Source organism: Tsukamurella strandjordii, assembly GCF_039525985.1.
In the GTDB taxonomy this organism is placed as follows: Bacteria; Actinomycetota; Actinomycetes; order Mycobacteriales; family Mycobacteriaceae; genus Tsukamurella; species Tsukamurella strandjordii.
Map to the genome: position 1 here is coordinate 367,030 of NZ_BAAAII010000008.1, position 84,088 is coordinate 451,117.

At 68.4% G+C, this 84,088-nt stretch carries 89 protein-coding genes, 4 tRNA genes and 1 pseudogene; 54 read left to right on the forward strand and 40 right to left on the reverse strand.

Features of this window, described 5'->3' with window-relative positions; all coding sequences use genetic code 11:
* Positions 1-126: 126 nt before the first annotated feature.
* From dprE2 to ABD108_RS16350, 3 genes are all read right to left on the reverse strand, one after another.
* Complete coding sequence (gene dprE2 / locus ABD108_RS16340) at positions 127-888, reverse strand: decaprenylphospho-beta-D-erythro-pentofuranosid-2-ulose 2-reductase (RefSeq protein WP_220657285.1); 762 nt, start codon at positions 886-888, stop codon at positions 127-129.
* A 33-nt stretch (positions 889-921) separates the two neighbouring features.
* Positions 922-2,352, reverse strand: coding sequence for a decaprenylphosphoryl-beta-D-ribose oxidase (dprE1, locus tag ABD108_RS16345; RefSeq protein WP_220657286.1), 1,431 nt, complete (start codon positions 2,350-2,352; stop codon positions 922-924).
* A gap of 83 nt (positions 2,353-2,435) precedes the next feature.
* The gene (locus ABD108_RS16350) at positions 2,436-3,035 is read right to left on the reverse strand and encodes a TetR/AcrR family transcriptional regulator (RefSeq protein WP_220657287.1); all 600 of its coding nucleotides are present in this window, start codon (positions 3,033-3,035) and stop codon (positions 2,436-2,438) included.
* A gap of 113 nt (positions 3,036-3,148) precedes the next feature.
* Between ABD108_RS16350 and ABD108_RS16355 the strand changes: the two genes are divergently transcribed.
* Both ABD108_RS16355 and ABD108_RS16360 read left to right on the forward strand, forming a co-directional pair.
* Positions 3,149-4,309, forward strand: coding sequence for an acyl-CoA dehydrogenase family protein (locus tag ABD108_RS16355; RefSeq protein ID WP_220657288.1), 1,161 nt, complete (start codon positions 3,149-3,151; stop codon positions 4,307-4,309).
* Positions 4,310-4,344: 35 nt separating this feature from the next.
* Positions 4,345-5,103: a 3-hydroxyacyl-CoA dehydrogenase gene (locus ABD108_RS16360; protein ID WP_220657289.1), complete on the forward strand. Its 759-nt coding sequence runs from the start codon at positions 4,345-4,347 to the stop codon at positions 5,101-5,103.
* A 33-nt stretch (positions 5,104-5,136) separates the two neighbouring features.
* Here the strand turns inward: ABD108_RS16360 and ABD108_RS16365 are convergent, their stop codons facing one another.
* A complete protein-coding gene (locus ABD108_RS16365) occupies positions 5,137-5,373 on the reverse strand; it encodes an RNA polymerase sigma factor (RefSeq protein WP_220657290.1) in 237 nt (78 codons plus the stop codon).
* Between the two features lie 191 nt (positions 5,374-5,564).
* Between ABD108_RS16365 and doeB2 the strand changes: the two genes are divergently transcribed.
* From doeB2 to ABD108_RS16385, 4 genes are read left to right on the forward strand one after another with little or no spacing between them, the layout of a single operon-like run.
* Positions 5,565-6,713, forward strand: a complete 1,149-nt coding sequence (gene doeB2 / locus ABD108_RS16370) for a N(2)-acetyl-L-2,4-diaminobutanoate deacetylase DoeB2 (RefSeq protein WP_343930822.1) — start codon at positions 5,565-5,567, stop codon at positions 6,711-6,713.
* 37 nt (positions 6,714-6,750) lie between these two features.
* On the forward strand, positions 6,751-8,001 hold the full coding sequence (locus tag ABD108_RS16375) for an aspartate aminotransferase family protein (RefSeq protein ID WP_220657292.1): 1,251 nt from the start codon (positions 6,751-6,753) through the stop codon (positions 7,999-8,001).
* Positions 8,001-9,215: an ectoine hydrolase gene (gene doeA, locus ABD108_RS16380; RefSeq protein ID WP_220657293.1), complete on the forward strand. Its 1,215-nt coding sequence runs from the start codon at positions 8,001-8,003 to the stop codon at positions 9,213-9,215. Before ABD108_RS16375 ends, doeA begins: the two co-directional genes overlap by 1 nt.
* Positions 9,212-10,591 (forward strand): NAD-dependent succinate-semialdehyde dehydrogenase, encoded by a 1,380-nt coding sequence (locus tag ABD108_RS16385; protein ID WP_343930823.1) that lies wholly within the window; start codon positions 9,212-9,214, stop codon positions 10,589-10,591. The genes doeA and ABD108_RS16385 overlap by 4 nt, the downstream gene beginning before the upstream one ends.
* Here ABD108_RS16385 and glmS read toward each other — a convergent pair whose 3' ends face one another.
* Together glmS and ABD108_RS16395 are read right to left on the reverse strand one after the other, a co-directional pair.
* Positions 10,592-12,427 (reverse strand): glutamine--fructose-6-phosphate transaminase (isomerizing), encoded by a 1,836-nt coding sequence (gene glmS, locus ABD108_RS16390; protein WP_220657295.1) that lies wholly within the window; start codon positions 12,425-12,427, stop codon positions 10,592-10,594.
* Between the two features lie 15 nt (positions 12,428-12,442).
* Complete coding sequence (locus ABD108_RS16395; RefSeq protein ID WP_220657296.1) at positions 12,443-12,703, reverse strand: hypothetical protein; 261 nt, start codon at positions 12,701-12,703, stop codon at positions 12,443-12,445.
* Between the two features lie 174 nt (positions 12,704-12,877).
* On the opposite strand from ABD108_RS16395, the gene ABD108_RS16400 reads away from it, so the two are divergent.
* The 5 genes from ABD108_RS16400 (at position 12,878) to ABD108_RS16420 (ending at position 16,189) form a co-directional block, all read left to right on the forward strand.
* Entirely contained in the window at positions 12,878-13,072 is a 195-nt protein-coding gene (locus tag ABD108_RS16400; protein ID WP_220658525.1) for a helix-turn-helix transcriptional regulator, read from the forward strand.
* Positions 13,062-13,571 carry a hypothetical protein gene (locus ABD108_RS16405; RefSeq protein WP_220657297.1) on the forward strand — a complete coding sequence of 170 codons (510 nt, stop codon included), beginning with the start codon at positions 13,062-13,064 and terminating at the stop codon, positions 13,569-13,571. The genes ABD108_RS16400 and ABD108_RS16405 overlap by 11 nt, the downstream gene beginning before the upstream one ends.
* Positions 13,572-13,592: 21 nt before the next feature.
* Positions 13,593-14,030, forward strand: coding sequence for a GtrA family protein (locus ABD108_RS16410; RefSeq protein WP_304941248.1), 438 nt, complete (start codon positions 13,593-13,595; stop codon positions 14,028-14,030).
* Positions 14,027-15,607, forward strand: coding sequence for a glycosyltransferase family 39 protein (locus tag ABD108_RS16415; RefSeq protein WP_305112287.1), 1,581 nt, complete (start codon positions 14,027-14,029; stop codon positions 15,605-15,607). The genes ABD108_RS16410 and ABD108_RS16415 overlap by 4 nt, the downstream gene beginning before the upstream one ends.
* 165 nt (positions 15,608-15,772) lie before the next feature.
* Entirely contained in the window at positions 15,773-16,189 is a 417-nt protein-coding gene (locus ABD108_RS16420) for a DoxX family protein (RefSeq protein WP_220657299.1), read from the forward strand.
* Between the two features lie 135 nt (positions 16,190-16,324).
* Here the strand turns inward: ABD108_RS16420 and ABD108_RS16425 are convergent, their stop codons facing one another.
* The 7 genes from ABD108_RS16425 to ABD108_RS16455 all read right to left on the reverse strand — a co-directional run bounded on the left by ABD108_RS16425 (position 16,325) and on the right by ABD108_RS16455 (position 23,237).
* On the reverse strand, positions 16,325-16,744 hold the full coding sequence (locus ABD108_RS16425) for an ASCH domain-containing protein (RefSeq protein WP_343930824.1): 420 nt from the start codon (positions 16,742-16,744) through the stop codon (positions 16,325-16,327).
* Positions 16,711-18,279 (reverse strand): PIN domain-containing protein, encoded by a 1,569-nt coding sequence (locus ABD108_RS16430; protein ID WP_343930825.1) that lies wholly within the window; start codon positions 18,277-18,279, stop codon positions 16,711-16,713. The genes ABD108_RS16425 and ABD108_RS16430 overlap by 34 nt, the downstream gene beginning before the upstream one ends.
* Positions 18,280-18,377: 98 nt before the next feature.
* On the reverse strand, positions 18,378-20,015 hold the full coding sequence (locus tag ABD108_RS16435) for an acyl-CoA synthetase (protein WP_343930827.1): 1,638 nt from the start codon (positions 20,013-20,015) through the stop codon (positions 18,378-18,380).
* A gap of 82 nt (positions 20,016-20,097) precedes the next feature.
* Positions 20,098-21,039 carry a galactofuranosyltransferase GlfT1 gene (gene glfT1, locus ABD108_RS16440; RefSeq protein ID WP_220657301.1) on the reverse strand — a complete coding sequence of 314 codons (942 nt, stop codon included), beginning with the start codon at positions 21,037-21,039 and terminating at the stop codon, positions 20,098-20,100.
* Positions 21,032-21,826, reverse strand: coding sequence for a galactan export ABC transporter ATP-binding subunit Wzt/RfbE (gene wzt, locus ABD108_RS16445; protein WP_220657302.1), 795 nt, complete (start codon positions 21,824-21,826; stop codon positions 21,032-21,034). Before wzt ends, glfT1 begins: the two co-directional genes overlap by 8 nt.
* 1 nt (position 21,827) lies before the next feature.
* Positions 21,828-22,685: a galactan export ABC transporter permease subunit Wzm/RfbD gene (gene wzm / locus ABD108_RS16450; protein WP_220657303.1), complete on the reverse strand. Its 858-nt coding sequence runs from the start codon at positions 22,683-22,685 to the stop codon at positions 21,828-21,830.
* A 42-nt stretch (positions 22,686-22,727) separates the two neighbouring features.
* Entirely contained in the window at positions 22,728-23,237 is a 510-nt protein-coding gene (locus tag ABD108_RS16455; RefSeq protein ID WP_220657304.1) for a bacterial proteasome activator family protein, read from the reverse strand.
* Between the two features lie 70 nt (positions 23,238-23,307).
* Here ABD108_RS16455 and ABD108_RS16460 point away from each other — a divergent pair, with 70 nt between their 5' ends.
* Positions 23,308-24,564, forward strand: a complete 1,257-nt coding sequence (locus tag ABD108_RS16460) for a cysteine desulfurase-like protein (RefSeq protein WP_255585604.1) — start codon at positions 23,308-23,310, stop codon at positions 24,562-24,564.
* Positions 24,565-24,577: 13 nt separating this feature from the next.
* Complete coding sequence (locus ABD108_RS16465) at positions 24,578-25,219, forward strand: LysE family translocator (protein ID WP_220657305.1); 642 nt, start codon at positions 24,578-24,580, stop codon at positions 25,217-25,219.
* A gap of 16 nt (positions 25,220-25,235) precedes the next feature.
* Here the strand turns inward: ABD108_RS16465 and ABD108_RS16470 are convergent, their stop codons facing one another.
* From ABD108_RS16470 to ABD108_RS16480, 3 genes are read right to left on the reverse strand one after another with little or no spacing between them, the layout of a single operon-like run.
* Complete coding sequence (locus ABD108_RS16470; protein WP_343930828.1) at positions 25,236-26,015, reverse strand: hypothetical protein; 780 nt, start codon at positions 26,013-26,015, stop codon at positions 25,236-25,238.
* Positions 26,012-27,007, reverse strand: coding sequence for a hypothetical protein (locus ABD108_RS16475; protein WP_220657306.1), 996 nt, complete (start codon positions 27,005-27,007; stop codon positions 26,012-26,014). The genes ABD108_RS16470 and ABD108_RS16475 overlap by 4 nt, the downstream gene beginning before the upstream one ends.
* Positions 27,004-27,981 carry an NAD(P)H-quinone oxidoreductase gene (locus tag ABD108_RS16480; RefSeq protein WP_343930829.1) on the reverse strand — a complete coding sequence of 326 codons (978 nt, stop codon included), beginning with the start codon at positions 27,979-27,981 and terminating at the stop codon, positions 27,004-27,006. Before ABD108_RS16480 ends, ABD108_RS16475 begins: the two co-directional genes overlap by 4 nt.
* A gap of 79 nt (positions 27,982-28,060) precedes the next feature.
* Between ABD108_RS16480 and ABD108_RS16485 the strand changes: the two genes are divergently transcribed.
* The 4 genes from ABD108_RS16485 (at position 28,061) to ABD108_RS16500 (ending at position 31,783) form a co-directional block, all read left to right on the forward strand.
* A tRNA-Ser gene (locus tag ABD108_RS16485) sits at positions 28,061-28,148 on the forward strand.
* Positions 28,149-28,328: 180 nt separating this feature from the next.
* Positions 28,329-28,874: a hypothetical protein gene (locus ABD108_RS16490; protein ID WP_343930830.1), complete on the forward strand. Its 546-nt coding sequence runs from the start codon at positions 28,329-28,331 to the stop codon at positions 28,872-28,874.
* A gap of 564 nt (positions 28,875-29,438) precedes the next feature.
* Positions 29,439-31,007, forward strand: a complete 1,569-nt coding sequence (locus ABD108_RS16495) for an AMP-binding protein (RefSeq protein WP_343930831.1) — start codon at positions 29,439-29,441, stop codon at positions 31,005-31,007.
* Positions 31,004-31,783, forward strand: coding sequence for a class I SAM-dependent methyltransferase (locus ABD108_RS16500; protein WP_343930832.1), 780 nt, complete (start codon positions 31,004-31,006; stop codon positions 31,781-31,783). The genes ABD108_RS16495 and ABD108_RS16500 overlap by 4 nt, the downstream gene beginning before the upstream one ends.
* A gap of 264 nt (positions 31,784-32,047) precedes the next feature.
* Here ABD108_RS16500 and ABD108_RS16505 read toward each other — a convergent pair whose 3' ends face one another.
* Positions 32,048-32,536 carry an SMI1/KNR4 family protein gene (locus ABD108_RS16505; RefSeq protein ID WP_343930833.1) on the reverse strand — a complete coding sequence of 163 codons (489 nt, stop codon included), beginning with the start codon at positions 32,534-32,536 and terminating at the stop codon, positions 32,048-32,050.
* Between the two features lie 448 nt (positions 32,537-32,984).
* On the opposite strand from ABD108_RS16505, the gene ABD108_RS16510 reads away from it, so the two are divergent.
* The gene (locus ABD108_RS16510) at positions 32,985-33,272 is read left to right on the forward strand and encodes a DUF1905 domain-containing protein (protein WP_305112301.1); all 288 of its coding nucleotides are present in this window, start codon (positions 32,985-32,987) and stop codon (positions 33,270-33,272) included.
* Position 33,273: 1 nt separating this feature from the next.
* On the opposite strand, the gene ABD108_RS16515 is transcribed toward ABD108_RS16510, so the two are convergent.
* Positions 33,274-34,311 (reverse strand): hypothetical protein, encoded by a 1,038-nt coding sequence (locus ABD108_RS16515; RefSeq protein WP_343930834.1) that lies wholly within the window; start codon positions 34,309-34,311, stop codon positions 33,274-33,276.
* A gap of 151 nt (positions 34,312-34,462) precedes the next feature.
* Between ABD108_RS16515 and ABD108_RS16520 the strand changes: the two genes are divergently transcribed.
* From ABD108_RS16520 to ABD108_RS16530, 3 genes are read left to right on the forward strand one after another with little or no spacing between them, the layout of a single operon-like run.
* Positions 34,463-35,410 (forward strand): oxygenase MpaB family protein, encoded by a 948-nt coding sequence (locus ABD108_RS16520; protein ID WP_305112307.1) that lies wholly within the window; start codon positions 34,463-34,465, stop codon positions 35,408-35,410.
* A 36-nt stretch (positions 35,411-35,446) separates the two neighbouring features.
* Positions 35,447-36,019, forward strand: coding sequence for a TetR/AcrR family transcriptional regulator (locus ABD108_RS16525; protein WP_343930835.1), 573 nt, complete (start codon positions 35,447-35,449; stop codon positions 36,017-36,019).
* 51 nt (positions 36,020-36,070) lie between these two features.
* Positions 36,071-37,279, forward strand: coding sequence for a cytochrome P450 (locus tag ABD108_RS16530; RefSeq protein WP_343930836.1), 1,209 nt, complete (start codon positions 36,071-36,073; stop codon positions 37,277-37,279).
* Here the strand turns inward: ABD108_RS16530 and ABD108_RS16535 are convergent.
* Positions 37,266-37,823, reverse strand: a complete 558-nt coding sequence (locus ABD108_RS16535) for an FAS1-like dehydratase domain-containing protein (protein WP_343930837.1) — start codon at positions 37,821-37,823, stop codon at positions 37,266-37,268. The two genes, ABD108_RS16530 and ABD108_RS16535, sit on opposite strands and share 14 nt — an antisense overlap.
* Positions 37,824-37,900: 77 nt before the next feature.
* On the reverse strand, positions 37,901-38,410 hold the full coding sequence (locus ABD108_RS16540) for a CGNR zinc finger domain-containing protein (protein WP_305112312.1): 510 nt from the start codon (positions 38,408-38,410) through the stop codon (positions 37,901-37,903).
* A gap of 25 nt (positions 38,411-38,435) precedes the next feature.
* Between ABD108_RS16540 and ABD108_RS16545 the strand changes: the two genes are divergently transcribed.
* The 6 genes from ABD108_RS16545 to ABD108_RS16570 all read left to right on the forward strand — a co-directional run bounded on the left by ABD108_RS16545 (position 38,436) and on the right by ABD108_RS16570 (position 43,589).
* The gene (locus ABD108_RS16545; protein ID WP_220657316.1) at positions 38,436-39,218 is read left to right on the forward strand and encodes a sulfite exporter TauE/SafE family protein; all 783 of its coding nucleotides are present in this window, start codon (positions 38,436-38,438) and stop codon (positions 39,216-39,218) included.
* 48 nt (positions 39,219-39,266) lie between these two features.
* Positions 39,267-39,971, forward strand: coding sequence for a hypothetical protein (locus ABD108_RS16550; RefSeq protein WP_343930838.1), 705 nt, complete (start codon positions 39,267-39,269; stop codon positions 39,969-39,971).
* Between the two features lie 121 nt (positions 39,972-40,092).
* Complete coding sequence (locus tag ABD108_RS16555; RefSeq protein ID WP_343930839.1) at positions 40,093-40,905, forward strand: hypothetical protein; 813 nt, start codon at positions 40,093-40,095, stop codon at positions 40,903-40,905.
* A gap of 75 nt (positions 40,906-40,980) precedes the next feature.
* Positions 40,981-42,117, forward strand: coding sequence for an acyltransferase family protein (locus ABD108_RS16560; protein WP_343930840.1), 1,137 nt, complete (start codon positions 40,981-40,983; stop codon positions 42,115-42,117).
* Positions 42,114-43,292: a hypothetical protein gene (locus tag ABD108_RS16565; RefSeq protein WP_220657319.1), complete on the forward strand. Its 1,179-nt coding sequence runs from the start codon at positions 42,114-42,116 to the stop codon at positions 43,290-43,292. The genes ABD108_RS16560 and ABD108_RS16565 overlap by 4 nt, the downstream gene beginning before the upstream one ends.
* A gap of 6 nt (positions 43,293-43,298) precedes the next feature.
* Entirely contained in the window at positions 43,299-43,589 is a 291-nt protein-coding gene (locus ABD108_RS16570; protein ID WP_305112316.1) for a hypothetical protein, read from the forward strand.
* Here ABD108_RS16570 and ABD108_RS16575 read toward each other — a convergent pair.
* The 3 genes from ABD108_RS16575 to ABD108_RS16585 all read right to left on the reverse strand — a co-directional run bounded on the left by ABD108_RS16575 (position 43,562) and on the right by ABD108_RS16585 (position 46,162).
* Complete coding sequence (locus tag ABD108_RS16575) at positions 43,562-43,996, reverse strand: acyl-CoA thioesterase (RefSeq protein WP_220657321.1); 435 nt, start codon at positions 43,994-43,996, stop codon at positions 43,562-43,564. The two genes, ABD108_RS16570 and ABD108_RS16575, sit on opposite strands and share 28 nt — an antisense overlap.
* A gap of 155 nt (positions 43,997-44,151) precedes the next feature.
* Complete coding sequence (hisC, locus tag ABD108_RS16580) at positions 44,152-45,243, reverse strand: histidinol-phosphate transaminase (RefSeq protein WP_343930841.1); 1,092 nt, start codon at positions 45,241-45,243, stop codon at positions 44,152-44,154.
* Positions 45,244-45,286: 43 nt separating this feature from the next.
* Entirely contained in the window at positions 45,287-46,162 is an 876-nt protein-coding gene (locus ABD108_RS16585; RefSeq protein ID WP_343930842.1) for an Lrp/AsnC family transcriptional regulator, read from the reverse strand.
* 220 nt (positions 46,163-46,382) lie between these two features.
* Here ABD108_RS16585 and ABD108_RS16590 point away from each other — a divergent pair, with 220 nt between their 5' ends.
* The 3 genes from ABD108_RS16590 to ABD108_RS16600 are packed head-to-tail and all read left to right on the forward strand — an operon-like array spanning position 46,383 to position 48,735.
* The gene (locus ABD108_RS16590; protein WP_305112318.1) at positions 46,383-46,778 is read left to right on the forward strand and encodes a YybH family protein; all 396 of its coding nucleotides are present in this window, start codon (positions 46,383-46,385) and stop codon (positions 46,776-46,778) included.
* Complete coding sequence (locus ABD108_RS16595; RefSeq protein WP_343930843.1) at positions 46,778-48,115, forward strand: purine-cytosine permease family protein; 1,338 nt, start codon at positions 46,778-46,780, stop codon at positions 48,113-48,115. The genes ABD108_RS16590 and ABD108_RS16595 overlap by 1 nt, the downstream gene beginning before the upstream one ends.
* Positions 48,112-48,735, forward strand: a complete 624-nt coding sequence (locus tag ABD108_RS16600; RefSeq protein WP_343930844.1) for a cyclase family protein — start codon at positions 48,112-48,114, stop codon at positions 48,733-48,735. Before ABD108_RS16595 ends, ABD108_RS16600 begins: the two co-directional genes overlap by 4 nt.
* A 78-nt stretch (positions 48,736-48,813) precedes the next feature.
* On the opposite strand, the gene ABD108_RS16605 is transcribed toward ABD108_RS16600, so the two are convergent.
* The 6 genes from ABD108_RS16605 to ABD108_RS16630 are packed head-to-tail and all read right to left on the reverse strand — an operon-like array spanning position 48,814 to position 51,406.
* The gene (locus tag ABD108_RS16605; RefSeq protein ID WP_220657327.1) at positions 48,814-49,023 is read right to left on the reverse strand and encodes a CsbD family protein; all 210 of its coding nucleotides are present in this window, start codon (positions 49,021-49,023) and stop codon (positions 48,814-48,816) included.
* 53 nt (positions 49,024-49,076) lie between these two features.
* Positions 49,077-49,655: an Asp23/Gls24 family envelope stress response protein gene (locus ABD108_RS16610; RefSeq protein WP_220657328.1), complete on the reverse strand. Its 579-nt coding sequence runs from the start codon at positions 49,653-49,655 to the stop codon at positions 49,077-49,079.
* Positions 49,652-50,443, reverse strand: a complete 792-nt coding sequence (locus ABD108_RS16615; RefSeq protein WP_343930845.1) for a hypothetical protein — start codon at positions 50,441-50,443, stop codon at positions 49,652-49,654. The genes ABD108_RS16610 and ABD108_RS16615 overlap by 4 nt, the downstream gene beginning before the upstream one ends.
* A gap of 2 nt (positions 50,444-50,445) precedes the next feature.
* Positions 50,446-50,628 carry a DUF2273 domain-containing protein gene (locus ABD108_RS16620; protein WP_220657330.1) on the reverse strand — a complete coding sequence of 61 codons (183 nt, stop codon included), beginning with the start codon at positions 50,626-50,628 and terminating at the stop codon, positions 50,446-50,448.
* Positions 50,625-50,945, reverse strand: a complete 321-nt coding sequence (locus tag ABD108_RS16625) for a hypothetical protein (protein WP_343930846.1) — start codon at positions 50,943-50,945, stop codon at positions 50,625-50,627. The genes ABD108_RS16620 and ABD108_RS16625 overlap by 4 nt, the downstream gene beginning before the upstream one ends.
* Entirely contained in the window at positions 50,942-51,406 is a 465-nt protein-coding gene (locus ABD108_RS16630; RefSeq protein ID WP_220657332.1) for an Asp23/Gls24 family envelope stress response protein, read from the reverse strand. Before ABD108_RS16630 ends, ABD108_RS16625 begins: the two co-directional genes overlap by 4 nt.
* Before the next feature lie 114 nt (positions 51,407-51,520).
* On the opposite strand from ABD108_RS16630, the gene ABD108_RS16635 reads away from it, so the two are divergent.
* The 4 genes from ABD108_RS16635 to ABD108_RS16650 all read left to right on the forward strand — a co-directional run bounded on the left by ABD108_RS16635 (position 51,521) and on the right by ABD108_RS16650 (position 52,999).
* A complete protein-coding gene (locus ABD108_RS16635) occupies positions 51,521-52,081 on the forward strand; it encodes an RNA polymerase sigma factor (RefSeq protein WP_305112323.1) in 561 nt (186 codons plus the stop codon).
* A 124-nt stretch (positions 52,082-52,205) separates the two neighbouring features.
* Complete coding sequence (locus tag ABD108_RS16640; RefSeq protein ID WP_343930847.1) at positions 52,206-52,685, forward strand: hypothetical protein; 480 nt, start codon at positions 52,206-52,208, stop codon at positions 52,683-52,685.
* A gap of 111 nt (positions 52,686-52,796) precedes the next feature.
* A tRNA-Ser gene (locus ABD108_RS16645) sits at positions 52,797-52,888 on the forward strand.
* 38 nt (positions 52,889-52,926) lie between these two features.
* A tRNA-Arg gene (locus ABD108_RS16650) sits at positions 52,927-52,999 on the forward strand.
* Positions 53,000-53,065: 66 nt separating this feature from the next.
* Here the strand turns inward: ABD108_RS16650 and ABD108_RS16655 are convergent.
* Complete coding sequence (locus tag ABD108_RS16655; protein WP_343930848.1) at positions 53,066-53,491, reverse strand: DUF5994 family protein; 426 nt, start codon at positions 53,489-53,491, stop codon at positions 53,066-53,068.
* A gap of 288 nt (positions 53,492-53,779) precedes the next feature.
* Between ABD108_RS16655 and ABD108_RS16660 the strand changes: the two genes are divergently transcribed.
* The 4 genes from ABD108_RS16660 (at position 53,780) to ABD108_RS16675 (ending at position 58,984) form a co-directional block, all read left to right on the forward strand.
* Complete coding sequence (locus ABD108_RS16660; protein WP_343930850.1) at positions 53,780-54,145, forward strand: DUF779 domain-containing protein; 366 nt, start codon at positions 53,780-53,782, stop codon at positions 54,143-54,145.
* Positions 54,146-54,642: 497 nt separating this feature from the next.
* The gene (locus ABD108_RS16665; protein WP_343930851.1) at positions 54,643-56,697 is read left to right on the forward strand and encodes a lipoxygenase family protein; all 2,055 of its coding nucleotides are present in this window, start codon (positions 54,643-54,645) and stop codon (positions 56,695-56,697) included.
* Between the two features lie 47 nt (positions 56,698-56,744).
* Positions 56,745-57,866: a YncE family protein gene (locus tag ABD108_RS16670; protein ID WP_343930852.1), complete on the forward strand. Its 1,122-nt coding sequence runs from the start codon at positions 56,745-56,747 to the stop codon at positions 57,864-57,866.
* Positions 57,836-58,984, forward strand: a complete 1,149-nt coding sequence (locus ABD108_RS16675; RefSeq protein ID WP_343930853.1) for a YncE family protein — start codon at positions 57,836-57,838, stop codon at positions 58,982-58,984. Before ABD108_RS16670 ends, ABD108_RS16675 begins: the two co-directional genes overlap by 31 nt.
* Positions 58,985-58,995: 11 nt before the next feature.
* On the opposite strand, the gene ABD108_RS16680 is transcribed toward ABD108_RS16675, so the two are convergent.
* From ABD108_RS16680 to ABD108_RS16700, 5 genes are all read right to left on the reverse strand, one after another.
* A complete protein-coding gene (locus tag ABD108_RS16680) occupies positions 58,996-59,706 on the reverse strand; it encodes a phosphatase PAP2 family protein (RefSeq protein ID WP_220657340.1) in 711 nt (236 codons plus the stop codon).
* 54 nt (positions 59,707-59,760) lie between these two features.
* Positions 59,761-60,153 carry a hypothetical protein gene (locus ABD108_RS16685; RefSeq protein ID WP_343930854.1) on the reverse strand — a complete coding sequence of 131 codons (393 nt, stop codon included), beginning with the start codon at positions 60,151-60,153 and terminating at the stop codon, positions 59,761-59,763.
* Between the two features lie 187 nt (positions 60,154-60,340).
* Positions 60,341-61,864 carry an acetaldehyde dehydrogenase ExaC gene (gene exaC / locus ABD108_RS16690; protein ID WP_220657342.1) on the reverse strand — a complete coding sequence of 508 codons (1,524 nt, stop codon included), beginning with the start codon at positions 61,862-61,864 and terminating at the stop codon, positions 60,341-60,343.
* Positions 61,865-61,965: 101 nt separating this feature from the next.
* On the reverse strand, positions 61,966-63,195 hold the full coding sequence (locus ABD108_RS16695) for a GAF domain-containing protein (protein ID WP_305112334.1): 1,230 nt from the start codon (positions 63,193-63,195) through the stop codon (positions 61,966-61,968).
* A gap of 69 nt (positions 63,196-63,264) precedes the next feature.
* Positions 63,265-65,301: a CocE/NonD family hydrolase gene (locus ABD108_RS16700; protein WP_343930855.1), complete on the reverse strand. Its 2,037-nt coding sequence runs from the start codon at positions 65,299-65,301 to the stop codon at positions 63,265-63,267.
* Between the two features lie 193 nt (positions 65,302-65,494).
* Here ABD108_RS16700 and ABD108_RS16705 point away from each other — a divergent pair, with 193 nt between their 5' ends.
* From ABD108_RS16705 to ABD108_RS16715, 3 genes are all read left to right on the forward strand, one after another.
* Complete coding sequence (locus tag ABD108_RS16705; protein ID WP_220657344.1) at positions 65,495-65,941, forward strand: DUF6918 family protein; 447 nt, start codon at positions 65,495-65,497, stop codon at positions 65,939-65,941.
* A 2-nt stretch (positions 65,942-65,943) separates the two neighbouring features.
* Complete coding sequence (locus ABD108_RS16710; protein WP_220657345.1) at positions 65,944-66,336, forward strand: RidA family protein; 393 nt, start codon at positions 65,944-65,946, stop codon at positions 66,334-66,336.
* A gap of 114 nt (positions 66,337-66,450) precedes the next feature.
* Positions 66,451-67,002, forward strand: coding sequence for a putative glycolipid-binding domain-containing protein (locus ABD108_RS16715; protein WP_220658531.1), 552 nt, complete (start codon positions 66,451-66,453; stop codon positions 67,000-67,002).
* Here ABD108_RS16715 and ABD108_RS16720 read toward each other — a convergent pair.
* Positions 66,999-67,964, reverse strand: a complete 966-nt coding sequence (locus ABD108_RS16720) for a prephenate dehydrogenase (protein ID WP_220658532.1) — start codon at positions 67,962-67,964, stop codon at positions 66,999-67,001. The genes ABD108_RS16715 and ABD108_RS16720 overlap by 4 nt on opposite strands.
* Before the next feature lie 84 nt (positions 67,965-68,048).
* Between ABD108_RS16720 and ABD108_RS16725 the strand changes: the two genes are divergently transcribed.
* The 3 genes from ABD108_RS16725 to ABD108_RS16735 all read left to right on the forward strand — a co-directional run bounded on the left by ABD108_RS16725 (position 68,049) and on the right by ABD108_RS16735 (position 69,167).
* Positions 68,049-68,567, forward strand: coding sequence for a tRNA adenosine deaminase-associated protein (locus tag ABD108_RS16725; protein WP_220657346.1), 519 nt, complete (start codon positions 68,049-68,051; stop codon positions 68,565-68,567).
* Positions 68,568-68,598: 31 nt separating this feature from the next.
* A complete protein-coding gene (locus ABD108_RS16730; RefSeq protein ID WP_220658533.1) occupies positions 68,599-69,033 on the forward strand; it encodes a nucleoside deaminase in 435 nt (144 codons plus the stop codon).
* 46 nt (positions 69,034-69,079) lie between these two features.
* Positions 69,080-69,167, forward strand: a tRNA-Ser gene (locus ABD108_RS16735).
* A gap of 78 nt (positions 69,168-69,245) precedes the next feature.
* On the opposite strand, the gene ABD108_RS16740 is transcribed toward ABD108_RS16735, so the two are convergent.
* Entirely contained in the window at positions 69,246-69,884 is a 639-nt protein-coding gene (locus ABD108_RS16740; protein WP_343930856.1) for a DUF2306 domain-containing protein, read from the reverse strand.
* A gap of 84 nt (positions 69,885-69,968) precedes the next feature.
* Here ABD108_RS16740 and ABD108_RS16745 point away from each other — a divergent pair, with 84 nt between their 5' ends.
* On the forward strand, positions 69,969-70,820 hold the full coding sequence (locus ABD108_RS16745; RefSeq protein ID WP_305112337.1) for an arylamine N-acetyltransferase family protein: 852 nt from the start codon (positions 69,969-69,971) through the stop codon (positions 70,818-70,820).
* Here the strand turns inward: ABD108_RS16745 and ABD108_RS16750 are convergent.
* Positions 70,807-71,145 carry a hypothetical protein gene (locus tag ABD108_RS16750; protein ID WP_343930857.1) on the reverse strand — a complete coding sequence of 113 codons (339 nt, stop codon included), beginning with the start codon at positions 71,143-71,145 and terminating at the stop codon, positions 70,807-70,809. The two genes, ABD108_RS16745 and ABD108_RS16750, sit on opposite strands and share 14 nt — an antisense overlap.
* A 303-nt stretch (positions 71,146-71,448) precedes the next feature.
* On the opposite strand from ABD108_RS16750, the pseudogene ABD108_RS16755 reads away from it, so the two are divergent.
* From ABD108_RS16755 to ABD108_RS16770, 4 genes and pseudogenes are all read left to right on the forward strand, one after another.
* Positions 71,449-73,665: pseudogene (locus tag ABD108_RS16755) on the forward strand (MMPL family transporter); the annotation flags it as partial.
* A gap of 564 nt (positions 73,666-74,229) precedes the next feature.
* Positions 74,230-75,531 (forward strand): tRNA guanosine(34) transglycosylase Tgt, encoded by a 1,302-nt coding sequence (tgt, locus tag ABD108_RS16760; protein ID WP_220658534.1) that lies wholly within the window; start codon positions 74,230-74,232, stop codon positions 75,529-75,531.
* Between the two features lie 89 nt (positions 75,532-75,620).
* Positions 75,621-76,388, forward strand: coding sequence for a hypothetical protein (locus tag ABD108_RS16765; RefSeq protein ID WP_343930858.1), 768 nt, complete (start codon positions 75,621-75,623; stop codon positions 76,386-76,388).
* 47 nt (positions 76,389-76,435) lie between these two features.
* Positions 76,436-77,401 carry a GlxA family transcriptional regulator gene (locus ABD108_RS16770; RefSeq protein WP_220657351.1) on the forward strand — a complete coding sequence of 322 codons (966 nt, stop codon included), beginning with the start codon at positions 76,436-76,438 and terminating at the stop codon, positions 77,399-77,401.
* A gap of 192 nt (positions 77,402-77,593) precedes the next feature.
* Here ABD108_RS16770 and gluQRS read toward each other — a convergent pair whose 3' ends face one another.
* Together gluQRS and ABD108_RS16780 are read right to left on the reverse strand one after the other, a co-directional pair.
* Positions 77,594-78,451, reverse strand: a complete 858-nt coding sequence (gene gluQRS / locus ABD108_RS16775; RefSeq protein ID WP_343930859.1) for a tRNA glutamyl-Q(34) synthetase GluQRS — start codon at positions 78,449-78,451, stop codon at positions 77,594-77,596.
* A gap of 9 nt (positions 78,452-78,460) precedes the next feature.
* Complete coding sequence (locus ABD108_RS16780; RefSeq protein WP_343930860.1) at positions 78,461-79,411, reverse strand: helix-turn-helix transcriptional regulator; 951 nt, start codon at positions 79,409-79,411, stop codon at positions 78,461-78,463.
* Positions 79,412-79,473: 62 nt separating this feature from the next.
* Here ABD108_RS16780 and ABD108_RS16785 point away from each other — a divergent pair, with 62 nt between their 5' ends.
* From ABD108_RS16785 to ABD108_RS16805, 5 genes are all read left to right on the forward strand, one after another.
* Positions 79,474-80,010: a DinB family protein gene (locus ABD108_RS16785; RefSeq protein ID WP_220657354.1), complete on the forward strand. Its 537-nt coding sequence runs from the start codon at positions 79,474-79,476 to the stop codon at positions 80,008-80,010.
* 56 nt (positions 80,011-80,066) lie between these two features.
* Complete coding sequence (locus ABD108_RS16790; protein ID WP_343930861.1) at positions 80,067-81,095, forward strand: ATP-dependent DNA ligase; 1,029 nt, start codon at positions 80,067-80,069, stop codon at positions 81,093-81,095.
* Positions 81,096-82,187, forward strand: a complete 1,092-nt coding sequence (locus ABD108_RS16795) for a DNA polymerase domain-containing protein (RefSeq protein WP_343930862.1) — start codon at positions 81,096-81,098, stop codon at positions 82,185-82,187. It abuts the gene before it with no gap.
* 31 nt (positions 82,188-82,218) lie between these two features.
* Positions 82,219-83,757, forward strand: coding sequence for an esterase-like activity of phytase family protein (locus ABD108_RS16800; RefSeq protein WP_343930863.1), 1,539 nt, complete (start codon positions 82,219-82,221; stop codon positions 83,755-83,757).
* A gap of 51 nt (positions 83,758-83,808) precedes the next feature.
* Positions 83,809-84,088, forward strand: a 280-nt coding sequence (locus ABD108_RS16805) for an ArsR/SmtB family transcription factor (protein ID WP_343930864.1), incomplete at its 3' end; no start/stop codon positions are given.

Below are 84,088 nucleotides of genomic sequence, written 5' to 3' on the forward strand. Positions count from 1 at the left end.
GAGGATCGCGGCGGCGGCCAGGTCGAGCGCCAGGTCGCGTGCCCGGGGGGCCGCAACGGTGCTGTCGGTGTGCGTGTCAGTCACGCGGTCAGACTAAATGGTCCGACGTCCGAGCGGCTGCACGCATCAGATGGGGAGCTTCTTGAAGATCGGCTGCGGGATGTTCTTGAGGCCGAAGCTCACGAAGCCCCAGGGGCTGGGCGCGTAGATCAGCGACTTGCCCTTGATCGCGGCGTCCACGGCGAGCTTGCCGATGACGTCCTTGTCGATCGTCAGCGGGGCCTCCTTGACGTGCGCGGAGAACTTGGTGCGCACCATGCCCGGGCGGACCACGAGCACCGAGGCGCCGTAGGGCTCCAGGGCCTGGCCCAGGTTGAGGTAGAAGCCGTCGAAGCCGGCCTTGGACGAGCCGTAGACGAAGTTGCTGCGACGGGGGCGCAGGCCCGCGACGGAGCTCATGGCGATGATCTGGCCGTGGCCCTGCGCCTTGAACTTCTGGCCCAGCAGCACACCGACCGACACCGCGCCGGTGTAGTTGACCTGCGCCAGCAGCACGGCCTTGCGCTGGTTCTGCCACAGCTCCTCGGCGTCGCCGTCGAGGGCGAAGGCCACGATGGCCACGTCGATGTCGCCACCGGCGAAGGCCTGGTCGATCACGGCCTCGTGGGTGTCGAAGGCGGTGGCGTCGAAGTCGATCACGTCGACCGATGCCGCGCCGGCGGCCTTGACCTGGGCGACCGACTGCTCGCGCAGGGGATCGTTCGGGAGCGCGGCCAGCACCACGTGCTGGGTGCCCTTGGCGAGGTACTCCTCGACGATCGCGAGACCGATCTCGGAGGTTCCGCCGAGCAGCAGGACGGACTGGGGAACGCCGACGGCGTTGATCATGTGATTGCTTCCTTGGTTCTGTTCGGCCGGGTCTTAGGCGAGTTCCAGGCGACGGCCCAGATCGGAGATGAAGACGCCGGTGGGATCGATGCGACGGCGCGTGGCGATCCACTCGTCGATCTTCGGGTACATAGCGTGGAAGCGCTCCGCGGTGGTCCGCGAATCCTTCGCGGTGTACAGCCGGCCGCCCATGGCCATGATGCGCACGTCGAGCTCGTTGAGGAACTCGGCCAGGCCCCGCTTCACGGGGAAGTCCAGGCACACGTTCCAGCCCTTGAAGGGGAAGCTCAGCGGCGCCTGGTTGCCGTCGCCGAAGAGTTTGATCACGTTGAGGAAGCTCACGTGGCCGGAGGCCTGGATGTCCTCGATCAGCTTGATGAACTCGGGCTCGTTGCCGGTGGGCACGATGAACTGGTACTGGCAGAAGCCGCCGGTGCGGCCGTAGGCGTTGTTCCAGCCGCCGAAGGCGTCGAGCATGTGGTAGAAGCCCGCGAGGTTCTTCACCTTGCCCTGGCTGGGCGGCCCGGCGCGGAAGTAGGCCTCGCCCACCAGCGAGAAGTCGAACTTGTTCGCCAGCCCGTTGGGGAAGATGTTGGGGAAGCTGAGCAGCGGCTTGTTGTTGAAGCTCAGCGGATTCTTGCGGTACTTCTCCGGCAGCTCGTCGAGCGTGGCCAGGTTGCCGCGGGAGAAGGTGCCGCGGCCCAGCTTCGGCGGCGCGCTGATCGCGTCGAACCAGCCGGAGGCGTACTCGTAGCCGTCCTCGAAGCCGTCCTGCAGGTGCAGGTCGATGGTCTCCTGCAGCGAATTGGTGCGCTCGGTGTCGGCGATGAAGTAGGCGCTCTCGGTGCGCTTCATCTGGATCTTCGCGCGCAGGATGATGCCGGTCATGCCGACGCCGGCCACGGTGGCCCAGAACAGCTCACCGTCGGGATCGTCGGACGAGCCCTTCGGGGTGAGCGTGAGCACCGTGCCGTCGGCGGTCAACAGCGTCATCTCGAGGACGTGGTTGCCGAACGATCCTTGGCTGTGGTGGTTCTTGCCGTGGATGTCGTGCGCGATGGCACCGCCGATGGTCACCTGGCGGGTGCCGGGGAGCACGGGTACCCACAGGCCGTAGGGCAGCGCCGCCTGCATGAGGGTGTCGAGGTCGACGCCGGCATCGACGTCCACGATCGCGTTCTCCGCGTCGATCTCGTGGATGGCGCTCAGCGGCGTCATGTCGATGGTCAGGCCGCCGGTGTTCTGCGCCGACTCGTTGTACGAGCGGCCCAGGCCGCGCGCGATCACGCCGCGTCGCAGGTAGGCGGGCTTGTCGGCCTCGGCGTCGGCCACGACGGCGACCGCCTTGGCGATCTGGTCCACGTCCGGCGTGGACAGCACGTGCCCCTCGATCGGCGTGGTGCGCGACCAGCCCACCAGCTTGCGCGTCGAGATGGGCAGATAGGGAAGAGTTGTCTCAGACATCGCAGGCCAGAATACCGCTCGCTACCTGAGACCACGCTGAACTGTGACGCGGCTGTGGAATCGCACAGTCCGGTGCGGCGGGGTCAGTGCGGGTCGAGCGGCGCGGTGATCACGGACAGCTGCGGTTTCTCGTCCGACGGTGCGTCCGGCCCCCGCAGGTGGGTCCACATCGCGTCGACGAGGGGCTGCAGGAACAGGCTGCCCATCTGCCGCACCATCAGGCTGATCACCTGGTCGGATTCGGATCTGTCCGTGGAGGCGAGGTTCGCGGCGCGGAGGCGGACCACCTCGCTGCGGCCGAGTTCGGTGAGCCGGATCAGCAGCTGGGAGCCACCGGGGTCGAGGAAGGACCGGCGCAGGTAGTCGACGACGGCCGGCCGGCTGGCCAGCATGTCCTGCACGGAGGCGTCGCGGGCGGCGGCGACCTCGGCGGGGGTGCCGTCGTCGGGGACCCGGGCGATGGCCTGGGCGTGGTAGTCGACGACCTGCTGTTCCACCGCGCTGCGCAGTCCCTCTTTGGTCTTGAAGTGGTGCTGCACCAGCCCGACGGTGACCCCGGCCCGGGCGGCGACGGCGCGCAGGGAGACGGCGCTCTCGCCGTGTGCGGCGAACAGGTCGAGCGCGGCGTTGCGGATCCGGGCCTTGGCGGTCAGATCATCATCGGTCGCGGGGAGATCGGTCACTCGGTGTCCCTTCTACCTGCGAGATTCTAGCGGGTTCCCCCTTGCGCTATACAGCTGCATCGTAGACTATACAAACGTATCGTCCGTTTCGTGTGCAGAGAAGAGACCGTCGAATGACCGCACTGTTCCCCGACTACCGCCCCGCCTGGGAGACCCCGGAGCACACCGAGCTCCGCAAGCACGCGGCCGAGTTCTTCCGCCGTGAGGCCACGCCGAATCAGGAGCGCTGGGCCGATCAGCACCAGGTGGACCGCGAGTTCTGGAACAAGGCGGGCGATGCCGGACTGCTGTGCACCGAGCTCCCCGAATCGCTCGGCGGCGCCGGCGGCGACTTCGGGCACGACACGGTGGTGGTGCAGGAACTGGCCCTGTCCGGCGACTCCGCCTTCGGTTACGGCGTGCACTCGACGATCTGCGCCCACTACGTGGAGGACTGCGGCACCGAGGAGCAGAAGCAGCGCTGGCTGCCCAAGGCCGCATCCGGCGAGGCCGTCTTCGCCATCGCGATGACCGAGCCGGGCACGGGCTCCGATCTGCAGGCCGTGCGCACCACCGCCGTTCGTGAGGGCGATGAGTACGTGATCAACGGCAGCAAGACCTTCATCTCCAACGGCAGCCACTGCGATCTGCTGATCATCGTCTGCAAGACCGATCCCGGCCAGGGCGCGAAGGGCATCTCGCTGATCGTCGCCGAGACCGACGGGCTCCCCGGCTTCGAGCGAGGACGGGTACTCAAGAAGATCGGCCAGCACGGTCAGGACACGCGCGAGCTGTCCTTCACCGATATGCGCGTCCCGGCGGCCAACCTGCTCGGCGGCGTCGAGGGCCAGGGTTTCTACCAGCTCATGCGCCAGCTGCCCCGGGAGCGGCTGAGCATCGCCGTGGGCGGCGTGGCCGCGGCCGAGAAGGCGGTGCTCGAGGCGATCGCATACACCAAGGAGCGCAAGGCCTTCGGTAAGCCCATCGCCGATTTCCAGAACACCAAGTTCGTGCTCGCCGACGCGAAGACCGAGGTGCTCGCGGGTAAGACGCTGGTCGATCACTGCATCACCCTCGCGATCGCCGGCACCCTGGACGCCGGCACCGCCTCGATGGCGAAGCTGTGGGCCACCGAGATGCAGTGCCGCGTGATCGACAACGTGCTCCAGCTGTTCGGCGGGTACGGCTACATGATGGAGTACCCCATCGCCCAGCTCTACGCGGGCGCTCGCGTGCAGAAGATCTACGGCGGCACGAACGAGATCATGAAGGAACTCATCGCCCGCGGACTGTAGAAATCCTCTCGCTCAACCCTTTTCAGGAGACAATCATGGATATCGCAGGCAGTACGGCACTGGTGACCGGCGGCGCTTCGGGGCTCGGCCTCGCTACCGTGACCGCCCTCGCCCGGTCGGGCGCGAAGGTCGTGGCCATCGACCTCCCCTCCGCCGATACCTCGGCCCTCGATGCACTCGGGGCGGACGTGCGCTTCGCCGCCGCCGACGTGACCGACGAGGCGGGCGTGACGGCCGCCGTGGAGCAGGCGAACGCCGACGGCACCCTGCGGATCGCGGTGAACTGCGCGGGCATCGGCAACGCCATCAAGACGGTCGGCAAGAACGGGCCGTTCCCGCTGGCCGACTTCGAGCGCGTGGTGAAGGTGAACCTGATCGGCACTTTCAACGTGACCCGGCTTGCCGCGTACGCCATCTCGCAGAACGCGCCGGTGGGTGAGGAGCGCGGCGTGATCGTCAACACCGCCTCCGTGGCCGCCTTCGACGGGCAGATCGGTCAGGCCGCGTACTCGGCGTCCAAGGGCGGCGTGGTGGGTGCCACCCTGCCGATCGCGCGTGATCTCGCCTCGCTGCTGATCCGGGTGAACACCATCGCACCCGGCCTGTTCAAGACGCCGCTCCTGGGCACCCTGCCCGAGGAGGCGCAGCGCTCGCTGGGCGCGCAGGTGCCGCATCCGAGCCGCCTCGGCGACCCGTCCGAGTACGCGCAGCTCGTGGAGGCGATCATCACCAACCCGATGCTCAACGGCGAGACGATCCGCCTCGACGGCGCGATCCGCATGGCCCCGCGCTGAGCGGACCCCGATCACCGCGGCGCACCCGGAGCCTCAGGCCCGGGTGCGCTGTCGTGTCCGCCCCTGATCACAGGACCGCCGGCGCAGCCCCTCCAGGGCCCGGTGCTGGCGGAGCCGCACCGCGTTCGGCGTGATGCGCAGTATCGCCGCCACCTCGTCGACCGAGAGTCCCTGCACCACGCGCAGCTGCAGAACCCGGTACAACTCGGCCGGGAGCTCCGCCCGCAGCTGCGCGTCCACGGACGGATCGCGGGCGGTCGGGTTCTCCATGTGCTGAATCTATGGGATCGCACAGCGGGCGCACATCAGCCGAACGGCCGATGGAACTCCGCCGTTCGTCTACTCCCGCGCGCCCGGATCCCGCCTCGCGCGTCGGCCCCTCGGTCACGTTAGCGCGTGCCGCCCGACGATCGGCGGTACGTTGGAAGTGACCGAGACGGACCGCAATCCGAGGAGGTCCGATGAACGCACCGTGGGTCGAGACCCTGGCCCGGGCACGAACGCTCCGACACGAACTCCATCGCCGGCCCGAGATCGCCTGGGCCGAGCACGCCACCGCAGCCGCCGTCCGCGCCGAGCTCGACGCGATCGGAATCGGCTGGCGGCCCTGCGCGGACACCGGCACCGTCGCCCTGCTGGCCCCCGATGCGCCGGGGCGCCACGTGGCCCTGCGCGCCGACCTCGACGCCATGCCGATCGCCGAGGCCACTGGGCTCGCCCACGCCTCGCAGTCGCCGGGCGTGATGCACGCCTGCGGGCACGACGGACACACCGCGGCACTGCTCGCGGCCGCGCGCTGGCTGCACCGCCACGAGCCGGATCTCCCGGGGCCCGTCACCCTGCTCTTCCAACCCGCCGAGGAGGGCGGCCACGGCGCGCGCCGGATGATCGACGAGGGCTGCCTCGACGGGGTCGACGTGATCTTCGGCTGGCACAACTGGCCGGGGCTGCCGCCCGGGAGGGCACTGTGCCCGGCGGGCCCGGTGATGTCGGCGAACGGCACCTTCGAGGTGACGGTGCGCGGCCGCGGCGGGCACGCCTCCCAGCCGGAGGCCACGGCGGACCCGGTGCTCGCGGCGGCGGCGATCACGGTGGCGCTGCAGCAGATCGTGGCCCGCCGGACCGCGCCGCACGAGGCGGTGGTCGTGGCCGTCACCGCACTGCACGCCGAGAGCGCTCCCACGGTGACCCCGGACGAGGCGGTACTGTCCGGCAGCATCCGCGCCGCCGACGATGCCGCCCGGACCCGGGTGTTCGACCTGATCGAGTCGATCGCCCGCGCTACCGCCGATGCCCACGGCGTCGGCATCCGGGTGACGACCACGCCGCGGTACGGGGCCACCGTGAACCATCCGGGGCCCGCAGCCGAGTACGGCGAGCGGCTGGCCGCGGTGCTCGGCCCGCACTGGGCGGGACGGGCCGCCGTCCCCGTGCTCGCCTCGGAGGACTTCAGCTACTACCTGGGCGCCGTTCCCGGCGCCTTCGCCCTGCTCGGCTCCGCCACCGAGGCGCCCCTGCACAGCGCCGAGTACGACTTCGACGACGAGCTGCTCGATACCGCCGCCCGGCTCCTGGTGGGCCTGGCGGGCGCCCCCGATCCATCGCACTGAACGGAACCGACGAACGCACGGAACGAGAGGAATTCGCATGGACACCGCAGTATTCGACCAGCACGAATCGGAGGTGCGTGCGTACTGTCGCGCGTTCCCCACCGTATTCGCCTCCGCCTCCGGCGCTCGCCAGGTGGACGAGGCGGGCACGAGCTACATCGACTTCTTCGCCGGCGCGGGGGTCCTCAACTTCGGTCACAACAACCCGAAGATGAAGCGCGCCCTGATCGACTTCCTCGAATCCGATGGGGTGGTGCACAGCCTCGACACCTACACCACCGCCAAGCGCGACTTCCTGGCCCGGTTCCACGAGGTGATCCTGGCTCCCCGCGGGATGGATCACCGCATGCAGTTCACCGGGCCCACCGGCACCAACGCCGTGGAGGCCGCGCTCAAGCTGGCCCGCCTGGTGACCGGCAGGCGTGAGGTGGTGGCGTTCAGCCACGGCTTCCACGGGATGACCCTGGGGGCACTGGCGGCCACCGCGAACGAGGCCTTCCGGCAGTGGGCGGGCGTGCCGCTGCGCGATGTGGTGCGCCTGCCTTTCGAGACCGCGCCCGGTGGGAAGACGGCGCTCGCCGAGTACGCGGCCGCCCTCGAGGATCCGTCGAGTGGGCTCACGCCGCCCGCGGCCTTCCTGGTGGAGGCCGTCCAGGCGGAGGGCGGCGTGAACGTGGCCGGCGCGGAGTGGTTGCGCGCGGTGCAGGAGCTCGCGAAGAAGACCGGGGCGCTGTTCATCATCGATGATATCCAGGCCGGATGCGGCCGCACCGGAAGCTATTTCAGCTTCGACGGGTACGGCCTGGACCCCGATATCATCACCCTGGCCAAGGGGCTCGGCGGCTACGGAACCCCGATCGCGATGAATCTCAACAAGCCGGGCATCGATGCGCAGTGGTCGCCCGGCGCGCACACCGGCACCTTCCGCGGGCAGGGCCTGTCGCTGGTGGCGGGCACCGTGGCCCTCGACTACTTCGCCGACGACACCCTCATGAAAGCCGTGGCCGCACACGGCGAGACGATGCGCTCGAAGCTCGCCGCGATCGCGGCAGCGCACCCGGACCGGGACTGGGAGGTGCGGGGCAAGGGCATGATGCAGGCGCTCGATGTGGGCGACGGCGCGCTGGCGAAGCGGGTCCAGAGCGCCTGTTTCGAGGCCGGGCTGCTGATCGGGCCGTGCGGCAGCGGAGGCCGGGTGCTGAAACTGATTCCACCGCTCACCATCTCGGAAGAGGATCTCGCCGAGGGGCTCGGCATCCTGGAGCGGGCCATCGCGGAGGTGAGCTGATGCTGGTCCGTGACGATATGACCTTCGAGCCGGCCGAGTACCAGCGCAGGCTCACCGAGCTGCGCGAGCGGATGCAGAAGCGCCAGCTGGACGCGGTGGTGATCACCGATCCCGAGAACCTGATGTACCTCACCGACTATCAGACCACGGGCTACTCCTTCTTCCAGGCGCTGGTGGTGCCGCTCGACGACGAGCCGGTGATGATCACCCGCGCGATGGAGGAATCCAACGTGATCGCGCGCACCTGGGTCGAACGCACCCGGCCCTACCCGGATACCGGCGACGCGATCCAGGAACTCGTGCTCACCCTGAAGGAGGCGGGGCTCGGTACCAAACGCGTGGGCTACGAGCGCAACAGCTACTTCTTCCCCGCCTACCAGCAGGACCGCGTGCACACCTCGTTCCAGCAGGGTGTGCTGATGGACTGCTTCGGCATCGTCGAGGCGGGGCGGGCGCGCAAATCCGATGCCGAGATCGCGGTGATGCGCAAGGCCGCCCGCGCCGCCGAGGCCGGTATGGCGGCGGGACTCGAGGCGGCGGTGCCGGGCAACACCGAGAACGATGTGGCCGCGGCGATCAGCGCCGCCATGTTCACCGCCGGCGGCGAGTTCCCCGCCGTGATGCCCTACGTCGCCTCCGGGCCGCGGTCGATGATCGGGCACGCCACCTGGGAGGGGCGCACCATCGAGCCGGGCGAGCACGTCTTCCTGGAGGTGGGCGGCTGCTATCGCCGGTACCACACGGCGCTGATGCGGACGGCGGTGAACGGCGAGCTCAGCGAATCGCTGTCCATCGCGCAGGAGACCATGAAGACCGCGCTGGAAGAACTGAAAGCGGTGATGGGCCCGGGGCTCACGGTCTCGGACGCGGACTCGGTGGTCCGGCGGATCATCTCCGACAATCCGGTGGGTGCCCGGCTGGTGACGCGATCCGGCTACTCCATCGGCATCGCCTTCCCGCCGTCCTGGGACGAGGGCTACATCCTGAGCCTGAACCCGGGCGACTTCACGGCGCTGGAACCGGGCATGACCTTCCACGTGATCCCGTGGATGTGGGGCGTGGACGGCGATAAGACCGTGGGCATCTCCGACACCATCCGGATCACCGAGACCGGCTGCGAGTCCTTCTTCACCCTGGACGAGGACTTCACCGTGCACGGCGGCGCCGCTACCGCCGCGCCGCCGATTCCCGCCGAGCGAACGGAGGAGACATGACCGCCGAACTCACCGCCATCGACCCGTCCACCGGGCAGGTGGTGCGCACCGTCCCCGCCGCGGGTCCCGAGCTCGTCGAATCGACCCTCGCCCGCGCCGAGGCGGGGTACGACCGCTGGCGCCGAACCGGATTCGCCGAACGCGCCGAACTACTGCGTGCGGTGGCCGCCGAGTTGCGGCGCGGCACGGCGGATTACGCGATGATGATGACCGAGGAGATGGGTAAACCCATCACCGAGGCGCGGGGCGAGGTGGAGAAGGCCGCGTGGGCCGCCGAGCACTACGCCGATCACGCCGCCGAGTACCTGGCCACCGAGACCGTGGCCTCCGATGCCACCCGCAGCTACGTGCAGTACCTGCCGATCGGCCCGGTGCTGGGCGTGCTCCCGTGGAATGCACCCTTCTGGTTGGCCTTCCGGTTCTGCGCGCCCGCGCTCATGGCGGGGAACACGTGCGTGATGAAACACGACCCGCACGTTCCCGGGTGCGCGGCCGCGATCGCCGGTGCCTTCCGCGCGGTCGGCGCGCCCGACGGGGTCTTCGCCTCGTTGCCGGTGGCCACCGCCGATGTCGAGGCGGTGATCCGCGACCGCCGGATCCGCGCCGTCTCCTTCACCGGATCCGGGCGGGGCGGCGCCGCGGTGGCGGCCGTGGCCGCGAGCGAGATCAAGCCGGCCGTCCTGGAACTGGGCGGGTCCGATCCCTGCATCGTGCTCGCGGATGCCGATCTGGAGGCCGCGGCCGATGTGATCGCCCTGTCCCGCATCATCAACGCCGGCCAGTCGTGCATCGCCGCCAAACGGATCATCGTCGAGCGTCCCGTGCACGACCAGCTGGTGGAACTGCTGCACATCCGGTTCGCCGCACTCCGCGTGGGCGAGCCGCGCGATGAGGCCACCCAGGTGGGCCCCATCGCGCGGGCCGATCTGCGCGACAACCTGCATCGGCAGGTCACCGAGACCGTGGCCGCCGGCGCCACCTGTGTGATCGGCGGTGAACTGCCCACCGGCGCGGGCTACTTCTATCCGCCCACGCTGCTCACCGGCGTGCGGCCGGGGATGGCGGCCTGCGCCGAGGAGACCTTCGGCCCGGTCGCCGCGGTGATGACCGCCGTGGACGCCGACCACGCCCTCGACCTCGCCAACGCCACGCCCTACGGCCTCGCCGCGAGCGTGTGGACGTCCCCCGAGCGCGGCGAGGCCCTGGCGCCGCAGATCGAGGCCGGTCAGGTGAGCGTGAACGGCATCGTCAAGACCGATCCGCGGCTGCCCAGCGGCGGTGTCAAACGCTCCGGCTACGGCCGCGAACTGGGACGCCACGGCATCCATGAGTTCGTGAACGCCCAGCAGGTGTGGGTGGGCCCGAAGCGGGAGTGATTACTCGACGGTGACCGACTTCGCCAGGTTGCGCGGCCGGTCGATGTTCAGGCCCAGGGACAGCGCCGCGTAGTAGGCCAGCAGCTGGGTGGGGATCATCAGCAGGATCGGGTCCAGCTCGGGCTCGCTCTTGGGCACGGTGAGCGTCACCTTCGACTCGGGCAGCTCCACGCCCGGGTTGGTGATCGCCACGATATCGCCGCCGCGGGCGGCGATCTCGTGCAGCGCACCCACGTTGCGGTCCAGCAGCTCGTCGTCGGGCACGATCGCCACGGTCGGCAGCTCCGGGCTGATCAGCGCGAGCGGGCCGTGCTTGAGCTCGGAGGCCTGGTAGGCCTCGGCGTGGCGGTAGCTGATCTCCTTGAACTTCTGCGCGCCCTCGCGGGCGGTGGGGTAGCCGCGCACCCGGCCGATGAAGAACAGGCTGGGCGCCTCGGCGAGCAGCTTGGCCGCCTTCTCGATCTCGTCGGGTGCGGCGATGATCTCGCCGATCTGCGCCGGCAACTGCTTGAGCGCCTTCACGATCCGGGTACCGTCGGTGATCGACAGATCGCGCACGCGGCCCAGCGCCAGCGCCAGCAGAGCGAAGCCCACCGCCATGTGGGTGTTGGCCTTGGTGGAGGCCACGGAGACCTCGGGGCCGGCGTGCAGGTAGATGCCGCCGGACACCTCGCGGGCGATGGTCGAGCCGACCACGTTCACCAGGCCGACGATGGTGCCGCCCTTGCGCTTGACCTCCTGCACCGCGAACGCGGTGTCGGCCGTCTCGCCGGACTGGCTCACGGCCACGTACAGGGTGTCGGGCTCGATGATCGGGTTGCGGTAGCGGAACTCGCTGGCGGGCTCGGCATCCGCGGGGATGCGGGCGAGCTCCTCGATCACCGAGGCGCCCAGCTGGCCCATGTAGTAGGCGCTGCCGCAGCCCAGGATCTTGACCCGCTTGAACCGGCGCATGGCCTGCGCGTCCAGGTTCAGGCCGTCGAGGCGGGCGGTGGCGAAGCGCTCGTCGAGGCGGCCGGAGAGCATGCGCTCGAGCGACTGCGGCTGCTCGGCGATCTCCTTGAGCATGAAGTGGCTGTGGTTGCCCAGCTCCAGCTCGTCGGGCGAGATGTCCACGGTGGTGGCCGACTTCGCGACGGCGCGGTTGTCGTCCGCGCTGAACATGCGGAAGCCGGAGGCGGTGACCGTGGCGCACTCGCCGTCGTCGAGGTGCACCACCTGGCTGGTGTGCCGCACCACGGCGGAGATGTCGGAGGCCACGAACATCTCCTTGTCGCCCACGCCGATGATCAGCGGGGAGCCGTTGCGGGCCACCACGATGCGATCGGGATGCTCGGTGTCGAGGACCGCGAGGGCGTAGGTGCCGCTGAGCCGGGCCAGGGTCTGGCGGACGGCGTCCTCCAGGGTCTCGGCGCCGCTGCGGGCGATCAGGTGGGCCACCGCCTCGGTGTCGGTGTCGGAGGTCAGCTCCACGCCCTCGGCCTCGAGCTCGATCCGCAGATCGCGAGCGTTGTCGATGATGCCGTTGTGCACCACGAAGATCCGCTCCAGGCCCTCGGCGTCGGGGGCGGAGGCGTGCGGGTGGGCGTTCGCCTCCGACGGTGCGCCGTGCGTCGCCCACCGGGTGTGGCCGATGCCGGTCTTACCGGCCAGACGCTTGGGCAGCGCGGCCTCCAGATCCCGGACACGGCCCACGCTGCGGACCCGCTTGGCGCCCGAGGGGCCGAGCACGGCGATGCCCGCGGAGTCGTATCCGCGGTATTCGAGCTGGGTGAGCCCGTCGATGAGGATGTCCACGGCCGTCTGGCCACCGATGTATCCGACGATTCCGCACATGCTGGGGGTGCGCTCCTAGCTGTAGACGAGGCGGCGCAGCTGCCGCTCGGTGAGTTCGGGGGCGGCGACGAGCCGGCTGCGCAGCTCATCGGTGAGGGTCTCGAAGATCTCGGCGTTCTTGGCACCGCGGTCCTGGAGGGCGCGGTGGCGGCGGCGCACGAAGTCCTCGACGGGCTCCCGGTAGTAGGCCGTGACATCGTCGATCACCCGCACTGCCTCGGCGGCGGTGAGCCCCGTGGTGCGCGCGATGTGGTCGACGAGGTCGGTGTCCGGCACGACGTCGATCTTCCGTGCCGCCGACTCCGCTGTCAATTTTCTGCCCGGAATCGGGCAGAAACGTGTCGCATTCGAGCGCGGAGAGGTTTCCGACGACCTCGATGTCAAGAATGCTTGACTCCAGATGTCAAGCGTGCTTGACTTCGTGGTGTGGAAGACGAGAACCCCGTCCGGATGCGGCGGCGCGCCCGGCGCGTGACGCAGGCCGAACTGGCCGCTGCCGCGGGCGTGAGCCGCCAGACCATGGTGGCCGTCGAGAAGGGCGACTACGCGCCCAACGTGTACCTCGCCCTGCGGATCGCCCGCGCTCTCGACGCCACCGTCGAAGAACTGTTCCCGTTGGAGAAGGAGGAGAACCATGTCGGTTGAGAGTTCGCACTCGGTCGAGGACCGCGTCGAGGAGTTCATCCTGGCCCCGTCGGACCCCGCGTGGGGCGACGAGCGCGCCCGGGACGAGTACTACCGGGCGATGACCATCGGCTACTACTGGACCGCCCCCGCCACCCTGGTGCTGTCGCTGATCGCCGCGGCGGAGGGCGCGAAGATCGCGGCCGTCGCGGCGCTGTGGCTGGCGGTGTTCACGCAGCTCGCGGCCTACCGGTACTGCGTGCGCCACGATGTTCCGCTGGGCGAGATCATGAAGTCCTTCCTCACCAAGAAGCGGATGGTGGCGTTGATCGCGATCCTCATCCCGTACCTGGCGCTGTGGTGCTCGCTCATGGTCGATTCCGATCCCTCCACCATCGCGGGCGCGGTGGTCGGCGGACTCGTGGGCACCGTGATCGCGGGCGCCCTGGGCGCGCTGCTGGCACGGCAGGAGCGCCGCCGCGAGGCCGCCGCGGGTGAGCAGGACGACGTCTTCGAGTGAAGCTCGGTACCCTGATCCTTCGTGACCACCTCTGACGCGGCCGATCGGGAGCAGCTCGATCTCAAGACGCAGCTCATCCGGTTCGTGCTCACGGGCGCGTTCTCGGCGGTCGTGGACTTCGGCATCACCCTGATCGTCACCAAGCTCTTCGGCGGTGACGACTTCACGGCGAAGACGATCGGCTTCATCTGCGGTACGACCACCGCCTACCTGCTGAATCGGCGCTGGACCTTCCAGGCGCCGCCGAGCACGAAGCGGCTCATCGCCGTGTGGGCGCTGTACCTCACCATGTACGCGGTGCAGACCGGCATCTACCTCGGTGTCCTGGCGCTGTTCCCGCCGCCCGAGGACGGCTTCGGCAGCTACGCCATCCGCGCCGTCGCCTTCGTGCTCGCCCAGGGCACGGCCACCGTCGTCAACTTCATCGTCCAGCGCACGGTGATCTTCCGGTTGATGTGAAACGGTTCGGCCCACCGCTCGCCCTCGCCCTCGCGGGCGTCCTGCTGTCGCTGTGGCACGGCGGCCGCCCGTCGGTCTGGTTCGACGAGCTCGCCACCGCCTCCGCGATCGACCGCTCGCCCGGCGAGCTGTGGCGGATGCTCGGCAACATCGACGCCGTCCACGGGCTGTACTACGCCGTCCTGAAGCTCTTCGCCGTGCCCTTCGGCATGGAGCCGGCGGCGCTGCGGGCCTTCTCCGCGCTCGGCGCCGGTGCGGCGGTGGCCGCCTGCTATGTGCTGGCCCGGCGTCTGGGCGGCGAGACCCTGGCCGTGATCGCCGGCGGTATCGCGCTGATCCTGCCCCGGATCACCTGGGCCGGTGTCGAGGCACGGTCGTACTCCTGGGTGATCGCCTCGGCGGCGCTCACGCTGATCCTGGCGCACCGCGCGGCGCGGTCGGGAACCCGACGGGACTGGATCGCCTACGGCGCGGCCCTCGCCCTCTCGTCGGCTCTGTTCCTCTACTCCGCGACACTCGCCGCCGCGATGCTCGTCGCGGTGGCCTGGGCCGCGCCGGACGGGGTGCGGCGGGCGCGGCTCACGCAGGCGGCGATCGCCTCCGCCGTGGCGATCGCCGTGATCAGTCCCATCGCCTTCTTCGCCGCCACCCAGCGCGATCAGGTCTCCTGGCTGCGCTGGCCGGGCTGGATGATCTTCCCCAATGTCGCGGTGGATCAGTGGTTCGACCACTCCTACCTGTTCGCCGCCGCGGCCTGGCTGCTGGTGCTGGCGGCGGGCGTGCTGTGGTGGCGGCGCGGCGTACCGTCGGACCTGCTGCTGGCGCTGCGCTGCGGCGTGGCCGCCGCGCTGGTCCCGCTCGCGGTGATCCTGATCGTCTCGCCGGTGGTCCCGTCGTACGTGGGGCGCTACGTGAGCTTCACCGTGCCCGGTCTGGTGCTGATCCTGGCCGTGGCGGCCGCCACGGTGGCGCGCGCGCTGCCGAGCCCACGGATCGCGGGCGCCGCGGTCGTGGTGCTGCTGGCCGTGGCCGCGATCCCCGGATACCTGTGGCAGCACAGCCCGCTGTCCAAGCCGGGCGGCAGCGATTTCACCTATGCGGCGCAGTACATCCGGGACAACGCGAACCCCGGCGATTGCGTCTTCTTCCAGGTGCAGCCCAGCTGGGCGTGGCCGTCGCTGCGGATCGCGCACGACGGTCTGCCCGGCATGTTCGACGGCCTCACCGATATGGGCAACGACGGTGACCGCCGCACCGACGGCAAGCTCTGGGACAAGGAGAAGGGCGTCAACCAGTGGGCGGAGTGGGCGGCCGAGAACTGCACCGCCGCCTGGGTTCTCGCCGATGCCGATCGCTCCGAGGCCGATTTCCGCCGGGAGAACGGCAACCTCTGGTGGACCTTCCGGCCGTTCCAGTTCATGGGCACCGATATGCAGGTCTCGCTGGACTACGGCGGCCTCGCGGTGGTGCACCAGGAGCAGTTCCACATCCTGCAGGTGGTGCGCCTGGTGCGGCCCGAGCCGGCGGTGGGGCCCGATCCGCAGCCGCTGCCCCGCACGCGGCACAACTACTGGTGAGCCGCTGATCCGCTCTGGTGCGGGGTCCTCCGAGCTCGTACTCTGTAGAAATCAGAAGTGATCTACATCACATCGAGCCGGGATCGGAATGATGCGGACCATGGTCCGGTTGAAGGGTTCATGTGCGGCGCAGGGTGCGCCGCCCACACACGAGGAGATCTCACGATGGACGTCGTATTCCTGATCGGCCGGATCCTGTTCGCCGCACTCTTCCTGCTCTCTGCGGTCGGCCACTTCACCGCCGCGGACGGCATGGCGCAGTACGCCCTCTCCAAGAAGGTGCCCGCCGCCAAGGCCGCCGTGGTCGGCAGCGGCGTGATCGCACTGCTCGGCGGCCTGTCGCTGGTGCTGGGCGTGTGGATCGACCTGGGCGCGCTGCTGCTCATCGCGTTCCTGCTGCCCGTCACCGTGATGATGCACGACTTCTGGAAGGCCGTGGACCCGCAGATCAAGCAGACCGAGATGATCTCCTTCAACAAGAACATGGCCCTGATCGGCGGCGCCCTGATCCTGTTCTACTTCGTCAACGTCACCCAGTCGGTGCCGCTGGCCCTCACCGGCCCGCTGTTCCCCGCCTGGTGACGCGCCTGCGGTACTAACGAATCGTGGTCAGGTGGAGTGCGGGGCATCACCACGATATCAAGGGCTATGGGATTGAAGTGGTGAACTGACCGGCGCGCGGATCGCGTACGCTTGGGCGCATACCAAAGCAGTGAATCAAACCACTGCTGCGGGCCATTGATAGTTGTCTACGTACGCGAAACTCTGCGGTGGAACTCCGCTAGGGAGAATCTCGCCAAGTAGAACTGGACGATCTAGCGGAGCGAATTCTTCAACCAAGAGTCCGATTGCAGTTTGTCCGGATTGATAGTATGCGAAGAAAGCATCCTCGTCGATGCAGCCGCTAGTCCCATATTCTTTCCACATGGCCTCTGGGGTAAGCTCAACTGTTGACTTAATTGTGAACGAACCAACGATCCGTTTGATGGGCGCAGTTGCGTACACCCAAACTGTTGAGATATCGGAGGCGAGTCGACGCTTTCGAAATTCAATCGTCTTCTTACCCTGCATAATAGCGCTGGCATACTGCGGATGGATAGACATTACTGCAGCACGTTCAAGCGTGACTGTAGCCACCTGGTTCCCTCATCTCCTACACGTGTAACTGATTGCGGATGCGTCTTTAGACATCTGTGCTCGACCAGATCGGAAAGTTTGATCTCGGGATCGAGAAGCCTGTCAAGGCGGAACAGAATCACCAACGCACCTTTCGGATGCTGACACATCGCCCTGACATCTTCTGCGGGGTACACGGTGCGACCACCTGTGAGACCCAGTACCTCGTCTGCATCTTCAGAACGCAACGTGGACTCCACGACTCCGACCGCCATAACGGTCTTCCTGCCGCCCGACCGGTAGAATAATAGAGCGTCACCGGGAGATATCTGAGTCGTTCCAGAATTGCAAATGTAGGCTTTTCGGATTGCGTTTCCCCAAGGGAATATGGGTACCAGTTCTGGTCCCAAGTGCATTTGTTCGCCGGGTTGGACATTGTGGGCGGCTTCGGGGAACAGCTGTTCATGCCACTTTGTCTGGACCGGCACCACAAACCAGCCGGATCTGGGTGATATCGACCCTACGCCGAATCGCTTGTGGAATTCGAGGGGATCCATCTTCCTAGCCTCAGAAGCGGTCGGCCTGTATCTCTTGTGGAGAATGGCCTCACTTTCTCGAGCTGTAGATCCAGCTTCATCGAATCCGAATTGAGCTAGAAAGTCGATTAGATCTTGATGCGTTCGATACGCTTCGACGTATGTACTGGCTATGTTGTCTGCGACGTGGTGTCGCATGATCGCATTTAGTAGAAGCTCTCCAAGTCGCGCCCCGCGTTGGTGATCCATGACTTTGAATGTGCAGATCTTCGAAACCAATTGGTTCATGTACGCATACTCGCAGTCGATCTCGCGACGCTTTATTATGGCTATCGCTGCATAAGATTGATCTAGCGGATCACGGATGACGAAGCATAGTCGGTTGTCGAAATCCCCACGAACCTTGTCTAGCCACGGTAGGAATTCTTCGCCGTACTCTGACCTCAAGGAGTCAAAAATGTCTTGGTCTATATCGAGGGCATACGCTTGTACTTCATCTATTCGTGGCGGGTTCTTCGATCGGTCCGGTTCGAGGCTCGCGAGCATGCTCGCGGCGTCGGCAAGGGTGAGCACTCTGTCACCGAGACCAGCACGGCCTGCTCTCCTGTGTAGCCCCTGATCGTTCGTCACCAGGTAGTGCGCCGCGTTGGCGTGCACGGCCGCAAGGATACGTAGGTCGCGGTGGTTGTTCGAGTCGACCTCGCTGTCGCCAGCGAGGAGTTTCAACTCCTTGCTTACAGGGGGCTCGTCTTCGAGCATCTCGTACTTCAGAAGTTCCGCGTGTCGTTGGCGTACCCTCTCGGGGTTCTTGCCGTTGTCTATCTCGTCTCTGCTCGCGGGGTGTACGAAGACTCGGTGCCCCTGCTTGGAGCACAGACGCACGACTTCGGCTGCGGTCCGCTGGCCAGGCTCAATCGAACCGTTGAACGGTTCCAAGGTGATGAAGAAGTTGGTGTCAATCAGGAATCGACGACCAGAAGCCGCACCGTTCCCTCTCGCCCCACTTGCCTCGTTCGCCACATCAGCATCTTGCCTGCTTTGGAGCGGCTGAGAGGGATGCCACGCCGAGTGTCAGCTTTAGAACAAGAGGCTTGAGCAGTGGATCGGAATGGGGCTGGCTAGTCCTGGGGGAGCTCGCGGCGCACGATCTTGCCCGTGGGATTGCGGGGCAGGGTGTCGAGGAAGACGATGTCGCGCGGCACCTTGAACCGGGCCAGGTTCGCGCGCACGAAGTCCTTGAGCTCCTTGGTCAGCTCCGCGCCGTCGCCCTCGGGCGCACCGTCGGACAGCACCACGAAGGCGCGCAGGCGCTGGCCGAACTCCTCGTCGGGCACGCCGATCACGGCGGCCTCGACCACGTCGTCGCGGGTCACCAGGAGGTTCTCCACCTCCAGCGGATACACGTTCTCGCCGCCGGAGACGATCATGTCGTCGTCGCGACCGTCGATGTGCAGCAGGCCGTTCTCGTCCCAGTGGCCCATATCGCCGGACGAGAGATGGCCGTCGATGATCTGCTTCGTGCGGCCGTCGCTGTAGCCCTCGAAGGGCGCGCCCGCGCGCACGAAGACGCGGCCGCGCTCGCCCACGCCCTCCACGAGCTGATCCTTGTCGTCGTAGAGCCGCACGGTGGTGAGCACCGGGGGCTTGCCGACGGTGCCCGGCGCGGTGCGCAGGTTCTTCGGCGTGGCGACGGTGGCCACCGCCACCTCGGTGGAGCCGTAGACGTTGTAGAGCACGTCGCCGAAGGTGTCCTGGAATCGCTCCGAAAGTTCCGGCGAGACAGCCGAACCCGCCACCACGACCGACTTCAGCGAGCTGGTGTCGTACTTCGCCAGGGTCTCCGCGGGCAGCGCGAGCATGCGGGTGAGCATGGTGGGCACCGCCACCAGCATGTCGGCCTTGTTGTCCGCGATCAGCTTGAGCGTGTTCTCGGGATCGAAGCGGCGCATCGTGACGGTGGTGCAGCCCACCGACATTCCCGCCGACCACATGGCGAAGCCGGTGGAGTGGAAGATCGGCGAGGCGATCACCACGGTGCCGCGGCGCTGGAAGGGGATGCGGTCCACCAGCATCGCGGTGGCCAGCGAGGGCACCTTGCTGCGGGTGGCGCCCTTCGGCAGGCCGGTGGTGCCCGAGGTGAGGATGATGAAGCCGCCCTGCTGGGCCGGCTGCGGCACCCGCTTGGTATCGCGGCCCGCGGCCAGCTGATCGATGGTCTGCGCGCCCTCGGGCAGGGTGTCGGTGTCGTCGACCCAGGTGAGGTAGCGCGGCATATCGTCGGGCAGGGCGTCGAGCAGCGAGGTGAACTCGCTGTCGTGGAAGACGGCCTGCACCTTCTCGCGCTCGCAGACCTCCGCGAACTGGGGCTTGGCGAAGCCGGTGTTCATCATGGCCAGCCGCAGGCCGGCGCGGGCGGCGGCGCTGATGATCAGCATGAGGCCGCGGTGATCGCGGGCGAGCACGGCGATCACATCGCCGGCCTTGAGTCCGGTGGAGCGCAGGCCGCGGGCCAGCGCGTTGGACTGGGCCTCGTACTGGGCGTAGGTGAGCGTGCCGTGCTCATCGATGATGGCGGCCCGGTCGGGGTTCTCCGCCGCCCCCTTGATCACCAGCGCGGCCTGCGGACCGTACTGGCGGTTGTAACCGAGGGCGCGTAGCGCGACGTCCGGGCGCGCGGGGTCGACGACCCGTCGCTGGACCATGCGCAGCAGTGCGTGACCCTGAGGAAGCAGATCGGAGACCAGGCTCGTTCCCATGCCGACGATGATAGGCGTAGCCCTCCCGGTCTGTTGAGGGCCCTTCAATAAGCCTTCATGAAGCCCGGCGAGAGTCCCCGGATCAGGGCCGGGTGAAGCGCTCGTCGCGGCCCAGCTTGCGCAGCCGCAGCCACTCGCGGAAGCCGGCCACATCGCGCTGCTGCACCAGGAAGAACCAGCCGAACCGCGCCCACTCCTGCGGGATCAGCTTGCGCATGCCCGGCTGGGACTGCAGGTAGCCGCGGTTGCGGTAGGTGAAATAGCGCTTGGTCTCGTTGTCCGGGTACTGGGTGTGCATCCGCCCGCCCAGGATGGGCCGGAACTCGTCGGCGCCGTTCGGGTGCAGGTACGCGGTGGTCAGGCAGGTACCGAAGGGCAGCCCCGAACGCACCAGCCGGCGGTGCACCTCCACCTCGTCGCCGCGGATGAACAGCCGCAGATCGGGCACGCCCACCGAGGCCACGGCGTCCTTGCGGAACAGGGCGCCGTTGAAGAGCGAGGCGATGCCGGGGAGCAGATCGGCCGAGGGATCCCCGGCGGGGAGATCCGGGTCGATGAGCTCGCTGCGCTTGCGCCGCCACACCAGGCCCCGGCGCAGCGGGAAGGCGAGCGTCTCCGGATCGTCGATGGTGGCGACCACCGGCGAGACCTCCGCCAGATCGTGCCGCTGCGCGCATTCCAGCAGCGTCGAGAGCACCTGCGGGCCCTCGGGGCGCCCGTCGTCGTCGGCCAGCCAGATCCAGTCGGCGCCCAGGGCGAGGGCGTGCAGCATGCCCAGCGCGAAGCCGCCGGCGCCGCCGAGGTTGAACTGCGAGGGCAGGTAGGTGGTGGCCACCGGCTGGGACTGCACCAGCTCGCGCACCTCGTCCTGGGCCGCGTTGTCCACCACGATCAGGTGATCGACGGGGCGGTCCTGCGAGCTGAGCACCCGCAGCGATTCGGCGAGGGGGCCGGGCCGGTTGTGGGTCACGACCACGGCGACGACGGTGCCGGTCTCGCGAGGCGTTCGGTCGGCGTCAGTCATCCTCGGCCGCCAGCATGTCCAGGACCTTGCGGACCTGCGCGCCGGCGTCGGGGCCCTCGTAGGCGGTCACGACCTCCTCGATGCCGCCCTCCTGCCGGACCTCGCCGTGGTCGATCCACATGGCGCGGTCGCACAGCTGGGCCAGGAACTCGTTGGAGTGCGAGGCGAAGACCAGGATGCCCGACCGCTCGACCAGCGCGGCGAGGCGCTTGCGGGCCTTGCGCATGAACTCCGCGTCCACGGCGCCGATGCCCTCGTCGAGCAGCAGGATCTCGGGGTCGATCGAGGTGACCACGCCGAGCGCGATCCGCACCCGCATGCCGGTGGAGTAGGTGCGCAGCGGCATCGAGAGGTAGTCGCCGAGCTCGGTGAACTCCGCGATCTCGTCGGCCTTGCGCTGCATCGCCTTGCGGGTCTGCCCGAGGAACAGGCCGCGGATGATGATGTTCTCCATCCCGGAGATCTCCGGGTCCATGCCCACGCCCAGGTCGAAGACGGGCGCCACGCGGCCCTTCACCACGGCGGTGCCGCGGGTGGGCTCGTAGATGCCGGACAGCAGGCGCAGGAGCGTCGACTTGCCGGCGCCGTTGTGGCCCACCAGGCCCACCCGGTCGCCCTCGTTGAGGTTCATCGTGATGTTGCGCAGCGCCTCGACGACTACCACGTTGTCGTCGGCCACCACCTGGCCGCCGGCCTTGCCCATCACGGCGCGCTTGATCGACCGCGACTTCGCATCGAAGACGGGGAAATCGACGCAGGCGTCCTGCGTTCGAATGGAAACGGTCATCTCACACCCAATACGCGACTCGGGAACGGTACTGCTTCATCAGCACCAGCGTCAGCGCCCAGCCGACCACGGTGCAGCCGATCACCACGTACCAGTGCTGGGGATCGAAGGGCTTGCCGGTGAGCGGGCCCCGGATCATCTCCAGGTAGTGGTACAGCGGGTTGAGCTTGACCAGCTGCGCACGCTCACTGTTGCCGCCGGGAACGGTGTCCAGGGTCCACACCACCGGGGTCACGTAGAACAGCAGCTGGGTGAGTGCGGTGAGCAGCGGCGAGATATCGCGGAACCGGGTGGCCAGGATGCCGAAGAACATCGCGACCCAGACCGCGGTCAGGGCGAGCATGGCGAACCCGGGGATCACGCTGAGCTGGGTCCACGACCAGTGCTGCGGCGGGAAGATCGCCAGCACGATCACCACGATGATCATGTTGTGCGCGAGGAACAGCACCTGCCGCCACACCAGCCGGTAGACGTGCACCGACAGTGGCGCGGGCAGCTGCTTGATCAGCCCCTCGTTGGCGATGAACACCTCGGAGCCGTCGATGATCGAGCTCTGGATGAAGGCCCAGATCACGAAGCCCACGGTGAGCTGCGGCAGCAGTGTCTTGACGTCGGCGTTGAGCAGGGCCGACCACAACAGCGCCAGCGCACCCGCGGTGACGCCGGTGGCGATGGTGATCCAGAACGGGCCGATCACCGAGCGGCGGTAGCGCTGCTTGATGTCCTGCCAGCCCAGCTCCAGCCACAGCTCGCGGTGCACGGTGGCGCCGTCGACGAGGTCGCGGATCGCGCGCTTGAAGGTGCGTGAATCCGAGACGAGGGGCGCCGGCTGTTGCTCGGCGGGGCTATCGACTGGCACGGGTTCGAAGCGTACCCGTCTCGCCTGAGTCGCCCGGGGAGGTCATAGGTACTGGCCGTGGCCCGTCTGCGACTCGGGTCCGGGGTTCATCCCCGGGGGCAGCGCGCCCTGGCGCATCTGCTCCAGCTGTTGGCGGGCCGCCATCTGCTGGGCGAACAGCGCGGTCTGGATGCCGTGGAACAGGCCCTCGAGCCAGCCCACGAGCTGGGCCTGGGCGATCCGCAGTTCGGCGTCCGACGGGGTGGAATCGTCGGTGAACGGGAGGGCGAGGCGCTCGAGTTCGGCTTGCAGATCGTCCGATAGACCATCCTCGAGTTCCTTGATCGAGGTGCGGTGGATCTCCTTGAGCCGGGCCCGGCTGGCGTCGTCGAGGGGAGCGGCACGTACCTCCTCCAGCAGCTGCTTGATCATGGTGCCGATCCGCATCACCTTGGCGGGCTGCTCGACCATGCCCGCCAACTCGTCGTGGCCGTCGCTCGCCGCCTCCGCACCACCAGTTGTGGACGCCGGGTTCTCGGCCGGGATGATCTCCACGTCGTTGCGATCGCTCATAGCACCATTCTGGCAGTACGGCGTGGGCGGGCCGCCGACTCGTCGGTTGACGGGTGTAATCTGCATCGCAGTGAACACGTTCTCAGGTGACCAGGGTTCTCCCGGTCGGGCCTCGTCCGCCGTCGCTGTCTCGGCGTTCGACGTTGCCCGCATCCGGGGGCTTTTCCCTGCGCTGGGGGATGGTTGGATCCATTTCGACCCCCAGGCGGGCGCCCAGATTCCGGGGGCTGTTGCATCTGCAGTAGCGAACGCTTTCCGCGGGTTCGTGAGCAACCCTCATGGTGTCTATGCTGCAGCTGCACACACTCGTGGCATCGTGCAGGCGGCGCGGGTGGCGGTCGCGGATCTGACGAACGGCAAACCCGAGGGCGTGGTGCTCGGGCCCAGCCGCGAGCAGCTGCTGTCGAGCCTCGCGGAATCGCTGAGCGCGCGGCTCGGCCTCGGTGCCGAGGTGGTGCTTTGCCGCCTGGACGACGAGGCGAATCAGGCGCCGTGGCTGCGGGTGGCCGATCGCGGCGGCGCCCGTGTGAAGTGGGTCGAGGCGGATATCGAGACGGGCGAGGCGCCGGCCTGGCAGTTCGACGAGCTGGCCAACTCCGCCACCTCGGTGATCGCGATGCCCCTGGCCTCGTCGACCATCGGGTCCGTGCTCGATGTGGCGGCGGCCGCGCAGGCCGCGCACCGGGCCGGTGCGTTGCTGGTGGTGGATGCCACGAGCGCGGCACCGTACGAACTTCTCGACATCGAACGCCTCGGCGCCGATGTCCTGGTGGTCAGCGCCAACCGATGGGGCGGCCCGCAGGTGGCTGCGATGGTCTTCCGCGATCCGTCGATGATCGGGCGCCTGCGCGCGGTGAATCCGGACCGCAGCCTGGCCGGACCGGAGCGCCTGGAGGTGGGCGAGCACCAGTACGCGATGCTCGCCGGCCTGATCGCTTCGATCGATCATCTGGCCGGTCTCGATGAGGCGTCCGTGGGCACCCGCCGCGATCGGCTCGAGCATTCGATGTTCGGGCTGCGGCAGTACCAGCAGCGGCTGCTCTACTACTTGCTCAGCTCGCTGGCGTCCACGCCGCAGGTCGCGATCATCGGCCGTGCCGAGCGGCGCGTGCCCATCGTCTCGTTCACGTTGCCGGGGGTTCCCGCGGCGAAGGCGGCCAAGCGGCTCGCCGACAACGGGGTGTGCGCGCTGTCGAACGTGCCCAGCCGGTACTTCGCGGGCCTCGGCGTGCCGGAGTACGGCGGTGCGGTCACCGTCGGGCTGGGGCAGTACTCCACCCCGTACGACGTCGATCAGTTGATCCGCGCGCTCGCCTCTCTCGGGTAGCGGCGGCCTCCGGGTGAATGCCGCGCAGCTGATCTCGACCTTCGGGGCCGGGATCCTCGCCGGACTCGGCGCCACCGTGCCCATCGGCGCGATCGGCGTGCTCCTGCTCAAGGAGGGCACCGATCGGGGGTGGCGCCGCGGTGCGCCCGCCGCCTGCGGTGTGGGGCTGGCCGACTTCCTCTACTGCGTGATCGCTCTCGCGGCGGGGTCGGTGGTGGCGCCCACGGTGGAGCGCTGGGGCAAGTGGCCCGCGGCCGTGGGCGGCGTGTTGCTGTTCGTGGTGGCGGCGGTGACACTGCGCAACGCCTTCCGCGGACGGCCCCCGGGCGCGACCACCGATGCCGACCGCGCCGCCCGCACCGGTCTGCGCCGGTTCGGGCTGTTCTTCGGTCTCACCATGATCAATCCGATGCCGCTGCTGTACTTCATGGCGATCGCCGTGGGCCTGGGCTCGCGGCTGCACGAGCCCGCGGTGGCCGGGATCTTCGCGCTGGGTGTGGGTATCGCCTCGCTCGGCTGGTGCCAGGTGCTGGTCGCGGTGGGCGCCGCGCTGCGATCGCGGTCCACCGAGCGCACGCAGCGGATGATCTCGCTCGCCGGCGGCATCATCGTGGCGATCTGCGGTGTGGCCGTGGTGGTCACGGCTTTCCTGTAGTCAGTCGGCCCTATAGTCAGTCGGCGCGCAGGACGTCCAGCATGCCCGGCCGCAGGAGATCGGCGATCTTGACGTACGGGACCACGACGGGCACGTAATCGCCGGCCGCGTGCGCCACGGGCACGTAGACCTCGATGCCGGTCGCGGTGGGCAGCCACGCGTCCAGGATGTCGTCGCCGCTCACGTTGTCCGCGCGGAGCCGTCCGCTGGTGTCGAGTTCGGGGAGCAGGCCGCGGATCCGGCCGAGCGCGGCGGACTTGTCGCGGTACACGTCGTCGACGGTGACGGGGGTGGCGGTCTTGGTCGCGATCACCACGGTGCCGAGGCTGCTGTTCGGGTGGGCCGCACCCTTGCCGTTCCAGTAGAGGACGATGCGCCCGGCCACGGCATTCGCGCCGATCCGGGAGACGCCGCTGCGGTATCCGCCGGTGAGTTCGCCGTCGCTGGCGGTGGTGCTCTCATCGGCCGGGGGCATTCCGGCGCGGGAGGCCTTCATCGCCTCGTTGAACCGCTTCGTGACCGCCGGGTCGCCGCCCTGCAGGGTCGGGATCGACACCGTTGCCCCGTCCGGTGTTCCCGGTGTCGCGGTGAGCGAGGGGAAGTAGCCGTGCGCGGGGGAGGCGAGAGCACCCGCGGGGGCCGGCCCCGGACGGGCGGACGACGACCACGCACCGGCGCTGGATGCGGCGGCCGGCTCGGTGGAGCTGGACGACGGTGCGGGCGTGCTGTTCTGGCCGCACGCGGCGGTGGCGAGCAGGGCCGCGGCGGCGGCCGCGGCGGCGATGCGGGTGTTCACGGGCGATTCTCCATGGCGGCACGATACTCGTCGGATTCGAAGAAGGGCGCGAGGCGGCGGCGCAGTAGGGCGTCGAGCACGCCGCGCTCGTCGAGGGTGGCGATCACGGGCGGCCCGAAGCGCAGCGCCTCCTCGATCATGTCCTCGCGGCCCACGCCCAGCTCGGCCAGCAGGTCGTACAGCGAGGTGTCGCCGTACTTGTCGAAGACGTGGTCGATGCCCTCGTCGAGCAGGGCGCGGAAGTAGTCGGTGTCGCGGAAGGTGCGCCAGAACTCGAAGATCAGCACCACCACGTCTTCGATGTCGGCGTCGGTCACCATGTCGCGGTAGGCGGCCAGCGGGTTCTCTCGGTTGCGCCGCCACACGTCGCGGACCGCCTCGGCGACCGACCGGTCACCGTCGACGGTGGCGCGCCGCAGCACGGCCCGTACGCCCCGCCGGGTGGCCTCGTCGGCGCGTTCGCCGAGGGCGGGCAGGGCCCGGCCGAAGACGCGGTTCGCGGCACCGGCGACGGTGCGCGTCACGGGATTCCGGTCCAGGACGCGGGCCGCATCGTCGGCCGCGGAGGTGGCGGCCACGTGCAGGACGGAGCTCACGGTATCGGCGGTCACGGGGCTCTCCCACAGCTGCTGCAGGATCCGCTGGGTGACCTCCATCTCCAGCACAGCGGTGAGGAGCTCGTCGAAGCGGCGGCTGTCGACCACATCGGCGAGGCTGGTCTCCTCGTTCGCGGAGTGCCGGTACAGCCGGCCGGCGATCTCGCCCACCAGTTCCGGGATCGCGCCCTCCACGGGGACCTGCACGGCGTACTTCGCCGCGACGGCCTTGATCATGTCGGGGGTGACGGATTCGGCGAGGGTCAGTCGCGAGGCCTCGGCGAGCGCGTGGTCGACCTCGTCGATCACGAGGGCGTGATAGGCGGTGTCGCGCAGTTGCTTCTTCGCGAACTCGACCTGTGCGTCGAGGAGGCGTGCACCGAGATCGTCTGTCATGCCTGCGGATCCACGACGAGAAGTACCTTGCCGATGGACTCGGGCGAATCGAGGAGGGCCTGGGCGGCGTCGACCTCGGTGTAGGGGAGGCGGGCGGAGATGATGGGCTTCACCTCGCCGGCGGCCACCAGCGGCCACACGTGTTCGATGACACCGCTCACCACCTCGGCCTTGCTGTTCGGTCCGGTGGCGGGGCGGCCCCGCAGGTTGGTCGCGCTCACCCGGCCGCGCTTGGCAAGCAGCGCAGCGATGTTCAGCGTTCCCTCGGTGCCGCCCTGCATGCCGATGATCACCAGGCGCCCGTGCGGGGCGAGCGCGCGCACGTTGCCGGGGAGGTACTTCGCGCCCATGATGTCGAGGATCACGTCGGCCCGGCCGTCCAGCTCCTCCGCGAAATCCTGTTCGCGGTAATTGATCACGATATCGGCGCCGAGCTCGCGGCAGCGCTGCGCCTTGTACTCGGAGCCGACGGTCACGGCCACCGTGGCGCCGAGCGCCTTGCCGAGCTTGATTCCGTGCGTGCCGATGCCGCTGCCACCGCCGTGCAGCAGGAGCGTCTCGCCGGCCTTGAGCCCGGCCTCGGTGACCACATTGGAGTAGACGGTGCACGAGACCTCGGGGAGCGCGGCGGCGTCCACCAGGCTCACACCGGCGGGGATCGGGAGGCACTGGGTGGCCGCGACCACCGCGTACTCGGCGTAGCCGCCGCCGGCCAGGAGTGCGCACACCTCGTCGCCGGGACGCAGGCTGGTGACGCCCTCGCCGAGCGCGTCGACGGTGCCCGAGACCTCCAGGCCCAAGATGTGGCTCGCGCCCGGCGGCGGCGGGTACAGGCCGCGGCGCTGCATGAGGTCGGCCCGGTTCACCGCGGCGGCGGCCACCTTGATCCGGACCTCGCCGGGCCCCGGCTCCGGGGTTGGGATATCGACGAGCCGCAGGTCTTGGGTGGTTTCATCGACGTCGATCGCCTTCATGGTTCATGGGTAGCACACCCGCCACGGCGATGGGTCGTGGGCCGTCGGCCGGTCCGTGGTCCGGTAGCATTCGGCGCAGGGAAGCGTGGCAGAGCGGCCGAATGCACTCGCCTTGAAAGCGAGCGTGGGTGAAACCACCGGGGGTTCAAATCCCTCCGCTTCCGCCAAATGTGCCTTATTCGAACCCCGCGCAAGCGTCAGCGAGCGCGGGGTTCTGCTATTCCCATCACCGATGCTCAGGAGCGCCGTGTTTGGTCGACTACGCTGGTCATACTGGCCACGTGCACGTCTTTAGCGCGGGGCGACTCTTGCCGAAAGGTGTCAGGCGGGCGCGCTAGCGTCGAAGTATGGAAATACTGTCAAAGGTTCTGAGCTTTTTGCCGGTCAAGTTTGCCGTCAACGTCGCGGCTGCTGTCGTCGTTGTCCTGCTCGTCGTAAGGGGAGGTCCGAACGAGAGGCTATCGCCACTGCAGATGGTAGGTTCCGGCCTTGAGAAGGTCGGCATCGATGCAGGTTGGACGTCTACTGCTCACAGTATGTTGACGGGCGACTCGTGGTTGACATGTCTCGTAGGGGCAATCATCGTGCTTCTTGTCGGCACCGCGCTTGGCGTCGCTACCGCAGTCAGTTGGGGCAACGGGGTCACTGCGCCGTCCCTGTCCTGGGGAACCTACGTGGCAGTGCTTGCAGCAGGCGCTGTATCTGAGATTGTCGGACGGTGGGGTCTTCTAGTCTCGCTGGGTGTCATGGCGATTGTCGGTCTGTTCGCCGCGAAGATTCAACGAGAGTGCGATGTATTTGTATGCGGGTTCTGCCCGATCTACACTCCGTTTTGTGTGCTGTTCGAATTTATCCGACCTCGATTTCTTCCTCGGGTGGACGATTACGCTTAAGAGTGGCGTAGCTATTCCTTCAGGTTCGGTACAAGGGGGACGAGACCAGTTAGTATCGTGCGGGTTAGTCACTCCGACCGCGACAGTACCCGGTCGTATCGGTGACGATCTTCGGCAAAGACCCTGTGCAAATGGTCGAGGTAGACAGCGCCGCCGTCAGCGTCCGCGCTGGAATCGGAGTCGGTCATCGTTGGACAGTCCGCTACCGAGGACCGTGTCGCTCGATCCCTGATCGACTAGCTTGACCTCGATCACAGGCTCTTGGCGCTGATCAGCATCCGAACCATGGTTCGCTTGGTCGTCCAGGGCGCTCCTCCCTCCTACGTGGCACTTCAGGCGGGCCCTATCCGTCTGTGACCCGCGTCATGTGCGACACGCGAGTCGATCCCCTGACAGGCCTTGTTGTCTCTAACGGAGGAGTCGCGCAAATAGTTGACGCGTAAAGCGTCGGCGAACAGGATTCGTCGCTCGCCCCTTGCGGTTGCACAGCGTGCGCTACTCTGACCGTTCGTTAGGGGCGGACACTTACCGCCCGTGGCCTTACCGGGGGGAAGAATGAGCTACTTGACGGGCAATGTCCTGTTGGATGAGGTCATCGTGTCGGCGCACGAACGTCCACACGACGTAGCGGTGGTGGAAGCGAAGACGGGGCGAACACTGTCCTTCGAGGCGCTGCTTGCGTGCGCCACTACCGCGGGCCGCAGGATGGTCAATGCTGGCGCACGCCCCGGTGGCAACGTCGTGATGACGGGAGCGCTCGATCTCGACTTTGTTGTCGCCTGCTTCGGCGCGTTCACCGTGAACGTTACGCCTGCACTGCTGGACCCGAACTCGAAGGATGTAACGCTCAAGCAATGCATCGACGAGCTGGAGGCGGAGGTGTGGGTCACCACCAGCGAAGTAGACACCCTCGGGCTGCGACACTTCAATCCGATCGGGACCTCTCGCTGCAGCGACAGCACCGACCGATTCGGCGAATGGGTTTCGAGCTGGGATGTGCTTGACCCGATCCTTATGCTCTACACAAGTGGGACCACTGGCATCCCGAAAGGCGTCCCGTGGTCTTCTCGCGAACTCTCATCGCAGATTCGCTACTACTCAGCGGCCTCCGAGATCCGGACTGAGTTCTGCCTGTTCCCGCACCTGGCGCTCGTAGCTATTGCAATCGGCAGAACGGCGGTGCTTCCCGACGTGACAACGCTACAACCGCTGAAGATCCCTATCGAGTCGGTACACGGCCAAATGGTCGAATACGGTTGCGACTATGTTTTTGCCTCGCCGCTCGTCTGGGATAGAATGGTTCGCTTTCTTCAGGAGTCGCGAATGGCTGCGCCACCGATCCTCGTTGCAGCCACTGCCGGGTCGGCCCTGAGCGGGCGCCTAGTCGAACGAATTGCGTCCGCGCTCCCGAACACAACAGTCAGAATACCTTTCGCGAGCACTGAAGCTGTCATGCCTATCACGGTCATCGACGCAACTGAGTTTGTGTATCTAGCGGGTACGAAGACCTATGCGGGCGCAGGAGTGCCGCTCGGCGCCGTCACTGACGAGATGGCGGTCGCCGTCATACCTGTCGAGTACGAAGCACGAGATTTTTCGATCGCGCGCGCGAGTGTCACTTCCGCCGTGGTCGGGGAAATCGTTGTCTCAGGTAGCCGCGTGACGCGAACCTACTTTCGCCGAGAAGACGTTGAGCGCCACGCGAAACTGCGTGATGTCGTGACCGAACGGGTCTGGCATCGCACTGCCGACCTTGGATACCTGGACGACGATGGCCGTTTGTGGTTCGTGTGCAGGAAGAAGGATGTGATTCCCCTTCCTGGTGGCACCAACCTCTACCCGGACGCACTAGAGCAGATGTGGAACATGGCCACGGGCGCGTCGATTAGCGCGGTGGTGTACTCGGCGCTGCGCGGAGAGTTGTTCTACGTGCTTCCCAAGGACTCCGTTGCTGAGGTTGATCAGTTCGTACTTGACTTGCAAGCGGATCGTGCGGGTGTGCCACGCCCGACAGTGGTGATGCTGGGCGATTCGCTGCCAGCCGACGTGCGGCACAACAGCAAGGTTGATCGCGCATCCGTGTTACGCCTTGTTGAGGCCACTCGGGGGTTGAGCGAGGTGACGCGAGGATGAAGACCGAACTACACCCAGCAGAGGTGCTGGACGCATACCTCCATGTCTGCACAGATTCGGCGGCGTTTGTTGATCAGTTCGTCGGGCTAGCAGGCGAACTTGAGATCCGAGGTCCGGTGCTCGACTGTGCGGTCGGGACGGGCTTCGGAACTATTGAACTGCTCAAGCTCGGGCACAGCATAGTGTGCTCGGATGGAAGCGCTGAGATGCTGAAGCGGTTCTCTGCCAACTCCGACGCCGCAGGTGTGCCCGCAAAGCCGCTGCTGCTCCGTTGGAATGAGCTTGCGCACGCGTTCCCCCAGGTTTTCGAGCTGATCTTGTGTCGCGGAAACTCTCTGGCGTATGCCGATGCAGGGGATAGCCGTGTCGATGATCCGAGCGATTTCACGAGCCTCGTCGAACATCTGAGTGGGATGTACGGAGCGATCAAGCCTGGCGGGTATCTATTTGTCGACTTTCCCGTCGAGGAGGGATCCGAAGAAGTGTCGGTGCGCCGGAGCGTTCGTACCGGTGCACTCGATGATGCGCGGCCGGTAGAGGTCGTCGAGGTCATCGAAGCAAATCGGCATTCAGGTCAGCGGGTCTGGTCTGTGGCGATGACTATCTCTGAGAGCGAATACACCTTCGAGAGGGTCTCACGAATTCTTGGAGCCGAGCAGCTCACTGTTGCGCTCTTAGAAGCTGGCTTCTCCGAGGTTCGGCGAGTGAATGATTCGGGTATCCGCGATCACTATGGGTCGTTCGTTGCTGTGCGGAGCGCTACAACTACAGGGTGATGCGAGGGCCCAGATCTCGCCCGACAGAATCTTCTTAGTCTCACTACTCAGGTTCGAATACCATAGCGCACCCTCCGTAGTTTAGAGAGGGGTTCCCGGGGGCGAAAACTCGGACGGGAACACTCTCGACGACCCGGGGCGCGCCCCAATCAACTCCGGAATTGTCCGGCGCTTTGTCTATCAATCCTGACGTAAGGAGAGTCTGAGTTGAGCCGGGTCGCACTCTCAAGCCAATCATCGCCGAACGCCACCGTCGACCCCTTTTCACCTAGCAGATACACCGGGTAGTGGACCATTCCGTTGGCGTCGTAAATCGATGGCGGATCCATCCGTCACCAGTACAGGCCATCGATTCGGATCTGGATCATTAATGCGCCAGAGCAGCATCTGTCCCGTGCCGGCAGCACCGAACGCCAGGTAGGTATCTTCCGTTGAGCCGTACACGGTTTCAGTGCTCGCGTTACCGACTACGTCGATGTCGATGTCCACTGAGCGTGCATCAGCGAAATCGTAGAAAAATTCCACGTAGCCATTGTCGGCACCTGGTCGATTCTCCTCGATCCAGGAGGGAGGCGCGATGCCAAGTTTGCCACCCCAGAATCGGCCAGCGCCATAGACGTCGATAAATAGCTTGTAATCATCAGGAAGGCGGACGAATTGGCTCTCGATTTCATGCCAGTCGTACTGCGTTCCAGGAGGTCCCCGAGGAGGAGGGGCGATGCGAGCAAGGTATGTTATGAACACGATATTCACCTCTAACTATTGTTGGGGGATCGACTCACTGATATCGAGGCCAGCGCCCACCGCACGAACAAGGATCGCGGTCGGGGCTCTTGGTGTATCCGGGTGTCAATTTCACTGGGCGATGCCACCGGTGCCTCCGAAAATCACGTTGCCGATTCCGCAGACGCGAGTAGAACCAGCTACTACCTGTCTGAGCTGTCCCGCTGTCAGCTCAGGCCTGTGGGTGCCCCACCCTCCCGGCATTACGGCAGTCACACGCAGCATCCGTAGCAGTGAATCTTGCGTGGGGTCGGAGGACGCGCAAGGAGCCTTCACGGAATCGAGGTGTGGCAAGGCCACGACCTGAATCAAGTCAGACGAGGATAAACCCGTCACCCTCCGCAGGTCGGAAGCTCGGACGCAGCGATCGCGCCGGTGGAGACTGGACTCCACCGCCAGTTCGTTCCAAGGAGGCTTCATGGCAGCCACGGCAGGCCCGCTCGACATCACCTTCACAGCAACACTCGGCAAAGTCCGGGAGGGAGACACGTGGACCTGCGTGCAGCTCCCGGATTCCGCCACGATCTTCGGCACGCGAGGGCTGGTCAAGGTGAAGGGCACGGTCGACGGTGAGCCCTTCACCTCGTCGTTCATGGCGCTCGGCGACGGAACCCACAAGCTGCCGGTATCCGCCGCGATCCGGAAGGAGATCGGCAAGACCGACGGTGACGAGGTGACGGTCCACCTCACGGAACGGCTGAACTGATTCAGGTGTGGTCCGGTTCGACGGTGAACTGATCGACGGCCGATTCGTCCGGGTGGAGGTGCCTCTGTAGTTGGCCGAGGGCGTTGTCATCGAGGAAGTCCTGCGACATCCAGCACGCCCAATCGAAATCACTGGTGGACCATCGACGAACCGGGTAACCGACCCTCCCGAAGTCCCATTCTTGGGTGGATCGGGCGCGCCTGGACAGAACCCCGTCGGGTCCGCCCGCCCGATCGGCCTGGACCCGCGCGGAGAAGCTGCCGTCGGCGCGATCGAGATCGTAGAAGTGGGAGAAGGAGAATCCGAGGGCCACCTCCACGGTGAGCGCGGGGGCGGCGACGTGGTCGGTGAACCATGTGCGGCTCTCCGCCAGCCGCGCCTGCTCCGCAGCCTCGTACTCCGCCCGCCGCGCAGCCCATCGTTCATCCAGGGAAGTGGAGGGCCCGGTCCAGGTGAACACCGCACCGTCGACCGGTTCTCCGATGCTGAGTTCGATGTACTCGACGGAGAAGCCGGCATCGTCGTTGCGCTCCTGCAGGATCGCGCCGGATTCCCGGTCGACGATGATCTGGAGCGGGTACGGCTTGTGCTCCGGGGGCGCGAGTTCGACTGTCCAGCACGATCTATCGAGGAACGTGGTCTCTCCGATCGGGCCGTTCGGTCGGGTGAAATCGTCGCCGTGGAGCCAGTCCTGGGCGCTGCGGGAGATCAGGAGTTCGGAACCGGGGCCCGAGTAGTACACGCGGTCCGCGGGGGCGTGAGTCGGACTCTCGTCGGGATCGTCGGAGAACTCCCACGCGGTGACGCCGTCGGTGATGAAGTACGGCGAGCCGTCGGGGCGCTCCACCCGCACTCGCCGTCCTTCGCGCCAGACCCGGACGTCGTGGTCACCGAGAACCACCGGCATCGGCGGCGCACCGATGAAACCGAAGGTCTCGGTGCGGTCGATCAGATCGGCGTGGAGCGTGCGGACGACCCCGCGGACCGGCAGGCGCGGCCCGTCGACCAGGACCTTGAGCACTTCGACCCATTCCGTCATGAGGGCTCCATCGGTGAAGGGGCAGTGCCCCCGACGGTACCGGTGGCCGTTCGATTCCCGGGGCCGATGTCTGACACCGGGCGCCGCGGCCAAGTTACGACGTGTTCTCGAAAAGGGTGCATCTTTGCGGTGGTGAATGCATGATAGGGATATGGCAGTCGTCGATCAGCTCCTCACTCGCAGCCGCCGCGCGCGGCGGCAGCCGCAGACCCTTGCGGACCTGCTCACGATGGTGGGGCTGACCAGTGGCGTCGCGAACATCATCATGCAGCTGTCGCTGCCGCCGGTCGGGCATGGCGTGCACGAGAGCCGGGTCGAATCCGGCAGCCCGCGGCGGCACCCGTTCAAGCGGCTCCGCACTACCGGCCAGCACCTCGTGGTCTCGGTTGCGGGCGACGAGCAGGATCGCGCGGCCTTCCGAGCCGAGATGGCCAAGGTGCACGCGCACGTCCACTCGACCGAGAAGAGCCCCGTGAAGTACAGCGGGAACTCGCGCGAACTGCAGCTGTGGGTGGCGGCTTGCCTGTACCGCTTCTACATCGATCAGTACGAATTCCTGTACGGCCCACTCGATCGCGAGACGCTCGACGTGCTGACGCCGGCGGCGGCACCGCTCGCCACGGGCGTCAACGTTCCGGAGTCGGCGTGGCCGCAGAGCTGGCAGGAGTTCGAGGACTACTGGAACTCGATGCTGCCGTCGCTCGCGATCGCCCCCGAGGTGCGCGACGATCTGAAATCGTTGTCGGACTTCATGTTCCTCAACGAGGCGCTCGGCCCTCCCGGATGGGTTCTGGCCAAGATCTTCGGCCCGCTCAACCACTTCATGACGCGCGGGAATCTGCCGCCCGCTTTCCGGGAGATGCTCGGCTGGGGGTGGACCGACACCGAACAGGAGTGGTTCGATCGCCTGCTCCGACTGTTGCGTCTGGCCGACGTGGTCAATCCGCAGGCGCTCACGCTCTACAACAAGCTGATGCTGTGGGACCTGCGGCTGCGGCTGCGGGTGACCGGATCGATCCTGGGGCGCGAGAAGATCCTCGACGAACCCCTCGGTGAGCAGGGTAAGACCCCGATCGACCGCTGGCGCGAGCGCCGTTAGCCCGCCGGTGCGCGGTCTGGACTAGGGTCTGGACGCATGTCCAGCGCACCGTCGGACCTGCCCCGCAGGCGACTGACCCCCACTCAGGCGGACACCGTCGCGAAGCTGTGCGCGGCGGTGCCCGCGGTGCTGGCCGAGCACGGGGTCGACGGGTTCACCGTGCGGCTGGCGGCGCGTGCCGCGGGGGTCTCGCCGGCCACCGCCTACACCTACTTCTCGTCGAAGAACCATCTGATCGCCGAGGTCTTCGCCCGCAGGGTGGAAGCCGAGCTCGTCGAGCCCGATCCGTCTGCGTCCCCGCGGGATCGGCTCCTGGAGGTGCTCTGCGGGCTCGTCGATCTGGTGCTGATCGATCCGCAGTTCGCCACCGCCGTGAACACGGCACTGCTCGGGCACGAGCCCGATGCGCAGGTGGTGCGGTTGCGGGTGGGCCTGCTGATCCGCGGGCGCCTGGCCGAAGCGCTCGGGCCGGGTGCACCGTCGGGGCTGGTGGAGTCCGTCGAGCTCGCGTACTCGGGTGTGCTCGTGCAGGCGGGGATGGGATACATCGATGTCGCGGCGTCGAAGGCGGCGCTGACCCGCGCGGTCGACCTGATGATGCGCGACTGAATACCGAGAACCTGTTCCACTTCGGCGGGATCTGGACTACTGTCTGGACACATGTCCAGTTCCACGACCGTGCTCGACCCGTACTCCCACGCCTTCCATGACGACCCGTATCCGGTGTACGAGCGCCTGCGCGCCGAACAGCCGGTGTACTACAACCCGGAGCGCGATTTCTGGGCACTCTCCCGCTACGACGACGTGCGTGCGGCCTTCCGGGACACGGAGCGACTGTCGAGCGCGTGGGGTGTCACGCTGGAGCCGGCGGCCTACACCCCCGACGCCGAGTACGCGATGAGCTTCATCGCCATGGACGATCCGCGGCACATGCGCATCCGCCGGCTCGTGGCGAAGGCCTTCACCCCCAAGCGAGTCGGCGAACTGCGGCCGTGGATCGAGGGCCGCGTGCGCGAACATTGGGCGGCGTGCCTGGAGCGCGCCGAGTTCGACTTCGTCGCCGACTTCGCCGCCCTGGTGCCCATGGAGGTGATCTCCGAGATGATGGGTGTGCCGATCGCGGATCGGGATGAGCTGCGCAGGCTGGGCGATGTGCTGATCCACAGGGAGGACGGTGTTTTCGACGTTCCCCAACCGGCGGCGGAGGCCTTCTTCGGCCTCTATCGGTACTACTTCGATCTCGTCGCCGAACGCCGAGGCCGCCCCGCCGACGATCTGGTGTCCGCCCTGATCGCCGCGCAGGTGGAGGGCGACGACGGCGAGAAACAGGCCCTCACCGATGCGGAGATCGTGGGCATCCTGATCCTCATGATCGTGGCCGGGAACGAGACCACCACCAAGCTCCTCGGGAACGCGATGTACTGGGGCGCGCGATTTCCCGACGAGGGCGCCAAGCCCTTCGCCGCACCGCCACGGATGGGGGAGTGGTCGGCGGAGACCCTGCGCTACGACACCTCGACCCAGATGCTGTTGCGGCGCGCGACATCCGAGGTGGAATTCCGCGGAACCGTGATCCCCGAGGGCGATCGGGTGCTGCTGCTGGTCGCCTCCGCCAACCGCGACGCCCAGATCTTCGACGACGCGGCCGCCTTCCGGATCGGTCGCGACACCTCGGCCTCGCTCAGCTTCGGCTTCGGCAGCCACTTCTGCCTGGGATCGCACCTCGCCAAGCTGGAGGCGGATATCGCTCTGGGCGAGGTGGTCTCGACGGTGCGCGGCTACGAGGTGGACTTCGAGGCCGCCGAGCGGGTGCACTCGCTGAACGTGCGGGGCCTGTCGTCGCTGCCCATGCGCGTCAGGCGTTCATGACCCCGTGCATCACGATCTTCTCGGCCACGTCGCCGTAGTCGGCACCGTCGTCCGGCGAGCCGCCGATCAGGGTGGTGGAGAAGGTGACCAGGTGCTCGTCCTGCTGCGAGTACATCTCGTTGCGGATGGTGACCATGTCGAATCCGCCGACCTTGCGGTACTTGTCCACGTGCACGTGCATCGTCAGCTCGTGGCCCGCGACGATCGGCCGGTGGTAGGTCATCGACTCGTCGGCCTGCAGCAGCTGGCTCGCGCCGTAGCCGATCACCGAATCGTCGAACAGGTGCCGGTTGGCGACGATGCCCGCCACGCTCACCAGCATGGGCGGCGCCACCAGATCGTCGTAACCCGCGGCCGCCGCGGCGTCGAGCTCGAAGTACCGCGGATCGGTGAACTGCGAGGCGCGGGCGTACTCGCGCACCTTCTCGCGGCCCACGGTGTAGGTCTCCGGGTGCACGTAGTGGTAACCCACGGCGGCCTCCGCGCGCTCGCTGATCTCCTCGGGAGTCAGGGGGCGGTTGGCGAGTGCGGTGTCGTTGGGCATGTGGCGACGGTACGGGGACGGATGTCCCGAAGGTCTTGTGCGGACCTCCAAGGATCACTGCCGATGCTTGTCGCGGGTCAACCCGCCCGATGCCGGCGCACCGCCTCGCGGCTGCCGCAGCGCGGGGAACAGTACTGTTGCCGCCCGTTGCGCGAGACGTCCGCGAAGACGCGCTCGCAGTCCGAGGAGGCGCACCGTCCGAGCCGCGTCATCCCCCGTTCGGTGAGGTGCAGCGCGGTGCCGGTCAGGATCAGCACCGCGAGCTGACCGGCCAGGGTGGCGCCGGACTCGCGGTAGTGGATGTGCCAGCCGGTGCCGGCGTGGTCGGTCACCCGCGGGTGCGAGGCGTGCGTCGCGAGCAGCGCGTTGAGCAGTTCCACCCGCTCGGACACCTCGGCGGCATCGACCACCGTGAGCCACGCGTCGATCACCGCGCGGCAGCCCTCGAAGTCGCCCTCACCCACGGATTCGATCGACATGTCGTGCTCGTCGCACCGCCGGACCAGGTCGGTCAGATCGGCGGGCGGGCGGTTCGCCAGGTCGACCGCCAGCAGCACCGGATCGGTTCCGTAAGGGTTGATATGCACAAGGCCATTACAGCACGATGGGTCGGTGCCCGACATCTCCACGACCACCCTGCTGCTGCTCCTGCTGGCCGCTCTCGCCGCCGGCTGGGTGGACTCGGTGGTGGGCGGCGGCGGCCTGATCCAGTTGCCCGCCCTGTTGATCGCCTTCCCCGGCGCGGCGCCGATCCACCTCCTGGCCACCAACAAGATGGCCTCCATCGCGGGCACCACCACCAGCAGCATCACCTTCTGGCGCCGCGTGAAACCCGACGCCCGCACCGCGGTCGCTCTTGCGGTCCCCGCCTTCGCGGGCGCGATCGTGGGCTCGCTGATCGCCTCGCACATCCCGCGCGCGGCGTTCAACCCGATCATCCTGGCGGCGCTCATCGTGGTCTTCGTCTACACGCTGCGCCAGCCCGATCTCGGCGGCAGCACCGCCCTGCGGTTCGCGGGGCACCGTCATCTCGTGGCGGCCGGGCTGGCCGGGTTCGCGATCGGCGTGTACGACGGTGCGCTCGGCCCGGGCACGGGCTCCTTCCTCGTGTTCGCGATGGTGGGCCTCATGGGCTACGCCTTCCTGGAGGCCTCCGCCAAGGCGAAGGTCGCCAACCTCGCCACCAACCTTGCCTCGCTCGTGGTCTTCCTGCCGCAGGGCGCGGGCTACTGGAAGCTGGGCATTGCCATGGCGTGCGCCAACGTGGCGGGCGGCTACCTCGGCGCGCGCACGGCGGTGGCGAAGGGGAGCGGTTTCGTCAAGATCGTCTTCCTCGTGGTGGTCTCCGCGTTCATCTGCAAGATCGGGTACGACGTTGTGCGCCAGTTCACGTAGAGCGCAACGGTTTGCGTTGTACCCCATGCGCGGACGTAAACTAGGTCAGTGAGCGAAGCCGTCCCTGCCCTGGAAGATCCGATCGACCTCGAAGCGTGGCGGACCGCGAACGAACTCTCGGTGCCCTTCGACGAGGCGCTCGACCAGTGGGCCGACGCCGCCTACGCCGTGCTCGCGGAAACCGCCGGCCGGTACGGCGCCTACATCAGCTTCGCCGAGCTCGCCGCCCGCGCTCAGGCCGAGGCGGGCATCGCGACCCGCGCCCCCGTCCGCACCTGGATCGCCGCTCTGCAGCGCCGCGTCACCGACCGCTGCCAGGCCGCGGGGGAGCCGCCGCTCGTGGCGCTCACCGTCGCACACGATCAGACGGTCGGCGACGGATACGCCTACGCCGTGGCCGCCGCCGGACTGCCCGTTCCGGCCGATCTGGACGAGCACGCCGCCGCCGCCCGTTTCGCCTGCTACCTGCACTACGGTGCGACGATCCCCGCCGGCGCCGGCCCGCAGCTCACCCCGAAGCTCGCCGAGGCGCGCCGCGCCGCGCAAGCCAAGGCGGTCAAGGCCCGTCCGGCGAAGAAGGCGTCCGGCCGCGTGGTCAAGGCCCGCACCACCGCGGCGCCCCGCGCGAGCGCCGGTGCCGCGGCCAAGCCCGCGAAGGCCTCCGCGCCCGCGAAGCCCGAGCCGCGCCAGGCCAAGCTGTGCCCCAACTGCTTCACCGAGCTCGCCGCCACCGGTATCTGCGGCTACTGCTGAACCCGCGTGGTCTGCACCTCGCGTTGATCCTGACCACTGCCGTCTCCAGCGGTCGCGGTTACGATGACGCGCGGGAGGTGGCACCGGAGGGTTACGAATCGTCCAGCGCCGGTGAAGAATTGTGAACTCATCGCTGTCGTTCGACCCGGCGCTGCTCTACGTGCACATCTCCCGGTGGGAGTACCAGTGCTGCGGCGAGGTCCCGCGGCGCGGCGGGACGGTGCTCGGCGCCCTCACCCTCTATCCGAGCCACCGGCCCGGCTATCCCGCGCCGGTGGTCCACGACTGGGACACCCGCAGCGGCCTGGTGCAGATCGGTGACGTGGTCGCCCAGCTCGGCCACTCGGTCACCGATCCGTACCGCACCGACATCATCATCAGCCTCGGCTGGCACGGGCACGGTCTGCCGCCGCAGGTGGCCGGACGGATCGAGCTGCTGGTCGAGGAGACGGGCCGGTACGTGCGCGGACCCGACGGCACCTTCACGATCGACCCGAGCACCGTCGAGTACCGCGAGGTGCGCGAGGCCACCCGCCGGCCCGAGGACCGCGCCGAACCGGGCGGCCCCGCGGCACCCGGCGTGGTCGCCGGAATCCGGGTGACCGACGTGCACTTCCCCACGCAGGACGAGATCGACGCCCGCGTGCTCCGCGAGGACCGCGACCGGCGCACCGTGGTGCTCGCCGGGCCCGCGGCGTGCTTCGGCCCGACCGCGCCCGAGGTCGGCGGCGTGATCGAGGTGGACCTCGGCGACGTCCGGCTCAGCAAGAACGGGCTGCTGTCCACGCTGACCCATCGGGTGCGCGGCGAGGTGGTGCGGGCGAGCGCGATGAGCCGGCCCAGCCACTCCCACACCGGTTTCGGTGCTCGGACTGCGCAACCGCCGGAGCGGCTCATGGTGCGCCTCGTGATCGACCCCGACGATGCGCGCTGATCGGACCGCCGCGGTTCGTCGCAAGCGCCGCCATGCCCCCTGGGGCCTGACGGACCGACGGGGCAAAATGGATGGATGCAAGGTCGGGTAGCGCCGCTCACCGGGCTGCGTGCCGTCGCCGCAGCCTCGGTGTGCCTGACGCACGCCGCGTTCGCCACCGGTCACTACACCGACGACTTCCCGGGGCACCTGTGGGCGCGGTTCGAGATCGGCGTGCCCATCTTCTTCGCGCTCTCGGGTTTCCTGTTGTTCCGGCCGTGGGTGCGCCTGCTGCGCGAGGGGCAGCACCACCAGCCCGATCTGCGGCGGTACGCCTGGCACCGATTCCGCCGTGTGGTCCCGGCGTACTGGGTGGTGGTCACCTTCGTCTACCTGCTGGGTCTGGTGCGATACGAGCCCAACCCCTCGGGCGGGGGCCTCGACGGCTACCTCCGCAACCTCGGATTCATCCAGATCTACGGCTTCGGGCACCTGCGGGTGGGACTCACGCAGGCCTGGAGCCTGGCCGTCGAGGTGGCCTTCTATGTGGCCCTGCCCTTCATCGGGTGGGTGCTCACCGCCGTGATCTGCCGGTACCGCTGGCGCCCCGGCCTCCTCCTCGGATCGCTCGCGGTGCTGGGCGCGGTGAGCCCGATCTGGGCGGTCATCGCCCCCGGTATCCAGATCACCGCACGGATGTGGCCACCCGCCTACCTGTGGTGGTTCGTGGCCGGGATGGTGCTCACCGTGTGCGCCGAGCTGATCCGCGGCTGGCCCCGCTGGGCCACCCCCGCCTGCCTGGTGCTCGCCGTGACCGCCTTCGTGGTTTCGGCACTGCCCGCGGTGGGAGGCGCGCCCACCATGGTGCCCAAGAGCGCGGTCGAGGCCATCGTGAAATCCGCGCTCTACCTCGTCGTGGCCGCCGCGCTGATAGCTCCGCTCGCCCTCGCCCCCGGTAGAGCCGACCCCTACCACCGGTTCCTCGGCAGCCGACCCATGGTGTGGCTCGGCGGCATCTCCTACGAGTACTTCCTGGTGCACCTCATCGTGATGGACGTGCTGCTGCTCGACGTCTTCCGGTGGACGCCCTTCACCGGGAACATCGCCGTCGCCTTCGTCGCGACGTCGCTGGTCAGCGTCCCGCTCGCGTGGGGGCTGCGCGCGGCGCTGCCGTTCGGGGACAATGGCCGGGGGAAGCGACCGCAGCAGCGACGAGAGGGGGTGACCGGATGACCGAACCGGAACCGCGGGAGGTGCCGATCGAGGCGACCGAACCCGAGGTGCACATCGAGGCGCCCGTGCGCCGCTGGTGCGACGCCCGGGCCATCCCCATGCCGCGGCGCGAGCTGTCCGACGAGGCCGCACTCCTCATCGCCGCCGGCCATCTCCAACCCGCCGCCCGCGAGGTGGTGATCAACCGTTTCGACACCGAGCGCGCCTTTCCCGACATCGGCGGCTACGCCAAGCTGCGCAAGCTCGGGCGGATCGCCGAGCCTCCGCCCCCGGCACCGTCGGTCGACGGGGTGCCGCCCAGCCCGCTCGCCCAGGCCAAGAGCGCGGCCGAGGCGATCCGCGCCGCCGATGCCCGCCGCAAGCTGGCGGGCTACCGCCACGCCTTCACGCTGAACCGGGTGTCCTTCGCAGCGGGTGTTCGCGCCGTGCGCAAGGCACGTAAGGACGCGGTCCACCTCGACCTCGACGAGCGCGACGCACTCTTCGATGCGCTCTGCCAGACCCCGCTGCCGATGACGCCGTCGGCCGGCGCGGTGGCGGCGCGCACCGTCTCCCGCGTGGCCGGGCCGGTGCTGCGGCTCGCGCCCCAGGTGGCCGACTGGGTCGACGGACACGGCGCCCCCGATCCCCGGCTGCTGATCTTCGAGGACCGCTACGACGTGCTGCTGTTCCTCGCCGGCCTTGTCTACGACAAGGTCACCTATTCGCGGTCGGTGAGCTCCGGCGACCTCGACGAGCAACTGCTGCAGCTCGACCTCCCCACCGATCTGGTGCAGATCTCCGCCGATGTGGCGCAGCTGAAGTCGGTGTGGGGCCAGCTGCGCTACGCCCCGGGACTGGCCGACGGTACGCGCTCCAGCGAGCTCGACCGGGTCTGGGACGAGCTGGTGGACCGGGTCACGGCGCTGACCAAGGTGGGCGACCTGGTGGACGTGGCCGATTCCAAACGGCCCCGGCGCATGTCGATCGAATCCATCGACCAGCAGATCCACGAGCTGGTGCTGCGCTCCGGCGAACGCGAGATCTCCACGCAGAGCGCCAAGCGGGTCGCGAGCCAGATCGTGGGCGTGCGCGGAGAGATCGGCGGGCCGAAACGGCAGGCCCTGCCTCCGTCGGCGCCCCGAGGCGAATCACCGGCTGTGACCGATGGCCCGGATGCACCGGCCGAGCGGTAGCGCCGCATGACCACTGCCGTCGTCGCGTTCTTCGCGAGCGTGGCCCTCGTGGTGGCGGGGTGGGTCGTCTGGGGCACGAATACGACGACCAACCGGTGGCGCAGGTGCAACGCCTTCGTACTGCTCGTGATCGCCGGCGCGATCCCGGCGGCACTCGGCGAACCGTGGTCGGCCGGTCCGATCCTCGTTCTCACATCGGCGGTGTTGCGTTTCAGGTCGCTGCCGAAGGGCGAGGTGAAGCAGCTGTTCACCGCGGAGAACGGTCGGGATCAGTCGCGGGACCAGGACGCCAGGTAGGACTTCTCCTCGTCGGTGAGGCGGCGCAGGGCGCGCTTGTCGATATCGACCACGGCCATCTGCGTGGTGGCGAGGATCGCGGGTTTGGATTCGGGCGCGGCCCCCGCGGCCCGCACCTCGTAGCCGATGGTGAAGTCGACGCTGCGGTTGCCCGCGATGTACATGCCCACCTGAACCGGCGAATCCTCGTGGAACAGTTGGGCTTTGTACTTGATCGCCACATCGGCGATGAATGCGCTCTTGATCAGCGGCGCATACTTCTCACCGGCCGACAGCAGCCACTGGATGCGTGCCTCCTCCAGCAGCGTCACCATCCGCGCGTGATTGACGTGCCCCAGGGCATCCATATCCGACCAGCGCACCGGGACGTGCGCGGTGAACGCGAACTCATGCTTGGACAGGCTCATCGATCTGCTCTCCTTCGGCGGTTCATGCCCGTGCTGCGCTCTCGGATTCTGTCCGCGGTGGACAGGTTGCGATGGAATTGTCCGCTGTGGACAGAATCCGAGAGTCGTCGGGCGGGCACACCGCCGGTTCCGTCCGGTGTCTCGGTACACCGCATCTATTGCTGCCAGCCCGTGGCGAAGTCCAGGAAGGCGTCGTTCTCCTCCGGGATGGTCACGGTGACGCGCACACCCTCGCCCACGAAGCCGCGCACCAGGATTCCCGCCTCGGCGGCGTCGGCGGTGAACCGGGCCGCATCGTCGCCGAGGGGCAGCCACACGAAGTTGGACTGCGTGTGCGGCACGTCGTACCCGGCCTCCCGCAGCGTGTCCCGGACGCGGACGCGCTCGGCGACCACGCCCTCGGTGCGCGCCAGCAGCTCGTCGCTCGCACGGAGCGAGGCGATGGCGGCGGCCTGCGCGGGCACGCTCACCGAGAAGGGCAGGTGCACCTTGGTCATCGCGGCGATCAGCTCCGGATCGCCGATCGCGTAGCCCACCCGCACCCCGGCCAGGCCGTAGGCCTTCGAGAAGGTGCGCAGCGCGATCACGTTGCGGTGCCGCGCGACCACGGCCACGCCGTCGATCCGCTCACCGCTCTGCGCGTTGCCGCGGTGGTACTCGTAGTACGCCTCGTCGAGCGCCACGATCACGTGCGGCGGGACCTTCGCCAGGAAGGCCTCGAGCTGCTCCTCCGAGACGGTGGTCCCGGTGGGGTTGTTCGGGTTGCAGACGAAGATGAGGCGGGTGCGGTCGGTGATCGCCGCGGCCATCGCATCCAGATCGTGCACCGCATCGGCGGTGAGCGGCACCTGCACCGGCACCGCGCCCACCACCCGAGTGATGATCGGATAGGCCTCGAAGCTGCGCCACGCGAAGATCACCTCGTCGCCGGGGCGGCAGGTGACCTGCACCAGGTCCTGGCACAGCGCCACCGAACCGCAGCCCACGTGCACCTGCTCCTCGGTGGCCCCGGTCAGCTTCGCGAGCTCGGCCCGCAACGCCACGGCACCGTTGTCCGGATAGCGGTTCGCCCCCGCCAGCGCTTCGGCCAGGGCGGCGGCCACGGAGGGCAGCGGACCGTCGACCACCTCGTTCGAGGAGAGCTTGATCGCCGACGGCACCGACTTGCCCGGCACGTACGCCGGCAGCGTCTCGAGATCGGCGCGGATGCCGAGCTGTCCGGACTGGGATTCGTTCGCGGAGGCCACCCCGCCAGGGTAGTCCGACGGTCCGCCGCCCCTCGGAGCACCGTCATTCCCCGAGCGAGGCGTACGACTCCTTCACGAACCGCAGGTGCGACCACGTCTCCACCCCGGACACCGAGGGCAGGGCGCGCACCGCGTCCACCGCCTCCGCGAGCCCGGCGGCGGCCGGGGACCGGACGGTGGCCAGAAGATCGAACGTGCCCACGGTGCGCGCCAGGAAGCTGACGCCCGCCACCGCGGCCACCTCGTCCGCGGCGGCGCGCGCCGCGCCGGTCACGTGGATCCCCATCCCCATCGCGTGCTCCGAGCCGCGGCTCACGATCGGCCCGATCCGCACCACCGCGCCGTCCACCAGGCGCAGCACCCGCCGCCGGGCGGCGGCCGCCGACAGGCCCGCGGCGGCACCGAGCTGGACGTAGGACGCCCGACCGTCGCGCTCCAGGCTCCGCAGGAGCGCGATATCGGCCTCGTCGAGCTGGGCATCGGCATCGCCGACCGGCCCGACCGCGTCCCGGTGCACCTCCCGGTAGGCGAGCGTCTCCGCCCGCGCGACACCGGGCAGCGAGCGCAGGCGGGCGAGCGCACCGTCGACGGCCTCCGCGGAGCCCGTGCGGATCTCCACGGCCACCGCGAACCGGCCCGTGGTCACCGAGACGTAGACGACCTCCGGGAGCGCGGCAAGGGCCCCGGCCACGGGGGCCGCCGGACCGTCCACCTCGATCCGGACGTAACAGATGGTGCCGCGTCCGAGGACCGACGGATGCACCACGCCCTGCACCGTGAAGGCGCCCGAATCGAGGAGCCGGCGCAGACGCGAGGCGACGGTGGCGCGGGTGACGCCGACGGCCGCGGCGAGTTCGCGATGACTCATCCGCCCGTCGCGTGCGAGCAGGTCGAGCAGCGCCCGGTCGATCTCGTCCATCGCCCCTCCCGAAGTTCCACGCCGCATTTTCCGCACGGCGCACTGCTCCAATAGTGCACCCATACACGCTTCGGCGCGCCCAATGGAGACCAGATCGCCCTCCACATGCGCAGATCGATCGTCGATCGATTCTCACCGGTTCCGAACTGCTTGCACGACCCTGTGATGGGGCTTACAGTTGGCCGACCCAGCGCGGGAGAGCCGCAGGTCAGGAGACGAAATGGACCATTCAATCCCCGAAGGCGATGTGCTCGCCGCCGCCGACCGCATCATCGAGGCCTTCGCCGCCACCGATACCGATCGCTACTTCGCGGGCTTCCACCCGCGAGCCACGTTCGTCTTCCACACCGAACCTCGCACCCTCGGCGACCGGGCCGAATACGAGCGACTGTGGTCCGGCTGGGTGAACACCGGCTGGCACGTGGTGTCCTGCGACAGCAGCGAGCGCGTGGTCACCACGGTCGGCGCCACCGCAGTGTTCAGCCACTCGGTGCGCACCGTGACCCAGGACGGCGACGGCACCCGCACCGAGACCCGCGAACGCGAATCGATCGTCTTCGCCGCGGCCCCCGACGGCGGGCTCATCGCCGTCCACGAGCACCTCTCGGCCGCCTGATGCTGCGCTACTACCGGCGACTCGACGCCCACCTGCATGCCGGCGCCGACGACGGCACCCCCGTGACCGGCGATCTCAGCGGGCGGCGCGTCTTCGCGATCTGGCTCGCCGCGAATCTCGTGGTGACCACGATGCTCACCGGCACGCTGTTCGTCCCGTCGGTCTCGCTGAGCAGCGCGCTGTGGCTGATCCTGGCGGGCACGGTGGTCGGTGCCCTGGTGCTCGTGACCGTGGGCAACGTGGGCACCCGCACCGGACTGCCGACGATGGCACTCACCCGGGCCTCGTTCGGTGTTCGCGGAAGCCGGATCCCGGTGGCCGCCAACATCGCCGTGCTCATGGGCTGGAGCTGGGTGCAGGCCATGCTGGCCGGCGTCACCGTGAACTACGTGGTGCAGCAGCAGACCGGCTACTCCAACCCCACGCTGTTCTCCGTGCTGTGCGAGGTGATCGTGGTCTCGCTCGCGATCTTCGGTCACGCGGGTATCGCCAAGGTGGAACCGATTCTGGCCGTGGTGATCCTGGCGATCATGGCCTACCTGTTCATCGACATGTTCGGTGACGGTTTCGACCGGCTCAACGCGCTGCTCCGCGATCCCGAAGGCCTCAGCGGGCTCGGGATCTTCGACATCGTGGTGGCCACGGCGATCTCGTGGACCGTGCTCTCCGCCGATATCAACCGGTTCGCCAAGACCGAGCGCGGCGGCGTGATCGGCTCGGGCCTGGGCTACGTCGCGTCCACGGTGGCCGCGATGGCGCTGGGCGCCACCGCGATCGCGTGGCTGCTCGCGAACGGCAAAGACGCCCCGCCCTTCGACCCGACGGTGATCGTCGCCGAGTTCGGGGTGCCACTCGCGATCGTGGTCTTCTTCTCCGTGATGGCCACCAACACCATGGCCGTGTACGGGATGGTCACCTCGCTCGTGAACGCCGAACCGGGACGGATCCGGTTCCTCCCAGCCGCACTGGGATTGGGAATCATCTCGATCGCCGGATCGGCGTGGCTGGCGCTGCTGGACAAGTTCACCGCTTTCCTCACCGCGATCGGCATCGTCTTCATCCCCGTGTTCGCGATCATCATCGTGGACTACTACGTGCTGCGGCGCGGTCGCTACGCCGCCTCACTCGCCGAGGCCGGATCGCGCGACTACTGGTACCGCGGCGGCTGGAACCCGGTGGCGGTCATCGTGTGGCTGGTGGGCGTCGGCTTCTCCTCGGCCATCACCTACCTGTGGGTGAGCCCGGTGGGTGCCACCGTGCCCACCTTCCTGGTGAGCGCCGGGCTCTACTGGGCGGTGAGCGTCGCGACCCGGACGCGGGAGCCGGTTTCGGCGTGAGCTGGGTCGATCTCACGCACACGCTGAGCCCCGGGACCGAGTACCCGGGCGACCCGCCGATCGTCGTCGAGCCCGCGCTCACGCTCGACGCCGACGGTGTGGCGGTCACGCGGCTGCACCTGTCCACGCACAGCGGCACCCATGTGGACGCCCCGTGCCACACCGTCGACGGCGGGCGCACCGTGGCCGACATCGGGATCGAAGAACTCCTGGGCCTCGCCCGGGTGGTCCGTGTCGATGTTCCTGCGGGTGGCGTGATCGGTCCCGAGGCGCTCGGCGATCTGCCGCCCCGGCTGCCCGCGATCGTGCTGATCGCGACGGGCTGGGACCGATGGTTCGGCACTCCCGGATACCGGGAACACCCAGCCCTGTCGGCCGCGGCGGCGGAAGCGTTGTGGGAGCGGGGAATGCGGGTGCTCGGTGTGGACACCTACAGTCCGGACCCGATCGACTCCGAGAGCTTTCCCGTGCACGCCCTGGTGCTCGGCCGCGATGGACTCATCGTCGAGAACCTGCGCGGTCTCACGGATCTTCCCGTGGAGTGCGAGGTGGGGATCCACCCGCTCCGGGTGGGCCCGTTCGACGGTGCGCCCGTGCGCGCCGTCGCCCGGCTCGCCTAGCGGGTTCGACGCGGCGAGGCCGGCCCCGCGATCGGGACCGGCCTCGTGATCGTGCTGCGGCTCAGGCGCCGCGTGGCATCAGTTGCCCGTCAACTTGTCCTTGACGGCGTCGACGCCCTCCTTGACCTTGTCGGCGGCCTCGGTGACCTTGTCCTTCACCGCGGCGAGACCCTGATCGGCCTGGCCCTCAGCCTTGAGGTCGTCGTCGCCGGTGGCGGCGCCGGCCGCCTCCTTCGCACGGCCCTTGAGGTCCTCTGCCTTGTTCTTCGCGTCATCTGCGATTCCCATGCCGCACTTCCTCTCGGTAGATGTCATTCATTTCCCGAGGTGGGGTCTCCACCTCAAGCCTCTGGTGTTCCGGCCACCGCGTGGTCGCGGCGCCGATCGCTCGTGTCCTCACCGTTGATGAGGACCTGTAGCCGCACATCGGGATTCGTCGCCCGGGTCACCTCGTGCTGCGCCGCTCGCGCCAAGGCGGCCAATTCCTCGTCGCTCGCGCCGGGCGCCACGGTGACCGACACCCGGATCACCGGGTGTCCCCGCTCCACCAGCGTGGCCGAGCGGGCCCGCCGGATCAGCTCGCTGCGCGCCAGATCGTCGGCCACGGCCTCGGCGACCTTCCCGAGGTCGACGCTGCCGCCGTCCTCGGTGTCGACGGTCTTCGAGGCCGGTGCGCGCAGGTGCCGCACCAGCAGCCAGGCGGTCACGAGGACCAGCAGAACGCCCGCCGCCACCACCGACGCCTGCCACCACGGCTTATCGGGCGAGGCCGCGATCACGTCCGGCGCGAGCCGGTGCGTGGCCTCGGTGGTGAACGCCACGCCCTGCCGGTAGGCGAGCAGCCACGCGCCGCCCGCGATCAGCGCCAGGCCCAGTACGCCCGCCAGGATGCGGTCGATGACCCGTGTGGACGACCTCATGAACGTGCTCCCTTCCGTCGCGCGCGAGCCGCTCGGCGGCCCAGCCAGAGTTCGTCGGAGATCGGCGTGTGACTGCGCTTGCGCGGCTTCACCGCAGCGATCACCAGCACGAGGCCGACCACGATCGCGGCGATCGCCGCGGGCCACGTCCACCACGCCCACCGCAGGTCGTCGGCGATCCGGGGGACCGCGTCGATCCACCGGCCGCCACCCACCCAGCCCAGCGAGACCAGGCTGTCGCGCAGCGCGAGGACGCCGAGCACCAGGAAGGCGAACAGCACGGGCACCGCGACGATGCTCGATCCCGCCGCGCGGCGGGGCGCATTGCGCCGGGCGTCCAGTGTGGCGTGCGGCTCCGGCTCGGTCTCGGTTGCGGTGTGCAGCGCGAGAGCGCGTCGCGGAGCCGACGATTCGCCACTGACGCGAGCCACGTGGACGTGCACGGAGGACGGTGATTCGCCCAGGCTGCGGGCCAGCTCATCGTCGACCGCCCAGCGCACCGAATCCACCAACCGCGATGCGTCCAGCGGCCATTCGGCCGCCACCTGCACCTGCACGTCCTTCCGCTCGCTGTCCGCGAAACGGATCGACGGGAGCTGCCGCAGCGGGAGGCCGCGGTGCCGCACCGTGCCGGGAACCGACAGGACGGCGTGTTCGATCAGCCGCTGGCGCACGCGGTCGTCGATCACCGTCCGGCCGCGGCAGGCGCGGTCCGCACCGTCCGCCGCCTCGCCTTGCGGCGCCGCGTCGGAGGTCACGGCGTCAGGGGTCACCGCTTCGGAGGTCATGGTCAGCTCCGGTCGCGCCGCCGCAGGGCGGTGAGATCGATCAGGCCGTCGAAGTGCGCTCCGATCGCGAGCCCGGCGCCGCCGAGCACGATGGCCAGGAGGAATCCCACGAGGCCCCCGGAGACTGCGGCGATCGCCAGCAGGAGGCCGATCACGGCTCCCCACACGGTGAAGTTCTGCGTCATGCGGTCATCTCCTTCGAACGGTCGGTGCTCTCCGGCACCCGGATATCGGCCACGATCACCTGGATCGGTACCCCGGCCGCGTCGGTCGCGGCCTGTCGAGCGCTCTCGGCGATGGCGACGAGGTCGGTATCGCCACGGAACTCGACGACGATGCTCACCTGCCCCGACTCGTCATCGACCCGGATACCGGGCACCGTCCGGCCGGGGAGGTAGGTCGCGGCCGAGCCCGCGGCCCCGGCGTGCAGCCCCGCCACACCGTCGACCGCCGTCACCGCGGCGACGATCCGGTCGATGCGTTCGGCGTGTGCGTGGCTCACTGGACTCGCGACTCCGTGGCGGGGGTCTCGTCATCGTCGGAATCCGGGAAGTGCACGTCGTGCACCGTCACGTTGACCTCGGTGACCTGCAGGCCCGTCATCGACTCGATCGCATCGATCACGTTGTTCCGGATGCCGGCGGCGAGATCGTGAATGGCCACGCCGTACTCCGCGACGATCGCCACATCGACCGCGGCCTGCTTCTCGCCGACCTCGACGGTGACGCCCTGCGTCAGGTCGGGTGCGCCGGGCAGCGTCTCGCGGATCTTGCCGACCACGCGGGCGGCCTGGCCGCCCAGGTCGTACACGCCGTCCACCTCGCGCGCCGCGATTCCGGCGATCTTCGACACCACGACATCGGCGATGTTGGTCGAGCCGCGGCCGTTGGCGGTCGCGACCTCCGAGCCGGGGGTCTTCTCGGTGGCAGTCGAGGCAGCAGGGCTGGTGGTGGTCGAGGTCATCTTCCGTCTCCTTGTGTCGACTGATGTGCCGGGATCCTTTCCGGCACTATGGAGTGAGTCGGCTCGGACACGAGATCGGCACGCGGTTGTGACCTATCTCACGAAGGAGGATGGTTGAACGACCCGGAGCTGTTGTCGTCGCTCTCCGACGAGACCCTCACCAGGCGGGCACAGCGCGGCGATGCCGCCGCCTTCGATGCGCTCGTTCAGAGGCATGCGCCGGCCCTGTTCCGCTTCGTGGCGCGCACCTTCCCGCAACGCACCGACTGCGACGACGTGGTGCAGGAGTCCTTGATCGCGGCATGGAAGGCGCTGCCGACCTTCGCCTTCCGGTCCAGCGTGCGCACCTGGCTGTTCTCCATCGCCTCGCGCAAGACCGTCGACGTGCTGCGACGCCGCCATGCGGTCGTGGTGTCCGACATGGTGCAGGACGTTGCGACCACGGACCCAGGCCCGGTCGAATTGGCCGCCGACAGCGACTTCCTCGGCGCACTGAGCCGGGAGCTGGCCCGGCTGCCCTATCCGTCCCGGGCGGCGTGGTGGCTGCGCGAGGTGGACGGCCTGTCGACCGCCGAGATCGCCGCCGTGCTGCGCACCACCGAGGGGTCGGTGCGCGGGCACCTGCAGCGCACGCGACGCCATCTCGCGGAGGCCCTGGAGGGATACCGCCCATGACCCATCTGACGACCCTTCCGGCGCGGATCGCCGGTTTCCGGCCTTGTACAAGCGGACGATTCGTGGTCACACTGGGGGAGCTATGAGTTTCACTCCAGCAAAAGACCACGTTCCCGGAGCCCCGGTGGCGAACGAATGGATTGCCGACGCGACCCGTCGGCTCGCGGGCCTGACCGCATCCGAGTCCGACGCCCCCGAGGCCGCGTCCGGCTGGGGTGCCGACGCGATCGAACGGCTTCGCTCCGCGGTGTCCCACCAGGTTTCCGGGCTTCCCCGGCGCTCGCGGCCGGTGGCGACCACGAAGCCCGGTATTGACATCACGCAACTCGCGCTCACCAAGGCGCTCACGATCGCGCTCTCCGACGAGGCGGCGGCCGAATCCGCCGCCATCGCCGATATCGAGTTCGTCCTCGACGGTGCCGCGGTGACCGGTGTGCACGTGCACCTCGTGGCCGTGGGCACCGGAGCGCGTGCGGAGACGATGTTCGTGGGTGGCGATCGGCTCCGCGACCGCGCGGCCGCCGTGCTCGCCGGCATCGTCGGCCCGGTGGAGGTGCGCGTGGACCTCACGTGGGAGGACCTCGTGACCAGCGGGCAGAACTAGGCCGGAAGCGGCGTGGCCTGCGGTTTTGTGGGTTACGGGAGCGTTGTGTAAAGTAGCTGCTCGGCGGTTGCGCGTGCCCCGTACGGAGCGCTCGCGTATCGCGTCCTACTTGGAGGCGTGCCAGAGCGGCCGAATGGGACTCACTGCTAATGAGTTGTCCGGCCAACACCGGACCGGAGGTTCAAATCCTCTCGCCTCCGCCACGGCGGTCTTCGGACCGGCGACAATTGAAAATGGGTATGCGCCCGTAGCTCAGTGGATAGAGCATCTGACTACGGATCAGAAGGTCAGGGGTTCGAATCCCTTCGGGCGCACAGTGAAATCAGGTCCGGTTCCCAGCAGGGAGCCGGACCTGATTCGTTGCACGGGATCGCCGGGCGCTACGGCACGTCGAGGAGGCGGGCGACCAGCTGCTCCGCCTGGTGCAGATTCGCGTCCGGCGCGATCAGGCCGTAGACCACGGTGACATCCGGGCCGGAGAAGCTGATGAGGCCCTCGGTGTTCATCAGGGCGAGCTCGATGGGGACGGACTCGGGACGGTGCAGCACGGCGGCGCGGGTGGTCCAATCGGCGGTGCAGAACCGGATCAGGGTCAGCGTCTGGAGCCGGATGCCGAGTGCCGGGAGCACGCTGGGGAGCTCCGCCCTCAGGTCGCGGGACCGCGGCCACCAGACCCCGTCGACCATGCGGGCGCGAGTGCGGTGCCGCGGCAGGAGTACGCGTCCCGGAACCGCGCGCCCGGGCCTGGCGTGCGGACGTTCGAGCAGCCGTCGCAGAGCCTCGGGGGACTTCCGGGGGGTAGGCACCCCGGCTACATGAATCCGGGAATGGTGCACAGTACGAACACTCCGAACACGATCCACGGCCACTTCCGGCGCCGTCGCGGAGGCTGGAGTTCGTTCTTCTTCGTCATGGCGCTCCCTGCTGGTGAGATCGGGCTCGCCCGCTGAACGGAGCCGGGAGCACCGGGCTGATCCCGGTGGGGTTTTCGACTCCTGCCTTCGAGCCTACGCGCCTTCCGTGATCTCGGCGGTGACGATCTCGTGACGGGGCGACCGGCACCGGCTACCGTCGTTGTACGGAAAAGGAGGGTAATGGGCGAGCGCGTGGAATCGACGTCGGAGGCGCGGGCACTGCTCCGTGATCTGTGGGGGCAGCACGGGCCGCTGCTGATCCACCAGAGCGGCGGCTGCTGCGACGGCTCCGCCCCGATGTGCTTCACCGTGGAGGAGTTCCGCGTCGGCGATGCGAACGTGCGGCTCGGCACCGTCGACCTGGGCGACGGTGCGCTCGTGCCCGTGTGGGTGTCCGAGGCGGAGGCGCGGGTCTGGGAGAAGAGCACCCTGACCCTGGACGCCGTACCCGGCCGGGCCGCCGGTTTCTCACTGGAGGGATCGAGCGGCCGGCGATTCGTTTCGCGGGTGGACATCGCCGCCTCCTGCCCCACGCCGGAAGGCTGATCGAACTGCCGCTCCCGTTCGGCGAACGGTCCCGATCTGCGACAGGGCGGCCCGAAAACTGCGACACCAGCGGACCGCACCACCGGCTACCGGCGGATTCGCTTCCCGAGACTGCGACGCAGCACTGATATCCGGTGCTCAGCCCGGAGCGGCGGCCCTTCGGCTTCACGGAATCGACACGGCATCGACAAGGAATCGTCACAGATAAAGGTGCAAGTGCCGCAAATCGGGTGATGAGATCCCCTAGGGGAAAACGAAATTCAGACGTGTGTTCTGAGACACGCTGGCGCCCAAGCATTTCAGTTGGTAGGTTCCTGAGTTGCAAAAGCAAACAGTATGCCGAAGGACTGCTTTCACTGAGTGAAGCAGCACAACCTCGGTGGAGTGATCCGCGTGAGGTTCGCGCTTCGAAGATGTTGTAGTGCAGGTGGTCACGGTTCGAAGCCATCCGCCCGTGTGGATGGTGATCCGGGCCGCGGGGAGTGAGAAGTATGTCAGTGAATCGTCGAAGTGCGTTCAAGGTCGCCTTCATCGCCGGTGGCGTCGTCGCCGCCCAGCCGCTGTTGTCAGCGATCCCTGATGCATCGGCGGAGCCTTCCTCCCAATGGATTCCGCGCCTCACCGCAGATTGCTCGCCCGATCAGCTCGCTACCCGGGCCCGTCTCCTCGCGGAGGCCAGGCAGACCTACCGCTGGTCCACCACCATCGAGAACGTCGTCGGCGTGCCGATGTCGGCCGACCTACCACTGGGCGAGAATCCGACGATCGATTGGTTGATCGAGTTCATCGACAACTTCCTCAATCTGGTCGAGAACCTCGTCGACAGCGTCGTGATCGCCGTTCTGCCCCAGCTCAAGTCCGAAACCCTGGCCTGCAGTCTGCAGATCCGTGCCCTCAAGAACCAGTTCGCCGGGATCGCCCGCGCGGTCGACGCACTGTCGAAGAAGTACCTCAGCGCCACACTCGACACGGTCGTCGATGCCACGGACAAGGCAGTGGTCGGCACCTGGGTCACGGCCCTCCTCGGCATCCTGTCCGCATTGCAGGCCATCCGCCGCACCGTGTTCGGGGCCGTCGAGCGTGCGCTGGTCGGTCAGAAACTGTGGATCGGGGACATCGGGGACAAGGGAAACCTCCAGCGCTACAACGCGATGTGGGGATCGATTCCGCTTCCGCCGGTGGCGGAGAGGCTGCGTGACGATGACTTCTTCGGGCACACCAGGCTGGCGGGCCCCAACCCCATGATCATCGAGAAGGTCTCCGAGCGATTGCCGCGCAGCGCGAAGATCGACGATGCCAAGTTCGCCGCGGCCACGGGAGAGTCCCTGCGCGTCGCGCTCGCCGAAGGCCGGCTGTTCCTCTGCGACTATCGCCCGCTAGGGCGCATGGCGAAGGAGGATGCGACGTACAAGCTGTTGACCGGTCCGAATTGGAACACCGCGCCGATCGCGATCTTCTGGCGGCCGCGCGGGAGTCGTCAGCTCAAGCCCGCTGCGATTCAGGTGGGGCAGGTCCCGGGGGAGAGTCCCGTCTTCTACGCCGCCACGCGGACCTCCACGTCGAGCGACTACTGGGGCTGGCGGATGGCCAAGACCATCGTTCAGACCGCCGACTTCAATCACCACGAGATGTTCAGTCACCTGGCGCGCACGCACCTGATCTCCGAGGCGTTCTGCGTTGCCGCACACCGGCAACTCCCTCCGGGGCACCCGCTTCACACCCTGCTGATCCCCCACTTCGAAGGCGACCTGTTCATCAACAACCTCGCCGCATCGATCATCATGGGGCCCGAGACCTTCGGTGACCTGATCCTCGCCTCCGACATCTCGGACACCCAATCGACAGCCGGAAAAGCCCGTCTCGACTGGAACTTCACGGACTCGATTCCGGAACGCGACCTGGCATCACGGGGCATGGACGATCCCGATATCGACTTCCCGTACCGGGACGATGCACGGTTGATCTGGTCGGCGATCGAACGCTGGGTGCACGACTACGTCTGGGTGTACTACCGCGACGACGCCGCGGTCGCGGCCGATGCGGACCTCGGACGATGGCTCGCCGAGGCGAGGGATCAAGGCAAGATCGCGGGCATTCCTCCGGTGCGGAACAGGAAGTCCCTCGTCGAGGTGATCACGATGATCATCTTCACCGCGAGCGCGCAGCACGCCGCGGTCAACTATCTCCAGCGCGATGAGATGTCGTACGCACCGCACTATTCCGGGACGCTCGCGGCCCTTCCGGTGAAGGAGAAGCGGAACTACACCGAGCGCGACTGGTTCGACATGATGCCCACGTTCCTCACCGCACTCGCACAGATGTACTTCTTCAACCTGCTGGGGACCGTGTACTACCGCAGGCTCGGTGACTACCGGACGAATGTCTTCCCGCACCCCGAGGCGTTGGTCGACCCGCGAATACGCGGTCCCCTGAAGGACTTCAAGAGCAATCTCGCCAAGGCCGAAGCGGTGATCACAACGCGCAACAGCCGCCGGAAATGGCCGTATCCGTACCTGATGCCCAGCAACATCCCGATGAGCACCAACATCTAGAGAGGCACCGCCCCATGGATCGTTCTCAGCCCGCACGGATCCGACTGATGGCGGGTCTCGTCGTCACGACGCTGGCCGTCAGTCTCCTGGCGCCCCCGGCCGCGACGCCTGCGGCGCCGCCGGTGGTCTCGGGGAAGGAGGGCCTGCCGCCGGCCGGACCGCCCGGGGAGCTGTGGCTCCCGGAAGTCGATTCCGAGCGCATCGCGGTCATCGATACGTTCACCAACAGGGTCACGCGCTACATACCGATGAAGGACGGTGCCGCGAAGCCGGCCGTCACCGCCATCACCCCGGGTGGCAAGAAGATCTTCATGGACAACTTCGGCCAGATACCGCCCACGGTCACGGTGATCAACCGGGAAACCGGAGTCGACCGGACCGTGCCGGTGCTCTCGACACCGCTCGGCGCCTTCACCTCCGCCGACGGCACGGAGATCTATCTGCCCGAACAGGGATTCACCGTGGAGGTGATGGACGCGAAAACCGAGAAGGTGGTGCGGCGCTTCCACTACCCCGATGTTCCGGTCGGTGCGATCGCCGGGCCGGACGGTCTGATGTACGTGGGATTCTCAACGGGTTTCCTGGCGGGAATCGACCCGAAGACCGGCGCCGTGGTCAAGCCCCCGATCTTCACCGGAGGTGTGTCCCCGTTCTGGTACACGTTCACCAACGACGGGTCCAAGGCGTACGTCGATACGGTCAACTCGATCGGCGTCATCGATATGAAGTCGTGGCGCCTGGTCAAGACGATCAACACCTCCGAGGACGGGAAGTACAGCCCGGCCAACCCCGGAGCGTTCACCTCGACGCTCTCGCCGGACGGTCGCAAGTTGTACGTCACGATGTTCGGCCGGCCCAACGTTCTGGTGATCGATACCCGGACCGACGCGGTGATCCGCGAGATCCCCACCGTGGGCTACACCCCGTCGATCATCTTCAGCGACGACGGAACCCGCGGCTACATCTCCGATCTCGGCCCCACCTCGCTGGGACATCCCACCCCTATCGGCGAGGCAGCCGTGTTCGCCAAGCTGGTGCTGTTCGGCACGCTCGGTGAGGGCTCCCTCGTGGTCATCGATCCGCGGAGCGATGACGTGCTGGGCAGGATCCCGACCGGCCGTGGACCGGGCATCCCCGCGTGGGTACCGCCACTGAAGCCGGCGCGATGAGGGCGGCCACCGCGCTGCTCGCCGCGACGATCCTCGTTGCCGGGGTCGGTGCCGGCGTCGGTGGCGCGGCGCCGGCAGCGGCCAATCCCTCGATTCCGGGAAGTTCGACGGGGCCCGGGGGATCGATCTGGATCCCCAATTACGGCGCCGATACCGTCCTCGAGGTGGACGCGGCCACGATGACGCAGAAGCGCGAAGTACGTGTGGGCGCCGAGGACCACCCCATGGTGGCCAAGGCCTCGTACGACGGGTCGAAGATCTTCGTCGGCAACTTCGGACCGATCGAGATGAGCGTGACGGTCATCGACGCCGCCACGGGCCGGATCATCAAGAAGCTCCCGACGCTCCTCGCCGCCTACGCGACGATCACCATGTCGCGTGATGGCAGGCGCCTGTACGTGCCGACCGCGGCCTCTGTTGTGCAGGTCTTCGATACGCAGACCCTCGAACTCGTTCGAACCGTTCCGATCTGGCTGCCGCCGGGGATCGCGCACATCGAGGTCTCGAACGATGAGAAGTACATCTACGCCTACGCGGCGATGGGTACTGCGACCCGGTACGACGCACAGACCGGTGCCGTGGCGGGCGCACCGCTTCTGCTCGGTGGCCTGGTTCCGGGCTGGGGAGCGAGCAGTGCCGACGGCGGCACCCAGTACGCGATCAACTTCTACTCGAATGTGGCGATCATCGACTCGGCGAGTTGGACCGTCCGCGCGACGGTGCCCATCGAACCCTTCGCCGCCGGACCGATCTCAGCCACCCTGAGTCCCGACGGCCGCGAACTGTGGGTGTGCAACTACAGCACCAATGACATCCGCATCCTCGACGCGCAGACCGGCAAGGAGAAGCGGAGGATGTCCACTCCCGGCGCCGCCGTGTACGTGGGCTTCTCCCGGGACGGGAACACGGGCTACATCAGCGTGGTCGAAGACGGCCCGCCGCTACCGTTCTGGGCGCCGACGGTGTGGGACTGGCAGTACAAGGCCAAGCACCAGGCCTGGTCCGCGAAGTATCTCGGGCTCAACACCCGGTTGGTGAAGATCGACACCCGCACCCTCGAGACCCGCGGCGAGTTCACCGTCAAGGGCGCGTTCGTGGCGGGCGCGTACCCGGACTGAGCCGTCCGGTATCAGCGGCGCGCCGACACCGGGCGCCGAACGGGGCCGCGGCGGATCACCGCGGCGATCCGGTGGTCGATTCCGGCCCAGGATGCCGGCGGGAGCACGGCGAGCGCAGCCGCGATACCCGCGAGACCGATGGCCACACCCGCTGCCGTATCGGAGAACCAGTGCACGCCGAGGTACAACCGGCTCGCCGCGACGGCACCGACGAAGACCGCCGGCACCACCAGGGCCAGCAGCGCGCGCCGCGTCGACCAACCGACGGTGAGCGCGATCGTGGTGGCCACCAGCAGCGCCGTCGTCCCCGTCACGTGGCCCGACGGGAAGCCGAAGTCGTGCTCGTCGACGAGGTGATCGATCACCGGCGGCCGCTGACGCGCGAACGCCGCCTTGAGGACGTAGGCGATCGCCGCGGCAGCCGCCGTCGACCCCAGCACGAAGACCGCCGCCGCCGGTGAGCGCCGCCAGGCGAGGAGTCCGGCGATCAGCGCGGCGAGCACGAGAGTGACCGTGGGGGAGAAGAAGTCCGTGATCGCCCGCATCAGCGTGGTGGTCGCCTCGCTGCGGTGCAGCACCATCTCGTGCAGCACCTGGCCGTCCGCCTCGGAGATCGGTCGACGGTTCAGCAGCAGTCCCCACACCACGGTGGCCGCGACCAACGCCACGGCGACGACCAGCGACGTCACGTCGCAGCGGAGGGACTTCCAGGAGAACGGCATCCCGCCAGATTGCCTGCGACGCGTCGCACCCCGCAACCCATGAGCGGGTAAAGCTCAGCCCGGATCGGGGCGGTACGCCGTCCACTGGCCGTCGGTTCGCGGAGGCGGCGGCGTCCAGCCGTCGAACCAGCCGCCGGCGCTCACCTTCTCCTCGCGCACCGGCCACAGGTCCAGTTCGACGAGGAATCCGGGCAGCGCCGCAGCGACCAGCGGCAGCAGCCGCCGTCCCTCTGCCTCGTATTCCCGCGCGAGGTCGTCCGATCTCCAGCCCGTGTCGAAGTGGAATCCCGTGTCGAAGAGGTCCTGCCATGCATCGAGCTCGGCGCTCACTGGGGCTGGGATACCGAGCGCCTCGCCGTCGACACCGCCGTAGAGCGACCACAGCGGCGGTCCGCTGTAGTCACTCATCATGCGAACCCGGCGATCGGGTGCGACATCGAAGCTCATGAACTGCACCGTAGGCCCGGACGGCAGCGATGGCGAGGGAACTTCGGTGCGGAACTGCGGTGCGGGTGCACGGTCTCACCACAGTTCCGCACCGAAGATGACGGCCCGACCCAGACGACGGCGCCGCCCCCGACGAATCGGGGACGGCGCCGCGGACACCCTCACCCGGTGCCGGTCACTCGTCGGCTCAGAAGAAGCCCTGCGCGGTGGGCGCGTAGGAGACCAGCAGGTTCTTGGTCTGCTGGTAGTGATCGAGCATCATCTTGTGGTTCTCCCGGCCGATACCCGAATCCTTGTAGCCACCGAAGGCGGCGTGCGCCGGGTACTGGTGATAGGTGTTGGTCCACACGCGGCCCGCCTGGATGTCGCGACCAGCGCGGTAGGCGATGTCGCCGTTGCGCGACCACACGCCGGCACCGAGGCCGTAGCGGGTGTCGTTGGCGATCTCCATCGCGTTGTCGTAGCCGTCGAAAGAGGTCACGGCCAGCACCGGACCGAAGATCTCCTCCTGGAAGATCCGCATGTCGTTCGTGCCCGAGAAGATGGTGGGCTGGATGTAGTACCCGCCGGACAGGTCGCCGCCGAGATCGGCCGCCTCACCACCGGTGACCAGCGTGGCGCCCTCGTTCTTGCCGATGTCGATGTACGACAGGATCTTCTCGTGCTGCTCCTTCGACGCCTGCGCGCCGATCATCGTCTCGGTGTCGAGCGGATCGCCCTGGCGGATCGACTTGGTGCGGATCGAACCCAGCTCCAGGAACTCGTCGAAGATCGGTGCCTCCAGCAGCGCGCGCGACGGGCAGGTGCACACCTCGCCCTGGTTCAGCGCGAACATGGTGAAGCCCTCCAGGGCCTTGTCCTGGTAATCGTCGTTCGCCGCCAGCACGTCCTTGAAGAAGACGTTCGGGCTCTTGCCACCCAGCTCCAGGGTGGCCGGGATCAGGTTCTCCGCGGCGTAGCTCGCGATCAGCTTGCCCGTGGTGGTCTCGCCGGTGAAGGCGATCTTGCGGATCCGCTTCGACGAGGCCAGGGGCTTGCCCGCCTCCAGGCCGAAACCGTTGACGATGTTCACCACGCCCGGGGGCAGCAGGTCGCCGATCAGCGAGAACAGGTACAGCACCGAGACCGGGGTCTGCTCCGCCGGCTTGAGCACGATCGCGTTGCCTGCGGCCAGCGCGGGCGCCAGCTTCCACACGGCCATCAGGATCGGGAAGTTCCACGGAATGATCTGTCCCACAACACCCAGCGGCTCATGGAAGTGGTAGGCCACGGTGTTCTCGTCGATCTCCGAGATGCTGCCCTCCTGGGCCCGCAGCACCGAGGCGAAGTAGCGGAAGTGATCGATCGCCAGCGGGATATCGGCGTTGAGGGTCTCGCGGACCGGCTTACCGTTCTCCCACGATTCGGCGACGGCGATCGCCTCGAGGTTCTGCTCCATCCGGTCGGCGATCTGCAGCAGGATGTTGGCGCGGGCGGTGGCGGAGGTCTTCCCCCATGCCGGGGCGGCGGCGTGCGCCGCGTCGAGCGCCAGCTCGATGTCCTCCGCGGTCGAGCGGGCCACCTCGCAGAAGACCTGCCCCGTCACCGGCGACGGATTCTCGAAGTACTGCCCCTTCACGGGCGCGACCCACTGGCCGCCGATCAGGTTGTCGTACCGCGACTGGTAGCTCATGAGGGAGCCGGGAGCCCCGGGACGTGCGTAAACGGTCATGACGTGCCTCCAGGTGAGTTGGGTGACTCAAGTCACAACCCACGCTAGGCCTCCGAGCGTTGCAACGACGTTGCAGCCGCGCAATCGCTCAGGCGAGATCCTCAGGCGAGATCGAAGTCGAGGCCCGCGAGCCGGCCGTCGGCCTCGGCCCGGGCGATCCCCGTCGACCCGCGGTGCAGCGCCTCCCAGGCGGCCCGGTCGTCACGGCCCTCCGGCAGGTCGAGCCAGCGGCGCAGCAGACCCAGATCGCGGGTGGCCAGCACCGCCGCCCGCAGCGACTCGGACAGCTCCGTGCGCAGCCGCGCGACGCCCGGCGCCACCGACTGCGGCAGCAGCGGCCCCGGATACGCCGACAGTGCGTCCAGCACCCGGCCCTCGCGCACCGCGACGGCCACCCCGTCGGCGTCCGATTCGATCGGCTTGAGCAGCCGGTACGGCCGCGAGCCCAGGAACTCCGCGCCGATCGACTTCCGCAGCCGCGAGATCTCCGCGCGCACCGTGACCACGTCCAGATCGCGCTCGTCGAGCAGCAGGGCCAGGTGATCGGCGGTCAGGCCCTCGCGGTGCCGCAGCAGCAGAGCCAGGATGTCGGCGTGCCGGCCGGTGAGCGGCACGTTCCGGCCGTCGAGCTGCAGGGACGGGTGCCCGCCCAGGAGTCGCAACCGGGCCGACGGCGCGGGTGCCGCGGCGGTCAACCGCATCACCGCGAGCTGCCCCTCCACGGCCATCGCCGCCGCCCGCACCAGCGACAACGCCTGCGGTGTGGCCACCTGCGGACCGCCTGTCACGTCCAGCACGCCGATCGGCGCGCGCGTGAACGGATCGTGGATCGGCACCGCCGTGCAGTTCCAGCCGTGCGCCAGCCGCGCGAAATGCTCCGAGCCCGAGATCTGCACCTCGGTGTCCAGCGCGAGCGCCGTGCCCGGCGCGTTGGTGCCCGCCGCGGTCTCGCTCCACACCGCGCCCGGGGCGAAGTTCATCGCCGCCGCCCGGCGCATGGAGGCACCGTCGCCCTCGACCCACAGCAGCGTGCCCTCATGATTGGCCACCGCCACCATCGTGCCGGGGGAGTCGTCGACCAGGAGCCGCCGGATCACCGGCATCACCGTGCTGAGGGGGTTGCGGGCGCGCAGTCCGTCCAGGGTCTCCCGGCCCGACGGTGCCTCGCCGTCCGGGTTCACGCCCACGGCCTTGCTGCGCTGCCAGCTCTCGGCGATCAGCCGGCGCAGTGCCGACCCGCGCAGCACCGACTCGTCGACCGCACCGTCGACGAACATCCTGTGCAGCCGCGCGGTGGAATTCCGCGCGGCGGTCCGAGTAGCAGCAACCATCCTGTCACCGAAGATAGCCCCGAATCGGGCGCCGCGGAGCCGGTTTGCGGGGCGCAAAGGCCCGCGGGGTCACCAGCCGGGATCGCCCACCAGTTGCAGGCTCACGTAGCTCGGCCGATCGGGGCGTAGCAGCACGTCCTGCCGGCCCAGCCGGGTGCGCGCGAGGTCGGGCAGGGTGGCCAGGTACCGCGGCACGCTGCCGGCGTAGACGTCCACCCGCAGCCGGTGGCCCTCCTCGATCAGCGCATCGGTGGCCACCACGTCCACGTCCAGCTCGATCGTCTCGCCCGGCACCACCTTCTGCTTCGCCGACCAGGTGAGCGGATGGAAGGGCGCGAGCAACTCGCCATCGGCGTCGTACTCGCTGCGCGCCTCGTCGATCGCCCGGTTCGAGGCCATGAGCGCCCCGCCGGTGAGCACCGTGGAGGTGCCGTCCGGCGCCACATCGTTCACCGTGACGGTCCAGATCGCCTCCTCGCCCTCGCAGCGCGTCACGAGATGCACGTTGATCGCGCCGCTCAGCTGCACCGGCGCGGCCGCCGGCGGAGAGGTGAAGGAGATCGCGCCGCGCTCCTGCAGGCTCGCATCGTCGGTGAAGGGCAGCGCCTTCGTCAGGCCCGCGAGCACGTGCGTCAGATCCGGGGAGGCCAAGCCGCGCAGGTCGATCCGCGTGGACGCCAGATCGCGCCGCCGCGCCGGGTAGGTGGCCAGGCCACCGTCGTAGCGCGCGTGCTCCGCCGTGCCCGACGGTACCGGCGTCGCGTACAGCCGCTGGGTGCGGGCGCCCGCGCGGGGGAAGGACTCGCCCGCGGTCCAGCCGCCACCCTGCTGCTCCAGGGTGACCGGGCCGTAGCGGTCGACACCGTTGTCGATGCCCTTGAGCCACCGGTCGTACCAGGCCCGTTCCAGCACATCGATGCGCGGCGGCGCCTGGGTACCGCCGAAACCGGAGCCCATATCGAAGTGATAGCCGTCGGTGATCACCATCTGCTTCTGTCCCGCAGGCAGATTCAGGCGCGAGTAGATCCGCGGGGTGCTGCGCCCGAACAGGTCGTGCCAGCCGCCGAACAGGAACGTGGGAGCCGTGATCGCATCGACCTTCGCGTGCCGCTCGGTGAAGTACGGGTTGTCGTTCACTCGCGGATCGCGGCCGGTGACCACACCGCGCACCACCGACCCGAGCTCGGTGGCGGGCGAACCGATGCGGCTCATCAGCCAGCGGATCACGTTGCCGTTCACGGTGTCCCGCAGCAGCGTGCGCGGGTTGTACAGCCACTTCAGCGCGTTCACCGCGCCCAGCCACAGTGGAATGAACACCGACGGCAGGCCGCCCGTGATGTAGATGTCGCGGACGATGTCCTCGCTGCCCTCGATCGCGAAGATCGCGCCGAGCCCCTCGGGGTTGTGGCCCGCGGCCTGCAAGGAGTTGATCGCGGAGTACGACCAGCCGCCCATGCCCAGCTTGCCGTTGCACCAGGGCTGTTCGCGCGCCCAGTCCATCACCTCGACCGAATCCTGCTGCTCGCGCGGCCCCAGGATCTGCCACACCCCGTGCGAGGTGCCGGTGCCGCGCACGTCCACGATCACCTGGGCGTAGCCGCTGCGCACCAGCCGGCGATTGATGCCGAAGCCCTCCAGCAGGCCGCCCGACAGGTCCACCGTGCCCGCGGTGAGCGGCTTGGCGGCCCTGGTCAGCGCCGGGCCCAGGAAGGCGGCGTGGGTGCTCTCGTCGATCGCATCGACCACGGTGCGGTTGTACGGGTTCAGATTGAGGATCGCGGGGTAGGGCGTCGGTACCGGGCGGCCGTCGCGCTCCGCGGGCCGCACCACGGTGGCGCGCAGCCGCACACCGTCGGACATCGTGATGTCGACGTTGCGGTCGATGTGCACGCGGGGATAGGTGAGCCGGCCGTCCACGGCCTCGCGCCAGGCGCGGGCGTCGGCGCCGCCGGTGGGATCGCCGAGCGGGAGCACGTGGTCGACGCGGGCGTGATGCTCCCGGTTGGGGACGGGGAGCGCGCGTCCCCGGTCCCACAGCGGGAACCGCACCGGGCCCCGCGCGGGCGCCTGCCGGGCGTTCGCCCTGCCGGATCGGCTGCTCGTCATTGCAACCCCTTCCTTCAAGCCTCAACCTAGAGCACAGGTGACGCACCTCACAAAACCGAACCCGGTTTGTGGCCGATTCGTTGCCTTTCGTCGCCGCTCGCCGGGGCGTCTGCGGGCGCCACGGGCGGCCTATAAGCTCGATCACGGCGCCGCCCGGCGCCTGTCGAATCGTCTCGTTCCGGAGGTCCCCACCGTGTCCACGTCGCTGACCACCTCGCTTCTCGACCCCGCCCGGCAGCCCGCCGTGGTGGCCGACTTCGCCTCCGTGGTCGACGCTGAGGTCAAGGACAAGAGCGGCCTCTCCGGCACCGCGATCAAGGCGGCCTACGGCGCCGTGAAGAAGGTCTCGCCGTCGGTGATCGAGTCCGCGCTCACCAAGCTGCTGCCCGAGTTCGCGTCCGCACTCGACCCGTTCTGGGCCGACTTCCAGGCCCAGGGCCCCGGCGACTTCGGCCAGTACCTCGCCTCCCGCGGCGACGAGGTGGGCGACGCCCTGCTCGCCGTCACCGATCGGCGCGCCGAATCCACCAGCCAGCCGGCCCTGCGCAAGGCCTACGGCAGCCTGCGCGGCAAGGCCAAGGAGAACGTGGTCGCCGCCCTGCCCCGCGTGGGCGCGGTCGTGCAGAAGAACGCGGCCTGATCATGGCGAACGTACAGCTCAACGGCTCCGACACGCTGACCACCGCGGTCTCGCACGCCTACAGCGCCACCGTGCCCGCGGGCGCCACCCTGCACGTGGCGGGCGTCGCCGCGCGGGATGTCGGCGGCACCACCGTGGCCCCCGGCGATGTGCAGGGCCAGATCAAGGGCGCGGTCGAGAACCTCGCGACCATCCTCGGCGAGCGCGGCGCCGGCCTGGCCGACGTGGCCCGGCTCACCGTCTTCGTCTCCGAGCACCTGCAGGTTGATCTGCAGGTGGCCGAGGACGCCCTCAGCGGCCTCTTCGAGACTGTGCCGCCGGTATCGATCATCGGTGTGAGCCGGTTGCGCTACGACGACCAGGTGGTCGAGCTGGAGGCCGTGGCCGCCCTGTAGCGGGCGCGGTGTGTCCCGGGGCACATCGTGCTAGGGGTTACCGTGTATCCCGTGACCAACGCTACTTCCGCAGACCCCGGTGCCACCGTGATCACCGGGGGCAGCTGGCCTCGGATGCTCACCTTCCGCTCGGACGACGGGAACCTCCTCGAGTCCGTGCGCGTCCAGGTGACGGGCGACCGGATCAAGGCGTACGGCCGGATCATCGCCGCGCCGTCCGCCGACGGTCCCGCGTTCAACGCCTCGTACGACCTGGTGACCGACGACGAGGGCGTCACCAAGCGGCTGTCCGTGCATGCGCTGACCGCGTCCGGTGAGGCCCAGGTGACCATCGCCCGCGACGGCGAGAGCCATTGGCTCGTGCAGGGCGCGCAGGGCGCCGAGCGCGGTTTCTTCTCCGGCGCGCTCAGCGTGGACGTGCTCAAGTCGGCCTTCTTCAACGCGCTCACCATTCGCCGCTACGACCTGCAGAGCCACATCGAGGAGGTCGACGTGCCCGTGGTGTACGTCGAGCTGCCCAGCCTGCAGGTGAAGGAGACCGTGATCAACTACGCGGCCGCCGCCGACGGCATCACCGTGATCTCGCCGGTCTCCAGCTCCAAGCTGGCGGTCGACGAGGACGGCTTCGTGCTCGACTACCCCGGTCTCGCCCGCCGCGTCGACTAACTTCCGGGTAGCGCCGTGACCACGCCTCCCGCGTGGCCGGCCTCCCGCAGCGCCCGCTGCCATCCCGCCCCGTCGAGCACGGGGACGAACGGGGTGCGGCGGGCGTTCTCGTAGGCCTTGCGCGCCGCGTAGCCGCGCTCGGTGATATCGCGGACGGTGCCGCTGTCGGCCAGCTCGGTGCGCGCGGAGATCAGCTCGGCGATGGTGTCGTCGAGCGCGTCCAGCAGGGCGTCCCGGTTCGCCTCGCACATCGCGTTCACCAGCGACGGCGCCGTGCCCGCCACCCGCGTCACATCGCGGAAGCTGCTGGCCGCCAACGTGAGTGCCAACTGCTTCGCCGCCGGATCGAGCTCCGCGGTGATCGCCACCGCTTCGGCCACCACGTGCACCGAATGCGAGATCCGGGCGACCGCGGCATCGTGCTCGGTGGATCCCGCGGGCACCACCACGGCGCCGCAGTCCAGACCCACCGAGGCCGCCAGCCGCCAGGCCCGTGCCGGGGTGGCGTCGTCGGCCGTGACCACCCAGGTGGCACCGTCGAACAATGCGGCGTCGGTGGCCTCCCAACCCGAGAAGGCGGTGCCCGCCATCGGGTGCCCGCCCGCGTAGCGCTCGGTGAGTCCCGCATCGGCCACCCGGCGCGCCACATCGCCCTTCACGCTCACCGCATCGGTGAGCCAGGCGTTCGGGGCGTGCTCGGCGATCGCGGCGAGCACCGGATCGAGCGCGGGCACGGGGACGGCGATCACCACGATGTGGCCCGCGTCGGCACGCCGCAGCGTGGCCGCGAGATCGGAGGAGGCGTCGAAACCGGCGGCCGAGGCGTCGTCGGCGGCGGCCGCCGAGCGGTTCCAGCCGTACGCCGGACGGCCCGCGCGGTGCAGGGCCCGCAGGATCGAGCCGCCGATCAGGCCGAGGCCGAGGACGCACACGGGGACATCGGAATGGGGAGCACGCTGCACGGACACGGGGTCCAGGGTTCCACAGGCCGTGAAGAAGGCGTTCGAGACATTCTGTTCAGGCGTAAATCCGGTTACGGTTCTCCCATGGCCGCACAGACCTCGCCGGAGCACTACAAGAACATCGACGGTTACGCCGTGGCGGTGGTGCGCGACGAGACGAGCTGGACCGTCTCGCTGCTCGCCCCCGCCGCGCTGGCGAACGTGGGCACCGCCGAGGAGGAACTCAGGTCGTTGCGGGCGGCGGGCGCGGCGTTCGGACTGCTCAACGTCGACGACGAGTACTTCGTGATCGTGCGCCCCGGACCGTCGGGCACCCGGCTGCTGCTCTCCGACGCCACCGCCGCCGTCTTCGACGATCTGGCGGAGCAGACGCTGGAGCGGCTCGACGTGGACGTGCCCGATCTCGACCCCGACGAGGTCGACGAGACCGATCCCTGGCCCGAGGGCGATCTGAGCATCCTCGGCGATCTCGGTTTCGGCGAGCAGGAGCTCAGCGTGCTGCTGGCCGATCCGGATCTGTACGCCGACGAGCAGGTGCAGGTGATCGCCGAGCGCCTGCAGTTCGAGGGCGAGCTGGCGAAGATCCTCGACGCCCTGAGCTGACGTGCCGCATCTCGACGTCGAGCGGTCCGCGATGGGCCTCGCCCTGGAGGCGGCCGGACTCTCCGGTCCCGACGATGTGCCGGTGGGTGCCGTGGTCCTCGATCCCGACGGTGTCGTGCTTGCGCAGGCCGGGAACCGTCGGGAACAGCTGGGCGACCCCACCGCGCACGCCGAGGTGCTCGCGATCCGCGAGGCGGCCACCCGGTTCGGCGACGGCTGGCGGCTCGGGGGCTGCACGCTGGCGGTGACCTTGGAGCCCTGCGCCATGTGCGCCGGTGCCCTGGTCTCGGCGCGGATCGAGCACCTGGTGTTCGGTGCCTACGAGCCCAAGACCGGCGCCGTCGGCTCGGTGTGGGACGTGGTGCGCGACCCGCGCGTGACGCACCGGGTCACCGTGCGGGGCGGGATCCGCGCTGACGAATGCGGCGCCCTGCTCACCGAGTTCTTCGCCCCGCACCGTTCCTGAACTGCGGATTTAGTGCCAGGGGCGACTTCCGGTAAAGTACTCCGACGGTGGCGTGTCCGAGCGGCCGAAGGTGCAACACTCGAAATGTTGTGTGCGGTAACCCCGTACCGGGGGTTCAAATCCCCCCGCCACCGCCGAGAGAAACCCTCTCCGATGTGAATCGGGGAGGGTTTCTTCGTCTCCGCGGTTTCCGAAACCGGCGATGAATTCGTTCAGGCGGCGGCTACGGCGGTTCGACCCGATCGAGTGCCGGTTTCGCGCCGGGGTGTGCGCCGCAGCCACCACTCGCAGACGCCGAGCGCGATCAGCCAGCTGAGCCACGCGGTGAGCGCCACGCCCAGCCCGTCCACCACGTGCGGTTCGAGTCCCAGGCCGTCGAGCGTCAGGAAGATGATCGGCGCCAGCACGCGATTGATGATCACCGAGTACATCAGCGCGGCGCTGCGCAGCATCCAGCGCCGGTGATGGGTCACGTCCCGCGCCAGGATCGAGCGCACGCCGAGCACGGTGAACAACAGCATGAGCGCGCCGAGGGTCACGTTGGAGACCGCATTCGCCGGACCGAACGGGGTCATCGCGCCCACGGTGATCGACGCCAACCCCACGGGAATGGCGCAGGCCACGTAGATCCGGCCGGCGATCCGGTGATAGCGCGCGAACCAGCGTCGGCCGAGCTGCACCAGCCCGGCGAGCATGGCGATCGCGCCGAGCATGATGTGGCCGACCAGCAGCGGGTAGTACCAGGACGGCTGACCGTCGAGCGGCACGCGGCTGCCGCCGGTGAGGTACACGGGCAGGGCGTAGGCGAGGAATGCGGCGACGATGAGCGATCCGACCAGCAGTTTCTTCATGTCTCGGACGGTAGGTTCGGCGGACCGGCGTGCGGATCACCCGGAGGAGTGGCGCGCTCTCACCCGTGGGAGTGAGATGGAGGCATGAATCACGACGAGGCCTGGGGCGCCGACGAACTCGATCTGGACCGGTACCTGCGCCGGGTCGGTCTCGCCGCCCCGGTCGCGACCGATCCCGAGGGGCTCGCGCGCCTCGTCGCAGCGCACGCGACCACCTTGCCCTGGGAGAACATCGACGCCGTCCGCGGCATCCCCGGCGAGCTCACGATCGACGCGCTGCAGCGCCGGATGATCGACGGCCGCCGCGGCTACGGCTGCACCGGCCACGTCCCGCTGCTCGCGGCCGTCCTGCAGCGGCACGGGTTCACCTTCTCCGCGGTCGCGGGGCGGGTGCTGTTGCAGGGCGATCGGTCGCCCTCGACGCATGCGCTCCTGGTGGTGCAGGTCGACGGTGCGCGGTGGCTGGTGGAGGTCGGATTCGGGGCGGTGCCGCTCGCGCCGCTGCGGCTGGTGGACGGCCTGGAGCAGGACGCCGGCGGCTGGACCTACCGCGTGCGGCGGTCGACGCGGGGCTTCGCCGAGGAATGGCAGCTCGACTTCCTTGATCCGAGCAGCGGTGAATGGCGCCCGCAGTACCGGTTCCCGCTCGCCGATCGCACCTGGACCGACCTGCGGATGACCAACTACTACGTGGCGACCTCGCCCTTCTCGCCCTTCCGCGGCCGCCTGATGGCGGTGATGAACCACCCCGACCGCAGGCTCGTGCTCACGGGCGACAGCATCATCACCACCCGCCCGGACGGTTTCCGGGAGTCGGTGCCGTACCCGGCGGCGGACCGTCGGGCGATTCTGGCCGAGCGTTTCGCCATCGACCTGCCCGACGATGTGGCGGCCGAGCTCGACCGGGTGGTGGCCGACCGGATCAGTGCGAGCTGAAGAAGCCGATGGCCTGCGGGCCCTTGGTGCTGTCGCACCGGGCCAGCATCCCGGGGGAGGTCGGGAAGGAGCAGTTCCAGCCGTCGACGGTGGCGGGCTTGCCGGTGGCGATCTGGGGGCTGAACTTGTCGGCGATGGTCATCGCCTCGACGCAGTCGACCTTGGCGGCGCCGAGGGCGTGCACGTAGAGCGGACCGTCGGGACCGCGGGTCTGGCCGCACATGTCGCCGCGGGTCACGGCGGCGGCGCTCGACGATGCGGCGGGTGCGGCCGTGGTGGTGGGGCTGCTGTCGGTGGAGGACGAGCCGCAGCCGGCGAGCAGCATCCCGCCGAATGTTGCGATTGCGACTGCTGTGACTGGTGTTGCAGACCTGCGCAAAGTGCTCATGCGGCCCACCATACCGGCGAATCCGTGATTGAACTCACAAAAGACCCGGTCAGCGACTTTATTGCAGGGTGAAACCATCGGTACACTGACACCAGAACCGCAGCCGCGGCCGCGGCAGTCCCACGCGCCGTCCGACGAACCGGAGTACCTCTCATGGCACTGCTTCTCTACCGGTTGGGCAAGTTCGCCTACCTGAACCGCTTCAAGGTCATCGCCGTCTGGCTGCTCCTGCTGGTCGGGATGTTCGGGGCGGCGATCTCGTTGAGCAAGCCCACCGTCGATAACTTCAACCTTCCCGGCCTGCCGTCGGAGAAGGCCACGAACATCGTCAACGAGCAGTTCGGCGGCGAGGGCGGCGATGATCCGTTCACCACCGCCTCGGCCACCTTCGTCTTCCACGCGAAGGAGGGCAAGCTCACCGATCCGAAGAACGCCGCCGGTATCGACAAGACGATCGAGCAGATCAGGGCCCTGTCCAAGAAGGACGCCAACGACGTCGAGGTGCCGCTGGTCAAGGACGGCAACCTGCTGCACAACCCCACCGGCAAGCTCGACGACGGCGTCCTGACCCCCGCCCAGCGCCAGACGCTCGAGGCGATGACGGCGCAGCAGAAGGACATCGCCTCCACCAAGTCGCCGGAGCAGCAGAAGGCCGACGCCGCGGTCACCTCCACGGTGAGCCCCGACGGAAAGACCGCCAAGCTCAAGGTCGATTTCGTCGACAAGGTCACCGACCTGCCCAAGGACACCGCGCAGAAGATCAAGGACGCCCGCATCGCGGGAGAGGACGCCTCGCAGGGCTCGCTGCAGGTGGAGGCCGACGGTTCCGCCGCCAAGGGCATGGAAGACATGGGCATCACCAGCGAGCTGATCGGCATGCTGGTGGCCGCGATCGTCCTGATCATCACCTTCGCCTCGCTGGTGGCCTGGGGCCTGCCGCTGATCAACGCGATCATCGCGGTCCCCGTGGCCCTGGCCGGCGTCATGATCGCCACCCGCTTCATCGAGCTCGGCACCTTTCCCACGGTGCTCACCTCGATGATCGGCCTGGCCGTCACCATCGACTACGCCCTGTTCATCGTCTCCCGCTTCCGGCACGAACTGCGGCGGATGAACGCGACCACCAAGGAACAGCGGGCCGAGGCCGCCGGCGTCGCGGTGGGCACCGCCGGCTCGGCGGTGATCTTCGCCGGACTGACGGTGATCATCGCGCTGGCCGCGCTGGCCTTCATCGGCATGGACTTCCTCGGTCAGATGGGTGTGGCCGCCGCCTGGGGCGTGTTCATCGCCGTGATCGTGGCGCTCACCCTGCTCCCGGCGCTGCTGGGCCTGTTCGGCAGCAAGGTCTTCGCCGGCCGGGTCAAGGGGCTGCACCCGCAGGACACCGACGAGGGCGAGGGCCGCACTGCCAACGGCCTGCGCTGGGCGCATGTGGTGAAGAAGGTTCCCGTGGTCACGCTGCTCGCCGGCGTCGCGGTGCTGGGCATCCTCGCGATCCCGATGAAGGACATGCAGACCGCGCTCCCGGGTTCGGGGATGAGCGAGAAGACCACCTCCGAGCGCAAGGCCTACGACCTCACCTCCGACGCCTGGGGCAAGGGCTCCAACGGTCAGCTGATGGTGGCGGTCGACGGCTCGCAGGCCCAGCCGGATCAGCGGCTGCGCGCGTACGCGCAGATCGTGGACAAGCTGAACAACGATCCGGATATGAAGCCGAAGGTCGCGAACGCGCAGATCGCGCAGCTCGCGCCCGATAACAGGGCCGCCACGATCATCGTGACCCCCAAGGGCGGGCCGACGGATCAGCTGACCAAGGACCTGGTCAAGGACCTGCGGAACCTGCCCAACGGCGATGCCGGTCTGAAGCAGACCTTCAAGATGGACCTCGGCGTCGCGGGTAACACCGCGATCGAGATGGACATCTCGGACAAGCTGTCGAAGGAAGCGCTGCCGATCTACCTCGCCATCGTGGTGGGCCTGGCCTTCCTGCTGCTGCTCGTGGCCTTCCGCTCGATCCTGGTGCCGCTCACCGCGGTTCTCGGCTTCCTGCTGTCGGTGGTGGCCACGTTCGGCGTGACCTCGGCGATCTTCACCGACGGTGCGCTCGGCCTGATCGACAACACGCAGCCGCTGGTCTCGTTCCTGCCGATCTTCCTGATCGGCATCGTCTTCGGCCTTGCGATGGATTACCAGGTGTTCCTGGTGTCCCGCATGCGTGAGGAGTACGTGCACACGGGCGATGCGACCGCCTCGGTGATCACCGGCGTGCAGTACGGCGCCCGCGTGGTGACCGCGGCCGCGATCATCATGATCTCGGTGTTCGCCTCGTTCATCCTCAACGATGCGGTGTTCATCAAGGAGATCGGCTTCGGCCTGGCCGCGGCCGTCCTGTTCGACGCCTTCGTGGTGCGCATGGTGATCATCCCGTCGGTGATGATGCTGCTCGGCGATGCGGCCTGGTGGCTGCCGAAGTGGCTGGACCGGATCCTGCCGAACGTCGACATCGAGGGCGAGTCCCTGTCCGCGGTGCTGGCGAAGAGCTCCACCGAGACGGCGCCGCTCCCGGACGCCCTGGGCGAGCACGTCACCACCGAAGTGCCCGTGGCCGCCCGTGCGGACGCTCCCGCCACCGAGCGGGTGAAGGTGACCGGCGGTGTGAACGGCTACGTCAACGGCGCGACGCCGACCGCTCCGGTGGGCCTGCCCCTCCAGCAGGTGCCCACGCAGAAGGTGCCGGTGCAGCCGACGCCCGCCGCGGCACCCACCGCGCCGATCCCGGCCGCGGCCGAGACTCCGAAGGACGACGAGACCGCAGCGGCCGCAGTCGCTTCGGTGCCCGACACCGGCGAGTACCCGGTGGCGCGTCCCGCCCAGCCGACCGACGCGGAGACCACGACCGGCCCGATCCGGCAGGCGGAGCGCACCCGCTCCGACCGGACCCGCGACGAGCTCGCGCAGCTGCGCGAGCAGAACAAGGCGATCGCCGCCGAGCTCAGCGCGCTGCGCTCGGACTACCGTTCGATGACCAGCCGCACCCGGCTGCAGAACGAGCACATCAGCGATCCCACGCGGTTCGACATCGACGCGCGCCTCGAGGGCCCCGACGGTCCGCTGGGCCGCGCCGGCCGGCTGCTCACCCCGCACGGCGAGATCCTGACGCCGGCGTTCATCCCGGTGGGCACCAAGGCGACCGTGAAGACGGTGATGCCGGACGCGGTGGCCGATCTGGGGGCGCAGGCGGTGCTCGCGAACGCGTACCACCTGTACCTGCAGCCCGGTCCGGAGATCGTGGAACAGGCCGGCGGCCTCGGCAAGTTCATGAACTGGGACGGCCCCACCTTCACCGATTCCGGTGGCTTCCAGGTGATGTCGCTGGGCTCGGGCTTCAAGAAGGTCATCGACATGAACGGCGACCAGGAGCTCCAGGGCGACGACGCCATCGCCGAGGGCAAGGACAGGCTCTCCCGCGTCGACGACGACGGGGTCACCTTCCTCAGCCACCTCGACGGCACGGAGCACCGGTTCACGCCGGAGCGGTCGATGCAGATCCAGCACCAGCTGGGCGCCGACATCATCTTCGCCTTCGACGAGCTGACCACCCTGCACAACACCCGGGCGTACCAGGTGGAGTCGCTGGAGCGGACCCGGCTGTGGGCGCGACGCTCACTGTCCGAGCACAACTGGCTCACCGCGCAGCGCCACGACGCGATCTCGCTGTGGGGCGTGGTGCAGGGCGCGCAGTACGAGGACCTGCGGCGCAAGGCCGCTCGCGATCTGCGGGCGCTGAGCGAGGAGGACCGTGAGGGCGGCGGCCTGGGCTTCGGCGGTTACGGCATCGGCGGTGCGCTGGAGAAGGCGAACCTGTCGACCATCGTGCGCTGGGTGAACCAGGAGCTGGAGGAGGACAAGCCGAAGCACCTGCTGGGCATCTCCGAGCCGGACGACATCTTCGCCGCGGTGGAGCAGGGCATCGACACCTTCGACTGCGTCTCGCCCTCGCGGGTGGCGCGCAACGGTGCGATCTACTCCGTGGACGGTCGCTACAACGTGACCAACTCGCGGTTCAAGACCGACTTCCAGCCGCTGGACCCGGAGACGCAGAACTACACCTCGCAGTTCTCCCGCGCCTACATCCACCACCTGTTCAAGGCCAAGGAGGGGCTGGCGGCCACGCTGGCCACCATCCACAACGAGCAGTTCATCGTCTCGCTCGTGGCCAAGATCCGGCAGTCGATGATCGACGGCACCTACTGGGAGTTCAAGGAGGAGTTCCTGGGTCGCTACTACAAGGGCACCCAGCAGCACCTCGCCAAGTCCGACTAGTCAGCCGAGGAACCGGTCGCGTACTCACGAAACGAGTGGGTACGCGACCGGAGTCGTCACTAGCGAGTGATGCAGGAGGCGGGACCACGATGGGGATATTCGACGCGACGTGCGGCCTGACTGGAATCGGATTGCGTGACAGCGACGCAGTCCTCGTTCCCCTACGCCGCCGCCATGACGCGACGTACCTACCGTTCGCCCTTCCGATGTACGGCAAACATGACCGAGCGGGAGCGATCTCGTTCAAGCCCGATCGCAACACGGATCTTCTCTTTTCGTACTTCAGGGACCTCGCCGACGGGCGGATCACAGTGGACAGGCACTACGCGGCTCTCGGGGTAACCACCGAATCTCTCGATGGCATCATGGAACTGCTGGAACGCAATACGTCGGTGTGGCTTCGGTTCAGGGAAAGCGACCCGAAAGCCCCTCCGGTCATCGCGGTTGACGGCGACCCACTCGTCTTCGTGCTCGTGGCTCGGACGGTGTGGCAGGCGATCGTCGATGCCGCGGAATCGGCAACGGGAAGCCTTGACGGTGAGTTCGAGTCCGTCTTCGGACCGGACCCCATCGCGGCGGGAATTTACGGCTGCTCGTTGAACGAGCTGGCCGATCGGGTTCGCGAGATCGCGGCCGTACACCGCTTCATGGCGGCGCACGGGATGGCGTGGCGTCCGCACTCGGAGGGTTTCGCGGCCCAGGGGTTTGGCTGGCAACAGTGGTCCGATGACTTGGAGCATCTCTTGCAGTCCGCTCGACAACGGTTCGAGGGCGATCCGATCATCGAAGCCGGACTCGATGCTCACGCCGCAGACATCGAACGGGTCCGCGAGGAATACGAATACGAGCCGGACTAGCTGCGGAACACGATGACCGATAGACGCCTCAAGAGTAGGATCGTGCCATGGCTCATGTGGTCGCCCTCCCGGTCTGCGACGGCATGACGCTGTTCGAGTACGGCATCGCCGTGGAGGCGCTGGGCTTCTCGTGGGGCGACCTGACACTCGACTACGACGTGCGGGCCTGTGGCCCGGCGGGTGGGGTGCACACCGTGGGTGGCGCGATCCTGCACCCGGGCTACGGGCTCGCCGACATCGCGACCGCCGACACCGTGATCGTGACCGCCGTGACCGATCCGCGCCGCAACTCCAATCCCGAGTGGACCGAACACCTGCGCGCCGCTGCTGCGAACGGTGCCCGCATGGTCTCCATCTGCAGCGGAGCCTTCGCTCTCGCCGAGGCGGGCCTGCTCGACGGGCGGCGCGCCACCACGCACTGGCGGTACGCCAGCCTGCTGCAGCACCGATTCCCGCGCATCCACGTCACACCCTCCGACCTCTACGTGCGCGATGGTGACGTGACCACGGGTGCGGGCTCCGCCGCCGGACTCGACCTGTGCCTGAAGCTGATCCGCGACGACCACGGCTCGGAGGTGGCCAACGAGGTCGCGCGCCGCATGGTGGTCGCGCCGCACCGCGACGGTGACCAATCGCAGTTCGTGACGATCGATGCGCTCCGCCCCGATGTCGATGCGCGGTTCGCGGACTACCTCGAATCGCTCGCGCGGTCGGTCGACTCCGTCGCGGGCGTCGACGATATGGCCGCGCGGGCCGGGGTCTCCCGGCGGACCCTGCACCGGCAGTTCCGCAGCCACACCGGGTCCGCCCCGCTGGAGTGGCTCACCCGGCAGCGGGTGTACCGGGCGATGAGCCTGCTCGAGACCACCGACGAGCCGGTCACCGCCGTTGCCACCCGATCCGGGTTCGACGCCGAGGAAACGCTGCGCTATCACTTCAAGCGGCAGACCGGCCTGAATCCCACCGCCTACCGGGATCGGTTCCGCACCGATCGCGATCAGGCCATATCTTGACGATAGATGGCATCTAGGCCACTGTGCGAGCGCCCGCCGCCGCCGTAGCGTCGGGTGCATGACGAAGGAAGCGAACGAAAAGCTCAGTGGTGGAGGGCTCCTCGCGTGGATCGGCGATGCGTTGGCCGGTATCTCGGCGGGCAACGCGGTGCGCCACGGCGGCGCCGTGCGCGCCGGGCACCGGGCGCTGTCTCAGAGCGGAAGCGTCCAGGGCTCGCGGGGGAGTGACTGCGGATCGAAGCCATCGAGCATCTCGGCCGGGGTCGACCCGGCCAGTCCCAGGCTGGATGCCAGCTCCGGCAGCACCGTCGACGGTCCGCCGCGTTCGGCCAGCGTGACGGCACCGTCGCGCTTGGCGAGCCGGACCCCGGTGGGGCCCAGGACCATCGGGACGTGCGCGTACCGCGGCGCGACGCCGCCCAGGAGCTCGGTGAGGTAGGCCTGCCGGGGCGCGGACGAGAGCAGATCATCGCCGCGGACCACCTGATCGATGCCCTGCGCCGCATCGTCGACCACCACGGCGAGGTTGTAGGCGTAGGTGCCGTCGCCGCGGCGCAGCACGAAATCGTCGACCATGCCGGTGTATTCGCCGTGCAGCTCGTCGTGCACCGTGAACGAGCGCACCGTCGAGCGCAGGCGCAGTGCCGCCGGACGCTCGGACCGGCGCACCGCGCGTTCGGCCTCGGTGAGGTCGCGGCAGGTGCCGGGGTACGCACCGTCCGGCGTGTGCGGGGCAGAAGGTGCGGAGAGGATCTCGCGCCGGGTGCAGTAACACTCGTACACGTCCAACCGCTCCAGGGCGGCGGCGTACAACGCGGTCCGATCGGACTGCCGGACCACCGCGCCGTCCCAATCCAGCCCCAGCGCAGCGAGATCGGCCAATTGGCGCGCCTCGGCGCCGTCGGCCGTGCGGCCGGTGTCGAGATCCTCGACCCGCAGGAGGAATTCACGCCCGGTCGACCGCGCGAACAGCCACGCGAGCAGCGCCGTCCGCAGGTTGCCCACGTGCAGATCGCCCGAGGGGCTCGGTGCGTATCGTCCGGCTGTCACCGCCCCAGCTTACGAGCGCACCGCGCCGAGGGTGCGGGCCCAACCGACCACGTGCTCCACCAGCTCGGGCGGCTGCACGACGGTGGCCGGCGCCCCCAGTACAGCGATGGCCATGGCCGCCCAGTCCAGCGTGTCGGCCTGCATCCGCACCACCGTCTCCGCGCCGTCCTGCGTCAGCTGCGCGTACCGGCCGATCGCGGTCTGCACGGCCGCGCGGGGCGCCTGCACCCGGAACTCGATGGAGTAGCCCGGCGTGCGCTGCCCGACCGAGGCGAGCACGTACGCCGCGGCGTCCTCGGCGGGGAGCTCCCGGGGCCGGAACCGCATGCCGGTGCGCGTGGGCCGGGTGATCCGGTCCAGCCGGAAACTGCGCCAGTCGTGCCGGTGCAGGTCGTAGGCCACCAGGTACCAGCGGCGCCCCAGTGATACCAGCCGCAGCGGTTCGGCCAGGCGCTCGGTCGCGGCACCGTCGGCGGCGGTGTAGCCGAACTCGATCCGCTCCTCCGCGCGGCAGGCCTCGGCGAGATCCGTCAGGATCCGCGGGTCCACCGTGGGCCCGCCCGACCAGCCCGCCGGCTGCGTGACGGCACCGAAGGCCTCCACCCGCTTGCGCAGCCGCGGCGGCATCACCGCCGCCACCTTGCCCAACGCGCGCACCGAGGTCTCGGCGATGCCCGTCAGCCCGCCCTGGGCCGCCGTCTGGAGGCCGACGGCGATGGCCACGGCCTCCTCATCGTCGAGGACCAGCGGGGGCAGCGCGGCGCCCGCCGCCAGCTGGTACCCGCCGTCCACGCCGCGTGAGGCGTTCACCGGATAGCCCAGCTCGCGCAACCGCTCGATATCGCGCCGCAGCGTGCGCACGGAGACGTCGAGCCGGTCGGCCAGTTCCGTGCCCGGCCAGTACCGGTGCGTCTGCAGCAGGGACAGCAGTCGCAGGGTTCGGGAGCTCGTGTTCGCCATGTCTTCGAGGATTCTCTCAATTGAGGACAGAAACTGTCACCAAGGAATTCTAGGCTCGTTTCATGACCGAGACACAGCAGCACACAGCCACCGGAGAACGCGCCGACATCCTCAGCTTCCTGGCCGAGCGCCGGCACTTCCTCCGCTTCACCGCCCAGGGCCTGTCCGATGAGCAGGCCAACACCCGCAGCACCGTCAGCGCGCTCACCGTGGGCGGGCTCATCAAGCACGTGACCGAGGTGGAGAAGGGGTGGCAGCGGTTCGCACTGGGCAACGGCCACGCCATGGACGACATCGACTTCGAGAACATCACCCCCGAGCAGGAGGCGGCCTTCGCCGACACCTTCCGCCTCACCGACGGCCAGACCATCGAGTCCGCCCTCGCCGAGTACGAGAAGGCGGCCGCCGCGACCGACGAGCTGGTGCGCACCCTCGACCTGGACACCGCGTACGAACTCCCCGAGGCGCCGTGGCAGCCGGCCGGCGTCTTCTGGACGGTGCGCCGGGTGTTCCTGCACATCGCGGGCGAGACCGCGCACCACTCCGGTCATGCCGACATCATCCGCGAGAGCATCGACGGCCAGAAGAGCATGGGATAACGGGCTTCCATCCCGGATCGGTCCCACTGTCGGTCCCGCGGCCTACGATCGGACGCGTGGACCTGCCCGTGAACCCGCCGCTCGATCCGATGCTCGCCAAGGCCGCGAAAGCGGTGCCCGGCGAGGGGTACTCCCACGAGCCCAAGTGGGACGGATTCCGGGCCCTGATCTTCCGCGACGGCCACGAGGTGTTCATCGGCTCGCGCAGCGGCAAGGACCTCGGGCGCTATTTCCCCGAGGTCGTCGCCGCCGCGCGGGCCGAACTCCCCGAGCGCTGCGTGCTCGACGGGGAGATCGCCGTCGCCGTGCACCGCGAGGGCCGCAAGCGTCTCGACTGGGAGTCGCTCTCGGCCCGTATCCATCCGGCGGAATCCCGCATCACGAAGCTGTCGGAAGAGACCCCGGCCATCTTCATCGGTTTCGATGCCATCGCCATGGCCGATGTGGACCTCACGGGTAGACCCTTCAGCGCCCGCCGCGAGGTGCTCGTCTCCTCCTACGCCGGCACCGGAACCTGCAAGATCAGCCGCGTCACCACCGATGCCGGCGCCGCCGCCGACTGGTTCGAGAAGTTCGAGGGCGCCGGGCTCGACGGCGTGATCTCCAAGCGGATCGACGGGCACTACCTGCCGGGCAAACGCGAGATGATCAAGGTCAAACACGCCCGCACGGCCGAGGCCGTGGTGATCGGCTACCGCCCGCACAAGTCGCAGCCGAACGCCGTCGGCTCCGTGCTGCTCGGCCTGTACAAGGACGATCAGCTGCTGCCGATCGGCGGCATCGGGGCGTTCACGGCCGCCAAGCGTGAGGAGTACCTGCAGCTGCTGGAGCCCATGCGCACCGCCGACTCCGTGCAGGGCGAGCCCAACCGCTGGGCCACCCCGGAGAAGACGGGTGAGTGGGTGCCCGTGCGGCCCGAGCTGGTGGTGGAGTTCGACTACGACCAGATGGAGGGCATGCGCCTGCGGCACACCGCGAAGTTCAAGCGCTGGCGTCCCGATCGCACGCCCGAGAGCTGCGGGTACGAGCAGCTCGACGTGCCGGTCAACTACGACCTCGACGATGTGCTGCAGGAGGGCGAGTAGATGGCCAAGACCCCCGCCGCCGAGGTGATCGTCCCGGGGCCGGACGGTGAGCGCGCCGTCCGGGTCTCCAGCCCGGACCGCATCATCTACCCGGCCACCGATCTCACCCCCGCGGTCTCCAAACTGCAGGTGGCCCAGTACTTCGCCGCGGTCGGCGAGCCGCTGCTGTCCGCCATCGGCGATCGGCCCACCGCTCTCGAAAGATGGCCCGGCGGAGTGCATCCCGGCGGCCGGCTCGCGCAGGGCCCGATGGACAAGGAGGCCGACGGCTTCTATCAGAAGCGGATGATGAAGGGCGCCCCGTCGTACGCGCAGACCGTGACGATCACCTTCCCCTCCGGGCGCACCGCAGACGAGCTGTGCCCGCACGAGGTCGCGATCCCGGTCTGGTGCGCCCAGATGGGCACCATCACCTTCCACCCCTGGCCGGTGCGCAGAGGCGACGTCGATCGCCCCGACGAGCTGCGCATCGACCTGGACCCGCAGCCCGGTACTGACTTCGGCGATGTGGTCCGGGTGGCCGGTGTTGCGCGGGAGCTGTTCGCCGACCTGGGCATGCGGGCCTTCTGCAAGACCTCGGGCAACCGCGGGGTGCACGTCTTCGTGCGGATCGAGCCCCGCTGGGAGTTCACCGATGTCCGGCACGCCGCCATCGCCTTCGGTCGTGAGCTGGAGAAGCGCGACGCGGGTGTCACCACGGCCTGGTGGAAGGAGGAGCGCGGCGAGCGCATCTTCGTCGACTACAACCAGAACTGCCGGGACCGCACGATCGCCTCGGCCTGGTCGCTGCGCGCCGTCCAGGGCGCCACCGTCTCCACGCCCCTCACCTGGGACGAGCTCGCCGGGCTCAAGGACCCGCACGTCTTCACCCTGTTCTCGGTGCCGGAGCGGCTGGCCGACGGGAACCCGTGGGCCGAGATGGACGATGTGGCACACGATCTCACGCCGCTGCTCGACAAGTGGGATGAGCACCCCGTCGAGCTGAACTTCCCGCCCGACTATCCCAAGATGCCGGGCGAGCCGCCGCGGGTGCAGCCCAGCAAGAAGGTGGCCGAGCACTGGGACGCCGAGGGCAATCGCATCGATTCCTGAACGGTTCACTTGGATCTGGTAAGCACAGTGCATGCCTGATCGCCGCCTGATCGTCACCCCGCTCGCAGCCGCCCTGATGGGCGCCACCCTGGTCGTCGTCAGCGCCGGATGCTCGTCCGGCAAGGGCGACGACGATGCCGCCAAGCTCGACCTGAGCACCGCCGTGAACACCCCGCTCACCATCAGTGCCGAGCAGTTGGCGAAGCTGGGGGCGGGCGGCGCCGTGGTGGGGGTCGCCCCCTCGCAGAACGGCACCGTCGAGGCCGCGAAGGGCGGTGCCCTGGTGTTCAAGCCGAACGCCGGATTCAAGGGATCGGTCGAACTCAAGGCCACCGTCTCGCCGGCGGTGCAGCTGTTCTCCTCGAACATTCCGCCGCTGGCCACCGTGGGCGGAGTCAGCGTGGACGCCAGCGGCTACGGCTCCTCCTGGGTGCCCGTGCCGGGCGCGCAGAACGAGTTCTTCGGCCTCACCGACCGCGGCCCCAACGTGGACGGCCCGGACAAGGATCAGAAGATCGCGGTGACGCCCGAGTTCAATCCGCAGATCGGCCGGTTCAAGCTGGAGGAGGGCGTCGCGAAGCTGCAGAGCGTGATCACCCTCAAGGGCCCTGACGGCCGTCCGCTCAACGGCCGCACCGATACCGCGGCGCCCACCGGCGAGAAGATCCTCGACCTCGACGGTCGCGAGATTCCGCCCAGCGATCACGGCATCGACTCCGAGGGGCTCGTCGCCATGCCCGACGGTTCCTTCTGGGTGTCCGACGAGTACGGCCCGTTCCTCATCCGCTTCGACTCCAACGGCCAGGAGCTCGAGCGCCTCGCGCCCGGCCGCGGGCTGCCCGAGGTGCTCAAGAACCGCACCCCGAACCAGGGCATGGAGGGCCTGACCCTCACGCCCGACGGTTCGCGGCTGGTCGGGATCATGCAATCGGCCCTCAACGTTCCGGGGCTCAGCGGCAACGCCAAAGACGTGCCGGCCACTCGGATCGTGACGATCGACCTCAAGACCAAGGCCACTCAGCAGTTCGTGTACCTGCTGGACAATCCGAAGGACACGAAGAAGGCGGTCTCGGAGATCACCGCGATCTCCAACACCGAGTTCCTGGTGGACGAGCGCGATAACAAGCTGGCGCCCAAGGCCAACAAGACGATCTACAAGATCAACCTCGACGGCGCCACCCCGCTGGGCGATCAGAATCCCGAGACGATCGTGGGCGTGAGCAGCACCGCCGATGCCGAGAGCGCACTCAAGGGCGCCGGCATCACCCCGGTCAAGAAGTCGGTCGCGCTGGAGCTGACCCGGATGCTGGACAAGCTCAACCCCGAGGGCAAGTTCTTCGGCCACGACAAGGTGGAGGGCCTCACCTCCACGGACGGCGGCAAGACGCTGTACATCGCCAACGACAGCGATTTCGGCCTCGCCGGGATCGCCGGTCCGAAGACGCCCTTCCAGCTCAAGCAGAAGATCCTGGCGAACGGTCTGCAGGACAGCCTGGAGGTGCTCCGGGTGGACACCACGCGTGTCGATGAGCCCACCGTGACCAGGACGATCACCGTCAACGTCTCCTGATTCATCATTTCACTCTTGACTTATATAAGTGAAGACTGAAATACTCGTCGGGTGCACGCATTCGACGTCCTCGGCGACCCGGTCCGCCGTCACCTGCTCGAACTCCTCGCCGACGGCGAGCGGTCGGCGGGTGAGCTGAGCGACGAGGTGCGGGCGCGCTTCGGAATCAGTCAGCCCGCCGTCTCCCAGCATCTGCGCCAGTTGCGGGAGTCGGGTTTCGTCACGGTGCGGCCCGAGGGGGCGCGCCGCCTGTACGCGGTGCAGTCCGAATCGCTGCGCGAGGTGGACGACTGGCTGGTCCCTTTTCGACGCTTCTGGGAGCCGAAATTCG

Bases quoted from the DNA above. Each gene is read 5' to 3' on its own strand.
- dprE2 (WP_220657285.1), bottom strand. From the start codon at position 888: ATGATCAACGCCGTCGGCGTTCCCCAGTCCGTCCTGCTGCTCGGCGGA.
- dprE1 (WP_220657286.1), bottom strand. From the start codon at position 2,352: ATGTCTGAGACAACTCTTCCCTATCTGCCCATCTCGACGCGCAAGCTG.
- ABD108_RS16355 (WP_220657288.1), top strand. From the start codon at position 3,149: ATGACCGCACTGTTCCCCGACTACCGCCCCGCCTGGGAGACCCCGGAG.
- ABD108_RS16360 (WP_220657289.1), top strand. From the start codon at position 4,345: ATGGATATCGCAGGCAGTACGGCACTGGTGACCGGCGGCGCTTCGGGG.
- ABD108_RS16365 (WP_220657290.1), bottom strand. From the start codon at position 5,373: ATGGAGAACCCGACCGCCCGCGATCCGTCCGTGGACGCGCAGCTGCGG.
- doeB2 (WP_343930822.1), top strand. From the start codon at position 5,565: ATGAACGCACCGTGGGTCGAGACCCTGGCCCGGGCACGAACGCTCCGA.
- ABD108_RS16375 (WP_220657292.1), top strand. From the start codon at position 6,751: ATGGACACCGCAGTATTCGACCAGCACGAATCGGAGGTGCGTGCGTAC.
- doeA (WP_220657293.1), top strand. From the start codon at position 8,001: ATGCTGGTCCGTGACGATATGACCTTCGAGCCGGCCGAGTACCAGCGC.
- ABD108_RS16385 (WP_343930823.1), top strand. From the start codon at position 9,212: ATGACCGCCGAACTCACCGCCATCGACCCGTCCACCGGGCAGGTGGTG.
- glmS (WP_220657295.1), bottom strand. From the start codon at position 12,427: ATGTGCGGAATCGTCGGATACATCGGTGGCCAGACGGCCGTGGACATC.
- ABD108_RS16400 (WP_220658525.1), top strand. From the start codon at position 12,878: ATGCGGCGGCGCGCCCGGCGCGTGACGCAGGCCGAACTGGCCGCTGCC.
- ABD108_RS16405 (WP_220657297.1), top strand. From the start codon at position 13,062: ATGTCGGTTGAGAGTTCGCACTCGGTCGAGGACCGCGTCGAGGAGTTC.
- ABD108_RS16420 (WP_220657299.1), top strand. From the start codon at position 15,773: ATGGACGTCGTATTCCTGATCGGCCGGATCCTGTTCGCCGCACTCTTC.
- ABD108_RS16435 (WP_343930827.1), bottom strand. From the start codon at position 20,015: ATGGGAACGAGCCTGGTCTCCGATCTGCTTCCTCAGGGTCACGCACTG.
- glfT1 (WP_220657301.1), bottom strand. From the start codon at position 21,039: ATGACTGACGCCGACCGAACGCCTCGCGAGACCGGCACCGTCGTCGCC.
- wzt (WP_220657302.1), bottom strand. From the start codon at position 21,826: ATGACCGTTTCCATTCGAACGCAGGACGCCTGCGTCGATTTCCCCGTC.
- ABD108_RS16455 (WP_220657304.1), bottom strand. From the start codon at position 23,237: ATGAGCGATCGCAACGACGTGGAGATCATCCCGGCCGAGAACCCGGCG.
- ABD108_RS16475 (WP_220657306.1), bottom strand. From the start codon at position 27,007: ATGACAGACGATCTCGGTGCACGCCTCCTCGACGCACAGGTCGAGTTC.
- ABD108_RS16480 (WP_343930829.1), bottom strand. From the start codon at position 27,981: ATGAAGGCGATCGACGTCGATGAAACCACCCAAGACCTGCGGCTCGTC.
- ABD108_RS16490 (WP_343930830.1), top strand. From the start codon at position 28,329: ATGGAAATACTGTCAAAGGTTCTGAGCTTTTTGCCGGTCAAGTTTGCC.
- ABD108_RS16500 (WP_343930832.1), top strand. From the start codon at position 31,004: ATGAAGACCGAACTACACCCAGCAGAGGTGCTGGACGCATACCTCCAT.
- ABD108_RS16510 (WP_305112301.1), top strand. From the start codon at position 32,985: ATGGCAGCCACGGCAGGCCCGCTCGACATCACCTTCACAGCAACACTC.
- ABD108_RS16515 (WP_343930834.1), bottom strand. From the start codon at position 34,311: ATGACGGAATGGGTCGAAGTGCTCAAGGTCCTGGTCGACGGGCCGCGC.
- ABD108_RS16520 (WP_305112307.1), top strand. From the start codon at position 34,463: ATGGCAGTCGTCGATCAGCTCCTCACTCGCAGCCGCCGCGCGCGGCGG.
- ABD108_RS16525 (WP_343930835.1), top strand. From the start codon at position 35,447: ATGTCCAGCGCACCGTCGGACCTGCCCCGCAGGCGACTGACCCCCACT.
- ABD108_RS16530 (WP_343930836.1), top strand. From the start codon at position 36,071: ATGTCCAGTTCCACGACCGTGCTCGACCCGTACTCCCACGCCTTCCAT.
- ABD108_RS16535 (WP_343930837.1), bottom strand. From the start codon at position 37,823: ATGCCCAACGACACCGCACTCGCCAACCGCCCCCTGACTCCCGAGGAG.
- ABD108_RS16560 (WP_343930840.1), top strand. From the start codon at position 40,981: ATGCAAGGTCGGGTAGCGCCGCTCACCGGGCTGCGTGCCGTCGCCGCA.
- ABD108_RS16565 (WP_220657319.1), top strand. From the start codon at position 42,114: ATGACCGAACCGGAACCGCGGGAGGTGCCGATCGAGGCGACCGAACCC.
- ABD108_RS16570 (WP_305112316.1), top strand. From the start codon at position 43,299: ATGACCACTGCCGTCGTCGCGTTCTTCGCGAGCGTGGCCCTCGTGGTG.
- ABD108_RS16575 (WP_220657321.1), bottom strand. From the start codon at position 43,996: ATGAGCCTGTCCAAGCATGAGTTCGCGTTCACCGCGCACGTCCCGGTG.
- ABD108_RS16585 (WP_343930842.1), bottom strand. From the start codon at position 46,162: ATGGACGAGATCGACCGGGCGCTGCTCGACCTGCTCGCACGCGACGGG.
- ABD108_RS16590 (WP_305112318.1), top strand. From the start codon at position 46,383: ATGGACCATTCAATCCCCGAAGGCGATGTGCTCGCCGCCGCCGACCGC.
- ABD108_RS16595 (WP_343930843.1), top strand. From the start codon at position 46,778: ATGCTGCGCTACTACCGGCGACTCGACGCCCACCTGCATGCCGGCGCC.
- ABD108_RS16605 (WP_220657327.1), bottom strand. From the start codon at position 49,023: ATGGGAATCGCAGATGACGCGAAGAACAAGGCAGAGGACCTCAAGGGC.
- ABD108_RS16610 (WP_220657328.1), bottom strand. From the start codon at position 49,655: ATGAGGTCGTCCACACGGGTCATCGACCGCATCCTGGCGGGCGTACTG.
- ABD108_RS16615 (WP_343930845.1), bottom strand. From the start codon at position 50,443: ATGACCTCCGAAGCGGTGACCCCTGACGCCGTGACCTCCGACGCGGCG.
- ABD108_RS16620 (WP_220657330.1), bottom strand. From the start codon at position 50,628: ATGACGCAGAACTTCACCGTGTGGGGAGCCGTGATCGGCCTCCTGCTG.
- ABD108_RS16630 (WP_220657332.1), bottom strand. From the start codon at position 51,406: ATGACCTCGACCACCACCAGCCCTGCTGCCTCGACTGCCACCGAGAAG.
- ABD108_RS16660 (WP_343930850.1), top strand. From the start codon at position 53,780: ATGGGCGAGCGCGTGGAATCGACGTCGGAGGCGCGGGCACTGCTCCGT.
- ABD108_RS16670 (WP_343930852.1), top strand. From the start codon at position 56,745: ATGGCGGGTCTCGTCGTCACGACGCTGGCCGTCAGTCTCCTGGCGCCC.
- ABD108_RS16680 (WP_220657340.1), bottom strand. From the start codon at position 59,706: ATGCCGTTCTCCTGGAAGTCCCTCCGCTGCGACGTGACGTCGCTGGTC.
- ABD108_RS16685 (WP_343930854.1), bottom strand. From the start codon at position 60,153: ATGAGCTTCGATGTCGCACCCGATCGCCGGGTTCGCATGATGAGTGAC.
- exaC (WP_220657342.1), bottom strand. From the start codon at position 61,864: ATGACCGTTTACGCACGTCCCGGGGCTCCCGGCTCCCTCATGAGCTAC.
- ABD108_RS16695 (WP_305112334.1), bottom strand. From the start codon at position 63,195: ATGGTTGCTGCTACTCGGACCGCCGCGCGGAATTCCACCGCGCGGCTG.
- ABD108_RS16700 (WP_343930855.1), bottom strand. From the start codon at position 65,301: ATGACGAGCAGCCGATCCGGCAGGGCGAACGCCCGGCAGGCGCCCGCG.
- ABD108_RS16710 (WP_220657345.1), top strand. From the start codon at position 65,944: ATGGCGAACGTACAGCTCAACGGCTCCGACACGCTGACCACCGCGGTC.
- ABD108_RS16715 (WP_220658531.1), top strand. From the start codon at position 66,451: ATGCTCACCTTCCGCTCGGACGACGGGAACCTCCTCGAGTCCGTGCGC.
- ABD108_RS16725 (WP_220657346.1), top strand. From the start codon at position 68,049: ATGGCCGCACAGACCTCGCCGGAGCACTACAAGAACATCGACGGTTAC.
- ABD108_RS16730 (WP_220658533.1), top strand. From the start codon at position 68,599: ATGGGCCTCGCCCTGGAGGCGGCCGGACTCTCCGGTCCCGACGATGTG.
- ABD108_RS16740 (WP_343930856.1), bottom strand. From the start codon at position 69,884: ATGAAGAAACTGCTGGTCGGATCGCTCATCGTCGCCGCATTCCTCGCC.
- ABD108_RS16745 (WP_305112337.1), top strand. From the start codon at position 69,969: ATGAATCACGACGAGGCCTGGGGCGCCGACGAACTCGATCTGGACCGG.
- ABD108_RS16750 (WP_343930857.1), bottom strand. From the start codon at position 71,145: ATGCTGCTCGCCGGCTGCGGCTCGTCCTCCACCGACAGCAGCCCCACC.
- tgt (WP_220658534.1), top strand. From the start codon at position 74,230: ATGACCAGCCGCACCCGGCTGCAGAACGAGCACATCAGCGATCCCACG.
- ABD108_RS16765 (WP_343930858.1), top strand. From the start codon at position 75,621: ATGGGGATATTCGACGCGACGTGCGGCCTGACTGGAATCGGATTGCGT.
- ABD108_RS16770 (WP_220657351.1), top strand. From the start codon at position 76,436: ATGGCTCATGTGGTCGCCCTCCCGGTCTGCGACGGCATGACGCTGTTC.
- ABD108_RS16780 (WP_343930860.1), bottom strand. From the start codon at position 79,411: ATGGCGAACACGAGCTCCCGAACCCTGCGACTGCTGTCCCTGCTGCAG.
- ABD108_RS16785 (WP_220657354.1), top strand. From the start codon at position 79,474: ATGACCGAGACACAGCAGCACACAGCCACCGGAGAACGCGCCGACATC.
- ABD108_RS16795 (WP_343930862.1), top strand. From the start codon at position 81,096: ATGGCCAAGACCCCCGCCGCCGAGGTGATCGTCCCGGGGCCGGACGGT.
- ABD108_RS16800 (WP_343930863.1), top strand. From the start codon at position 82,219: ATGCCTGATCGCCGCCTGATCGTCACCCCGCTCGCAGCCGCCCTGATG.